Here is a 114,637-nt window from a genome sequence, read left to right as displayed (position 1 = left end):
AAAAAGTCGCTCATTTGTGATTCCTCACCATTAGGGCAGCCAAACATTTAAGCCGAAGCGAAAAATTACAAATACCAGCGGCACGAATATGCAGCTGATTCCTAAATTGATGGCCCACTTTCGTTTTGTATCGATTCCCAATAGCAGGGCAAAGGACGCGATCAAGAAACTCATGGTGGCGACGATATACCCCAGTACTGGTAGCAGGGCAGCATAAAGCCCAAAGAGGAAGAATAAGGCGACAATGGTTTTACGACGTAGAAACCATTCGGTGATCGCCCTTCCCCAAGAAGGTTGAGGCGTTACCTTAGTAAACAACGAACGTAATAGGATAATGATGGAAAGTAGCGCAATAGTGACAAGCAAAATACGTGGGAAGAGCGCTGATCCATAAGGCTGCCAGCTAGTAGGAGGACGGATAGTGCCAGACTCTACCCACATGACAGCCACTATTAAAAGCAGCGCCAGCGCCAGAGCGCGGTCTTTCGTAAGGGTTAGCATTCGCGATGCCTCCAGACGCTCCCAGGAGAAATAACGCTGGGAGCGTTTGCTTGGAAATGTGGGCGTTAGTTCTGAAAATCGATGTTTTCAGCAGCTGCTGAAAGTGCCGCTTCGTTTTCAGTTAAAAATGCCTGATAGTCATCTCCGGCCAGGAAGCGCACCACAGAGCCAAACTCATTTTCGATGCGGCTTTTCACCTGCTCGTTTTCCAGGGCTTGGCCGTAAGCCTGTGCCACAGTATCAAGAACCTCTTGGGGAGTGCCCTTGGGCGCAAAAACACCTCGGCTGGTCGAATGATCCATGTTAATACCCTGTTCACGCAGGGTGGCCACTTCCGGCAGACTGTCTAATCGTTCTGGGTGGGCAATACCTAATGGCTTGAAGGTGCCATCTTCATAGAACGCTCCCCCTGACGGTAGGTTAAACATTGCAAAGTCGACTTCTTCAGCCATTAGCGCTGACACCTGCTGGCCTGTGTCGGGATAGCCAACAAGGCGCACATCGGCCATATCTATACCCGCTTCTTCAAAGAATTGTGCCCAGAAGAAGTGGTCGGTAGAGCTGGGGATCATGCTAAAGCGCACTTGGCCGGGATTCTCGCTGACGTAATCGGCTATTTCATCAGCGCTGTTAACGGCGTGCCCTGCATAGGTAGAGGGAATATTAATCGTTTGGGTAAGCAGGGCGATGGGCTCAAAGGCATCGAAAGAGTAATCAACGGTGCCAGCGAGTTTTGACAGCGCAATCGTGTCGTGGCTGCCCAGTAGCGTATAGCCATCTGGAGAAGCGTCTTTTACATTGCGCGACCCTAGCGTTGCACCGGCGCCTGCCATATTGACAGGGACGATTGACTCACCGAGATATTGCTCTGCTTCTTGTGATATCAAGCGAAAAATAATATCCGTTGCGCCACCAGGGCCGTAAGGAATAATTAAACGGATATCTTGCTCAGGATAGTCAGCCTGAGCGGCGGATACGAAGGCCATGCTGGAGGTCAGTCCAATGGCGGCGAGAGTGGTACTTAGAGCAAGTTTTGAACGCGTCATTCTGCTACACCTTTTTTGATTGAGTTGGTGTGGTGATGCGCTGCTGTAAAGCAGCGGGGTGGTGAGCGCGTGATCCCATAGTGGGTTCTTATTGTCTGCAGTGAAAACAGGTTAGCCCAGGAAGAGCCCTCCATAAATCAATGCGCCGATAACAACAAATGCGGGATGAGTGTTAAAACGCACAAGAGCAATAGCCGCAATAACGCCCAGGACAACGGTATGTAGTGCACCGCTGGTAGTAATACTTTCCAGGAAAAAACCGAGAGTGAGCCAGGCCATCATTATCGCGATAACTGGCCGGACCCACTGGCTCATACGCTTTACACGGGGAGAGTCGCGGTGCCGATAAAGCAGCCCCAGCGCGCCCAACATCAGCAGTAGAGAAGGGATCACCGTTGCGCATACTGCCACCACCGCACCGCCAATGCCCGCTACGTCATAGCCCACATAGCCGGCCATTTTGGTGGCAATAGGGCTAGGTAGAGCGTTACCTAAGGCCAGCGTTTCGGCAAACCCTTGAGAGGTCATCCAGCCGTAGCGACCAACCACTTCCGCTTCAATAAGAGGGATAATTGCCGGGCCGCCGCCGTAGCCAATAATGTTAGGGATAAAAAACGCTAAGAAAAGCTCCCAATAAATCATACAGAGCCCTCCGCGCGCTTTTTACCTGTGGGGCGCAATAAGGCCGTTAGCAGGATGGCTCCAATCACCCAGCCAGGATGCACGCCTAACCAGTAAATGAGCCCACCGGCGACGATTGCCATGGCTGCACTGGCTAGCCAGCCAAGCGCGGCTTGGGATTTGTCGAAGAAGTCCCAGGCTAATTGCCCCATCATCACCATAACGACAGGTATAACGGCTTGCCCCATACCGCGTATCCAGGCAACGTCGCGATAACGGCTGAAGATGCCTAACATAACAATCATCGCCACGATCATCGGCAGAATGACGGCAATCACCGCCGCGATGCAGCCGCTAATACCGGCTACTCGGTAGCCAATATAGCCAGGCATTTTTGTCGCAATGGGCCCAGGCAGCGTATTGCCAATGGCAAGCACATCGGCAAACTCTTCATCGGTTAACCATTTGTGGCGAGTGACGACTTCAGCGCGTACCAGCGGTATCATGGCGGGGCCGCCGCCAAAACCAAAAATGCCAACGCGGAAGAAAGCCCAAAAAAGTGCTGATTGTTTCATGTGCCCATTGCCAGTAGAGAGGGCATTGCAATCAAAAGCATAAGGCCTGCCTATTTATCGTTTGTATGGTAAAAAATCGATTATTTTGTCTAAAATAGAATATAGGTGAGCTTGTTGTGAGGCGTCAACACCTAGCCATAGAATCTCCGTTAACAGACGCGTTCGCGAAGATACGCAAAAGGATCACGGAATGAACAAACACATCCCCCTTCCCGCTGGTACAGCCTCAAGCCCTATTTACGACGCACTGCGTAGGGATTTAGTCGGTGGTCGCTTTGCTGCCGGAGAAAAGCTGGCGATTAATGCCCTGAAAGAGCACTACCAAGTAGGGTTAAGTCCGCTGCGTGAAGCGTTAAATAAGCTGGCGGCCTATGGATTATTAATCCAAGAAAATCAACGCGGCTTTAGGGTGCCAAAGCTATCTCGGGAAGAGCTTGATGATATTGCCAGGCTGCGTACGGAGCTTGAGGGCATGGCGCTTGAACGCGCGATTGCCCACGGTGATGCGGTGTGGGAGGCTGACCTGTTAGCGGCAGCGCATCGCTTAAAACGAGCGGACATATCGCTCGATAAAGGAGAGGAGTGGGAACGACTGCATACCCAATTTCATCGCACGCTGGTCGCGCCGTGTGGATCGGTGTGGTTGCTGCGCTTTATTGAGCAGCTTCACGACCAGTTTGATCGTTATCGTCGTTTGGGACCCAAAATGCCTTCCATTCGCCAAGAGTTGGATGAACAACACCATGAGCTGGTTGAGTTGGCGCTACATCGAGATGGCAAAGCGGCCCGTGCGCTAATGGATGATCATATACATAAATCTTATGAGGTGGCGTTGGCGCGCTACCAGGCCCACGCCTGAAGCATTTGTGGGTGCTTGCAGGTACACTGTTTCTTACAGATACACGGGCAGTCCTAACCGTGGTGGCAGCCACTTTAATGTAAGGTAGCAGGCACGATGCAAGAGGCAGATAAGCAAGTAGCGGAACAGACAGAGGCATGGGTACGCAGCTTTATTGTCGAGCACAATATATGCCCGTTTGCTAAGCGGGAACTTGACGGTGGTAAGGTTCGGATTGAGGTGGTGCGCTCGAAAAAAATCGACGTGGCGTTGGAAGAACTAATAGCCGAAGTGGAGTGGTTGAACGAGCACCCAGAAACGGAAACCACGCTGCTGGTATTTCCTACGCTGTTTAAAAGCTTCGACCACTACCTGGATTATGTCGAACTGGCCGAAAGCCTGTTAGCAGACCTAGGGTATGAAGGTGTTTATCAGCTAGCAACTTTCCACCCTGATTACTGCTTTGCTGATGCTGAGCCTGGGGACGCGGCTAATTACACCAACCGCTCGCCCTACGCGATGGTTCATCTACTGCGCGAGGCTAGTGTTGAAAAGGCCATTGATTTCTATGGTGATACGGAACAAATCCCTGAGCGAAATATTGCCCACTTAACCGAATTAGGCAGCGCTGCAGCTGAAGAGCTTCTACAACGCTGCCTTAAATAACCAGACCCTTTAAACGGATGTCCTATTTATAAAGCGCTGCCCTTTTTATCAAGCGGCCACTAAAGCGCTTTATACATTACGTAGCTATCGACAAAACCAAGGGACGCATGCCGGTAGGCGTTAGGAATGGTGCCGACAATCGCAAACCCTAGCCGTTGCCAAAGGGCGACGGCCACCTCGTTAGTGGACACTACCGCGTTAAATTGCATCGCTTCAAAGCCATACTGGCGCGCGATATGCTGCGAATGTTCGCACATCTGGCGGGCAACACCTTTCCCCCTGGCGGCAGGCGAGACCATGTAGCCGCAGTTACAAACGTGCTGGCCAGGGCCAGCGGCGTTAGCTTTTAAATAGTAAGTGCCCAGTAACTCGCCCTGATCATCTTTTACTGCAAATGATGCCTTAGGCTGCTCGCACCACAATGTATACGCCGTTTTAAAGGTGATCTCAGGGTCAATCGCATAGGTTTCTTGTGCCGTGACAATCGACTGAAAATGTGTCCAGAAAGCCGCAAAGTCATCGTCGGTCATGGGCGTAAAGCGCAGTGGGGTCATCGGTTATAAGTCATCGTAGTGAGCGTTTTAGTTAAGTGGTGATCGAACAACGTCTGCGACAATTTCATAACTACGCAAGCGGTCGGCATGGTCATAAAAATCGCTGTTAATCATTAGTTCATCAGCGCCAGTACGCGCTTGAAAAGCCTCTAGTTCAGCTTTGACCGTAGCGGGTCCGCCAATAATAGCGGCACCTAGAAATTGGCTCACCTGAGAGCGCTCCATAGGTGTCCAGTCCATTTGCTCAACCGGTGGCTGTGATTGAGTCGGCTTACCGCGAATCAGGCTAAGAAACTTCTGTTGAGAGGTCGTTGCCAAGTAGTGGGCCATGGCATCACTTTCGGCAGCGATAACGGGCAATCCTACCATGGCATGGGGTTTGTCTAAGTGCTCCGACGGCCGAAAGTTATCACGATAAAGCCGCAGCGCTTCAAATAAGTAACCCGGTGCAAACTGGGCTGCAAAGGCAAAGGGGAGCCCAAGTTTAGCGGCTAGCTGCGCACTATAACCGCTAGAGCCAAGTAGCCAGATAGGCACGTGGGTGCCTTGCCCAGGTACAGCTTTGACGCGCTGCTGTGGATCAGCATCCGCTAAGTAGCTTCGCAATTCATTAAGTAGTTGTGGGAAGTCATCGACGCCCGCCTGAGCGTTACGGCGCATAGCCTGCATGGTGGCACCGTCTGAGCCAGGCGCACGGCCGAGTCCTAAATCAATCCGGCCAGGGTAGAGCGTTTCTAAGGTGCCAAACTGCTCGGCAATCACCAGCGGTGGATGATTGGGCAGCATGATGCCACCGCTGCCCACGCGAATAGTGGACGTTTGCCCTGCCACATGACCAATCAAGACCGCGGTTGCTGCGCTGGCAATGCCAGCAATGTTGTGGTGTTCCGCCAGCCAGTAACGGGTGTAGCCAAGCTGTTCTGCCTTCTGCGCTAGAGACACACTATTGCGAAATGTTTCGGCAGCGCTACCGCCTTGGCGAATCGGTGCTAAATCCAGTACGGAAATAGCAGTATTGGCGAGTTGGCTCATAAGACACCTGGGTAGAAGAACAAATGGTCAGCTAGATTTATTCGCACTTTTTATTAGCACGCTAGGTATCTCAATGTTATGTGGGCACGTAAGAAGAAATGCAAGGTGTCGCTAGTGCCAGTTAGCAACGTCAACTAGTCGGTGGAGGTGTCGGTCGTATTAAAATCTCGTTCACATCGACATGCGCGGGTTGAGAAAGTGCATAAATCACAGCGTTAGCAATATCACGATCTTCAAGTGCGTGTTCTGGCGGTTCATCAAAGAAGGGGGTATCGACCATGCCAGGCTCGATTAAGGTAACGCGCATACCTGTTCCGCGTAGTTCTTCACGCAGGTTGTAACCGATCCCCGTCACCGCCCACTTTGTGGCGCTATACATCGAGCCTGGAATCGTGGTTCGACCAGCGGCTGAACCGGTTAACAATACATGCCCTTTGCTTCGCTTTAGCGCGGGAAGGCAGGCCTGAAGCGTTAATCCTACGCCATAAATATTGGTCAGGATCATCTCACGCCAAGCATCGTGATCTGCACCGCTAAAGCCGCCGGGGGAGCCACCACGCCCAGCGTTTGCAAAGACTGCATCTATACGACCAAATGTTTCAATTGCTTGATCGACCATGGCTTGCTGTTGTGTCATGTCGGTGACATCCAACGCACATGTCAGCACATTTTCCGGGCCAAGCTCTTGGGCGAGTGCGGTAAGTTTGTTGGTAGAGCGAGCGGCCAGCACTAACTTATAACCTTCACGTGAGGCTGCTCGTGCGGTGGCCGCACCAATTCCGCTTGATGCGCCAGTAATCATCAGGACACGGTGCTGCATAGCGTGTGCTCCTAGCTCATTTATAAAAGGGGAGCTATTAGAATGGCTAATTGGTCACCGTGTTGCAAATGGGCTGTTTAAGCTAGTGTGTGTGCTTTTCTTCTTTGCGTTTCAGCATAGAAGATAGGTCGAGTATCGATTGCGCCATATCGGCCATGCTTTTGCTTTGATCCATCGATGTCTTACGCAAAAATCGGTAGGCTTCTTCTTCGGTCATTGCTTGGTACGCCATGATAAGCCCTTTAGCACGTTCAATCAGCTTACGTTCACGCAATGCTTTGCGGGTATTTTCCAGCTCATCACTAAGGCCTTGAAGGTGGCTTGATTGGGCGTGGGCAAGCTCAATCAATGAACGCCCTAATGGTGATGTTAAGGCGCTGGCGGTTAACTCACCTAATGGTTGACTGTCGCTTAAGGCTAGGAGTTGTTCACACGGAGCGAGTGGGGATTTCCCTTGAGGTGTTTCAGCTTGCTCTAAGGCTGATTGGACCTGTGTAATTTTTTGATGGCATAACGCCGTTAATTGACTATTTAGGGTGTCCTCAACGGTTTTAATACTATCGATACGTAACGTTGTCAGTTCGTACCATGTTTCGCCCAGCGCTTTGTCTGTGTGTGCTTTGTCTGTGTATGTGTCGTCTATGGAGGCTTTTTGTTGGGGGTGGCGGTGAGGATGGTGGCAAGTATGATAAGCAGTGTTACGCAGTTGTTGAATCCCTGCGAGTGTCCTCGGCGAGAGAGCCTGTTCCCAAGCGCGCAGAGCCTCAGCAGAGGCAAACTCTTCAAAAGTAGCAAAGCAGCGCTGTTGATCGCGGACTAATCGGCTCAGCAGTTCGCGGTGAGCGTCGTCAAAATGCCCTTGGGTAAAGCCAAAGGCACCGCAGGCACGTTCTTGTCCAGCCAGTTCTTTACCTTGCATCAAATGAAAAATAGCCACCAGTGCGCGAGTGATATCCGGGTCTGCCGAGGTATCTGCTGCTTCAAAGACAATGGCAAGAAGGCCACTAATGAGGTGATTAAGTGCTTGTGTTGCCGCATCAGGTGAAACAGCAAGCGAATGGATCGCTTGCCGCAGCGTGTCCAGGTCGTCCAGGGCAAGCCAAACCGCAGCGACTCTTCTGATTAAGCGTGCTGCTGCCTGTGGCCGCGCTTCTTTGGTTAATGCTTCTAATCGCTGGCGCATAACCGCTTCGGCTACTTGGCTACGCTCTACATACTCCTTGCGCCGAGTGGCAAACCGCTTACCTTTAGAGACAAGGTAAATCGTTGATGCCCCTCGCTCACGTTGGAGCGCATGAATAAAACCACTAATGTCGCCAACGATCTCTGAGGTGGTGGCTAAATGGTGCAGACTGTCGATATCGCATCGAAGGGCAGTTAAGAGTAGCTGTTGGGCTGAAGACATAATCGTTTCCTTTAACTCCCCGCCTGAGATGAAAGCCCCTCTATGGTGTGAAGCGCCTACAGAGGGGTAAGTAGACATTAGCGTAGTGAAAGTGCGCCTGCGTTCGTATCATCGCCGACTGCATCACGATAGGCTGTTGCTTCTTCGGTTTCTGTTGCATCGCTAAAACGGACTACCAGCACGCACGAAGCGAGTACTAAGACGGTAATGCCAAGATAAAAAAGCCCTTCTTGGTAACTAAGGCTTTCACTACGGAATAAAAAAGCGGCAGAGACAGCACCGACATTGCCACCTGCTCCCACGATACCGGCGACTGCCCCCAGTGCTTTTTTATTGATGAAGGGCACCACGCCAAAGGTTGCCCCTTCGGCCATCTGCACAAATAGACTAAATACCAGCATGATGCCGATTGCGAGGCTTAAAATATGCATTTGTGAGAAGGCAATAAGCGCGATGCCTTCACACAGCAGGGCGATAAATAGCCAGCGTACGCGCCCCTTTAAACCGCCTTGCTTGGCTAATAGGTCTGAAAAGACACCGCCAAGAGTACGGGCGAAAATATTCATCAGGCCAAATAAACCTGCGATTAACCCAGCGGTTGCCAGGGTCAGGTCAAACTTGTCGAAGAAGTAAATAGCGGCAATATTGTTGATGGTTAGCTCAACGCCAAAGCAGAGACCATAAACAATAAACAGCGCCCATACGCGAATATCTTTTGCTGCGGCTAGAAAGCTTTGTACTGCGCTATTTTCACCTGTGGCTTCGGGTAGTTCACCGCGGGCACGCAGCTCGCTAAAGTTGCCATCGGGGGCGTCTTGGGTAAACAGCCAATAGCCAATCCCAGTAAAAAACAGCACCACACCAGGTACCACCATGGCAAGACGCCACCCCAGCGTTTCACTGACGCCAAGCATTAGCAAACCCGAAAAAATTAACGGCATTAGGATTTGTGTTGTTCCACCGCCCAAGTTTCCCCAGCCAGCACTGGTGGCGTTGGCGGTGCCAACCACATTCGGCGCAAACATCATCGTGGTGTGATATTGGGTAATTACAAAAGACGCGCCGATGGCACCGATGGCTAAACGAGCGAGTAAGAAAGTTTCAAAGCTATTGGCAAAACCTATACCCATGACCGGCACGGCCCCCAGCATCAACAAACCGGTATAGGTTTTACGAGGTCCAATTTTGTCGCACAGCACGCCAATGAGCAGGCGGACAATAACGGTAATAGCAACGGAGGCAATAATGGTATTGCCGATCTGGGTTTGAGTGAGTGATAAATCTTCACGGACCACTGCCATCAAGGGAGCGATACCAAACCAGCCAAAAAAGCAGATATGGAACGCGAACCATGAGAAGTGGAAAGCACGCATTTGAGGAGTAGAAAAATTTAGTAGCCGGATGCGGTTAGCTTTATTGCGAATGTCCATGGATGGCCTCACAGAGCAAGCATAATACGAGTGGGTCAAAACAGGCGCTTTTAAAAAAGCACTATGTTGTTGACGAGAACATGCCTTCGCCATTGAAGGGCAGGTTCGACGCACTCGTACCCGTTGGGCCTGGTCCACGCCTACCATCATTTAGTAAGAGTGAAGCAATTAGTTCGCCATAAGACAGTTTTGCAAATAAAGTCAGGGAGTTATTTTACGTGTGATGGATAGGAAGTTTGCTATGTACGTTGCTGATGCACCACAGTGATACAGTTATGGCACAGATGTGCGACATGTGGGTGCCGGTTAGTCGTGTAAATAAACAGCATCAATATCCAGCGTTGAACGCTCACCAATCGCGTCAAAGTGCGTTTCTAACCAGCGCTCGGCAGCAGCGCGACCTTGTTCAAACAGATAACATAGAAATGCCCACTCTGAGTTCATTTTGCTCGATACTGAGAGATCCTCCAGCGCCTGTTCACCACTAATGCGGTGGAAGAGCGCTTGCTGATAGCAGTTTTCTATTCCTTGCTCATCTAGTGTGCGTTTGAGCAGTGCAATCATGCGTATTTCTTTAATCAGGGCTGAATTAAAGGTGATTTCGTTGAGGCGGTTCATGATGGCTGAGGCAGAGGTAGGTACTTCTTCCCTGCTAATAGGGTTAATTTGTACCAGCAGAATGTCTCGGGCACTACACTCCTCCATTAACGGAAATAGCGCAGGGTTGCCCATATAGCCGCCATCCCAATACGCCTCGCCTTCTATCTCAACAGCTTGAAATACAAAAGGCAGGCAAGCAGAGGCCATGACCGCATCTACACTCATTTCTTCGCGGCGAAAAACGCGCTGTTTTCCGGTGCGAACGTTAGTAGCTGTCACAAATAGCTTAAGCTGCTCACAGCGCCTGACACGTTCAAAATCAATATGTTCGGCGACAATATCGCGTAATGGATTAATATTAAGAGGGTTCAGTTGGTAGGGGGAGACCAGGCGGCTTAAAAGATCCATGGCCACATAACCTGGTGAATGATCGAGAGACCAGTTACCGGTCAGCACGTCTAGTGGTGAGCGACGAATTGGACTTGCCATACCCGCTCGGCTAACCGCTTTCCAAAACTGGTGCAGCGCTTGGCGAGCTGTCTCTTTGTTACCGCGGGTAAGGGCATCTGCCATGACCACACCGTTCATCGCACCAGCGCTTGTGCCACTGATGCCTTCAATGTCGATACGGTCGTCTTCAAGCAATCGATCGATAACCCCCCAAGTGTAAGCGCCGTGGGCACCTCCGCCCTGTAAGGCAAGGTCTATCTTTTTGATCTGCGACATCACTTTTCCCTGCTGAGTGGGTGATTAAATGCGGTAACCCACCCAGCATGGCATAAAAGCATGTGTTTAGTGTATGCCAGTTAAAAAGGTGTACATCACCAAAAGACCCTAGAGCGCGATGTTAAGGAGAATCTGCTAAGGGTGAGGAGTGGCCTATGGCAAGAGGGGTCTCATAAACGGCATGCTCCATCAATTTATCAAGCTGTAGTGCTAGCTGACTGCTGGCCTCTTCCATCATGGCTAGCGCTGCAAGCTGACCATTATGGTCACCTTGGCGGGCAAACGTGAGGGCATCCAAACCGCTTTCATGAAAACGCTTATGGGGAGCAGCTAATGCCTTATAAGCTTGCGTGTACTGGTAGCGACGACCATCCCCTGTAAGGCACCAGTGACTAAGTGAGCAGTGCTGGTGATCCTCTAGGCTCTCTTCAAAGTGGGCTGAAAGTAGCTGCTTATAAAGGCGGCTTTTCCATACTGCATGCTCAAGTTTGGCGGCGTGCAAGTAAGCAGTGGTTGTACTGTGGTGGATGACTTTATACATGTGGCGTGATTGGTCTATCAACTGCTCAATGACATGTTCTGCTGACTGGGCGGCACTGGTTAAAGCCTTTATTTCCTGCTGCTGATAGTCACGGATCTTGGCATCTTCGATAACGTGTGATGCGGTGCGCTCAACCCATTGCGCTAGCTGGTGTGCTAATTGTTGGGAGTGTTCAGATAGCTCTTGCAAATCCTTAACAATCGCTGGCATGCCTGCCGGTTGTTCATGGAAGTGGGCGACTTCCAAGGCCGCAGTGATAGCTAATGCTTTTGTATGGCCTGCGTTATGCGCTAATTCACTACTTAGCTGACGTATATCGTGAAAGGCTTGTTCCGTCACTAACGAAGATGATAAGTACGCGTCTGTTTGCTGGCAGCGTTGCCGGTGTTGTTGCAATGTTTGTGCGGTTTGCTCGGCTATGTGGAGACGGCTAAAGGTGTCGGTGAGAGTGGATTGTTCGGTGGCAAGATGCTGAGCGTGGACTTCTACGCCTTTGCTCAACGAGCAAAGCATATCTGCACCTCTGGCCTGAAGCATGCTGAGTGACTCAATCGGCGTCATCAAGCTGATTGCACGGCAACCTTGACGTTTTTTTTCAGCTTCTAGCTGGGCATTCAACGCTGCCACTTCTTGTTCAAGGCGATGGATGGTTTGATAAGGGTGCATAAAAGCAAACATGGCTAGTACCTGCGAACGAGTCAATAGCATTGTGATGTTTTGTCACAAAGTATTGCAGGTGGTTGCCATGAGCGCCGTACTTACAGTCTATTAATGATAAAAACCAGCCTCTTGCGATTTTTGGGTATAGGTTTCTTAATGTGTCTGGATCAGACTTAAAGGTCAGTCTTTCAGAGCAGTCGGCGTGACCTTTTTAGCGCTCCATGGGAATAATATCCACTATCAGCGTTGAGCCAAGTGATGAGCCCTATCGTTTGGACAACGTAGAAACTGTGATGTCGCTAACCACTCTTCATCAGGGTAGTAGGCAAACACATACTGGTTCTCTTTCAAGCTATCAATAAGCGGATACGTGATATCTTCACGCACGGCTGGGCAGCCGTGGCTACGTCCTAGCCTACCGGTTTGGGTAATAAAATCGTCGCTAACGTAGTCAGCGCCATGGATCACGATCGCTCGTTCGAATGCGAGGTCATTCACCGCAGGCTCTAAGCCATCCAAGCGCAGTGAATAGCCATTACGCCCATAGTAACTATTCATTGTGCGAAAGAGACCGATACTGGATTGATGGCTTTCAGGAATATTGGAAAACACCTCAGCCACCGCATCCCCAGAACCTTGTCCATGGGAAACAAGCTCTTCAAATAGCAGTGTATGCTGATGTAGATCGAAAACCCACATACGTGGCTCGGTGGAGGGTAGCGAGTAGTCAATGACGGCTAAACGCTCAGCGTCAGGATCGGCGCAACTAAGTGACTGAGCAGCGAGCCGAAGTGCTTCTGGCGTTGCCGTTGGTGCTAGTTGCAGTAATTGATGATGTAAAGGAGAAACGCCGGGAGGCGCTGCAGAAGCGACCTGAGCAAAAAAGCTAGCAGCCTGTAAAGGAAGGCTCAATAACACCAGTGGAAGCGATAAAACGATGGTAGAGGCGCGTAAGCAAAAAGACATAGAGAGCAACCCTGCAATAGATATCGACGAAGGAGACATGTAAACGGCTATGATAAACAAAGACAGCGAACAGCGATGAATAGTAACGCAAGGAGGAGCGATGAACGAGACAACGTTAATAAGACGATGGGCGATAGGGATGGCCCTATGTCTGACGCTGACCCAAGCGCCCCATTTGGTTAATAGCGCACAAGCAGAGACAGGTTCGCTTGAGCAGGTGTTAGCTCAACAAACAAAGGCGCAAACGAATGCGTTACTGCCGATTAAGGATTTTTACCAGCAGCTAAATCAGCAGCCCGCCTGGCAAGATGTTACACATGTTGAAGCGCTGGTGAAGGCGTTAAACAGTCTTGAAGACGATGGCTTAAACCCTGAGGATTACGACGCTGACAGCCTGTTAGATGCCTTTCAAGCTAGCCAACAAGCGGGGAAGTTAGCGCAAGCTGATTTTGATATTCAGGCCACGACAGCCTTGCTTTTAGCGCTTGAACATCTTTCGCGGGGCAAGGTGAATCCAAACGAGGTCGAGCCTAAATGGGATATCCCTAGGCCTGAACGTCGTTACTCGCTGTTACGCATCACCCATGCGCTGGAAAATAATGATATTCAGGGCGCACTTGACTATGTGAGGCCCTCATCATCGGAGTATGCTCAGCTACGCGAGGCACTACGTCATTACCGCACGCTGGCTGAAAAAGGTAGCGTCCCCTATTTGGCGGGCCGAGAGGAGGCGCTTCGACCAGGTGATACCCACGAAGATGTGCAGATACTGCGACAGCGCTTGGCTTATTGGGGCGATGCTAACCTACTGGCCGCGGATAGCAATGCTTACCCAATGATTGGCGTGCAATCAGCCATTAGTGACCAGCGCACCTACGATTCGGAGTTGGAAAGGGCAGTTAGACGTTTTCAGCGTCGTCATCAGCTGCAAGAAGATGGTGTTGTGGGTGAGCGCACGCGACTTGCATTGAACACGCCACTCTCTTCGCGTATCGATCAGCTTCGTGTCAACTTAGAACGGGCTCGGTGGATTAAACCTACGCAAACTGATGAGCCACGAGTTTGGGTTGATATTGCCGGTTATCGATTGCACTACACTCGGCCTAATGGTGAGCACTGGGATGCTCGCGTTGTGGTTGGCACACCACGGCGCGAAACGCCGATTATCCATTCGGCGATTAGCCACTTAACCGTAAACCCTTCATGGACGATCCCGCCGACTATTATGCGTGAGGACGTGCTGCCTCAGGTAAGGCGAGACCCTGGCTATTTAGCACGGCGCAATATTCAAGTGTTAAGTTCTTCCGGTGAGCGGCTTGACGCTGATGCTATTGACTGGCAACGGCCTGGTGCTGTGATGCTGCGTCAAGTATCCGGTGGCGGTAATCCGCTAGGCCGTGTAGTGGTGCGTTTTCCCAATAGTGAAATGATCTATCTACACGATACGCCAGCAAGAGGGTTGTTTCAGCGTGACCAGCGAGCACTAAGCTCTGGTTGTGTCCGCGTTGAAGGCGTCATGGAGTTTGCGCAGCTACTGCTTCAGGATAGTGGTAGTCGCTATCAGCTATCTTCGTTACTTAGCAGCAGTGGAAGTGATCGTAATGTTAATCTGCCTCAGCGCATTCCTGTGGCACTGCACTACTTAACTGCCTGGCCGAATGCCCAAGGGGAGGTTGAGTTTCGCGATGATATTTATCGCCGTGATGCCAGTTTGTTGGCTGCTCTATCACAAGCCGTCTAACGTGATAAGTGGTTGATACATTCAAACCAATAACGCCGCCCAAAAAAGGGCGGCGTTATTGTTTAATGCAAAGCGAGTAGCTTACTGCTCTTCTTGGCGCTCGTAGTTGGCAACGCTGATAGTGCCTGTTTCACCGCTATCTAATGCTGCCAGCATTGGCTCAGCTTGGCGCTGGAAAGCAATTAACGTGTCGCCGCTAAGGCTGGTATTTTCAGGCAGTTCTACGTTCATTGCGTTTACTGGGGTGTTATTAACGATGACTTCGTAATGCAAATGAGGTCCCGTACTACGCCCTGTATTGCCAGAGAGTGCAATGCGCTTGCCCATTTCAATGCGCTCGCCTTGAGTCACTAGGGGGCGTGAAAGGTGTAAATAGCGGGTGCGGTAACCGTTGTCATGGCGAACGACAATGTAGCGTCCAGCGGCATGATGATTGCCTACCCGTTCCACTCGGCCACTGGCCGGAGCCACAATGGGGGTACCAATGGGCATTGCAAAGTCGGTACCGTTATGGGGGCTGATACGGCCAGTCACAGGGTGTTTGCGGCGCGGATTGAAATGGGAACTCAGACGATAGCTGCCTTCAAAGGGATAGCGCGAAAAAGCAGGGTCTAAGCTGCTCCCTTCGGGTGTATAAAAGTTGCTATCGGTGGCATTGCGAAGGAGCGTTAAATCCATGCGTTCGCCGTCATACTTAACCGCTAGAACACGAGAGTCGAGCGCTTCTCCGTCAATCATGTCTGATTCAACTAACACCTGGAAGCGATCCCCTCGACGACTGTCGCGGCGAAAGTCGAGCTTCTTTTCAAGTAGTCGGGTTAGTTCGGTAACGGCACCGCTGCTTAAGCCCGTTGCCTGGGCAGAGCGTGCAAAGCTACCGCTTACGCTACCTGCATAAAGGCGCTGTACTGCTTCACCTTGGCGCTCAATAATGGTGGCGGCAAAGTGCTCTTCATCCCGCTCAAGTAAGATGCCGTCGCGGGTGTTTTTCATCATACGCAGAGACAGTAAGCGACCATTTTCATCTAACTGATAGTCGAAGCTATGACCGGCGCGCCAATGAGTGAACATGCGCGGATCTTCTAGGCCCTCTAGCAGTGTCAGCACTTCGCTGTAGCCAAGGCCCAACTTCTCCTGTCCTAGCAGTGCAAATGTTTCACCAGACTCGACAATATGCGTCTTCCACTTAGGAACGTAGGGTTCGTCTGTGGCAAGTTCCAGTTCAAGAAACGAGACATCATCAAATAGCTCAATGCCATAGTCTTCATACGAAGTAGCATCGGCAATTTCGACAGAGGATGTATTGTCGACATCAAGCATGCCACTTGAAAGCGTCCCTAATACCACGGCCATGTGAAGCGCACCTTCATCAAGCTGAGTACTAGCATGGGGGGCATTTGTTACGACGCTAGCCATGGAGGCTTCTGCGCTGGTAATCACATCCAGGTCGACAATTTCCGTTGGTGTGAGATCGTCCAGCGGGATATGGTCGCGCGTAGCATCAATGGCGCGTGAGGCTCTATCAATGGCTTCAGCAACGGGAGTGCGCTCTTGGCGTAACGAAGGAACCCCAGGAGCAGAATCGCTGGGAAGCGGTACAAGCACGCTCTCCAGCGGTGTGTGAGTTTGGTTTAGATCGTGATAGGTCGTGATTAACTTTTGTGTGCCCAGCACAGTGACCATAGTAGCCACAGGTAACAGTAACAATTTATGCGTGCGGGGCAGCGAATAAAGAATTCGCAACATGGGTAAATGGGCCGCCGAGTTCGTGATAAATAAGTAACATGAAAGAAAGTGAACCCAGGAACCATACCCCATGACAGCAAGAGTGAACAGACTGTATGCCTATACACTAAATGCTCTTTTACTGGAATGAGGAAACAATAAGATAAGGAGTGCTGTTTTTGAACACTGTTCGCTAAAAAAATTATTTTTTTGAAAAGCCGAGGAAATAAATTAATACGCTAATTAACCATAGGGAAGTGGTGATAGGCAATAATTTTCACTCACTATTAAAAGTAAAATTAAGGATATGGTGGAGTTGTAGTGGTCTTGTGATAGGTCTGTATAAGTTGTAGGTGCTTGAAAGCCCGCCGCACACCAGAAACTGATTGCTAAGCACAATCTTTAGATTGCAAGGCGCTTTCTGTGAAAGGCACGTGGTATAGAATTTCTTTTTTTGTAATAAATTGATTTTTTCTGTATCTGACAAAGTTAGCCTCAACAAGCAGCTGTTAACAAGCAGTTGTTGAAGGTGTTGTCGTGCTTAGTAAGCCGGCTAGGGCAGTCTGCTGAATAGGAATAATTGTTTATAAGCAAGTACTCAGCGCTTTTTCCTGGCATCCTAGAAGGGTTTTCGAAGATTAAGCGGATTATTTCGCTGTTTAGCGTCGAGGGAATCGAAATGTCTCGAGTAACTCTTGCACAGTGGCAGATGCTGGCAGCCGTTGTTGACCATGGTGGGTTTGCGCGGGCGGCGGAGGCTATTCATAAAAGCCCATCTACGCTTAACCATGCTGTGCACAAGCTAGAAGAGCAGTTGGGTGTTCAGGTATTGGAGCCGGTAGGCCGGCAGGTGCGTTTAACTGAAGCAGGCGAGCTATTGCTGCGCCGAGCACGCCAGTTAATTGAAAGTGCCGCCTCATTAGAAGACGTGGCGACACGTTTGGCAGCAGGACTGGAAGCGGAAGTGGTGGTGGCGATTGATCAAATTTTTCCAGCCGCCGCCCAAGCGAAAGCACTTGAGCGTTTCTCGGAAACGTATCCTCAAGTCAGAGTGCAGCTACATGAAAGTGTGCTTAATGGCGGTACGGAAATGCTTCACGATGGCCGTGCTGACCTGGTGGTCTCAGGTATTGAAGCGCAAGGCTTTTTAGGGGAGCCATTGGTTAATGTGCGATTTATTGCGGTGGCACATCCGGGGCATATTTTACATCAGCTTGGACGTTCGTTGGATTTGCGTGATCTTGCCCAACACCGGCAACTGGTGGTGCGTGACTCAGCGCTACGCCAGTCTACCAATGCGGGATGGCTTAAAGCAGAGCAGCGTTGGACAGTGAGTCACTTACATACCTCGTTGGATATGCTGACGCGTGGGTTAGGGTTTGCCTGGATGCCAGAAACCCGGATTGCTGATGAACTTGCCTCTGGGCAGCTAAAGCCTTTACCGCTAAGCGCTGGTGGGATTCGTGAGGTGCCAATGCAACTGATATTTAGAGACCGAGACCGAGCGGGTCCTGCAGCCCATGCCATGGCGCAAGCATTGAAGCAGGGAGTAACAGAACTCTGCCCTCAGGATTCGATTTCCTCGAATGAATCACCGTAAAACATCCGCTTGAGCATCTGGTAGGCGGGCGTATGCTGAATGTAATCAGTACGAATAATGCGTTTGTTGCATTTTCTTATTACAACAGGAGGCGCCCCGATGGGACTGCTTGTTAATGGCGAATGGGTTGATCAGTGGTACGACACTAAAAAGCATGGCGGTGAATTTGTCCGCGAGTCTGCTCAGCTGCGTGATTGGATTGGTGAAGCAGCTGAGACAGGGGCTGAAACAGATGGGCGAAGCTATCCCGCGCAATCAGATCGTTACCACCTTTACGTATCGCTTGCCTGTCCTTGGGCGCATCGAATCCTCATTATGCGCAAACTAAAAGGGCTGGAATCTCTCATTGGCGCCTCACACGTCAGTCCATTAATGCTGGATAAGGGCTGGACATACGATCAAAGCGAAGGTGCCAGCGGGGATCCTATCAATCACGTCGATTATCATCATCAACTCTATACCATGACTGACCCCGCTTATACGGGGCGGGTCACAGTGCCGGTACTTTGGGATAAACAACGCAGTGCAATAATTAATAATGAGTCAGCTGATTTGATGCGCATTTTTAATCGCGCGTTTGATGAGTTAACCGGTAATGATTTAGATTTTTATCCTGAAGACTTGCGTAGCATTATTGATGACGTCAATGATGATGTGTACGACCATATTAATAACGGTGTTTACAAGTCGGGCTTTGCAACAGAGCAGCAGGTGTACGAAAAACACGTACAGGCCCTATTCGATGCCTTGGATCGCATGGAAAAACGCTTGAGTGAGCAGCGTTATTTAGCGGGAGAATGGTTAACGGAGGCGGATATTCGTCTGTTCACTACGCTGATCCGTTTTGATGCTGTCTACTATGGTCATTTTAAATGTAATTTTAAGCGCATCGAAGATTACCCAAATCTCGCCCATTACGTTCGCGAGCTATATCAGTGGCCAGGTATAGCAGAGACGGTCAACATGGATCATATAAAGCGCCACTATTACTACAGTCACGACACGATTAATCCAACCCGCATCGTGCCTGCCGGGCCGCTATTAGGATTAGAACGTCCTCATGACCGTGAACGCTTACCAGGGCAGGGCATTCGCCGCCGAGCATCATAGGCTATAAACAACTACTGCTAAGAGTCATTGTTAATAGAAAGGGCCACCCAGAAATTGGGTGGCCCTTTTTGCTAATTAACCGCTAGATTGAATGATTTAAGCTAAACCGCTTACTCGTTATCATTAACGGCTTCGCGAGTAGACTGCCAAGCGCTTTGAGCGCCTTCTTTGGTGGTTTGCCATGCATCACGCGCATTGTTTTTGGTCTGCTCCCACCAATCACGATCATAGGTGGGGAACGACTCAACCTCTTCTTGAGAGGCATCAAGCATAATGCGGTGTTCGGTATCGCCGTCACTTTCTGTATGGGTTTCCAATGTAAATTGGTCAGAATTGACGACAATTTCGCGACCACCCAGGCCTAGCACCGCGCCGCTCTCGATCACCAACGCCGAAATTCGCATCTCTTCATCAAAGAGTATGTCTTCGACTTCACCAATTTCTTCGCCAGAACCGCCGTTAAAGAACACCTCTGCATCCAGGATATCGTCAGCAGAGTACATTCCTTGGGGTTCGGTAGACGCCTGAACACCAAACGCTAAACTGCTTAGAAAGGCAGCACTGATCGCGGTCGTGAATAGTGATTTACGCATAGCATCTCTCCATGGGGCTATCAATGTGCGATGTAAAGTACGCAGTTACTCGGCAAATCTTATAAGCCGTTCGCCCAATCATCAGCACGCCGCTCGGCTTCTTCCTGCTCCAAGCCATATTTTTGCTGTAACTTGCCGACAAGTTGATCTTTTTTGCCGCCAATTTGGGTAAGCTCATCGTCAGTTAGTTCGCCCCAGCTGGCGCGCGCTTTTCCCTTCATCTCTTTCCAGTTGCCTTCTATCTGATCCCAGTTCATAGCATCACTCCTTGAAGTTAGTGAACATTAGTTAATAAATATCAGTAGGCATCTCTCAGGTTAGACGAACAGCGAGTATGTGCAAGTCTGAATGTTGATAGCGGTAAATGTAAAAAAACTAGTCATAAGCTATTTGCGATGTTAGGATGCGCCCTCCTCGCATGTGTTGACCCCTCCATCACGACGATAAGCAGTTTCCAATGTAGCTTTGACTACAAAGCGAAATGCTTGCGGGAACATCTTGCCAACTGCAGATGTTCATTGCTGTGAAGATGGCGCGCCTCCAGCATTTCACCAAACGGGTGAAATCGGCGCAGAAGGTCGCCACAGCGGTTGGCCCGCTAACGCGAGTTTGCTAACCGAATGCTAGGTGCGACCGGCGTCTCCGACTCCACTGATGATGATATCCGCTTTGCGGATCCTTGCTTATTAATATGCACGGTTACGCGTATTAACAAGCAGAGTCAGAGACGCTTACGATGTTTTTTGCCGGAAAAACCGGCCTACCAAGGTGTGATTAATGACCTCGACTTCTGTCGCTTCGCCGAGCTTCGGCGATCTTGCTCTGTTGCCTGCCGTTCTCTCTGCTGTTGAAGCACAAGGCTACGAAATTCCTTCGCCGATCCAGGCGCAGACTATTCCTGCGTTGTTGGAAGGCCGCGATATGCTGGGCCAAGCACAAACCGGCACCGGCAAAACTGCTGCGTTTGCATTGCCATTGTTATCGCGTTTAGAACTTACCCGTCGCGAGCCTCAAGTACTGGTTATGGCTCCGACCCGTGAACTTGCTCAGCAGGTTGCGGCTTCGTTCAGTAAATATGGCCAAAACCTTAAGGGTCTTGAAGTAGCGATCCTTTGTGGTGGTCAAGAATACCGTGAACAGTTAGGCGCGCTAAAGCGCGGTGCCCAAGTCATTGTTGGCACCCCTGGCCGTATTATCGATCACCTAGATCGCGGTAGTCTGAAACTCGACGGTCTTTCAGCACTGGTGCTGGATGAAGCTGACGAAATGCTGCGCATGGGCTTTATCGACGACGTAAAACGCGTGGTTGCCGATACCCCTAAAGATGCTCAGCGTGTGTTTTTCTCGGCAACGCTGCCGACTGAAATCGAGCGCATTGTTAACCGCTACTTGGTTAATCCGGTGAAAGTCGCGATTGAGTCGCGCACCACAACCGGCGAAAACATTGAGCAGCGCATTGTGCGTGTTGATGGTGGTGCTAAGCTCGAAGCCCTGGCACGTATTCTGGAAGTTGAGCCAGTCGATGGGGCCATCGTCTTTGTGCGTACTCGTGCTGCTTGTACCACGCTGGTTGAACAGCTGACAGCGCGTGGTGTTAACGCGGCTGGTCTGTCTGGCGATCTGGACCAAAGCCTGCGTGAACGCACCATTACACGTTTGAAGCGCGGCAAAGTTGATGTGTTGATTGCGACAGACGTCGCTGCGCGCGGTCTTGACGTGTCGCGTATTACTCACGTTATTAACTACGATCTGCCCCAAGACGCAGAAGCGTATACCCACCGTATCGGTCGTACCGGTCGTGCGGGGCGTAGCGGTATCGCGATTACGTTCGCAGGTTTCCGTGAAGGCCGTAAAGTGGGCTGGATGGAGCAGGCGACCGGTCAGAAAATGACCGAAATGCCGCTGCCAGACGAAGCAGCTATTCGCGCTCACCGTGATGAAGTGTTCCATCATCGCGTTGTGGCGGCACTGACCAAAGGTGCTGAAGAACAGCGTGCGTTGGTTGAGCGCCTGGTAGAAGAAGGCCATGACGCCGTTGAGCTAGCCTGTGCCTTTGCCGCTATGGCGCGTGCTGACGAAGCACCGATTGGTCGCTTGCAGGCACCGCGTAAAGAGAAGCCGATGCGTGATGGCGCGCCTGGTGCCAAGCCAGGTGGCCGTCGCGAGCGTTCCAGCGCACCTAGCGAAGGTATGATTCGTTACCGTGTTTCCGTTGGCCATAAAGATGGCGTTAAGCCTGGCCAACTGGTTGGCGCACTGGCGAACGAAGGTGGTATCGAAGGCGCTCGTATCGGTCGTATCGATATTCGTAACGCTTTCTCGGTCGTTGAGCTGCCCAGTGGTTTGCCTTCCACAATTCTGGCGAAAATGGCACGTGCCCGTGTTGCTGGCCGCCCGCTAGAAATCAGTGAAGACAGCGCTCCTGAGCGTGCGCCACGTCGTCGCCGTGATGATGGTGATGCGCCAGTTCGTCGCCGCGAACGCGCTTAAGTTAATGTGTAGCGCCCTATAGTGGTGCTTCAAAACGACGTTTAACGATCGTTCTATCCCCTTACGCTTAACGGCGTAAGGGGATTTTTTTTGCCTGTTATTGTCGCCGGAAAGTTGAGCTACGCTAGTACGGTCATCAATCAACAAAAGGGACATGCATGGACGCGTCACTACATGAATGGAATCTAGCTCCAAAAGAGGCGATAGCACTGCAAAAAACGTTGGCAAAACGACTCGAAACTGCTGATCGTATCGACTCTGTACAGCACATCGCAGGGGTGGATATTGGGTTTGAAGCAGGCGGTGATATTACTCGGGCAGCGGTCGTTGTTTTAATGTGGCAGCCTGACAGCACACAGCATTTGGCTGTGGTAGAGCAGGTGGTTCATCGTGAACCAACGCGTATGCCCTATATTCCTGGCCTGCTCTCTTTTCGTGAAATTCCAGCCGCTCTGGAAGCGTTCGCTAAGCTTACGATCAGACCTGAGCTGGTAATGGTCGACGGTCAGGGAATTGCCCATCCTCGACGGCTTGGCGTAGCTGCTCACCTGGGGCTATGGCTAAATTTACCGACGGTCGGCATCGCTAAATCCCGATTAACGGGTCAGTATGAAGAGGTGGGAAATATGCGTGGTGATTGGGTGCCTCTAACATCAGGTAAAGACGTTATTGGTGCCGTGCTACGCTCGAGGGAAAATGTGAAGCCGGTATTCGTATCACCTGGACATCGATTATCCCTTGAAACATCGCTTGACTGGGTGGTGCGCTGTTTAGGGCGCACCAAGTTACCAGAACCCACGCGACTAGCGGATCGGCTTGCGTCAAGACGCGACCAAAAGCGGCTTATATAAAACGTAGGAAATGGCGCAACAGGCCAGAGGCTGCTTGAGTATCGGTGATGGCATGAATAAGTGCGTCAGGATTTTCACCTTGATCGCGCAATGCGGCCTTCTGGCGCTCGATATAAGCATGCATGACTGCGGGGGTAAACTCCGGGTGAAACTGAACACTCCACTGACGCGGGCCATAACGCAACGCTTGATGAGCATCGTGGCTGTTATGCGCTAACACGGTGGTGTTAGGGGGCAATTGCATGACGGCTTGCGCATGGGTCAGGTGGGCAGGAAAGTGTGAAGGTAGCATGCTAAAGAGAGGGTCTTGATTGCCCGCTTGGGTAAGCCGTACGTTGCGCGTTCCTGATTCTCTTCCGGCAGGGTGGTAATCGCTAATGCCACCGAAGGCCGATGCCATTAGCTGGTGGCCATAGCACACGCCAAGCATAGGGACGTTCTCGTCTAGCGCTTGCACAAGCCAAGGTTTTAGCGCCTCGCTCCACGGCTCCTGTTCGCTCACCATGCTATGGGACCCCGTGAGCATAATGCCTGCGAATGAGGTAGGAGAAGAGGGAACGCCTTGTTTGCGTGCATCCCAAACGCTTAGCGACACGTGTTCTGGCAGTGCAGTCGTCAGTTGATTAATAAAGAGCTGTTCGAAATCACCGTATTGATCGACCACTTCAGGAAAAGCGTCACCGGTTTTGATAATGACTAAAGAGGTCATGGCGTTCCCGTCGTTGTTTGAGATGGATCGTGAAATATGGATCGTGTGAGATGCGTTGTGTCAGAGGAAAGGTTAGCCCAATCAGGGTATTACCCTGTAAGCTGATACGTCTCACCATACACCTTTTTCGCTTTATATTAGGAGCCTTATATGCAAAAGATAACCCGTGCTGGCGAGCCTATGGATGTTGCGGGCACGCTGCCTGCTCCAGGTGATGCTGCTCCTCTGATGACGCTTACCAATACTGATCTGGAGGATGTCACGCTTGACACCTACTCGGGCAAGCGCAAAGTGTTGAATATTATCCCAAGTGTGGATACGCCCACGTGTGCGGTGTCTACACGGCGGTTTAATGAGCTGGCCTCGCAACTGGATAATACCGTTGTGCTGGTTGTGTCTGCTGATCTGCCGTTTGCAGCTAAGCGTTTTTGTGGCGCAGAGGGATTGGATAATGTGGAAACCTTGTCCACCTTCCGCCATCGAGAGTTCCAAGAGGCCTGGGGTGTCGCGCTTGCTAATAGTGCAATGGAAGGATTGTGCGCTCGTGCCGTGGTAGTGCTCGACGCAGATAACCGCGTGTTGCACAGTGAACTGGTGAGTGAGCTGAAAAATGAGCCAAATTACGATGCAGCGCTAGCGTCACTAAAGCGCTAATGTTGAAGCACTGATCAGCGCAATGCGTGCCGGTCTAGCGCGCATCTTATCAGCGTCTTTCTTAGCGTTCATGCTTTGCCGCCGCCACTAGTGCGCTGATTAAGCGCTGTTGGGGGCGGTTAAATATAAGCCACTCTGGATGCCACTGAACGCCGATTAAAAAGTCATGGTTTGTGGACTCAATTCCCTGCACTAGCCCATCCCGGTCGCGGGCAACAATATTAATGCCGTCACCAGCTTTATTAACCGCCTGATGGTGCAGGCTATTCACGCGACACCACGTGACGCCTAGTAGCTGATAAAGCTTGCTACCTCCGACAATATCTACGGTTTTGCGTGGTAAAACCGTACGCCGTCGCTTAAGCCCTTCATGGGTGGTGTAGATGTCAGGGTCGAGAGTGCCGCCCAAATGGACGTTGATTAGTTGAGCCCCGCGGCAAATTCCCAGCACAGGGGTGTTTTGCGGAATAAAACGGCCGAGTAGATTGAGTTCCAGTTCATCGCGGGCCGGATCCAGCCGTACGTCTAGCTGTACTTCGCCGCCGTAAAGATGTGCTTGAATATCATCGCCACCACCAATAATTAGACCGTCTAAGTACTCAGGCAAGGGGCGTGAAGGAGATAAGCGCAGCGGCTTTCCCCCATGGCGCCATACGGCGAACCAGTCAAACCACCAGGCTAGATGACTTTTTTGATCAGAGGTTGTAATCCCAATAAGCGGTCGAGACATGCTGGCAAGTTCTCACTAAGGCAGTGTATTTAGGATGACTTAAATAGGCCAAGCAGCTTCGTTTTACAGCGTCTCCACCAAGGCTGGCTGTGTTCGGCAATATATTCATCGCAGCGCGCACGCAGTACGTTACTGTTTGCGGCTAACTTTTCTACCTCGACCCAGCGATTCCATTCCACTACCGATCCCCAGCCAGGATGCGAGAGCTGCGCGTTCGGTAGTCGGTAGTGAAAGGTGGGACGTGGTTTGGTGAGCTGTCCATGCAGCAGTTCATGGGGGTGATCTGGGCGTAGATGGGCAAATAACGGTAACAAATCTAGCTCCCGATTCCGCGTAGGGTTGTAGTGTAGATAGTCATTAATAAACGTATCTAGGTCGGGCTGATAGCCAGAGTCGAGAATTTTTAGCGCGTACTCTTTATGAAATGGGTTCGCGTGTGGCAGTACTTCACGGGTAATGTCGACTTTTATTTCATCACGTAGCCAGCTGGCTAGTAGCAAATAGGCCTGCATCATCGATAAAAGGTAATCAACGTCAAAACGCTCTACTTCAGGATTTAAATGCAGTCCAAATCCATAGAGTAAGCTGGCATCTGTTCCTTTTGCGCCTTTATCACGAAGGGCATCAAATAGTTGGTCTAGTTCGTTTAGCTCATCCCAAGGAATCGGTGGGCAGACAATTTCTGTAGGCACTAAGCCAGTGACCATGTCGCCAATCAGTTCGCGGGTCTTTTGATGGAACTCGATTCGCCGCTGATGCTGCTGGCGTGCCCATTCACTATCGCTTTCATGGTGGTCTTCCAGTAGCGTCTTGTCAGGATGGGCATACTGGGTATCTAGCTCGATACCGAACTCCCCCCATCGTGTTGCTTCTACCAGTAGCCGATGGGGACTTACCACGTTAAGCTCACCTCCAAATAACTCGCGTACCAGTTCAGCGGTATCACGCGGCGGCAGTCCGGCGAATTCAATTTCTACACCGACGCGCCTTGTTTTTCCGTTACTGTTAGTACGGTTAGGAGGAGCTCGCAGCGTCATCTCGGTATCCTTGAGGTGAACGTTTAGGCCACCAGCCTATCATAGTCACGCGTTAAGGCTGAGGGTATTAAATTAAGTAAACGCTAACTAACCGACGGGTCAGGTCGGTCTATTTCCGGGAGTCAAATGTGCGACAGCACTGGATAATTAATATCGTGTTAAGCGTTTTTTTAACGCTGTTCATAAGTCTGGCAACCCAGGCTCAAGCACAAGGTGTTTCTCTGCCTAGCCTGGGCGGCAGCAATAATGCATCAGAAGAGCAGAGCGTTAGTGATGAAAGTTTCCAAAGCTCGCTTAATGATGTGATCTCAATGTTGGAGAACGAAGAGCAGCGTAAAGCGTTGCTGGACTCCCTGCGTGAATTACAGCTCACCACCGATGCAACCCAAGAGGACAAAATCGTCCATCAAGGTTTATTAGGTGCGTTAGCCGATACCCTGTCTGATATTGGTGAGCAGGCTCAGGCTGGTGATTCACCGATTGACGAATGGTCACGACAATTAGTCCAAGGGGCTGCCGATTTACGCGCATTAAATGATGGAGCCGACCAGGGTGAAGCGGTGCGTGCAGTGGCAGACGGTGCCGTTCTTGCGTTTGTTTGGGTGGTGCTGTTGGTCGTTATGATTGCGTTTGGTCGCTTAATCGCCACGCGGCGGGAATGGCCGCTGGACTTACCGCGAGACCCAAAAGCATGGCTACTGGCAATGCACTTTTTACGCCGTATGCTGCCTTGGGCGCTGTCATTCGCGATTACGTTGGGGATTGGGCAGATATTACCTTACAGCCCAGGGCGTACGGTTGTATTGGTTATCGCTTATGTGTGTGTCTGTGGTCGTGCGTTATCGGTAGTGATTGAAACGGTCATCGCGTTTTTCAGCCGAGGCCACCGTTTTACAGCGGTACAGGTGCTGCAACAAAAAGCCTTGCGCGGCCTGTTTGTGATTGGCGCATTAATTGCTTTGGGCGACGCAGTAAATTCCACTCGTTTGGTTGAGTTGTTGGGTAGTGAGCTTTCCAGTTTGGTTTCGGTCCTTGCGAATATGCTGGCGGCGCTGCTTTCGGCGCGCTTCATATTTAAGTTTAAACGACCTGTCCGCCATTTGATCTGTAACCGCCCTTACAAGCAGCGCCGGGATGCTAGCGCCGCCGTTGAAATGATTCGTGCACTGGGCGGCCTCTGGCATATTCCTGCGCTATTGCTGGTAGGCGGCTCATTATTGGCCATCTTTATTACCGTAGGAGATGTGGGTACAGCGCTTGCACGCTCGATTATTTCAGCAAGTTTATTGGTATTGACGTTAGTGGTGACGGGCTTGCTGAGACGTCAATCTGAGCGCTTAGGTAAACGCCGTCATCGTCGCCGTTACAGTCAGTATCGTAAGCGCTTAGAGCGCTTTGGCTTTGTACTTGCTCACCTTTGCGCCTGGATGGTGTTCGCTGAACTGTTTATGCAGGTTTGGGGCGGTTCGCTTTTTGGCCTTGGTCAACAAGCGGTAGCTAGTGCCCGCATTGGTCAAGCGTTGGTAAGCCTAGGGTCAACTATTTTACTGGCTTGGTTGGTATGGATATTTGCTGATACGGCGATTCAGCGGGCGCTAACGTCATCTGCGCGCTCTCGTGGTAGGCGAGTGAATCAAGCTAGGGCGCAAACCATTACGCCGATGATTCGTAATGTGATTTTTGTCACGATTTTGATTATCGCAGTCATTGCCGGGCTAGCAAATCTTGGGGTTAACGTTACGCCACTACTTGCGGGTGCGGGTGTTATCGGCTTGGCGATTGGTTTTGGTGCCCAAACGTTGGTGCAGGATTTAATCACCGGGATCTTTATTCTGATTGAAGATTCACTAGCCGTGGACGATTTCGTTCAGATTAATGGCCACATGGGGACTGTTGAGGGCTTAACGCTACGCACTGTGAAGCTGCGTGATTTGGATGGTGTTGTCCATATCATTACCTTTAGCCGTATTGAGTCGATTCATAACATGTCGCGCCAGTTCGGGATTGCGCTGATGCGGATTCGTATCCCATATGCGATGAAAATTGATGATGCGATTACGCTGATGCAAGAAACAGCGCAAGAGCTTCGCAAAGATCCTATGATGCGCCACTATATTTGGTCACCCTTAGAAATGCAGGGTATCCAAGGGTTTGAGGATGGATGCCCCATTCTGCGAATGCGTTTTCGCACAGCGCCCGAAATGCAGTGGGATGTATCGCGTGCCTTTAATCTTCTATTGAAGCAGCGCATGGAAGCGCAGGAGATCGATCTGGGCGTACCACGTCTCAGTGTCAGCATGGAAGCGCGCTCGGAAGATAGTAGGCAAGATCGTATGCCCGAAGAGAGCACGAAAACAGAGAGCATGAAAACTGAGAGCATGAAAACAGAGAGCACTGGCACCGATTTTACGCTTGACGAGCCGGGTGACCAGAGCGGGGGAGACAAGAGCTTGAGGGGAAAGACCAGCGATGAGGGCGGCGACAATAGCCCCCATAAGCGACCTACGCCACCAAAACCCGCTCCGCGTCCGACAGAAGCAGAAATGCGCCGAGATGACCGAGAGCGGGCCGGATTGTCATCCCATACCAAGCCCAAGGCCCAAGGTGAGCCCAAGGGCGAGTCCTATGCCAGCGCCAAGGGTGAACAGGGTGATGAGTAACCATGGGCCTTTAAAACGTCTCCAGCGGTTATAAAGCGATACCGCTAGGCTAACGCGGTCAATCAGCTCATCATGGCGTGATATGGCGTTATCGGGGGGTAGGGAAAAGTCATTGGCTACATTACCTTGCCAATGCGCTCCGTGGGTTAGCCCAAGCCTAGCCCGTAACTGGCCTATATCACTGACCGTTTTGTGGAGCTTGTTGTAAGCGTCGCGATGCTCTGCAACGCCCAGCACGGTTTCAGCATCTTGGCGCAGTGCGCTGTTTGGGCAGTGCGCCACCGCGTTTTCGATGTCTTGATCGCTCGCATCGGGTGTCAGAGCCAGTCGTTGATACAAGTCGCGCATAATGTTCGAGTTGATACTCGCCGTCGGTGTGGGCACTTAGCCCGTTAGTGTTAACACTAATCTGGTTAGGTGTTTTGCATTAAATAGTCATAGGCACTTTTGATCCGCTGAAAGCGCGTTGAGGCCATTGCTACTTGGTGTTCACTCGCCGAATAGAACCGGTCAGGATGGTGCAACTGTGCCATGCGTCGATAGGCGCGGCGTATATCGGCACGGTTCGCGCCAGGCGTCAGCCCTAATACCGCCAGCGCCCTAGTGGTTCTATCAGGGGGCGGTGAGGGGCGTTCTCCCTGTTGTTGTCGCTGTTGGCGACGTGTTTCTTCCTGCTGAGTCTGCTCTTGTTGCCAGCGCTGACGCTCTTGCTGTTGGCTGTGTTCTTGTTGCTTGCGGCGCTCTTTTTGCTTGTTTTTTTCTTGCTTGGCCTGCTCCTTTTGGGCCTTTTCTCGGCGGGCTTCGTTTTGTTGGTGCTGTTTATTTTGCCGCTTTTGTTGCTTTTGTTGCTGTTGTTCCGTTTTAGCACGTTGGCCCTGTTCTGCTTTTTCCTGAGCCTCTTTTGCCTTCTGCTCCGCAGCATGTGCATCGCGTGCTTTGCGCGCGTGATAGTCTGGATCATGCACTTGCCAATAAGCGTCTCGACTTGGATCCTCTGCCGGTGGTAGTGGCTTACCCATTAGCTCATGAAAAAGAGTGTTGAACGTGGCAGGCGTGACGTTTAGCAAGTCCGCAAGGAAACCTAGAATATAATGATTATTTAAGGATAAGTCGCCATCGTCGGTAGCAACAGTAATCGCTTGGTGAAGTATGCTTAGACTACGCTCGTTGGAACACTCTTTGCGCACCACCTCAGCCGCAAGCTGAATAGCTTGAAGGTCTTGGCTATGGGCAATACCCATCACTGGCCCAAGTTCGTGCCCGTGGCGAAATTGCGCGGTGACCTGGGCTAGACGGCGTCGCCGCTGGCCTTCGGTCACCTGTTGGCGATGCACAAGCACCCAAGCTAGCAATAGTAGTGTTGCCGTATCCACTTGGCTGCGGCTTTTTAGCAGCAACAGCTCAAAGGGTGAAAAACGGGCAATGGACATTCCCTGGCTCCAAGGCAAAGACGGTGACCGCAGCGGTGTTTAAACAGGCCAGCCTGATAATGATTGGCCATGGTATATCATCGCGTTACGCAATGAAGTAGGAGATTCGTTAGGTGATCAATGTTGAGCGTAAAAACAGCTTTCAGCTGAGGCTCACTCGACGGCTCAAGGAAGAAACGTCGCACACGCTCGATGTTTACCTATTTGTGCCCAAAGAGCTTGGGCTTAGCACCCATGTTATTTCCGAAGAAGCGTTTTATCACGGCGCGATCAACGTTTCACGTACTTACTATAGTGATGAGTACCATTTGCCGCTGGTTCACAGCCGGTTAGCGAGCCGCAATCAGCTAGGCAGCGATTCTTATCGGCTAAGCTTAAGTTTATACGCTTACCAATACGTTGGTGCGTTAGAACGAACGACACAGGCAATGCTGGTTCGGGCTCGAAAACTGCGTCATGCCCCCAGCGATCAGCGCCAAGAGAGTGGTGAGTTCCAAGAACTCGCCGATGCTCTCCGTGATCAACTCTATGAAATGAGCGATTTGAGCGAAGGCATTCTTAAACGGTTGCGTCGCAATTCGCCTACAGATGAGCGGCTCTATAAATACTTTGCCAATATCGATAATTACCTTTCTTGGTTTACTGAGCAGCAGCTGTTGGCATTAGTAGCGCATATGCCTCGTGGTGGAGAATTTAGTGAGATTAAGCGCCGCTTTATCATTGTCTGCCAACGGGAAAGTGATTACCGAAAAGAGCAGGAGTATAACGCTGAGCGGGTAATGGACGACCCTACCCGTATGTCGAATAAAATGCGCTTGTTACGACGACTTATTGAGCATCCAATTACGTTGAAACAGCGCGCCTTAGAGCTTGGCAGCGGCGAACAAAAAGCCGTAAAAGCATTGGCTACAGCAGTAGTAATGACCTTTGTATCACTGGGTGTGCTCCATTTACGCAGCGTGCTGGGTGATGTTACGGCGCTGTTTGTGCTAGCAATGGCACTGCTTTATGCGATGCGGGAAGTGTTTAAAGACGATCTACGTAATACGTTATGGCGCTGGCTTCGACGTGGAAGGCCGAAATGGCGTCGTCAATATATTGACCCCACCCGTAATCAATCGGTCGGACGGCAGTTAGAGTGGTTCGACTATAAACGCTATGCTGCACTGGATGAAGATATTCAACAAATGCGTCGCCGCACAGTCGCTCAACGTGAGGAAGAGGTGCTTCATTACCGTTCCAGCTCACGTATGTCACCCACCCGGTTTTTAAGCGGCTACGAACATACCCGTGAAACGTTGCATATTGACCTTTCCATGCTGACGCGCCTAATGAGCAAAGAGAAGCACTTCATTTACCGTTTGAAAGAAGGGCAGGCTGTTAGAGAGAGTGTTGAAAGGCGCCACCTGTTTAACTTGGTTATTCGTGAAACCGGGAGTGAAGACACAACCTACCTCGCTCGGTGGAAAGTGGTGGTGAGTCGCTCAGGTATTGTTGATGTCGAAAAAGTCGCTGAAGAAAATGTGGCTAAAGCCAACAAATAAACTGCGTTGGATCAATAGATTGCCACTGATGCTAGGCTCGCATAGCGAAATCTCCGGTTGCACACTAGTCTCAAAAGGTGAGCAATATAATTTGCGGCTGTAACCTTGCCGCCTGGAGGATGATACCGTGCAAGCTATCGACATTATGACACCCAACGTGGTGTGTGTAGGCCCTGACGCAAATGTGCGCGATATCGCACAGATGCTACTTGAACATCGCATTAGTGCCGTACCTGTGGTCGATGACGAGCGCAGGGTGTTAGGAATTGTAAGTGAAGGCGATTTGATGCGTCGCGTGAAGGATGAGACGGGTGATAACCGCTCTTGGTGGCTATCCCTTTTCAGTGCTGGCAAAGACGCAGGGGCATATATTAAATCTCATGGTCGCAAGGCGCATGAAATAATGACCCCTAATCCATTAACCGTCGAAGAGAATGCACCGCTGCATACCATTGCTCGCCTATTAGAAAAGCACCATATAAAACGTGTGCCAGTGGTAAGAGATGGAAAGTTAGTGGGTATCGTCAGTCGCGCAAACTTACTACAAGGAATTGCCAACGCGGTTGTTGCGCCGACCCAGTCGCCTGCGGACGATCGTTCTATTCGTGAAGCGATTCTCAAAGAGATCGACAGTAACACCGGCGTACGAACCGAAAGTTTCAGTGTGATTGTCGATGGTGGAGCCGTAGAAATTTGGGGGCTAGTCGAGTCTGCAGAACAGAAGCAAGCGGTGACTGTCGCGGCGGAAAATACACAGGGTGTAAAGAGTGTTGAAAATCACCTTGGTATGATGCCACGCGGGGCGGGCTATTTCTAATACGTTGTGTTTCTTATCTAAACAGCCCGTTGCCTTTGTGCAGCGGGCTTTTTTGTGGGCGCTAATGCGTAAAGCCAGTTAGTTAATGCTGACTGGCATTATCCTCTAGCCCATATAACAAAGCGGCCACCTCCCAAAGCGAGCACCGCACGTCATTCCCGAGTCACCGCGCCGTCATTCCCGAGTGGGGTTATCGGGAATCCACCTTGGCCTGCAGCAGCCCGAAACCCCAGGTCAACATGGATTCCCGCTAAGGGCATGCGGGAATGACGAAGTGGCAGGGCATGCGGGAATGACAAGGACGGCTCGGAGGGCTGGGGTGGAGTCATCGTCAGGCACTTATTAAATTAAACAAAAAAACCAGTCCATCGGCTAATGCGCACTCTTTTTGCTCGTAAAAAGCGACTAAAGTTGTACTTAAGTAAACGTTTACTCTTTGCAAGTAAACGTTTACTTTAAGCCTCGAAGGTCATTTTTGAAGATGTTTTATTTCGCAAGGAGAATCTATGAGCATTAACGTGACCGTATGGGGAGAAAACGTCCACGAGCAAACCAATGATGTCGTGGCGCGTATTTACCCTAAGGGCATGCACCAGTGCATCGCCGAAGGTTTAAACGAAGCGGAAGGCATAAATGCCTCTGCCGTGACGCTGCAGGATCCTGAGCAAGGCTTGAGCGAAGCAACGCTTGAAAGCACGGATGTACTGCTATGGTGGGGCCACGCCGCCCATGGCGATGTATTGGAGGAGACGGTTGATCGCGTTCAAAAGCGCGTGCTCCAGGGCATGGGCTTGATTGTGCTGCATTCTGGGCACTACTCGAAAATCTTTAAGCGCTTAATGGGAACTACGTGTTCACTAAAGTGGCGTGAAGCGGGTGAGCGGGAACGGCTTTGGGTGGTGAACCCAGGTCACCCGATTGTTCAAGGGCTGGGGGACTATATCGAGCTGCCCCATACCGAAATGTACGGCGAACCGTTTGCGGTGCCCAATCCTGATGAAGTGATCTTTATCAGTGCCTTTGAGGGGGGGGAAGTATTCCGCTCTGGTCTGACCTATAAACGTGGCAACGGTAAGATTTTCTACTTCCGTCCCGGCCACGAAACTTACCCGATTTATTACGATGCTCAAGTGAAAACTGTGTTGAAAAACGCCGTGACTTGGGCGCGCCCAGAAGGCTCACTGTGGGTCGACAGCTGCCCTAATGTTCCCGCTGACCAAGCGCCTAATCCGGTCGAAATTAAAGGTGAAAGCCTGCATAAACCCGGCGAGGAGGGTTTTAAATGATCCGTTTAGCGATAATTGGTGCAGGCAGCATGGCTGGCGAGCACGCCAAGCATTTTGGCCGTCTTGAAGGCATCGAGGTAGTTGCCGTGTGCGACCGAGACCTGGCTAAAGCCCAGGCGTTTGCCGAGTATCACGGCATTGCCGACGTGTATCAAGACCTTGAGGCCATGCTGGCTCGGGATGATATTCATGCGGTAAGTAACGTCACTCCAGATGGTGTTCACAAAGCCACGTCGCTGGCCGCTATTGCCGCTGGCAAGCATATCCTGTGTGAAAAACCGCTGGCGACAAATGCACAAGATGCTCATGAAATGGCGGTTGCTGCCCAGGCTGCTAACGTGATCAACATGGTTAACTTAAGCTACCGTGATGCTCCGGCTATTCAGCATGCGCGTGCGCTGATTGCGGGAGGCGCGATTGGCCAAGTTCGTCATGTAGACGCCAGTTATCGGCAAAGCTGGCTGGTGAGTAACGCCTGGGGGCGCTGGAATGAAGATAGCCAGTGGTTGTGGCGGCTTTCCGAGTCCCACGGCAGCAAAGGCGTATTAGGCGATGTCGGCGTGCACATTGTCGACTTTGCCAGCTTCCCTGTGGGCGACATTACCCGCGTTAACTGTGAGCTAACCTGCTTTGAAAAAGCGCCAGACAATCGCATTGGTGAGTATGTGCTGGATGCCAATGATACGGCGCTGATGAGAGTGTCATTTGCCAATGGCGCAAAGGGCACTATTCAGGCTACTCGTTGGGCAACCGGGCATCACAACTCGCTGGCGCTGAGTGTACACGGCGATAAAGGAGCGATTCGTATTGACCTGGACGCCTCAAAAGAGGATGTGCAGGTATGTCTCGATGATGACGTACATCCCGCTCGCTGGAGCACCGTGAAAGCACCGCCCACGCCGAGTATTTACCAGCGCTTTATCGAAAGCATTCGCAGCGGGGATAACGATCAGCCAGATTTTGCGCGCGGCGCGGCGATTCAAACCGTACTCGATGCCTGTTTTGTATCAAGTCAGGAAGATCGCAGCCTAGCAATTGCCAGCTAGGCGGTTGGCTCTTCAAATAACAAAATACTAACCCGATTAAGTTAACGAGCACCCTATCTACTAATAACAATCCTAACTACCAATAACAATCGAGGTGAATGCTATGCGTCATTACCTGCGCTCATCAGCGGTGCTGCTTGCCTTGCTGCCCGCAACGCTGCCTGCCATGGCGGCTGAAATTACCATTGCCTGTGGCGATGGTGGGGCAGCAGACTTCTGCCCTGTGTTAGCTCAGCGCTGGGCAGAAGCTAACGGCCACCACGTCAATATTGTCACCACGCCAGCATCGGCCACTGAGAAGTTGTCGCTTTATCAGCAGCTATTAGGCAGCCAATCCCAAGATGTGGATGTGCTGATGGTGGATATTGTGTGGCCAGGGCTACTTGCCGACCACTTGGTTGACCTGAATAAGCACTTGCCGGAAGGCGCGGCTGACGGCTTTATTCCCTCGCTGATGGACAATAATACCGTGCAGGGCAAGCTGGTGGCATTGCCGTGGTTTACGGATGCAGGGTTACTCTATTACCGCCATGACTTGTTGGACAAATACGACGCCGACGTGCCAGAAACTTGGCAAGCGTTGACTGACACTGCGCGGCATATCCAGCAGTCTGAACGCGACGCAGGTAATGCGCGCATGCATGGGTTTGTGTTTCAAGGGCGTGCCTATGAAGGGCTGACCACGAATGCGTTGGAGTGGATAGCCAGCTACGGTGGCGGCACCTTTGTGAATGCTGATGGGCAAGTCACCATCAATAACCCCCACGCCATCGAGGCGATCGCACTAGCAGCCTCTTGGATTGGGGATATTAGCCCGGAAGGCGTGCGCAACTATATGGAAGAAGAAGCACGTGGGGTGTTCCAGGCGGGTAATGCCGTGTTTATGCGCAACTGGCCTTATGTCTGGTCGTTAGGGCAGGCTGATGGCACACCCATTCAAGGTAAGTTTGGCGTCGCGCCGTTACCCAGTGGGCCCGAAGGGCAGTCTGTCGCGACGCTTGGCGGCTGGAACTGGGCGGTTTCGCGCTACTCAGAGCACCCTGATATCGCCGCTGACCTAGTGGCTTATCTCACGGCTGAGGAGCAGCAGAAAGCTCACGCCATTGAGTTTGGTCGCAACCCGACGCGGCCCGTGCTCTATGAAAATGCCGAGGTATTAGAAGCTCACCCGTTTATTGGCGAACTTTATGAAACCGTCATGAACGGTGTACCACGTCCAGCGAGCGTGACAGGCGAGTCGTATCCGCGGGTGTCGAATGCGGTATTCAACCGCGTGCATGATGCCCTATCCGGTGACATCTCCCCCGAACAAGCCATTCAGCAGCTCGACAGCGAGCTTTCCCGAATCGGGAGGCGCGGTTGGTAAGGCAATAAGTTGGTAACACTATTTGTCATCATGCCTGACGTTTTCCAGCGCAATTTTTGGCACAATCAACAGCCAAATCGCTGAGGCATGGCATGAAACAGACCAAACAGGGCGCCCAAACGGCAACCATACGTGAAATAGCCCGACGGGCCGATGTTTCTATTGCATCGGTCAGTCGGGCGCTTAATGGTAAGCCTGGGCTAAGCGACGCGTTGCGGGAAAAAATTCTCACCATTAGCCGCGAGGTGGCGTACCAGCCTAGCGCGGCGGCTAGGCAACTGATTAGTGGTAAAGCGGCGGTGGTCGGTATTTCCTTGGGGCGTCAGGATATCGAGCTGCGCCCCTACTATATTTTGTTGTATCAACACTTAACCGTGGCACTGCACCAGCAGGGCATGGTGCCGATCTTTTTCCACCATGCGCAAACTGCCGAGCTTCCCGAACGGGCGGGCGCGGCTATTCTGCTGGGTGAAACCTCTGAGGATGCGCGCCCCAGCTTGCTAGAAAATGCCGGCGTGCCTTTTGTACGTATTGGCAACCCAGGGCAAGGATTTTCGGTTGCACCGGATGATGCTCAAGGGTTTTATGAAATGACGCACCACCTCATCGCGCAAGGGCGTCGCCGGCTCGCCTTTGTCGGCGGTGAACTGGAAATGCCGCATCCTCATAGCCGTTTAGAGGGCTACCGACGGGCGCTTGATACAGCAGGACTTTCTGAGCAGTTGATTAGCCTGCCGCACCGCTTTAGCTCAGATTCACTAACCAGCTATCGCTATTTAAATCGGTTGTTGGCGGATATGCCAAGCGGCCAAGCACTGCCATTTGATGCGCTACTGTGCGCCACCGATGAGCTGGCGCTAGGCTGCGTTGCTGTATTGGAAGACAGGGGAGTCGACGTGCCTCGCCATGTCGCAGTGACCGGCTTTGATGACCTGCCAACCCTTGCCACTGGGCTAACGACCATTCGCCAAGATATTGCGGCGATTGCGGCAATGAGTGTCGAGCTGTTGGGTGAAGCGCTAGCAGGTAAAGCGCCCCGGCATGTATCGCTGCCGGTGACGCTAGTCATGCGGGAAACTGGGTGAACACTTAGCGCGGTGGTAGTTGCTCGGGCCCGAAGGCGTCAGGCAGTAGTGTTTCCATGGTGTAGGTTTTCAGCACATCGCCCTGATGGGAAAGCACCATGATTTGTGTTTCTGGGGTAGCGAATTCACGGATGCGCTGGCGGCAGTCGCCGCAGGGGGTGCACAGGTGCTCACCTGGCCCCATCACGTACACCTTGGCAAGCTCGCGCTGACCAGCGGTAATCATGGCGGAAATCGCCGAGGCTTCCGCACACAGCCCCTTATAGTGCGCCACTTCCACGTTGGCGCCCGCAAACTGCTGACCATCCGGGCACTCCATTACCGCGGCCACCGGGTGATTAGAGTAGGGCGCATAAGCATTGCCCAAGGTGGTCAGCAGCGTGTCAACCAGTGCCTTATCCGCTTGGCTCATGGCATTATCCTCATAAATGGCGATTAGGCCTTAGCGGCATCGTCGCGCAGTACTGTGTCTAGCGCAATCGTCATCATATCGTTGAAGGTGGTCTGGCGGTCGGCGCTGGAGAGCGAGTCACCTTTCAGAATATGGTCAGATACCGTGCAGATGGTTAGCGCGCGAGCGCCAAACTCTGCCGCCACGCCGTAAAGGCCTGCCGCTTCCATTTCCACACCCACGATGCCGTAGCGCTTGAGCAGTTCAGCCATTTCGGTTTGCGGGTTGTAGAACAGATCCGCTGAGAAGATATTGCCGACTTTTACCGGCACATTCTGCGCCTTGGCAGCTGCTACCGCGTGGCTGGTCAGCTCAAAGTCAGCGATGGCCGAGAAATCGTGGTCGTTAAAGCGCATACGGTTCACTTTGGAATCGGTGCAGGCACCCATGCCAATGACCACGTCACGCACGTTGACGTCGTCGCGCACCGCGCCGCAGGAACCCACACGAATAATCGACTTAACGCCGTAGTCGGTAATCAGTTCTTTGGCATAAATAGACACTGACGGTATGCCCATGCCGTGGCCCATGACCGAAATTTCACGGCCCTGGTAAGTGCCGGTATAACCGAGCATGCTGCGTACATCGTTGACCTGACGAACATTTTCCAGGTAAGTGTCGGCGATGTACTTGGCGCGTAGCGGGTCGCCGGGCATCAGAACGGTATCCGCGAAATCGCCCATCTCAGCATTGATATGTGGTGTTGCCATAAAACGCTCCTATCTAAAAAATGATTGGCCCGAACAACCCTAGGCGGGGGCGCTGTAAACCCTTCCCTGGGCGCTACTTTCGCCATCTGACCGCCATGGATGGCGGAAATGCCGGAATTGTTGGGAACATTTTCCGGCCTTGGCGAAAGACCCCCGCTACGGGTTGATACTGGCCTTGCACAATAGTGTGTAATGATTTGTCATCGGCCTTTAAGCCGCTTTAGGTAAAAAGCTCTTGCCGTCTTCCATCGCTTCAACGGCGAAGAAGGCGGCTAATGTCTGGCCGATATCGGCAAAGGTGCCGCGTTCGCCTAGCGGGCCGGGGGCAAACCCTGCGCCATGCACCATCACCGGCACATATTCGCGTGTGTGTTCAGTGCCTTCCCAGCTGGGGTCGCAGCCGTGGTCGGCGGTGAGCAGCAACAGGTCATCATCGTTCAGTGCGGCAAGCAGTTCCGGCAGGCGGGAATCGAAATGTTCAAGCGCGGCGGCGTAGCCCGGCACGTCACGGCGGTGGCCGTACACCGAATCAAAATCAACAAAGTTGGTCATGATCATGGTCGGGCGGTCGCTGGATTCTTGAGCGGTGCGTGCTACTTCACTAAGCGTGGCTTCCATCAGCGCATCGTGACCGCTGGCTTTGATCTTATGGGTAATGCCGCAATGGGCGTAGATATCCGCGATCTTGCCAATCGAGACGACCTCACCGCCCGCATCTGCCAGTTTCTGCAGCACGGTGGGGCTGGGTGGCTCGACGCTGTAGTCGCGGCGGTTGCCGGTGCGGGCAAAGCTTTTGCTGTCATCGCCAATAAACGGGCGGGCAATCACGCGGCCAATGTTGTAGGGCGCAAGCAGTTCGCGCACGGTTTCGCATAGGGCGTAGAGACGCTCTAAACCAAAGTGTTCCTCATGGGCGGCAATCTGAAACACGGAATCTGCTGAGGTATACACAATCGGCTTGCCGCTTTGGACGTGCTCTTCACCCAGGCGGGCGATGATCTCGGTGCCAGAGGCGTGGCAGTTGCCAATCACACCAGGCAGATCGGCTTGTTGCACGATTTTTTCCAACAGCTCGGCGGGGAAGCTGTTGGTTTTATCAAGAAAATAGCCCCAGTCAAAGCGTACTGGTACGCCAGCAATTTCCCAATGGCCGGAAGGGGTGTCTTTGCCGCTAGAAATCTCTTTGGCGTGGGCGTACGCGCCTTTTAATTGGGTCGGTAGGCTAACGCCTTCAGCCACGCTTCCTGTTGCATCGCGATGGGCGTGGAACAACCCAAGCGCCGCCATGTTTGGCAGTTTCAGAGGACCTGAGCGTTCAGCGGTATCGGCGTCACCGCGGGCGCAGGCGGCCGCGATGTGGCCCAGGGTGTCAGCTCCCTGGTCGCCAAATTTGTCAGCGTCGGGAGCGCTACCAATTCCAAACGAATCAAGGACGACTACAATCGCACGACGCATTAGGCTTCTCCTCGGAAGGTGTCTTGAAGCAGGGTGTCCGCTACGGCAACGTCTTCGCCAAGGATCATGGCGGCACGTAGCTGAGCAGCGGCGCGGTTGGCTGCCTCTTCACTGCGGGCGTGGACCATGGCGAGCGGGCGTTGGCTATCGACGCGGTCGCCAATCTCGACAATATCGCTAAAACCGACGCTGTGATCGACGCTAGCGTCGTTGCGCAAGCGGCCACCGCCTAGCTCGACTACGCTCATACCGACGGCGCGGGTGTCGATGCGCTGTACGATACCACTCTGCTCGGGATACACCGGCTGAATGACCGGTGCAGTAGCTAGGTAGCTATCCGAGCGTTCCATAAAGTCGGCGGGGCCACCCAGCTCGCGCACCATCTGGGCGAAGACTTCCGCGGCCGCACCCGATGTGAGTGCTTTTTCCAGCTTAGTCAGGGCTTCTTCACGGTTAGCGGCCAACTTACCCGCCATCAGCATTTCTACCGCAAGTTCACGAGTAACCTGCATCACACGGCTATCAGAACGTTCGCCGCGCAGCAGGGCTAGGGTCTCGACGATTTCGACCGCGTTGCCAGCGCAGGGGGCCAGCGGCTGGCTCATGTCGGTGAGCAGGGCCGTGGTCGGCGTGCCGGCCTGGGTCGCCACGTTGGCGATGCTCTTGGCAAGCTCGCGGGATTTTTCCGGCGTGGGCATAAAGGCGCCGCTGCCAACCTTAACGTCCATCACTAAGGCGTCTAAACCGGAGGCCAGCTTTTTACCTAGAATAGAGGCGGTAATTAGTGGAATGGATTCCACGGTGGCGGTCACATCACGTACGCCGTAAATGCGTTTATCGGCGGGGGCCAGGTTGCCGGTTTGGCCGATAATCGCTACACCGGTGGATTTCACCACGCTGCTAAAGCGTTCTGGCGCAGGGTAGGGGTCGTAACCGGGGATCGATTCCAGCTTGTCCAGGGTGCCGCCGGTGTGGCCAAGGCCACGACCTGAAATCATCGGCACAAACGCGCCGCAGGCGGCGACCCAGGGGCCGAGTACCAACGACACTAGATCACCAACGCCGCCAGTGGAGTGTTTATCGACAACTGGGCCTGGGAGGTTGAGGGAATCCCACTGCATGACATGGCCGGAGTCTCTGGTCGCTGTGGTCAGTGCAACGACTTCTTCACGGCTCATGCCATTTAAGAACACCGCCATGGTGAAGGCACCAATCTGGGCATCGCTGATGCGATCATCGGCAATACCCTGCACGAAGGCTTTGATCTCTTCCGCTGGAAGCGGCTGTTGATCGCGCTTCAGGCGAATCAGTTCCTGAGGCAGGAGAGCGTGATGGGAAGCGGTAGACGACATTAATAACCTCCTTCAGTCGTGGAGAGTGAGACGCCACTTAACGTATTCAATAAATTACCCAGCAGGCTGGAAGCACCAAACCGGAAGTGTTCAGGCGTTACCCACTGTGGGCCCATAATATTAGTAGCAAGTGCTAGATACTCGGCTGCTTCTTCAGCGGTGCGCACGCCGCCGGCGGCTTTAAAGCCAACATCTTTTCCGCTGGCTTTAATCACGTTGAGCATGATCTCAGCGGCTTCCAGGGTGGCGTTTGTTTCAACCTTACCCGTCGATGTTTTAATAAAGTCTGCGCCACCTTCAATAGCCAGTTCACTGGCACGCTTGATAAGCGCAGGATCTTTGAGTTCGCCCGATTCAATGATGACTTTTAGCTTTGCTTGGCCGGCGCAGGCGGCTTTGCACATTTCGACCAGCTCAAGGCCGGTGGCTTCATCGCCTGCCATTAGCGCGCGGTAGGGAAATACCACATCCACTTCATGGGCACCGGAAGCGACGGCGTCGCGGGTTTCACGGGCGGCGCCCATGATGTCGTCACCACCGTTAGGAAAATTAGTAACCGTGGCAATTTTAACCTGGTCATTGAGCTTATGAGCGGTTAACGCACGCTGCGCGGTAACCACAAATTGGGGATAAACGCATACCGCTGCTGGGTTGCCAAAGGGTGTTTTAACTTGCTGGCAGAGCGCTTCAATCGTGCTATCGGTGTCACTGTCGTTTAGGCTCGTTAGATCCATGAGGGTGAGTGCTTGGCGGGCAGCTTGGGTAAGTTGGGCTTGAGTGTGCTGAGGAGAGGCAGTCGCAGTCATGGAATTCTCACAGATAAATAAAAGACAAAACGGGCACTGCGTAAAAACAGCAGCGCCCGTTGCAAAGGGTCGTACACGCTGCGTTAAGCTGTGGCGCTACTCAACGCAATAAAGAAGCCAGCAATAGAGGCTGACATTAGATTAGAGAGTGTACCGGCTAATACGGCCTTCACGCCAAAACGGGCAATCTCTTTGCGGCGAGTAGGAGCAATACTGCCTAAACCGCCCAGCAAAATGGCAATGGATGACAGGTTGGCAAAACCACATAATGCAAAGGAAAGAATTGCCATGGTGTGCGGTGTCATCATTTGACCTGTGGCGGCTACCACCTGTTCCCCATCAATGTAGGGAGCCAAGTTGATAAAGGCTACAAACTCATTCACCACCAGTTTTTGACCTATGAACGAGCCCGCCAGCGTGGCCTCTTCCCAAGGGACGCCAAGTAGAAAGGCAAGCGGTGCAAACAGCCAGCCGAGAATCAGTTCAAGGCTGAGTGATTCAAAGCCAAACCAACCGCCAATGCCGCCTAAAATGCCGTTAATAAGGGCAATTAGCGCAATAAATGCGAGCAGCATGGCACCGACGTTGGCGGCAAGTTTCATGCCTGACGTGGCGCCCGCTGCCGCTGCATCCAATACGTTGGCGGGTTTATCTTCCTGCTCTTTAAGCTCTTCTTCTACCCTAGAAACGCTGTCGCTATCGGTCGCGTCTTGAGTTTCAGGCATGATCAGCTTGGCAAACAGTAGGCCACCCGGTGCCGCCATAAACGAAGCGGCGACCAAGTATTCCATGGGTATACCCAATGCTGCGTAGCCCGCCAGTACCGAGCCGGCCACCGATGCCAGGCCACCGCACATCACCGCAAACAGCTGAGAAGGTGTCATACGGGCAATAAACGGACGTACTACTAGAGGCGCTTCGGTTTGGCCAACAAAGATGTTTGCCGTGGCAGAAAGCGATTCGGTGCGTGAAGTGCCAAGGGCTTTTTGCAGTGCGCCGCCTAAAATCCGAATAACCCACTGCATGATGCCTACATAATAAAGTACCGCGATGAGTGACGAGAAAAAGATAATCACGGGGAGTACTTTAATAGCGAAAACAAAGCCGACGTTGTCGACATCGGCTAAGCCGCCAAACAGAAAGCCAATACCGTCATTGGCGTAGACCAATACTTGGCTAACGCCGGACGAAATAGCTTGTAAAACTGCTTGGCCAAAGGGCACATACAGCACAAATGCGCCAATACCCGCCTGAATGGCAAAGGCGCCGAGCACGGTGCGTAGCCGAATCGATTTACGGTCGTAAGAGAAGATAAGTGCAATGATTACCAGCGTAACCATACCTACCAGGCTCATGATGAGGGTCATGTGGGTACCTTCCGAGCGTGTGAAGTGGAGCGATTACAGCAAGTTTAGCTTGATGGAGTAAATCATCGCGTTTTGATAAGCGTTCGGGGTACCCAGTTTGTTCTCTGAGTAGCGATACTGCACGCCAGTGGTAATTAAGTCAGAAGGATGCCACCACAAGCTAAGCGCGCCGTTGGTGCCCACACTACCTGCGGTGCCGTTTACGTAGTTTTGTTCCAGGTACTCATTGTCACGACCAAAGGTCTGTTCATGCCAATTGGTAACGCTGAAGTTCTGGTTTAATGCGGTAAAGTCGTAACCTGCTACCCAGCCTGCCATGTAGCCGTTCATGCCGGTATAGCCATCGCTTTGTACCCGTGCGGCACCAATAAACGGTTTGAACCATAGGCCGTTGTCGAACGTCGTGCGGTAGCCGAGGCCGAGAATTTGATCCTGCTCGCGGGCGTTGAAACCATAATCGCGGAAATCGTACAGGTGGGCGTAGATCGATAGCGGGCTGTCGCCTAAATAGATATGCGAGGTGACTTTTCCTGCGGTACGAAAGTTGTCTTTACCACCGCTCGATTCGTCAAACTGGTCATTAGTCGGATTCTCGAAATCGAAGAAGCCGTAAAATTCACCCCAGCTAAAGCCAACGCCGCCTTCGATTTCAACGAAGGTAAAATCGCTTTTTGCTGCATTATTCGCGGTGCGTGCCTCAGTGCCATTCGACCAGTCTAGGTAATTGACTGACACGTTGGCAAACGACCACAGGCGGTCAAGGGGTTGCGGCTGACTATCGCCTGCGAATACCGGGGTTGCCAGTATAGAACTTGCTAGTAAAACGCCAGCGCCAAGCGTGACGAAAGGGGAACGTGAAGGGGTTTGAGCAGTCATGAAAGCCTCAACAAGGTTTGTTATGGGTCGTGTGGGCTGGCGGTGATGTTAAAATTATAACATTGAGTGTTATTTTTTTAACGTTGATTTGCAAGTATTACGACATCAACGCTATGTATATGTGATATGAATCTCACGTGGCCGCAAGGCAGTGTATGGCAGTGGAAATATCATGAGGGCTGGCCCAGCATAGGTTTTGAATAGCCGCTAAGCGCTGATAGCAAATAACATCTGAACTTGAGATTAAAGGAGAGGTTTGCCATGAATGACCGAAGCGCTCAGCGTTTGGCAAGGTTGCAAGAAGCGCTTGCCAGTGGGGGAACATTGCATCTACGCGATGCTGCTGAGCTGTGTGGTGTTTCTGAAATGACGATCCGTCGGGACGTTACTACGCAACCTTCGACGATTAGCTTATTGGGCGGTCGGTTAGTCATGGCAAGCTACCCTGGCGTAACGCCGGTGTACGATCTGACTGAACAGCAGGCGAGCCACTATCAAATTAAGCACCGCCTTTGTCAGCGAGTTGCTAGCTTGATTGAAGAGGGCGATACACTTTTTATCGACTGCGGTTCAACGCTAATTCCGTTGCTTAGCCAGCTTAGCCATTTCCGCGAGCTGACTGTGGTGACGTATGCCCTTAACGTGGCAAATGCAGTAGCCGCGTTGCCGAATGTGCGGTTAGTGCTGCTAGGGGGGCTGTTTTATGCTTCGTCGCAATCGTTTGGCAGTGATGGTATGCGTACTGCTATTGAGCGTTTAGGCATTAATAAAGCACTGATCTCTGCGGCGGGGGTAGATTGCGAAAGGGGGGTTAGCTGTTTCCATTTTCACGAAGTGGCGCCAAAACAGGCCGCCATTGCGACTGCTATGCAGCGCCTATTGATTGTCGATGCCAGTAAATTTGGTTTAGTGCGCCCCGCCTATTTTGCCGCGTTATCCGATTTCGACATTGTCGTAACCGACGATGAGCATGCACCTAAATTGCTTGATTGCCTTCCTCGGGCATCACTAAGCGTGACGGTTGCCTAACCTCTTACGATAGCAGCGTTAAATCGTAAGTCGCCGGACTTCTGCTATCTTTAGTGCTAACCGTGATGGCGTTTAGTGAACGGTCAAACAGATGCCCGCCAGTTGGCGGCCATTATTGCTGTATCGCTGCGCTTCAGATGTTGGCTCAGCTGATAACGCATACGCACAAAAACAACAAAGCGGACGAAGGTTGAGACTTGGCATCCTTCGTCTTAATTCTGGCGATACTCGTCCTGGTGGTAGGGGGCTCGTTATGGATCATGCAGCATCCGCATCTCAACATGATGATCGATTAGTTGTGGCGCCCAGCCGTTGGCGCGACCTGCTGGCGCTAACCAAGCCAGGGATCATTGGTGGCAATTTGATCGCAACGCTCGGCGGCTATTTTTTAGCCGCTCATGGAACATTCGATTGGATAACGTTTGCTGCTGTTATGGTGGGCATTGCCCTGGTCATCGCGTCTGGCTGTGCCTGCAATAATGTTATAGACCGCGATATTGATGCGCTAATGGCGCGCACTCGCCATCGCCCTCTGGCTAAAGGACGTGTCTCTATTACCCAAGCGCTAGGTGTGTCGGCGCTGCTTGGGGTAGCGGGTGTGGTGTGTTTGGCTTTGGGTACCAATGGCTTGACGGTGGCATTAGCGGTGATCGGCTGGGGGGTTTACGTAGGGCTGTATAGCCTCTATATGAAACGGCACTCTGAATACGGCACGCTGGTGGGTAGTCTTTCTGGGGCAATGCCGCCGGTCGTGGGTTACTGTGCGGTGACAGGGCAGTTTGATAGCGGTGCTTTCATGCTACTGGTCATCTTTTGTCTGTGGCAGATGCCGCACTCTTATGCGATTGCGATTTTTCGTTATGCGGACTACCGGCGTGCCTCGATCCCTGTTCTACCGGTAGTGCATGGTATTAAACGAGCCAAGCATCATATTCTTGGCTATATCATTGCGTTTATTCCTGCCTCACTGGCACTGGTACTGGCAAGCCAAGCGGGCGCCGGCTACCTGTTCGTGGCCTTGGCAATGGGGGGCTACTGGCTTTACTTAGCATTATGTGGCTTTCGACTGGGTGATGACGTGCGCTGGGCTAAAAAGGTGTTTGGCGTGTCGATCCTGACTATTACCGCCATGAGCCTAGTCATGGTGTTGGAAGCCATGGTGCCGATGTGGGCGTGATACTTCGCCGCTCATTGAACGATAAATTCTGACGCTGAACCTAAAACGCCCCGAACAGCTCATTATCTGTTCGGGGCGTTTTAGTAGTGCGTACAAAGAGTGGCTAGTGGTCTAGCTTTCCCGCTGGCTCGCCTGAATCGCGGTGAGTGCAATGGTGTAAACGATATCGTCGACCATGGCGCCGCGGGAAAGATCGTTAACCGGCTTGTTCAAGCCTTGCAGCATCGGGCCTACACTGACCACACGAGCGCTACGCTGTACGGCTTTATAGGTGGTGTTACCTGTGTTCAGGTCGGGGAAAACAAACACCGTTGCTTTGCCCGCAACAGGGGAGTCTGGGGCTTTTTGCTTGCCAACACTCTCAATAGCGGCTGCATCGTATTGCAAAGGACCGTCGATCGCGAGATGTGGAGCGCGCTCTTTGGCAATGCGGGTAGCTTCGCGCACTTTATCAACATCGGCACCTGTGCCGGAATCACCGGTGGAGTAGCTGATCATGGCGACACGCGGTTCAATACCAAACGCTTCTGCCGAACGAGCGCTTTGAATAGCGATTTCTGCCAGTGTTTCTGCGTCTGGATCAGGATTAACCGCGCAATCTCCGTAGACCACAACTTGTTCCGGCAATAACATAAAGAAGATCGATGATACTTGATTATATTCCGGTGCAGTTTTGATCAACTGGAAGGCTGGGCGCACGGTATTGGCAGTGGTGTGTACCGCACCGGATACAAGGCCATCGACTTCATCTAACTGCAGCATCATGGTGCCAAGTACCACGTTGTCCTGCAGCTGACCTTCAGCAGTGAGTTCATTTAGCTTGCCGCGCCGGCGTTCGACCATAGGGCTAATATATTTTGCTCGGGTACTTTCAGGGTCGATAATAGTTAGCGTATCTGGCAGCGTCAGGCCGCGATGACGGGCAACGTTTTCGATATCGTCGCGCTTGCCGAGCAGCACGCAGTCGGCAATACCACGGCGCTGACACACAATCGCGGCTTCAATGGTGCGTGGCTCATCGCCTTCAGGCAACACAATGCGCTTCTTGGCCTGCTGGGCAAGCTTAACGAGCTGGTGACGAAACGCTGACGGCGACAGGCGGTGAATGTAGCCACGGCTGAGCTTCGCTTTTAGCCACTCTAAATCCATGTGGGCAGCCACATAACGTGCCACCTGTTCGGCACGCTCGAAATCATCCATAGGGATTTCGCGGCTGAGTTGGCTGAGGTTCTGGGCAGTGGTTAGGCTGTCAGTCTCTACTACCAGAACCGGAAGTCCGGTTTTAAGCGCCGGGCGGCACATTTCAATCATGTTGTCGTTAGGCAGGAAGCCATTAGTTAACAGTACGCCTGCTAGCTGGGTGCCGTTCATGGTGGCCAGCGCGGATGCTAGTATCACATCATCACGGTCACCAGAGGCGACGACCAAGCTGCCCGGTTTGAAAATATGCAGTGCGTTGGCGGCACTGCGCGCGCACAGGCTGGTAGAAAGCACGCGGCGGCTAATGGCTTCCCCTTCATTGAGCATGGTGGCATTCAGCGCCCGCGCAACATCTAAAGTGCGCGGTGCGCTCAGGGTATTGCTGTAAGGCACTACGCCAATCAGATGAAAGCTGTCGGTTGCTAGCGCTGGTGAATAGCGGCGCAGTTCATTGAGTATTGGCTCTTCAAGGTGGGGCTTAATTGTGCCAGGTGCTGCAGAAAGGTCGTCTTCCTGCCCATAGGGCAGGTTTTTCATGCGCATTAAAATGCCGCCCAGCGTGCGACTGGAACTGACACCGCCAAAGCTTCTGGCATGCATATCCAGCTCTTCGGCAAGCTGTTGCGGTTCGTTTAAATCACCAGTACCGACCAGGATGATACGTGCATTCAGGGCGTCGGCGAGTTGGGCATTGGTTTGGGTCGCATAGGTGGTGTGTTGGGTAGGAACAACGCCCTCCACCACGACTAAGTCTAAGGCGCTGCCGTCTCGGTAGGCCTGTTGGGTGACCTGCTCAAAGAGCTCAACGACGTTTTCCATCAACTCATCGGTTTGATCATCGCGTAGTAAACGTTCAAGCCGTGCCTGGGAAATAGGTGAGGGCGGGCGTTGATTCAGCGTACGCGACACCAGCGCCGTTGAACGGTCCAGTCCTGGGCCGTTTAGCTCATTTTGCATAAATGGCTTTAAAAAGCCGGCTTTCAGGCCGATGGTATCCAGCGCTTGAATTAACCCTAGGCAAGCGGAGGTTAACCCAGCTCCCATGCTAGTAGGCACCAGTAAGATAGCCTGGGGCTGCTCGGTAGCGTTGTTCATTCAGAGGTCTCCACGCAGTGACGGGTTTCCATGGCGATACGTCCCTCTTCATCAGTGGGAATGACCCATACTTCGGGACCATGGTGATCGGCGTTATCCACCTTGCCTTCTTTGCCGCGAATGGTGGCTTCGTTAGCCACATCATCGACACTGAAACGAAAGTGAGGTAATAGTGCCAATACGTTACGACGAACGGTGGGTGAGTTTTCACCAATGCCGCCGGTAAAAATAATGCCATCGAGTTGTGGCAGGGCACAGGAGAGGGCCGCTAGCGATTTAGCAATCCGATAGCAAAATACCTCTAGCGCGAGTTTGGCACCTTTATGACCAGCCAGCGCTTGGTCTTCGACCTCACGCATATCATTGGTCAGGCCGGAAAGGCCTAATAAGCCGCTCTGCTTGTTAAGTACGTTGTCAATCTCATCCAGTGACCAATTTAGTTGGCGGTGAAGATGAGCATGCAAGCCAGGGTCGACATCGCCGCTGCGGGTTCCCATCACTAAGCCTTCCAGCGGCGTAAGCCCCATGCTGGTATCCAGGCTTTGGTTATTCCAGATGGCGCTAGTAGAACAGCCATTACCTAGGTGAGCGGTCAGCCAGCCGCCTGCACCGCGGTTGCTTAATGTGGCGGCACGCTGGCTGACATATGCATGGCTAGTGCCATGAAATCCGTAGCGACGGATTCCATATTCGGTATACAACGCTTCAGGTAGTGCGTAGCGGTAGGCGCGTGGGGGCAGTGTTTGGTGAAAAGCAGTATCAAACACGGCTACCTGAGGCAGGTCAGGAAACACATCTTGGGTAGCAGCAATGCCCGCTAAGTTAGCCGGGTTATGCAGTGGCGCAAGCGCTGCAGTGGCTTCAATTGCGTCAATAACATGATCGTCAATCATTGCCGCCTGGGTAAAGTGCTCGCCGCCGTGAACAATACGGTGCCCAACTGCACCGGGTACTCGACCTTCTAGTCGCTCAAGAATGGCCTTCAGCGCTTCAGCGTGATCAGCATTGGGTAGTGTCTGAGTGAAGCGTTTACCTGAGCTAGTATTGCCCTTTAAACAGGCTTCGCTACTGCCTAGTCGCTCTGCTAAACCCGCTAACCGTGATGCATTAGGGTCTGAATCAATCAACGCATATTTAATAGAAGATGAGCCGCAGTTAATGACCAGCACCGATGTGTTCATAACAACCTTTATAAAGTAGTTAGCATAAAATTGGGGTAGACCTTAGTTTAGCATGCTGCGTTGCATGATATTAGCGGGCTATTGGGTTAGCCTTAACCTTAAAATGTCGGCACTCTGACGACATACCCACTGAAAATGAGCCGTTTTTTTCTTATGTCTTCTTCGCCGTTACCCGTGCTGCTGCCGCGTCACTTAGCCATTCTTTTGATGATGTCAGTAGCGACGATGTTTGCTGCCAACCACGTTTCCGCGCGGTTAGCGTTTGATAACGGCACTGGCTTGCTGCTTGCGGTATTAATGCGCTCAGGCGTGGCGTGTTTGATTTTGCTGACGTTGGTACTAGTTCAGAAGAAGCGACTCTGGCTACCTCCCAGCACCTGGCCATGGCAATTAGCGGTAGGGCTGCTTATTGCTATTCAAAGCGTGAGTCTTTATTCAGCGGTTGCACGCTTGCCGGTGGTTATTGCGCTCCTGCTGGTCAATACCTTTCCTATTCAACTAGCGCTGTTAAGTTGGGCACTAGGCGGGTCTCGGCCTTCACTGCGTAGCTGTCTGATTATGGGCACGATCTTAATTGGGCTATTAGTGGTGCTCGATATACCGAGTTGGTTTGCGGATGCTAATGCCATGGGGCCTGAATGGTTAGCCGGTATTGGATTTGGGTTAACTGCCGCCTTTGCGTTTGCTTGTGCGCTCTGGGTTACTGAGCATCGACTGGCAGGGGTTGGCAGCACGTTCCGTAGCTTGTTGACCATGCAAACGGTATTTATTGTCATGATTGTTGGCGGGTTGCTGGGCGCAGTGCCTGGGGGAATGAGCTTGCCGGATAACAGTGCAGGCTGGACAGGACTAGCCTTATTGGCTTTGCTCTATGGTAGTGCTTTTTCCCTACTATTTATTTTTGTGCCTCGCCTGGATATGGCGCGCAATGCCCCGGTGATGAACTTCGAGCCAGTAGCATCTTTATTACTTGGTTATATCGTTCTAGGACAGATGCTTAGCCCAAGCCAACTGGTTGGCGGGGCAGTGGTGGTTGGTGGCATTGTTGTGCTCAGCCTTTCTAAAGGTCGTTAAGCTGGAGCGGAAAAAGGAAATTAAATGCAAGTTGAGCTGTTAAATTGCGTTCTCGATAGGGTTGAGCCACAATTAAAAAGTGTAAGGAAACACTGTTTTTTAACTGAGGTTTAACTTATGAAGATGACCGTATTATCACTTACCTCCGCCGCGCTTTTCGTTGGTGCGAGTACTTTCGCGGCATCGGCTCAAGCGCAACAGCCCTTCCAGTACCCACAAGGATATGTGGGCGGTGATGCCATGTTTTGGAGCCTGAACCCAGAAAGAGGCTCTTCCCGCGATGACGTTGGCTTACGTCTCCGCGGTGGGGCACAGTTCAATGACTATTTTGCCCTGGAAGCGCATTTAGGGTCTGGCGGTTCTGATGGCGGCGCCGAGCTAGATCATGTCGCCGGTGCCTATGCGAAAGGTATTGTACCCATTGCACCTGAAGTGCGTTTATACGGCTTAGCGGGCTTCACTGAGGTAGATATTAACAACGACCGTGAAACCGGTTTCTCCTACGGTGCAGGCGCGGAAATGGATATCGCCCCGAATGTCTCTGTAGGTGCGGACTATATGCGTTACTTGGATAAATCTGCCTATGATTTCGATGCTGCCAGCGTGGGTCTAAAGTACCGTTTTTAAGACTGTCACTTTAAAACAGTAACCATGCGCTGATCGAGGTGTATCGCTACAAAGATTACCTAGTACGGGCGTATCTATTCAGGCATCACCATGTAGCCCCTATCACGTAGTTAAGTGGTAGGGGCTTTTTGGTGGGTTCTCGATTTTGAGAGAGGAGCATTGATTAGTTTGGTAGATATTGGTTTTCTCCTTGACTAAGGCTGTGAGAAAGGCTGAGAGCAAAATTAGCCCGTATTTCTGAGGATGAGCATATTTTTGCAGAGTTTGGGCCAAATGCTGCGTTTGCGAAGCTGATAGTGTTGAAAATTAATAACTATTACAGGTAGCCAGCGAACAACCTCATAACGCTCTACAAAGGGAAACTACCATGTATAAAATTAGTAAAATCGCCTTGGCAGTAGGACTAAGTGTCGGCCTTGCAACTGCTGCAAGTGCCGCTGAAATCGAGTGGCGTATGGCAACACCGTGGAGCGGTGGCCCGTGGCTTGAGCGTGATGCACAGATGTTTGCAGATCGCGTTAATGAGTTGACTAACGGAAAAATCGCTATCGAGGTCTATCCTGGCGGCACGCTGGGCAGCGCACTGCGAGTTACCAACAGTGTTAAATCGGGGGTTGCCCAGGTAAGTCATAACTACATTAACTATGATTATGGCACTGACCCAACCACCGCTCTATTGGCAGGCCACTCAAGCGGCCTAACGCCTGAAGAGTTTATGCTATGGATGTACGAGGGTGGTGGTGCAGATCTTTACGAAGAGTATCGTCGTGAAGTGTTCGATGTTGTAGCGTTCCCGTGTGCCATCCTCGGCACCGAAATTTTCCTCCACTCTAATAAGCCTGTCAGGACGCTTGAAGATTTCCAGGGGCTGCGACTGCGGACTTCTGGCGCATGGGCAGAAATTGCTTCTCGCCTAGGGGCTTCTACGGTAGTTATGGCAGGTAGTGATATCTACAGCGCCCTGGAACGTGGCGTTATTGATGCTGCCGAGTGGGGAAGTCCTGAAATGAACCGTCCAACAGGCTTCCAAGAAGTTGCGCAATACGTTATTACGCCTGGTGTACACCAGTCGGGTGGCTTTCTTGAGTGCCAAGTCAATAGTGATACATGGGAAGAGCTGAGCGAAGAAGATCAGCGTATGCTGCGTCTTGCAGGTAAGTTATCGGTGTTTGATACGTGGCTAGCTAGCTCGTTTGCTGACTTAGAAGCTTATCAAGAACTCGTGGACGGTCCTAACGAGATAGTAGAATTGGATCAATCCTTCATCGACGCCATTTATGAAGAAACGACTAAGTGGGAAGATGAATACGCCGCTGAAAACGAGTGGTTTGCCCGTGTTCTTGAATCTCAGCGCTCCTTTAAAAATGATATGAATAGCTGGTCGGAATATCGTCTACCGATTGGTGTTATGGGTCGCTAACAGCGATTAGGTAAATGATCAGAGAGGCCTTAGTGGGCCTCTCTTTTGTTGGCGTCTGCTTCCTGTCCCCCTTATACGCTGAGATTCCGTCATGAAACTAATCCGATCCATAGAGGCGCTGACCCGCTTTGCTGGCTGGTTGGGCGCTCTTCTTGTACTTCCTTTAATTGGCGCATTAATCATTGAAGTGCTCAGCCGTTACGTTGCCGGCCGCCCTACGTTATGGGCTTTTGAAGTCAGCTATATGGTAATGGGAGCAATGTTTATGCTGGGGATGGCCAATGCGTTGCGTATCGGCCAACACGTCAGCGTGGACATTGTGTCTTTACAGCTGAGCGAAAGGGCCAATGCCGCTATACGGGCAATTGGCTATGTGTTGTTCCTTCCGGTGTTAGTGTGGCTGGTATGGGAGCTTTCCAAGTACGCTCTCTCTGCGTTTGAAACCAACGAACGCTCGGGACGCTCAGCCTGGAACCCAGTCGTATGGCCGATTTTTACGGTATGGTTTGTTGGCTTTGCGCTACTAGCCCTTCAGGTAATCGCCGAGTTGTTGAAATCAGTGTGTTTGATAACTGGTAAACATCACGTTAAGGAGCTAGCCGAATGAGTAGCTATCTTGCGTTGCTGATGTTTCCTGCTTTGATGACACTAATTATTGCTGGTTTTCCCATTGCCTTCTCAATGATTCTGGTAGCAACCGGATTTGGTATTATTCAGTTTGGCGATGTGGCGGCTTATCAGCTGTTGACCAAAATTGAAGACACGGCATCTAACTCCATTCTTGCGGCAGTACCGCTGTTTATTTTTATGGGCGCGATGCTTGAGCGTTCAGGCATTGCCGAGCGCTTGTTCGAAGCAATTCACATGTGGACGCGTCGTTTACCCGGTGGGCTAGGCATCGGTGCGATTATTTTAGGAACATTGTTTGCTGCTTCCAGCGGTGTTGTGGGAGCGACAGAAGCGGTGATTGGCATGCTGGCTATTCCGGTGATGCTTAAGCATCACTACAGTAAAAGTCTGATGTCAGGCACCATCTGTGCCAGTGGGTCATTAGGTACTGCGATACCGCCTTCTATTACCGTAGTGGTTCTTGGTCCTGTCGCTGGGGTCTCGGTTGGATCGCTGTTTAGCGGTTTGCTAATACCCGGTTTCTTAATGGCAGTCATGTTCCTGGTCTACATCATTGGGATTGCTTATCTTAAACCTGAGATGGCACCACGCATTGAAGAGCAGACGCCGGATATTGCGCTAGGTGAAAAGATACGTATTACGCTAGTCGCGTTGGTGCCTACCATGCTGCTGATTTTTACTGTGCTTGGCACCATTCTTATGGGCTTGGCTACACCAACAGAGGCTGCAGCATGTGGTGCTTTGGGTGCGATCATTTTGGCCGCTGCATACCGTAACTTAAAGGTAACGGTACTTTGGGCATCGGCCGTGAAGACCGTCAATATTTCAGCCATGATTCTGCTCATTGTGATGGGGGGGAGTATGTTCGCTGGGGTATTTTTTGCCTCAGGAGGAATGGCGACGGTGCAAGCCTTACTAATGGACACAGGCTTGAGCCCTTGGATGATTCTAGGCCTTATTCTGCTGATCGCTTTTATCGCAGGTTTTGTACTGGATTTGATCTCCGTGGTACTTATCATTATCCCTGTGGCAATGCCCATTGTAAGAATGCTGGGCTTTGATGAAATCTGGTTCTGTGTCGCCTTCTTAGTGGTACTGCAAACCAGTTATCTGACGCCTCCTTTGGCACCTGCTATTTTCTACCTCCGGGCAATTACTCCTCCTGAAGTAACGCTGAAGCATATGTACAAAGGGGTTGTACCCTTTATTTTAGCGCAGCTTGTAGTATTAGCCTTGGTATTAGCGTTTCCAGAAATTGCACTATGGTTACCGGATGTAATGGGTGGTCCTTCCTGGCGCTAGTTGAACGTAAGTACCCCCCCCTTTTGTTGGCCGCCCTTAAAAAGGCGGCTTTTTTTGGCACCATCTAGAAGAAGAAAAATTTTTTAGCATGCTGTGGAAAGTCGTTAGTCGCGGGAAAAATGTCAGAGCTAGAGTATGTTGCCTGTCATGCCTCTACCCCTTGAATATTTTGCGCCAGCACCTGTGGGTAGCAAAGGCAGGTTCGCTAACCTTAATTTAGCTAATTCACGAATGAAAATTTAACGAAAGTAATTGAGGTAACTTTACTAACAAGGGCTACGCTAATAGAGGAGCCGCGACGCGATACACAAATTCATTTAGCGTGCGGTGTCTTCTCCACTAACGGATTAGAGGTGTAAGTCATGGAAAATGGCAAAGAAGATAAAATGAAAGGCTCGGCTAATAAAGCTGCTGGCAATGTTAAGGAAGCAGTAGGAAAGGCGACGGGAAGCGAAAAAACCGAAGCCAAGGGCAAGGTTCAGCAAGCAGAAGGCGAGCTTCAAAAAGGCAAAGGTGATGCCAAGGAAAAGGCTAAGAAATAACGTCTAACCAAGTTACCCCACTACCAACAGAGGCCAATGGCCTCTGTTGGTTTTTAGGTAGCAACTGCTTTAAGAGGCTACTCAGTAGTGGCCAAGAAGTTTCCACCATAAGCCACCGACAACTACCCAAATGAGCAGATTGACCACGCTCATAATAAAACCAGCTTTCCACCACTCTCCCAGCGTCAGGTAGCCTGAGCCAAAGATCACAGGCGAAGTGCCGGTGGCGTAATGGGTTAACGTCATCATGATGGAAGACGTAGCGGCCATAATCAGCACAAAAGGCATGGGGGGAGCACCGAGGCTTAAGCCAACGGTGAGAAATGCCGCCATCATTGCGGTGATGTGTGCGGTAGTGCTGGCAAAAAAGTAGTGGGTATAAAGGAACGTTAGCACCAGCAGTGCAGAGGCACCTGCCCAGCCAATTCCCATCATGGTAATCCAGTCCTGCATATTTGCAGAAAACCAAGTAATGAGGCCTGTTTCGTTAAGCTGGCTGGCCATCATGATAAGTGCGCCAAACCACAACAGCGTATCCCAGGCATTTTTCTCTTTTAGCACATCTTCCCAGGTTAATACCCCGGTCAGCAGCAGCATGGAAAGGCCAATAAACGCAGACGTTGTAGTATTAAGCGTTACTGCATCCCCTAAGAAAATCGCTGGGATATCCGCCCAAAGTAACAGCAGCACGAAGAAAACGAACAGCATGATGCCCTCATTTCGACTCAGCTTACCCAGCTCGGCTAGCTTGTCCTTTGCTAATTGCGTGGCATTCGGCGTTTCTTTAATTTCAGGCGGATAAAGCAAGTACAGAATGTACGGCATCGCCAGGATGGCGACCAAGCCTGGGAGCAGCATGGCGATGGCCCAGGTTAGCCAGCTCAGCTGTATTTCGGCTCCGGTAGCGGATGAGATAAGTTGAACAGTCAATGGATTCGGAGCGGTGGCAGTGATGAACATAGCCGAGGTGATCGGATTGCTATGGTAATTCACCAGTGCTAAATATTTGCCGATTTTGCCCGAGGTATTGTCTTCAGGATGTGAATCAAAACTATGGGCAATCGAGCGCATAATAGGGTGAATAATACCGCCGCCCCGGGCTGTATTGCTTGGGGTAACGGGCGCAATTGACAGCTCTGAAAAGGCGAGGCCATAACCAATCCCCAGCGTACGTTTGCCGAAAATAGAGATGAAATAGTAGCCAATGCGCGCGCCTAAACCGGTTTTGATCAACCCTCGTGAAATCATAATCGCAATCGCAATTAACCAGATAAGCGGGTTGGCATAACTGCTTAAGGCGACATTAATGGCTTCGCCTGGTGTATCGCCGGTAACACCGCTTGCCGCGACAATAGAAATTGCAATCACAGATATCGCGCCAATCGGCATGGCCTTGCCAATAATCGCGGCAATGGTGCCGACAAAAATTGCCAACATGAGCCAAGCATTTGGCGTTAACCCTTCAGGCAAAGGAATCACCAGCCAAATAAAGAGGGTGATGGCCACAGCGATTGCTGTCGACCAGGGTTTGAAAGGAAGAGTTGGCATCATAGAAGTCCATATCAATGAAATAAGTATAAGTGACACGTCCACCAGCAGTAAGAGAAGAGGACGTCTAGTCTCTACTTTAGTCTATTCCAAGCAGGTGCAAGACGATTTGCCCTACGTCAAAGATGGGGCAATGGATGTTTTCCCTAAAAGAGATTATGTGCCTGACTAGTAGCATATTCTTTAAATATATTAATTTATATTAAAACGTTATTAATTGTCTTTTGGCACTACAAGGGGCCGCTTACACGGATGTCAGCGCCTATCCACTGGATGTGCTAGGAGCAGAAACGGAAGGCATGATCGGTTACATGATTGAGCAGGAGCTTGGCAATCTGCTGCCGGTTGAGGTTCCGCTCGCCACGTTATTAACACAGGTGGAAGTTGACCTTGATGACCCTGCGTTTCAGCACCCCAGCAAGCCGATAGGCCCGGTTTATACAGAGGATGAAGCCGAGCGCCTGGCTAAGGAAAAAGGCACTATCGTCATTTGTGCTGGCGGGGGAGGGCTCCCTACTGCGTACGACGAAAATAATAAGCTCCATGGCGTAGAGGCGGTGATCGATAAGGATCTCTGTTCAGCTCTTCTCGCTGAGCAGTTGCAGGCTGATTTGCTGATCATTGCGACGGATGTTGATGCCGCTTATATCGACTGGAACGGGCCAAACCACAAGGCGATCGCCAGTGCTCATCCGGATGTACTAGATGATATGCAGTTTGCGGCGGGTTCCATGGGACCAAAAATAGAAGCGGCATGCCGCTACAGCAGAAATACCGGTAAAGAAGCGGTTATTGGTGCATTGGCGGATATCGAAGAAATTCTTCAGGGAATAGCAGGCACCCGCGTTAGCACCAGCCTACAAGACATTAATTTTTATTAGGTGCTGTTGCTGAGAAGCTTTGTTAAGGAGCCTCGCATTAGCTTTTTTTAAAGGCGCTCTTGTCATGGCTTTTTATTACAAACAATAAGCTGCTCACCTAGCAGCCTAAAACTTGATATGACGCAAGTTTAGCCGCCGTCAGTGATCGATTAATGGCCTACGCTTAGTGGTGAAGTGTTATGACTCCCTTCACTGAGGAAGCGTCCCAATGGCTACCATGATGAAAGCGGCTATTTTTGTTGAGCCTGGCCGGATTGAAATTGACGATAAACCCATTCCCGAGATTGGCCCCAATGATGCGCTGATGCGTGTGACCACCACGACGATTTGCGGCACCGACGTGCACATTCTAAAAGGCGAATACCCCGTTGAGCGCGGCTTAACCATCGGCCATGAGCCGGTGGGGGTAATTGAAAAGCTGGGTGCCAACGTGAAGGGGTACCAAGAGGGCCAGCGGGTTATCGCCGGGGCGATTTGCCCCAGTTTTACCTCCTATGCTTGCCAGGATGATTGCTGCTCGCAGGATGGCGGCCACCACAGCCATGGGTATAAGCCGATGGGTGGCTGGCGCTTTGGTAACACCATCGACGGTGCCCAGGCGGAATACCTATTGGTGCCGGATGCCCAGGCCAACCTTTCTCCCGTGCCAGATGGCCTAACCGACGAACAAGTGCTGATGTGCCCTGACATCATGTCGACCGGCTTTGCGGGTGCCGAAAAAGCAGGTATCAAAATTGGCGATACCGTGGTGGTGTTCGCCCAAGGCCCAATTGGGCTATGTGCGACAGCAGGCGCGCGGTTACGCGGGGCGGGGATGATTATCGCGGTAGATGGTGTCGATGAGCGGTTGGCAATGGCCAAGCAAATGGGCGCTGACGTGGCACTGGATTTTCGTAAGGTGGATGTCGTTGAAGAAATTCTTAAACTCACCGGTGGACGCGGTGTGGATTCGGCGATTGAGGCACTCGGCCTGCAGCAAACCTTTGAATCTGCCTTGCGGGTGTTAAAGCCTGGCGGCACGCTATCGAGCTTAGGCGTTTACTCTGAAGACTTGACGATTCCGCTGGGTGCTTTCTGTGCTGGGCTTGGAGACCACAAGATCATTACGTCACTTTGCCCTGGCGGCAAAGAGCGCATGCGCAGGTTGATGAGCATTATTGCCGCCGGGCGGATAGATCTTGGCCCGATGGTTACCCACCGCTACGCTCTGGAGAATATTGTCGAGGCTTACGATCTATTTTCTCACCAGCGCGACGGCGTGTTGAAAGTGGCTCTTGAGGTCTCATAGTGCTCAAGTAAGCTCAAGAGCCACCCACCTAGCAGCGGGACTATCTAGGGATTGCTGTTTTAAACCTCCTGATACAGCTCGCTGCCTTCACGGCGGAACTTCTCCGCTTGCTCCTGCATGCCACGCTTGACCGCCTCGGCGTCGCTTTCAGCGGCATTTTCCGGTGCGCGGTCACGATAGGTATCGCGCACTTCCTGGCTGATCTTCATCGAGCAGAACTTCGGCCCACACATCGAGCAGAAGTGCGCCACCTTGGCGGAATCTTTCGGCAGGGTTTCGTCGTGGTATTCGCGAGCGGTGTCTGGGTCTAGCCCCAGGTTGAACTGGTCTTCCCAGCGGAATTCAAAGCGTGCCTTGGAAAGCGCGTTATCGCGACGCTGGGCTGCCGGGTGGCCCTTGGCCAAATCCGCTGCGTGGGCCGCAATCTTATAGGTGATGATGCCGGTTTTGACGTCATCTTTATTCGGCAGGCCCAAGTGCTCTTTCGGCGTCACATAGCAGAGCATTGCACAGCCAAACCAGCCAATCATGGCCGCACCGATGCCCGAGGTAATGTGGTCGTAGCCGGGAGCGATATCGGTAGTCAGTGGGCCAAGCGTATAGAAAGGCGCCTCATGGCACGCCTCTAGCTGCTTATCCATGTTCTCTTTAATCAAGTGCATGGGCACATGACCAGGGCCTTCGATCATCACCTGAACGTCGTGTTTCCAGGCGATCTTGGTTAGTTCGCCCAGGGTTTCCAGCTCAGCGAACTGCGCTTCGTCGTTGGCATCGGCGACTGAGCCGGGGCGCAGGCCATCGCCCAACGAAAACGCTACGTCGTACTGCTTGCAGATCTCACAGATCTCTTCGAAGTGGGTATACAGGAAGCTTTCCTGGTGATGGTACAAGCACCACTTGGCCATAATGGAACCGCCACGGCTGACAATGCCGGTCACCCGGTTAGCAGTTAGTGGCACATAGCGCAGCAGTACGCCCGCATGAATGGTGAAATAATCCACGCCCTGCTCGGCCTGTTCGATCAAGGTGTCGCGGAACACTTCCCAGGTCAGGTCTTCAGCCACGCCGTTGACCTTCTCCAGCGCCTGATAGATCGGCACGGTACCAATTGGCACCGGCGAGTTACGGATAATCCACTCGCGGGTTTCGTGGATATTCTGGCCGGTGGAAAGATCCATAATGGTGTCCGATCCCCAGCGGATACCCCAGGTCATTTTGTCGACTTCTTCTTCAATCGACGAGGTAACGGCCGAGTTACCCAGGTTGCCATTAATCTTCACCAGGAAGTTACGGCCAATAATCATCGGCTCGGATTCTGGGTGATTGATATTGTTGGGGATAATTGCGCGCCCGCGGGCGACTTCGTCGCGCACAAATTCCGGCGTGATCTCTTCCGGCAATTTTGCACCAAAGCTTTGGCCAGGGTGCTGGTGACCAAGAATACGCTCCACTTCAGCGGTGCCTAATGCTTGGCGGCGCTGGTTTTCGCGAATGGCAATAAATTCCATTTCAGGGGTAATAATGCCCTGGCGCGCATAGTGCAGTTGGGTGACATTCTTGCCTGGTTTTGCCCGGCGCGGGGTGCGAGTTAAATCAAAACGCAACTGAGCAAGCGTGGGGTCGTTAGCGCGGCGGTTGCCGTACTCACTAGTGGGGCCGTCAAGGAACTCGGTATCGTTGCGCTCTTCAATCCAGGCGCGACGCAGGGCAGGCAAGCCTTTGCGTAAATCATTGTTGGCGGCTGGGTCGGTGTAAGGGCCAGAGGTGTCGTACACCAGCAGCGGCGGGTTCTCTTCATCAATGCTGCTGGTTTTAGTCGGCGATAGGGTGATTTCCCGAAACGGCACGCGGATATCCGGCCGTGAGCCTTCAACGTACACCTTGCGCGAGGCGGGCAGCGGCTGAATGGCAGCGGCATCGACCTGGGCGGTTTCCGCTAAAAAGTGGCTGGTTTTACTTTTTGAGGTCTTAGTTTTTAATGTTTTAGTGTTTAAAGTCTTCGTCATGACGGTCGTCTTCCTTCAGTGTTGATTGTGGTTGTTGTATTGACTTAATGAGCGAGGCTCTGGCCTTCAAGATCGGCGTCTATCAGGTGCAGGCCCATCTGCCAGAAGTCGATTTCCAGACGCGTGGCATCGCGGAAGATCTTGCTCAGTTCGGCAAAGCGGGCAGGGGTAACATCAGCAAGGCGGGCGTTGAGCCACTCAAGCTCGGCCTGCATGGCGGCCTGGAACTCCTCGCTTTCGTACATCGCTATCCAGGCATCAAAGGGGTTTTTCGCGCCGCGAAGGGTAGAAGGCTGAGTGTTCAGCCAGTTGGCGATTTCGCCGTAGCCCACCAGGCAAGGGGCCAGCGCCACATGCAAATCGAGCAGGTCGCCGCGATTACCGGTATCTAACACGTAGCGGGTATACGCCAAGGTGGCTCTGGCTTCGGGAAGCTCCGCCAGCTCCTGTTCGGAAATCCCCCACTCCTGGCAAAAGCCCACGTGCAGGCCCAGCTCCACATCCACAATGGCTTTTAAACCTTCATGGGCTTGGCGCAGATCAGCCAGCGTAGGGCTTTTATAGGCAGCCAACGCGTAGGCGCGGGCGAAGTGAATCAAAAACAGGTAGTCCTGCTTCAGGTAGTGGCGAAACGCGGGTTCAGGAAGCGTGGCACTGCCTAGTTGGCGAACAAAATCGTGCTCAATATAGGCGCGCCAGTCGTTATGGCAGGCATTAGTCAGATCAGCAAAGCGGTAGCCCATGGTGCCTCCGGGAGTAATGATCCGGAGGGCGGGCGGTTGAGATCGAGGGAATGGCGCAGAAGGTGGCGTGAAACTAAGCCGAGGCCATCGCTTGATCCCTACGCCGGTACCCGCGCGCTCGTTCTAGGAGCAGCGCATTAGCCGGATCAGGTTCAGCGGGACCAGCGCTTTGGCAGTATCACGTGGATACGCCCTGCGCCATCTCAGCCGGATTCACCGGCACCCCGTCAAGCAGTTAGTGCCAAGCAGTCTAGGAGGACGAGAGACGAGATGCAAGGGGGTGAGGTATTGAGTGCATAGCAAGCTTCTTAGAAATGTTAATGCACTTGGCTAGCCTAGCGGGCTTCTAACACCCGCAAATCCATTCCCCAATACATGGGTGTATATTTGGGTGGTTTCGATGCTTTTATGGCCTAGCAACTCTTGAACCGTGCGAATGTCAGTGCCTTGGCTAAGCAGCTGAGTCGCGAAACTATGCCGTAAAGAGTGGCATGAGCCTGGGCGCGTTAAAGAAGAGGAGCGCATGGCATATTTAACGGCTTTTTGTACGGCAGAAGTATGGATGTGATGTAGCACGACACGCCCCCACTCATCGAAACAGGGCTTGGATGAAGGAAAAAGCCACTGCCATGCGAGGGAAATGCCTGCATTGGGATATTTTCTATCCAGCGCGTAGGGCAATGATACAGGAATTGCGTTTGTTTCAATGCGAGAGGTCAGCTGTTGTTCAGCGATTTGTATATGGGTATGTAATGGTTGAGCGCATGAGGGTGGCAACAGCGTCGTGCGGTCTTTATTGCCTTTGCCTGCACGGACAGTGATGACGTGGCGCGCAAAATCGATATCTTTTACGCGTAACCGACAAGCTTCGGAGACTCGTAACCCCGAGCCGTACATCAGCGATGCAATCAGGAGCATGGAGCCGGACAGATGCTCAAACACATCCATCACCTCTTGGTGGGAAAGCACGACAGGTAAGCGTTTAGGGCGCTTAGCCCGGCTAAAATTACCCACCTCACCCAGCGGTTGATCTAGCACGTGGCGATACAGAAACACGATAGCATTGAGTGCCTGGTTTTGTGTTGCCGCAGCGACGTGCCTTTCTAACGCGAGATATTCCAAAAATTGCCGCACTTCATTGCCCGCCATATTGGCAGGATGCTGCATTCTGTGGAAACGAATGAAAAAGCGAATCCAGTAGCAATAGGTTTTCTCAGTGCGGAGGCTATAGCGCTTGACCCGCAGGGTCGCCTTGACGCGTTCCATTAGTTTCATAAGAGCCACTCCTATTACTGTTCATGGATACAGTATTATTGAGCAGGGAAAAACACGCAAGCACGCGAATTTTGGATAGGCTGCCAAAATTGGCTTTGCTCTCTTGGGAATCAATGGGGTAGAGTCAAATTGGGTGGCTATAAAACCCCAATGAATGTGCCGTCGCGTTTATTGGGGTTTTGTAGCGAGGCGTATAATCACTGTTAGAAGGCTTGTGCTAACCACAGTTGACATATTCCCGATTGATAACTACAGTTGACATATGATAGAAGTCAGGACGACAGATAAATTCACGAAGTGGTTCAAATCCCTCAATGACCGACGGGCAAAAGCTCGAATTCAGGCTAGGATCGATCAAGTTGAAATGGGTCATTTCGGAGATGTAGCACCTGTTGGGGAAGGCGTGAGTGAGTTGCGAATCTTCTATGGCCCAGGATATAGAGTATATTTTGTGCAGAAAGGCGCTGTTGTAGTGATACTTCTATCCGGTGGCGACAAAAGTTCACAGAAAGCTGATATCGTCAAAGCCAAAGAAATTGCTAGGCAGTTGGAGGTATAGGGCTATGGGTATAAGAACTACGCGCTGGGATTCAGCAGAGCATCTTGAAACAGAAGAAGATATTCAGCTGTATCTTGAAGCCTGTATCGAGGAAGCTGATGATGATCCAGCATTCATCGTGCATGCGTTGAGTGTTATTGCGCGAGCCAGGAACATGAGCCAACTTGCGCGAGATACGGGACTTACCAGAGAAGGATTGTATAAAGCCTTGTCACCGGAAGGTAACCCTACATTCAGTACAGTCGCAAAAGTCGCAAAGGCGCTCGGATTGCAGGTCACTGTGCAAACCCATCGACAATCGCCTTCTAACAATCAATTGCACGCGACCAGCGATGCAGGCGCGTGAATAGGGGCGTTAGGCTTCACAAATCATGTCTCTCGGAAACGATATGCAACTACGCGCAGTTCTCTTTGACCACGACGGCACGCTCGTCAACTCCGAGCCCATCCACTACAGAATGTGGGCGCAAGTTCTTCAACGCTACGGTTTTACGTTAACGGAACAGGAGTACAAGGCTCGCTATGCAGGCGTACCAACACCTACCAATGCCATAGATTTGGTGCAGAGGTTAGGTATCGATGATTCGCCTAAACAGCTCGCGGAGGCGAAAAATGCCGCAACGCGAGAGTATCTTGATCGTCAGGCGTTTCCTTTGATGCCTGGAGTACAAGAGGCCATATCTTGCTTTCACAGCGCAGGGTTGAAGCTTGCTGTTGTGACGGGCGCCAGCGCGAACGGCGTTCAAACAACGCTACGGGTCAACGAGTTTAAGGACTATTTTTCTGCGGTCGTCTCAGGAGATGACGTCCGAGCAAGCAAGCCTGCGCCTGACTGCTATTTGCTAGCGCTCCAGCAGCTCGGTGTCTCCGCTGCTGAGTGTCTGGCAATTGAAGATACTCAGCATGGGCTTGAAGCTGCGTTCCGGGCTGGCATCGATTGTGTGGCACTGCCTACAGAAATGTCTAAGCACCAAGACTTTAATTTGGCAGTGGCGGTTCTAGGCGGCATGCCGGAGGCAATCGAGTACGTGAGTAAAGTCCTTAGCGGTAGTGAAGCCTAACCATGCCAGTCACGGCGACGGTTTTTACATTGCGGCTTCGCCTCCATTCCACAACCGCGCGTGCTGAGCGGCGTTATACCATCATTAAACCCTGCTTGCGTACTGGTGGCGCGTAAGCGGCGTTTATCTGTGCCAGGTCATCTTCGTCGAGCCGGATGCTATCTGCGTTGGCGTTCTGTTTGAGGTGGTCCAGGCTCACGGCTTTCGGGATGGCAATCACCCCAGGGTGGCGCAGTGCCCAGGCAAGGGCGATTTGCGCGGGGGTGGCGCTGTGTTTGTCGGCGATGCGTTGCAGGGTGGCGTTACGCAGCAGCGCGCCGCCTTGCCCAATGGGGCAGTAAGCCATCAGCGGCATGTTGTGTTGCGCCTGCCAGGGCAGCAGATCGTATTCAATGCCCCGTGCTTCGGGGTTATAGAGCACCTGATTAGTGGCGCACGCGGGCGCGTCTAGCTCGGCTAGGTCGTCAACGTCAAAGTTCGATACGCCCCAACGCAGAATCTTGCCTTGCTCGCGCAGCCGCTCAAACGCTTCCACGGTTTCGCTTAACGGGTACTGTCCGCGCCAGTGGAGCAGGTAGAGATCAATCGTGTCGGTGCCCAGTCGGCGCAGGCTGCGCTCGCAGGCAGCTTGAACACCCTTAGCGCTGGCGTTGTGCGGGTAGACTTTGCTGACCAGATACACCTCGTCGCGTCGCTCGCGGATCGCTTGGCCAACGATTTCTTCAGCGCCGCCCTCGGCATACATCTCGGCGGTATCAATCAGCGTCATGCCCAGGTCCAGGCCTTCACGCAGCGCCCTGATTTCAGCTTGGCGCTGCCCGGCATCTTCGCCCATATGCCAGGTGCCCTGGCCGATACGGGGTACGCTGTCTCCGCCTAGCTCAATCGTCTGCATGTCTATCTCCTGTGGTCATACTGTTTAGAATGCTCGCTGCAATTGCAATGATGGGTCAATCTTAGAAGATTCGTATCGAACGTCGCCTCCCTTTATGCCCGCTGGGATGTGCCTGCTAAACTCAATGCCATCGTTTTCCCTTACTGTTTAGGAATCCAGACAATGAACCACCGCCCACCACGCTGGATGCGTGCTGCGTTATCGACGTGCTTATTACTCGCCTCTGCGTCTGTGATGGCACACGAAGATAGCATTACCGCTGAACTTGGGCGTATTGAACACGCCTTGGACGCGCGTATTGGCTTTGCGGCCCACCATTTAGCCACGGGTCAGCGCTGGGAAGTGAATGCGGATGAGCGCTTTGCCATGTCCAGCACCTTTAAAACCCTGGCCTGCGGCGCACTGCTAGCGCAGGTGGATGAAGGGCAGCTAGCGCTGGAAACCGAGGTTAGTTTTGAAGAATCTGAGCTGGTGACTTACTCGCCAGTCACTGAGCAGTACGCAGGCCACCAGCCGATGACGCTGTTTGAACTGTGCGATGCCACCATGACCACCAGCGATAACACCGCCGCTAACCTAGTGCTGCAAGCCCTTGGTGGGCCGGAATCCATCACGGCGTTTGCGCGCAGCATGGATGATCCCGTTACCCGGTTAGACCGCTTTGAGACCGAGCTGAACGAAGCCACGCCAGGGGATGAGCGCGACACTACCACGCCCAACGCCATGCTCGCCACGCTGGAAAAGCTGGTGCTTGGGGAGGTGTTGTCGGGTGAATCCCGTCAGCAGTTGGAAGACTGGATGAAAGGCAATACGGTGGCTGATAGTTTGTTTCGCGCCGCCATGCCGTTTGATTGGGTGATAGCAGACAGAACCGGCGCGGGCGGTTACGGCTCTCGCTCGATTACCGCGATTATTTGGCCGCCCCAGCAAGTGCCTATGGTAGTGGTGTTTTATATCACCGAAACCGAGGCGTCGTTTGACGCGCGCAATGCGGCTATTGCGTCTCTAGGGGAAGTGATTCAAGAGGTGTTAGCGGAAAACTAATAAAAATGGGTGGCGAATAAGCCACCCATTTTTATATCGCGATACTTAAAGAGAGCAAATAATATTGCTGTTCGTTCATTGCCACTTTTTTCTAAGCAGCACTTACGCATGGCCGCGTTATGATAAAAAGATCGTATGCTCCACCACCACTATTACGCCAATCCCAATCAATACAACGCCACCTGCGAGTTCTGCCCAGTGGCCTACGTATTTGCCAAATTTATGGCCTAACAGCGTTCCCATGGAAGCCATCACCGTAGTAGCAAGGCCAATGGCGAGACTGGTGGTAATGATGTTCACATCAATAAACGCAAGGCTTGCGCCCACGGCCATGGCGTCTAGACTGGTGGCAGTGGCGGTTAGTACCAGCAGCCACAGGGTTTGTTTGCGATGCGCTACTTTTTCTTCTTTCTTCAGCCCTTCGACCATCATGTGCAGGCCGATGATGGTCAGTAGCGTAAACGCGACCCAGTGGTCCCAGGTTTCTACATACTGCTGAGAAGCCTTGCCAGCCACCCAGCCCAGTACCGGGGTGGTGGCCTCGATAATGCCAAATATTAAACCAATGCCTACCGCGTGTCGGAAGCGGGGCTTGCGCAGCTCTGCCCCCTTGCTGATGGACGCCGCAAACGCATCCGCTGACATGGAAACCGCTAAAAAAAGCAGGGCAACAGGTGTCATGATAGTAGTGCTCGTTTAATGAGGCTAGATGTGTGGAACAACATACTCGAGTGTTAAAGTAGGATTTTAATAGCGCTGAATCCTATCAGCTTTTACTTTGATAACAAGTTGGTCAACAAAAAATAAAGTTTGTTATAGCGAACAAATATAGCTTTGGCTAACAATGTGGCTACTGGCTTATTTTGTTGGATTTTTGAAATTAAATAAACTTAAATTTATTGTTGGTTTATTGATTTTTATGTTGATGATGTTTAGTTATAAAAATAGTTGTTTTCTAAGGAGAGACAGTGGGTTGATAGTTTGTTTCGTGCCGCCATGCCATTTGATTGGGTGATAGCAGACAGAACTGGTGCGGGCGGTTACGGCTCTCGCTTAATTACCGCGATTATTTGGCCGCCCCAGCAAGTGCCTATGGTAGTGGTGTTTTATATCACCGAAACCGAGGCGTCGTTTGACGCGCGCAATGCGGCTATTGCGTCTCTAGGGGAAGTGATTCAGCAGATGTTACAAGGCCAGTAATAAAAAGCGGCGGTTCAGGCGCTAATGCCGCAGTAGTTCTCGCTATATTGAGGACCCGGTGGCAGGCAATGCCGCTAACGACCCAATATCACTGTCTGCCTATCAGGCGGTAGCTGAGTATGTGATGGAGAATACCCAGCCCTAAAATGCGCCCTTAAAAAAAACAGCCCTAGGTGGGCTGTTCAGTTAACCGAGTAGCGCTTATACCAGCTCGCGCTTCTCGCGCTTGGCAACGCGTATGTCTTTGATGGTGGCGATACCGATAACCGCGAAAATAGCCAGTGAGATCAACGGCCAGATAAGGACATATAACGCTAATATAAAGGTTTGCATGTGCTTTCCTGTTAGTTGGCTGGTGCGCGATGGCACACCAGCTTTTGAAGTGACTCTAGCGTCACGCTGGGCTTAGCGTTGCGCGGCAGGCTTGGCTGGGTCGTAGTTGATCACTTTCTGATCGATTTGCGAGAAGTCGAACTTGCTCGAACTCATCAGGCTGACTGCGATGCAAACAAGAGTGCTAACGCCGTATGCCATTAATGAGGCTAGCAGTACCGTGTACTCCCGTAGGAAACCAATGCTGAAGTAGGCCAGCACAATGGCGCTGAGTACACCGACGATCACACCGATCCTACGCCCGCAGAAGCCAAATGCCATTAGGCCGAGCACCACGCCGCCGCCCACGGCAGCGAGTAACTCAAACAGCCCCGCGACCATACTGACCATAGGCACTAACTCGAAGCGTGCGATACAGAACATTACTAGGCCTGCAATTACAGCCGAGGTAAAGGCCGTGTTGGTGACTCGATCCCAGAAGCAGCTGGCGATGACCGGGAACACAATGGCCCCCCAAAGTGCGCCAACGAAGACCAGCATAATCAGAATATCCATCGAGAAACTAGCGAGAATCACCCCGATCAGCGTTGCGACAATCATCGTCAACCTACCAATAAATAGCATTTTGGTCGGGTCAGGTTTGTTTTTAGCGATGTTCTTACCATACACATCGGCCATCACAATCGCGGACATAGCGGAAAGGTCTGAGTCAGCGGTAGACGAGAGCGAGCCAATGACCAGGATAAAGAACAGCCCTATAAATACCGGTGAGAGGTACATCGACACCATTTGCGGTATCAGGTTGTTCATGTCACCACCGATGGGCTCCATACCGGTCATCAGCGCCATCAAGCCAATCATGCCTAGGCCAATAACAATCGCACCGTAACCAATGGTCGCGGTTATAAAGGTCGGTTTGATATGGTCTTCACGCACAGCGAATAGCCGCTGGGAGATGGTCTGGTTGCCAATCGCGTAGGCCAGCACCGCAACAAAGAAAGGTGCACCTTGATTGAGGATCGCATCCATCGAGAACAGATTTGCCTGCTCTGGGGTGAGTAGGCTCATGCCATCCGATAGTGTCTGTGGGCCGCCGAGGGCAAACATTACCGCTGGAATAATCAGAATGGCGACTGCCATCATTGCCATCAGTTGGGCAAAGTCGGTGAGTACCGACGCGCGGAAGCCCGACCACAGCGTATAAGAGAGCACCCCGACCCCAGCGATCACGACGCCAGCTTGGAAAGAGAGTGGCGAGAGTACTGAGACCAGCGCACCAGACGCTGTGAAGTTAACCATCAGGCTAATGATGCTGCCCAGAATGTTGGAGGAGGCAAGAATCATCTGGCTAGAAGAGCCATGGCGGGCATGGATAAGTTCACCCAGGGTGTGTGCGTTCGGGGCCAATTTTCGAAAGCGACGGCCAAAGGGGTAGATGAATAGAATCATCAGCGCGCCCCACAACCCGTAGTGTAAAGGGCCGGAAATGCCGTAGGTGTAACCCGAGGTGGCGGCACCGTAGAACGAGGCTGCCCAGATCCAGGTGGCGGTCATGCTGGCAGCGCCCAAACCAAAGCCAATCTGGTGATTGGACACCATAAAGGCGTCAGTATTTTCCTTTTTCTTTTTGATCAGCAGTGTCAGCAGGTACGTGCCGCCGTAAAAGGCTAACAGCAAGGCAATAACCGTCAGCGTCGAGAATTGATAGAAATTTTCTTCGTTCATTAAATACCCATAGGCTTTGCAGCCCTAGCATCCTAAATGGCAACCACAGTTCCCTTAACGGGGTGGCCGCGACAGGACGTAAGCAAAAAACAGAACATCTTTCTAGGTATGTCTGTAGCGAGAAGTGGCAGCGATTGGCAGCCTGGTCGTGCACGTGTCAGGCGTTGGTTGGAAACGCCTTAAATAGAGGGGCCGAATTAACGCAAACAGTGAGCTGAAATAAAGCGCACGTGGGGTCGATCCGGATAGCTACCCTACTCCCTTAAGCGCGAACAGTACAGGTTGAAGCCCGGCATGAGGCCAATGAATGGCGGGAAATGGTCTTGATAGGGCAATTAATGGTGCTGTTTAAATAGCCACCACACATCAAAGCCAAATGAGTAGATGAGTGTGGTTAATGCGCTCAGTGCAAGCAGGCTGGCAGCAAGAGGAGAGGTAAGTGGCGTTAACGCCAGCAGCAGGGCAACGACCTGCCATACGCACACTGCTTTACGGCGGAAACTTTCAAATAACGGTGCTTTTAACCACGGAAAAAACCAGCTAGCGGCGATGAATAAATAACGCATGCCGCCAATGAGTAGTACCCAAGCGCCTAGATTTTCGCTCTGCAATAAGCCTATACAAAGTATCAGGATTAATACCGCATCCAGCTCCATATCAAAGCGCGCCCCAAACGGGGTGTGGGTTTTAGTGCGTCTAGCAATCCAGCCATCCACACCGTCCAGTAACAGCGCGATAACAGCGACCGCTAGCCATAGCCAAATCGCGTTGGTAAAAGCATTCGCTGCCAGCGCCCCTGCCACGATGGCGACTAATACGCCACGTCCAAGTGTTACCCGGTTTGCCCAACCGAGCGGGCCATGGGGCCAAAAACAAACCACCAGTGCGCCCATCACAATGTAGAAGCCAGCCGCTAACCACCAATTTGCAGCGCTGGCGACTAATGCCGGTAACATCGCGCCCAAGCCTACGAGCAATAAGCTGGCCAATGCTATCTCAGCCAAGGTGTAAACACGCTTGGGCAAAGAGACGCTGGAGGTGTTAGAGAAAGAAGACATGCTGACTCACAGAGCGGTGCACTGGCCCGCGGTTGAATTAAAGTGTGCAAATATTTTCCTATGTACCATTCTTGTATAAGAAGGTAAGGTTGTCCATGATGTGAGTACATTTGTTTTAAATCATCCTCGCGTTCACATGGGTTAAGCAACCGTTTCCCTTTCTACGCTACGCTGTAGGGAAGTCGTGAAATGTGAACAAGTCTTAATAAGGCTATGCTGTAAGGATGGATGAAGCGCTTAAACCATAAGGAAATGTCATGTTGCCGCCTGATACTGCTACGGCTTTTTGGGTGACTCGCCCCATGCATGGTGAGCTTAAACAGGAGCCACTAGCGCCTCCCGACGAAAATGAGGTGCGGATCCGTACCCTTTATAGCGGCGTGAGCCGCGGCACCGAATCGCTCGTATTTAACGCGCGGGTGCCTGAGAGTGAATACTCACGGATGCGCGCGCCCTTTCAGACAGGCGCATTTCCCACCCCTGTGAAATATGGCTACTGCAGTATTGGCCATGTGGAGCAAGGGCCACGTCATCTCGTCGATAAGACCGTCTTTTGCCTTTTTCCGCATCAGGATCATTACGTGGTACCTGTTGATGCTGTTTTGCCGCTTCCCGACGATGTGCCCGCTTATCGTGCTGTGCTAACCGCCAATATGGAAACCGCCATTAACGGTGTGTGGGATGCTAACCCTATGCTTGGCGAGCGCGTTTGTGTGGTGGGTGCTGGCGTCGTTGGTGCACTTGTGGCGTATCTGTGTGCGCAAATTCCGGGGGTAGAAGTACGCTTGATCGACATTAATCCCGAGCGAGAAGCACTGGCAGCGCATTTGGGTATTTCCTTCTGTACACCAGAACAGGCACCCACCGACCAAGACTGCGTGATCCATGCTAGTGGACAGCCGGATGGCCTGAGACTGGCTATGGGCTTGCTGGGCAATGAAGGCCGCGTGATTGAAATGAGCTGGTTTGGCGAAGGCGACGTATCGCTGCCACTTGGTGGCGCTTTTCACTCCCAGCGCTTAACGCTTAGCGCCAGCCAGGTTGGGCAATTGCCTGCCAAGTTGCAGCCGCGCTGGAATTATCGCCGCCGTTTAGCCCTCGCTTTACGCTTACTCGCCGATCAGCGGTTAGATGCGCTGATCAGCGGTGAGAGCGATTTTGCCGATTTCCCAACGCTGGCACCTGCTCTGTTTGGGCCAAGGAGCACAGCGCTATGCCATCGAATTCGTTATCCATTGCCCGCTTAATTAATGCGGCTTAATTAAGTGCGAATTAGTTAGAACGACCTGGCTAAAAAAGGTCCAGTTAATACGACAGGAGTGTCTATGTACCGTTTATGCGTTCGTGACCATTTTATGATTGCCCATAGTTTTAATGGCGAAATATTCGGCCCTGCCCAACGCACCCACGGTGCCACCTATGTGGTGGACGTGGTGTTTCAGCGCCCTGAACTTGACCAAGATGGTCTAGTGATTGATATCGGTTTAGCCAGTGAAACGGTTAAAGAGGTGCTGGCGGATTACAACTATCGCAACCTTGATGAGGTGAGCGAGTTTAGCGGTAAAAACACCACCACAGAATTTATGGCCAAGGTGATTTTTGACCAGCTAGCGGCTGCCATCAAAGCAGGAAAAATGGGTACCACCGCTCAGGGGCTGACGCATATGGAGATCAAACTGCACGAATCTCATGTGGCGTGGGCAAGCTATGAAGGGGCGCTATGAGTCAGCCATTTACCTTGATAGTGGCTGGCGATCCAGACCAGCGTACCGGTGGGTATATTTATGATGCCCATATTGTTGCTGCGCTGCGCGAGCGTGGGCTATCTATCAATGTGGTGGGGTTAGCCGGGCGTTTTCCTGATGCCGATGATGAAGCAGCTCAAGCGCTAGCCAATACGCTTTCCGCCTTGCAGGACCATGCGCAGGTCATTATCGACGGACTAGCCATGGGGGCATTGCCCGATGTGGTGGCTAACCACGCTGAGCGCCTGGATATCACTGCGTTACTGCATCATCCGTTGGGCGATGAGCAGGGCTTAAATGAGATAGATCAGCAGCGTTTTCACCGAAGCGAGCTGTGTGGCCTGGCCCATGTAAATAGGGTAATTGTGACCAGTCGCTTTACTGAGCGTCGTGTAAAAGCATTGGCGGAGCAGTATGAGCTGCCATTTAGTGCCCCTATCACTGTGGTGGAACCTGGGGTTGAACGTGCTCCAATCAGCCCTGCGGCACAACCTAGCGAACCTATTCGTCTGCTATGTGTGGCAACACTGACTCCACGTAGCGAACCTATTCGTCTGCTATGTGTGGCAACACTGACTCCACGTAAAGGGCAGGACATTTTAGTTCAAGCCTTGGCGAATGTTGAGCGTGGGCACTGGCGATGTGACTGCTTTGGCGGTGCTCGTGATGTTGCATTTACGAATCGCGTTCAAACACTGATCGACAGCCACCAGCTTGGTGATCGGGTAACGCTTCACGGCGAATGTGATGCCGCAACCCTGGAAGCCGCTTATCAGAACGCTCATGCACTGGTGTTGCCTTCTTGGTATGAAGGCTACGGCATGGTGGTCACTGAAGCGCTAGCCCATGGCTTACCCGTTATCACCACCACCGGCGGTGCGCTGCGGGATACCTTGCCCAAAGGGGCGGGCATTAGTGTTGCGCCTGGGGATGTGAAGGCGCTGACGAGCGCGCTGGTGGCTTTCTGCCACGATGAGACACTACGCACTGAACTACGTGCAGGTCGCCGTGCCACGATGAGACACTACGCACTGAACTACGTGCAGGTGCCGCCGCTGCGCGCGACCGTTTGGGCGACTGGCAGGCTGCAGGAAAGGCGTTTGCCGAGGCGCTGCAGCAATCTTCGACATTGTCGGCGGGAAGCCAATTTGCAGCGGATTGGCTGTCGCTGCGTGAAGGCGTCGATGCCAGTTCGCGTAGCCAAGCGTTGGTGGATGCGTTAGCAAGCTGGTTATCAGAAAAACAGCAAAGAGCAGAATCTGCACTGCTGACAGAAGCTTCATCGCCAATAACACTGGCGGATTTAGGCTGTGGACGCGGAAGTAATAGCCAGTTTCTTGCGCCTCGCTTGTACGATGCCCAGCGCTGGATGCTGATTGACCATGATCCCGCCTTACTTAATGAAGCCTACTCACGAACCAGTCAATTGAACACGGGTAAAGGTGAACCGCTACAGGTGGAAACCCACTGTGTTTCCCTTAAACAGCTTGACCACCCAGCACTTACGCACTGCGACGTAGTGACGGCATCTGCGCTGATCGATTTAGTATCTCAAGAGTGGATTGATGCCTTGGCGGCACAGTGTGCTAAACATCGGCAAGCGCTTCTTATCACTCTAAGCATTACCGGCGAATGGTACTTTACCAATGCCCAGCAGCAACCTCTGAACGACCTTGACGATCGCTGGATCAGTGAGCTGTTCAACGCGCACCAGCGTCGGGATAAGGGCTTAGGCGGTGCATTAGGCGGCGATGCTCACAGCGCGCTAGCTAAAGCGATGGCTGACCACGGTTATCGTGTTAACGAGGCTGAAACACCATGGCACTTGGCGGCGGGCAAGCCAGCGCAGTACCCCTTAATGTGCTCATTAGTTGAAGGATGGGCGAACGCTGCTACCGAACAGGCTCCAGAGGCGGCGTCACGGATTGCCCAGTGGCGCGATGAACGCTTACGTCATGTGGTCGAAGGTGAGATCGGTATTTGGGTGGGCCACCGCGACTTACTGGCGCTGCCAGCGGACGAGGGCTAACCCCATGAGACGCTGGCGCTGGCTGAGAACCCCGTGGGTGCAAAAAGGGCTAGTGAGCTTAGGGCTGCTGGCCGCTGTAGCCCTGTGGGTAGAGCCAGACGCGGTGATGGCCGAAGTGCAGCGCTTTGCGCCGGGTTGGATGGCTCTGGCGCTGTTGATCAGCGTTCTGCAAGTGATGCTGAGCGCGTGGCGTTGGCAGTTGACGGCAGGCTTAATCGACGTGCCGTTGCGCTACCGTTATGCACTGCGGGAGTACTACTTAGCATTATTGGTTAACCAACTTTTACCAGGTGGCGTGTTGGGTGATGCAGGTCGTGCCCATCGCCATGCTCGTCAGTCTTCTTCAAAGGGTAGTGCTTGGCGTGCGGTGGTGATTGAGCGTGCTTCTGGGCAATTGGCGATTGCACTTTACACACTAATCGCCTTGTTCACGTCACCACTCTGGCTAACGGCGCTGGGTTTCAGTGGCTTGATGGTAGTGGCGGGCGTAGCGGTTATCGTGATAGTGGCCGGTGTGACGCTGATGGTCTGGTTGCGGCGCTCGGCGGTAACGCTACCCGCTTGGTGTGCTGCATTAGGACAGGATATGCGCCGCGGGCTATTGCAGCGTGACGTATGGCCACGGCAACTGATCTCTTCTCTTTCTATCGTGCTTAGCTATGGCCTAGTGATGGTCTGTGCGGCTCGGGCAATCGGCATTGAACTGGCGACATTAGATATTTTGGCGTTGGCTCCAGTGTTACTGCTTGCCATGCTGGTACCCCTTTCGATTGCCGGGTGGGGGTTACGGGAAGGCGCCGCCGCAGGCATTTGGATGTTTGTTGGTTTGCCTTCGGCGCAAGGTGTGGCGATATCACTGGCTTATGGTGTGTTAGTGCTGATGGGTAGTCTGCCAGGCATTTGGGCAGCGCTGGCTTCACGAACACGCGCTACGCCTTCCAGTTCTTCGCCATCCAGTTCTCCGTCAGGCAGTGCGCCCACTCAGCACTACGTCGAAGAGCGTGTCGTCCCCGCAGCGGAAAGAGCGCATCGTCGGGCGCAGGGCGCTCTCAAGGGTGTCGATGGGTGTCATCTGCAGCCCAGGTCGGCCGGAACCGATGAGCAGTGGCGCGACCAGCAAATGCAGACGGTCAACCGCGTCTGCCTCAATGAATTGCGAAACAGTAACGCCGCCGCCTTCTACCAATACCCGCGTAAGGCCACGATCTGCCAGCCAGGTAATAACGTCGGCGGGGCGGAACTGACCATTGGTATCCAACGGCAGCACGCAGTGTTCGGCGGACGTTGGCGCCACCGTTGCCTCTGGCCCGGTGAGATGCAGCGTGGATGCGGTAGACGTGGTGAACAGCGCCAAATCAGCCGGCACGCGGCCACGTGGGTCAATCACCACTCGGGTAGGGTGCTTGCCCGTTACGTGGCGTACTGTGAGCTGGGGATTATCAGCGCTCGCCGTACCCGCGCCAATCACTACGGCATCTGCCAGCGCCCGCAGACGGTGCAGATGCACCAAACTTTCAACGCCATTGATGTAGTGGGAGTGACCGCTTTCCGTAGCGATGCGCCCATCCAGGCTCTGCCCCAGTTGCGCAACCACCCAGCTCGAATGACGCACCAGTGGCAGCAAACACGTCAACAGCTCCTGCGCGGCGCTTGTAACAGGGATAGAAGAGTGCCAGCCGCCATGGGTATCAAGCGTCATTGTGGCGTCACTTCTGATGCCCTGTTGAACGTCCAGCAACCATGCCCACGCTTGGTCGATATCGATCATCTTTTCATTGGTACTAGGCATGGTATCTCCATTCAGAAAACAGCAACTCATCATGCGGGGCCATGTTGCCCGACGCAAGCAAACGTTGTCCGCCCCAACAGGCAACTTGGAGGCCTACATGTATCACATTGAACGCGCTATTTTCGATATTCGCCGTGGATTGCCCGTGGTGATTAATACCGGAGAGCAACGCCTGTTGGTACAGGCACTTGAAGGCAGTGTGTCGGTCGATTCACTGGCGAAACTCTCCGGCTCTCGGCCAGCGTTGGTATTAACGCGTCATCGTTTGGAGGCAATGGGCATGTCGCTGAAAGCGGATGCGGCTTGCTTACCGCTCACCGAACAAATCAGTGAGCGTGATTTGCATCACCTTGCTGTATCCAATGAAGCGTCGGAGGCCCATTCACTGTTAAGCGGCCTGAAGCCTGCAGGCGTAGGGGAGCGAGGTGCTGTGGCGCTTATGCGCCGTGCGCTGTTGATACCGGCGGCGCTGTGCGCTGAGGTCAGTGCGGCATCCGCCGAGCATATTGCTCAGCAGCTATCAAAAGGTGAGCTGTTAGAAGTTAATGCCCGGGATGCAGAGAAGTGTTTAGCTGGCGCACCGGGGATGCTAAAGCGTGTAAGCGAGGCGCGTATTCCCCTGGAAGAAGCGCCTGAAAGCCGCTTTGTGCTGTTCCGTGAGCCTGACGGGTTACGTGAGCATGTGGCTGTAGTGATTGGTGATTTGGCTACTATCCCTGGGGCCGTTCCTTTGCGTATGCACTCGGCTTGCCTCACTGGTGATCTGTTCGGCAGCCTGCGCTGTGACTGTGGCGAACAGTTGCGTAATGCAGTGGCTGATATTCAAGCCATGGGTGGCGGCGTGCTGCTTTATTTGGCACAAGAAGGGCGGGGGATTGGTCTAGCGAATAAACTGCGCGCCTACACCTTGCAAGATGGCGGTTTAGACACCGTCGATGCCGACCAAGTACTAGGGTTTGGCGACGACGAGCGTCAATACGCCGTCGCGGTGGATATGCTCAATGCGCTAGAGATCGATAAAGTTCAGTTGTTGACCAACAATCCGCTAAAAATGGCAGCGCTGCGTGAAGGCGGTGTTGAAGTCGTCTCACGTCAAGCGCTCTACGGCAGTGTAACGGATCACAATCACCGCTACCTAAGCGCCAAAGCCAATCGAGCAGGGCATTTCTTAGACGAGGTACTTGAAGGACGTGGGCGTTAATCTGACGTTTTCCGCGTGATAAGCGGTGGCAGGTGGGCGGTTTCGGCCACCACCTGTGCCAACTGAGTGGCGTAGTGCTTCACTAGCCGTTCACCTAATGCTTGATGAGCATCCGTTGCATCACCGGCAACGCCAAACGTACTCAGGTCCTCGGCAAGCCAGGCAAACGCGGCGCTACCCTCTGGGCTGACCAGTGCGTCACCTTTAGGCATTGCCGGTGGGGTAGGTTGGTAGTTATCGAGCTGAACAAGCTCAGGCGCTAAATGTAGCATGATGGCGGTTTCCAGCAGGCCGCCATGCAATCCGTAGCGCAGCTCATCGGCATTAATAGCGCCTTCCAACGGCGGTAGCCGCGTATAAGTGGCTTTCACTACGCGCATTTCAAATTGCTTGCGTAGGGTTAATGCGGCAAGGTCCATCACGGCTTTATTGCCGCCGTGGCTATTAATCAACACCAGCTTTTTTATCCCTGTACTCGCAATGCTTTTGCCATAAGCTTCTAATGTCGCGATGGCGAGTGGAGCGGGTAGGCTAAGTGTTCCAGCAAAACTGGCGTGTTCGTCGCTCGCACCGACGGCAATTGATGGCAGGCATAACACATCAAGCGCTGGGTCAATCATGGCTAACATGGCAGCTTGTAAGCCTTCTCCAATGATCAGGTCGGTACCTAATGGCAGGTGCGTACCGTGCTGCTCAATGGCCCCCAGGGTGATCACTGCAACTGGATCACCTTCGGCAATTGAGGCGAGTTTGGGAGCGGTGAGGGTTTGCCAGTGATAAATCATGTAGGTTCTCTTGTTTTAAAGCCCGTGTTTTAAATACTATGTTTCAAGGACTATGTTTTAAGGACTATGTTTCAAGGACTATGTTTTAAAAGCTATATTTTAAAGCCCAATGCCAGTCAGTTAAGCCTGACTGGCATTAGCTGATGGGCTGGTTTTTTTGTTTAATAAGTGCCTGACGGTGACTCCATCCCAGCCCTCCGAGCCAGCCTCGTCATTCCCGCAGGCCCTTAGCGGGAATCCATGTTGATCTGGGGTTTCGGGCTGCTGCAGGCCAAGGTCAAGGTGGATTCCCGATAACCCCACTCGGGAATGACGGTGCGTTGACTCGGGAATGACATGCAGTGCTCGCTTTGTAAGGTGGCCGCTTTGTTATATGGGGCTAGGGGATAATGCCAGTCAGCCTTAACTGACTGGTATTAGTATTTTAAAGCCCATGTTTTAAAGCCCGTGTTTGGAAATCGTTTTTTGAAGAATTATGTGGACGCGCTTAACAGCGGGTGGTCGGCACGGCAGGCGTAGAGATCCCCAGAGGCCAAGCCGTCGACGCCATCGTTGAGCCACTGGGTAATGGTTTCAGGGGATTGCCAGGTTGCCCAGCGGAAGTGGCGCTGCTCACCGGCAATTGCATTGAAACGGTAGTCGCCAAGGCGGGACAGCTGTTCAACGCAGGCATGGCTGACCTCTAACACGCCCGCAACAAACTCTACCGAAAGCGCTGCTACCGCGTGGCTAAGTCCCATCAGTACCTCTGCTTCAAACCCTTCAACATCAATTTTTATAAAGCTAGGCTCGCCGTAAGTGGCAATGAGCTGATCCAGAGTAGTGACTTCCACTCTTAGCTGCTGTTCCCATTGTACGTGTTGAAAGCCGGGGTTTCGTTCGCCCACCTGGTGTCGCCATTCGGTCGCTAGGGTAGAGAGGGTCGGGTTGCTAACACTGATAGCGATATCCGCATAGCCGGGTTGCGGTCCAGCGGCCAGTGGTAAGAGCGTAATGTTCGGTCGATTGAGTATCCGTTTAAACCATTTGGCCAGTGCTGGCTGTGGCTCTAATGCCACTACTTTAGCACCTAGCGCGTGGAAGGCGGCACTACGGTCGCCTAAGTGAGCGCCAATATCAAAAGCGATATCGCCTGGTTGAATAAACGGACGATATAACTGCTTTAGGCTCCTTTGCCTTCCTGGCCGCCAGTAAATAAACAGTGAACGCGCCATACCGCTGGTACTGCGGAGCCGATGGAAAAAAGCAGAAGGCATTAGTAAGGCTCCTTAACGGGTGGGGCATGTTTGGTTGCTGTTTGAATGTGATAGCGAAATGACTGGCAGGGCATATCGCCTGGCTGTTCCTGGGGAAGCGCTAGAGAAAGTGTTAGCGACGGGCGAGATAAAGTAGCACTGGTTTGATGGCTGCGGCTTTCTAACGCGGCAAACTCCTCCAAAAGTGGTGGTTGTTGTGCTGAACTGGGTGTTTGCAGTAAGCCGAATTTTTGGCTAACGAGGCTTCCCCAAGTGGCACTGCTGGAATATTTCACCAGTGGAGCGGCTCCAATAAGCCCCAGCCATGCGGGAGTTAGCCAACCAAACGCAGAGGGTGAAAAAAGCATCATCGTGCCTGCCCAAGCTATACCACACAGCGTCATCCACCCAGTGTGGTGCCATGTTTCTCGCCAGCTTAGCGAACGCTCTCCCCGGTGTTGGGTTTGCCAGTCAATGGCCCGGCCAATCAATACGTTGACAATAAATAAGCTATGCCACGCCATCATCAGCGGTGCAATTAGAGCAGCAAACAGAATTTCTAATAACGTGCTGGTGACAAGCTTGAGTCGCCCGCCATACGCATGGGGGCATTGCCAGAACGTTAATAATAGACCCAGCAGTTTGGGGGCGAGCAGCATACCCAGCGTTACGCTTAACAGCCCCAGCGAGAGGGCTTCAGGCAACGGCGGGTTTGACGTGGACTCAATGGCTTGATAACCCACCATGAGGCTGGTGCAGAGTAGAAGCCCAAGCCAAACAAGCGAAGAAAGGTAGGCAAACGCGCCGAATAAAAAGTGGAGTCGACTAATCGGGTGAAACCCTGCGCCGGTGAGTAAGCGTAAGTGCTGCAGATTGCCCTGTAGCCAGCGGCGGTCACGCTTGGCAAAGTCGAGCATGTTGCTCGGCATGGCTTCAAAGCTGTTGTGTGACGCGCTGGCGTAAGGGTTATGTCGGGATACGGCGGTGGTCGCAGAGGTATCCAGTAACACCTGCCAGCCGCCCCGTTTAAGAAGTGCCGCTTCGACGAAGTCGTGGCTTAATAGCTCCCCGCCCAACGGTGGCTTACCTGAGAGGATAGGTAGCCCCGCATGGGCCATAAAGGCGCGTGTGCGAATGATCGCATTGTGGCCCCAGTAATTTGCCGCATCACCTTGCCAGAAGCTTTGGCCCGCTGCCAGCATCGGGCTGTAAAGTGCTGAGGCTAGCTGGGTAAAACGGCCAAATAGAGTACGTTGGCCAACGGGAATAGGGACCGTTTGAATAAGGCCTACGCTGGGTTGGCGCTGCATCCGGTGTACTAAGTGCAGCAGCGTAGCGCCACTCATTAGGCTGTCGGCATCTAGCACCACCAAGTAGTCATAGCGGCGGCCCCAGCGGCGACAAAACTCTGCAATATTGCCTGCTTTTCGGCCGTCATTATTAGGGCGTCGCCGATAATGAACGGCTATTTGTCCGGCAAGGCGCTGTTGCAAAGCAGCCACATGGGCCGCTTCGATATCTGCCATGGCCGGCTCTTGGGTATCGCTTAGCACAAACACTTCAAAGTATTTGTTGATAGCACTGGGAGTCCCTGCACCATACGCTTCTGCTTGCTGGAGAAGTGAACGACACGTTGCTTCTATTCCTGCAATGGTAGGGATGGGAGGCTCTGCATAAATAGGCATTACGAGTGCGGTGCGGCTGACTAGCAGGCTGGCATTAGGGTTCACAATAGCTTGGCGACGTAAGCTGAGTGGATCGCGGCGTAGCGCACAAAGCACAAACCCACATAGTGCCCCCCAAAATGCCAATGCTATCCAACTAAACGTAAATGCAAACAGTATTAGCATAGTGAGCTGCCAACCAATGGCCAGATTAGCAACTACCTTTGCCATTACGAGGCAGCCACCGATGCTTGTAGCTAACACCGCAAAAGCAAGGAAGGCTCGGCGACTGTTAAGCCAGGGGATTGAAGGCCGCAATGCGTGGAGATCAGGCATCGGGGTACCACACGTAATTCCAGGTTTCAGTAATGGGTTCTCCTTCAACCATCAGCCGTAGCCGGATATCTCTGGGCTCGCTGCTAGGGGGCAATCGGAAAGTGGCCCGTTGTCCGTTGTTGGGTAGCGTTTTGACTTGAGGTAGCAATACCTCGCCATTTTGCACGTTAATGTCCAGCTCGATTGGCTCGCTTGATGTCAGGTCATCCAGTTTGCCGCCCTGGAAGTCGACAATGAATTGGCGCTGATCAGCAGAGGGCGAGTCGGTCTCGCCTGGAACCGCTGCGCTTCCATGGCGGGTACGTACAACCTTGCCCAGTGAGTTAGTTTCGGGCTGTTTATTGAGCGTAAACGTTCGATAGTGAAGGTGGCGAGACTCGCCAGCAGTGAGCGCTTCCTCAGCCACCCAGTAAGCCACTATATTGTCGTGAGTTTCATCTGGCGTGGGAATCTCGACTAGCTCTACATGCCCTGGTCCCCAGTCAGTAAGGGGTTCTACCCACTGGCTGGGGCGACGGTGATAGTGTGCTTCAAGATCCAGGTAGCGACCAAAGTCTCGCTCCCGTTGCATTAGACCAAACCCGGAGGGGCCATCGTCCATAAACGCTGATACGCGAACCGATGATGGATTTTGCAACGGCCGCCAAATCCACTCGTCGGCCCCTGTGTGTATTAGTAAGCCATCAGAATCATGTACCTGGGGGCGAAAGTCATCTGGTCGTTCGGTGCTGGCTTCCCCAAAGGTGAACATGCTGGTGAGCGGCGCTACTCCAAGCTTTTCTATGTCAGAGCGTGCAAAGAGCGTTGCTTCTACCTCAGCCTCAGTGTTCTCACCTGGCGTTAACATAATGCGGTAGGCACCGCTTAGCGATGGGCTATCCATAAGTGCGAGAAGCGTAATGCTGTCAGAACTTTCATCAGGCTTATAGAGCCAAAATTCGCGAAATTCAGGAAATTCCTCACCACTGGCTAGCGCAGTGTCAATAGCAAGTCCGCGGGTAGAAAGGCCATAGGCTTGATCACGCCCTACTAGACGGAAGTAACTTGCGCCAAGGAAAACAGCAAATTCATCGGCGTAATCCTCATTATTGATAGGATAGTGCAGCCTAAAGCCTGCATGTCCGCTGCCCGTTAAGTCATTCTCTAACAGGCGGTTGGCATCACCATCGTACTGAAAGTCATCGGCCGAGAAAGAGAGTGGTACAACGTCACCATTTTCGACCACATTAATTGTGACGGGTGTTTGAAATATAAATCCGCTATGAAATAGCTGCATACTGAAAGGGCTTTCATCGCGCCAGTAGGCGCGCTCGGGATTAAAGCGGATTTGTCGATACAGGTCGTAATCTAACGACTTCAAAGCGCTGGGAAGCGTCTCATCTGGAGCTTGATAAGGCGTATCTGCTAAGGTTTGAGCGCGCTCGATAACGTGGTCAAAAATAACGTCATTGTTGGCAACTGCAGAAAAGGCGATCAAGCAGTTGAATGACAACATCCATTTTGCTGCAGTACGAACACTCATGGGCGAGTTCCTTTCGATTGCATGCCAACGTGGTAACCATAAAATCAGTATATGAAATATTTCAACAAAAGTTATACCATTAATCCTATTGGTATATGATTTATATGGTTGTGTGCAAGCTTTAAACTCCATTAAGCGTATAAAATCTAGGTGATTGCTATGCTGTTGAAGCGCTGATGATTCGTCTTCTACTTACGTGTGTAACGCTCAACTTTCTATTGGTAGTGCCGCTTTGGTGGCGTTTCGGTGAGATTGGCTCTCCTCTAATTGCTTGGGAAGCTTGGTTAATAGCGCCAATGATGCTGCTAATTCGCCCGGGCAATTTACGCCGTTGGATGGCTATTTTGTTGGTAGGTTGGCTCGCTTTGATAACAGCGGCCAATTTAGGCGATGCAGCCACACACACCGCGTTTGGGCGATCACTTAACCTCTATCTGGACGTGCCCTTGGTGCGCTCTATCTACCATTTGCTAGTAGGTAATGTAGGCCAAGTGGCAGCAACTTTCCTGATGTTGTTTGGCAGTGCGGCCCTGCTAGGTAGTTTATGGGTGATGCAGCGCTTACTCTTACCTGTTAAACATTTAGCTCTATGGCGGGCTACAGGTGTATCAGCCATCCTGTTAATGATTACAGCAGCGGGTTTTGCGATTTTCGAGGCTAACGGCAAGCGATTAGTCGCTAAATCAGCGTTACCTGCTGTGAACACCACGCGTTTCCAGTGGCAGCAGGTGGTGGCGACCCATCGGGCAAGAGTAGCGTTTACCGAACAGTTGCAGGATGCACCGTTGGAGCCTAGACCCTTACCTGGTCTGTTAGGGCGCAACGTCTTATTAACGTTTATTGAATCTTATGGTGTATCGGCCATTAATGATTCTCGCTACAGCAATGTGGTACTTCCTACGCTAGATGACATACAGCAACGTTTGGGACAGCGCGATCTACACGCTGTTTCGGGGTTGCTAGAAGCGCCTATTCGAGGAGGTCAGTCTTGGCTTGCCCATGCCACGGCATTAAGCGGTCGCTGGATTGATAATCAGCTATGGTATCGGCTGATGCTGGAGAGCGATCATTCAACGCTTATTAGTGATTTTAGTAGCACTGGGCAGCGGACGCTCAGTGTCATGCCAGCCATTACATTGGCTTGGCCGGAAGGGCTGGCCTACGGGTTTGATGAGATTGCAGCAGCGAAAGATTTACCCTATGCAGGCCCACCGCTGAACTGGGTCACGATGCCCGATCAGTTCACTCTGGATTACACCCAACGACATTTGTTAGGTGAGACGCCGGTGTTCGCGCAACTTGCGCTTATTTCTAGCCATGCGCCATGGACGCCAATTTTGCCTGTTTTAGAAGACTGGTCGATGATAGGCGATGGGCGTGTTTTCGCCCCTTGGGAGGAGGCCGGCGATCCGCCAGAAGTACTTTGGCAGGATATTGAGCGCATCCGTGACCATTACGCGTGGTCAATAGACTACGCTGTGAAGGTCACAGGGCGCTGGGCTGAGCGAGTGGTTGACGACAACACTCTATTGATTGTACTTGGAGACCATCAGGCGGCACCGCTGATTACCGGCGACAATGCCAGTGCGGCGGTACCTGTGCATGTGATTAGCGGTGACCCACGACTCCTAGAGCCTTTTAAAGCACGTGGTTTTATTGATGGCATGCTGCCATCACTGGAAAGCCCTGAGGAGGCCGCGAAAATGAGCCAGCTGCGCCATTGGTTACAGCAAGACTTTGGCACGCCAGCATTAACCTCTTCTTTGTCAACGACAGGGACGACACCATGATCCAGCCTGTCATCCTTAGTGGTGGTAGTGGTACGCGGCTTTGGCCACTCTCTCGTGAGCAGATGCCAAAGCAGTTCTTACGCTTAACGTCTTCTCAAAGCCTACTGCAGCAAACGCTTACGCGGTTGTCCGGGTTAGATGCCCAGCCGCCGATGTTGATGGGACATCATGCTCATCGGTTCTTAATGGCGGAACAGTTGCGGGAGAGCGGGCTGTCGGGAACGTTGGTATTAGAGCCAGAAGGGCGTAACACGGCACCGGCAATTGCCTGCGCTGCCCTATTAGCGCGTCAAACGGGCGAGGATCCACTGCTACTTGTGCTTCCAGCAGACCACGTTATCGGCAATGTAGCAGCGTTCACTCACAGTGTCGCTTGCGCAGAACCGCTTGCTGCCCAAGGGTATCTCGTTACGTTTGGCGTAGTCCCTACCTATCCAGAAACAGGCTATGGCTATATTGCATGTGGCAGCCCTGTGGGCGGTGGTCACCAGGTCTCGTCATTTATCGAGAAACCTAGCGCAGAGCGTGCTCAACATCTTTTAGAGGCAGGTAATACCCTGTGGAATAGCGGTATGTTTTTACTGCAAGCATCCACTTACCTGTCTCAACTTGAACGGCTGCAGCCAGCCATGCTGGCAGCCTGCCAACAGGCTGTTAACGATGCTCATCGTGACTTGGATTTTTTACGTTTAGGTGAAGACGCATTTTGCTCATCACCGGCGGAGTCAATCGACTACGCTGTAATGGAGCATTGTGACCGAGCGGCCGTTGTCCCGTTGGATGCCCAATGGAGTGATATTGGCAGTTTTGATGCGCTGTGGGCAGCGCAAACTCCCGACAAAGCTGGCAATGTGGTTAACGGTGACGGGGTCCTGACCAACACGCAACGCTCGCTTGTTATTGCTAAGCACCGACTGGTGGCAACGCTCGGTGTTGCAGATCTGATCGTAGTGGAAACATCCGACAGCGTGCTCGTTGCACACCGCGATCAGGCTCAGCAGGTCAAACAGCTGGTGGCATCACTCACTCAAGCGGGTCGACGTGAACCCCACGCTGCGCCGTTAGTTCATCGCCCTTGGGGAAGCTTCCAGGCTATGGATAGTGGCGAGCGTTATCAAGTGAAGCACATCACGGTGAAACCTGGAGGGCGGCTTTCACTGCAGCGTCATCACCACCGTGCTGAACACTGGGTCGTCGTGAGTGGTACCGCCCAAGTCACTGTCGACGAGCGGACCTTTCTTGTCAGTGAGAACCAGTCCACCTATATCCCTATTGGTGCGCTGCACCGGTTGGAGAACCCAGGGAAAATTCCGTTGGAGTTGATCGAAGTCCAGTCGGGCAGCTATTTAGGAGAAGATGATATCGAGCGATTAGATGATGTATATGCTCGGCACAGTGATGAATAGGGAGAGTGGATACTTATTACCAGAGCCAGCTGCCAGAGCGGGCAGGTGGCTCTCCTTTTCGTACTGCAACCCAGCCAATAATACAGCGCACACCAAGCCACACGACTAATAACGGCCATAGCAAGGTGCCTACTAGCATTAAGCTAAGGGTGAAGGTGACGATAAAGTAGAGGCAGCCTATCCAAAACGTACGAATTAAATAGCGGTAGTGAGCTTGCAGCCACGGTGCCGCTTCCTTGCGATATACGTAAGCGACTATAACGCCAATCAACAGCGTAATATTGGCGGTTACTAAGCCCGCTAAGTAGAGCGCGTAAATGATTTGTGGTGGGCGCGTTTCCTCTTTGGGACTATAACGCTGGGACATATCTACCTCGTTACCCGTTAGTAAATCCGAAATTTTTTGGCGTTTGCCAGCCCTTGTTGCTGCTCTATGACTTTACGATAGCGCTTGTACTCCCACTGGTACTGCGCAGGATCAAGCGCAATTGACGCTTCGACGCTGGCATTAACACCGGTGGCTGAGACTACATCATCGGCGCTGTAAACCCGCTCATCGGCGTCAAGGAAATGAATTTCAAACCCCTTGCCAGGCACCCGTAAGGCAACGCCGGTGACTACCCTTGCCTGAGTACGGGCGACCAGTTTCGGTAGCAGCGTTGCCGTATAAGCATCGCGCCCATAAAAAGGAGCGAATACACCGCTGCCCCAGTTCGGTTCTTGGTCCGGTAATATACCAATGGCTTCACTGCGCTTGAGTGCTTTGAGAAGGGCAGCAACGCCTCTAGCGTTGGTGGGTACCAAGCTTGCTCCCATGCGCTCGCGGCCATGGCGAATAATAGGCTCAAGGTCAGCAATTTTGGGTGGCTCGTACATGGCGGTGAAAGGGAAGTGGCTTGAGAGCCAAAAATTAAGCACTTCCCAGTTACCAAAGTGTGGAGCAAGTACAATGACGCCGCGGCCATCGGCACGGGCGTTGTCGAGTTTATCTCGGCCATGAACCGATAAAATGCTGGCCTCTACTTTTTCGGGAGCAGCCATCCACGCATGGCCAAGTTCCAGCATAGTCGCTGCCGAGTGGCGCAGGCTTTGTACGGCAAGCGCTTTGCGCTGGCTGGCAGTGGCTTCTGGGTTGACCACTTCCAGATTGATTTCCGTCACCTGGCGCTCTCGTTTGCTAAAGCGATAGACCAGCGGGCCTAACAGCACGGCAATACGCCATAGCGCGGCTAGCGGCCAACGCGCTAGTAGCTTCCAAAGGGTCGTGATGGCACGTGCTTGGAAAAGTGATTTTTTAGAAGGTAGCTGTTCTGTCATAAATTACAGGAACCAGCTATCAACGTTGGTTGGCGCACGCTTCTCCTGCAAGCCCTTAAAGCCTTTCACACAGCGAACAATAAACCATACGGCCAACGCCAACAGCATAGGAATGCCAATCAGGATAAACGTTAACAGAGAGGCAATGCTGCCGTAGAGCAGCCCAATCCAAAACGTGCGAATCTGGTAGCGGTAGTGTTCATCAAGCCATTCAGGGCCTTTGCCTCGATAGACATAGGCGATGACGATGCCGATCAACGAAGTAAACCCTACCAAAAAGCTTGCCAAGTAAAGCGCGTAAATCACCATTGCCATGGTGGTATCTGGCTGTTCTGTGGACTTACTTTCGTTAATTACTTCACCTTCCAAAGGTGCTTTGTTGGCATCGTCGCGCATAACCGATCCTTTTTGCTATTCGCTATGAGACGCCCTAAAGGGCGCCGTTAAAGCTCACTATGATAGCGCGGCTGGCGCGGCTTATCATTAGCGAGCAGCAGGTCGGCAAATTTCCAGTAAATTACCGTCAGGGTCGCGTAAGTAAATCGACTCAATCGCGCCGTTAGCGCCTTGGCGTGCAACCGGGCCAAGCTCTACGTCAATAGCCAGAGCATCCAAGTGCTGTTTGAACTCATCCAGCGGCAATTGGCAGCGTAGGCACAAGTCCAGGCTGCCAGGGGTAGGGGTAGCAGAAACAGGCGCAATATCGGTATCGGTTTGATGCAGACGCAGGGCTGTATCGCCTAGCATAAGATCTACCCGCTGTGCGTCTCGGTAGCGCACGTCTAGTCCCAGCACACGGGAGTAAAAATCCACGGCGCGACCCATATCAGTCACCGTAACAACAAGATGGTCCAAACCTGAGAGCATGCCACTTTCCTTAAAAACAAACGTAAAACATGAGAATACGATGATGCGACGCTGCCCGCTATGCAATATGCCTAAACCTGCGTTTTATCACCAAGACCGTCGCCGCGATTACTACCAGTGTGCCACGTGCGCTTTGGTGTTTGTGCCTGCCGAGCAGCATTTAGATGCACGTCAAGAAAAAGCAGAGTACGACCAACATCAGAATTCGCCGCATGATACGGGATATCGGCGATTTCTGGGGCGTTTATTTGACCCGCTAGTGGCTAAGCTACCGCAAAGTGCCCAAGGGCTGGACTTTGGCTGTGGCCCAGGACCGACGCTGTCAGTGATGTTTGAAGAGGCGGGGTTTGTAATGGCAGTTTACGATATTTTTTACGCCGCTGATGCTGAGGTGCTCAATCGGCAATATGACTTTATTACTGCCACCGAAGTGGTAGAGCACCTCGCGAGGCCAGGGGAGGAGCTTAGCCAATTGGTCGAAAAATTAGTCCCTGGTGGCTATCTTGGGATAATGACAAAGCGTGTCAGTACCCCAGAGGCGTTTGCCCGCTGGCACTATATTAATGACCCAACCCATGTGTGTTTTTTCAGTGAAGCGACGTTTTGTTGGTGGGCTGAGCAGCACGGGTTATCAGTGGAATTTCCTGGTAATGACACAGCAATATTTAAAAAACACTAATTTACATCCCATCGCTATGAAAAAGCATTGACTTTGTGGCATTCAAAGCAATAATTGCGCGCCCGTTTTCTGCCTGCCTAATGTAATGGCGTGCTTGAGATAGGCGAGCTAACGGCTAACTGCTCTTTATTCAGGCAAGGTGAGGTATACATGTCGCGGCAACTGCTAGCTATGGCGCTAGCGCCCTTATTAGGGCTGTTTATTCTCGGGATTGGCAATGGCTTCCTCGCCACGCTGATTACCGTGCGGCTAGATGCAGCGGGCGAGTCGGCAACGATGATTGGTATTGTCTCCTCGGCTTACTTCATTGGCTTAGCTTTGGGGGCGCTATTCAACGACCGCTTGCTACTGCGCATAGGCCACATTCGTGCTTATGGTAGCTTTGCCTCGTTGGTCGCTGTCACGGTGCTGCTGCAGGGGCTGTTTTTCGACCCTTGGGCCTGGTTTGTGCTGCGCTTGATTGGCGGCTGGGCAACCGTGGGCGTTTACTTAGTCATTGAAAGTTGGTTGCTGACTTCAGGCGATCAAAAAGTACGTGGCCGTTTGCTAGCGATGTATATGATCTCGCTATATGCCGCAGGTGTGCTGGGGCAGCTGCTATTGGGTGTGACCAGTGCCATGGGGGTGACGGCTCCCTTTATGGTGATTGGCTTATTGGCGTCGTTATCGGTGTTGCCCATGGCCATGATTCCTCGGGTGTCGCCGATTATGGAACACGCTGAACCGCTACCCCCGCACCGCTTGATTACGATGACGCCAACAGGGGTAATGGGGAGTTTGGGGTCTGGTATGGTGGTGGCTGCCGCTTACACCTTGCTGCCATTGTATTTGCAGCGCATTGGTATGAGCGTTAATCAGGTGGGCCAAATGATGGCCGTCGTGATTCTTGGCGCCATGCTGCTTCAGTACCCCATTGGTCGCTGGTCTGATCGCCACGACCGCCAAATCGTATTGATCGCCATCAGCGCTTTCTGTGTGGTTATTTCTGTGGCCATGATATGGCTGCCGCTATCGACCCCTTTACTGGCGGCGCTACTGTTTTTACTGGGCGGCGGTGTGTTTGCGCTTTATCCAGTGGCAGTGAGCCATGCGGCTGATCGTGCCCCGGCAGGCGCGCTGGTACGCATGAGCCAGGGCTTGCTATTGATCAACTCTATAGGGGCTACCATCAGCCCGCTCATGATATCCCCGGTAATGACCGCCATGGGCGATGCTGGGCTGTTCTGGGCGTTTGGCTCACTGAGCCTGTTTTTTGTTTTGTTTTTCAGCTGGCGGCGCAGTGTGCGGCCTGCACCGGTTCCTGTGGCTCCCTTTACACCGACAACACCAATGACAGCAGCAGGTGCAGAGCTAGTGGTGACTGAGGAACTAATGCAAGGCGCACTTGAGCACGAGCACCTGGAAGACCTTTCTGATGTCGTACCTGATGTGGATGCCGTTGAACCTATGGTTGGACCGCCTTCTGAAGATCAAACCCATATTATTTATTACGATGATGTGGAAACTGAGGTGCGTCGATAACGAGCACTGCGAGTGGGTAAAAAGTGAGGCAAAAACGCAGCTAGCAGGCTGATATTAATTCAGCAGGTGAGACCTTGGGCTAATGGTGTGATGAAAGTAGTGAAACTACTATTCGTGATAGTGTTTTTACTAGTTGCTATTTATCACCGATTTCCGCTGAGGTTTTGCCATGAATTATTATGCCGCGCCGGTACGCGATCTGCGCTTTGTACTCGAAGAGTTACTCGCGCACCGCTCGCTTGCACTGCCAGGCTTTGAAGAAGCCACGCCCGACTTGGTTGAGGCGGTGCTGGAAGAGGCAGCAAAACTCGCAGGTGACGTGTGGGGGCCGCTAAATAGTGTCGGTGACCGTCAAGGTGCTAAGCGACATACCGATGGTAGTGTGACCACCTCTGAGGGTTTTGCTGCTGCCTATCAGGCGTATGTGGAAGGCGGCTGGAACGGCATTGGTGTTTCTGAAGCGTTAGGCGGACAAAACCTACCTGAGGTGGTCGCCAGCGCCGTTCAAGAAATGCTTCACGGTGCCAATATGGCCCTGGGTCTTTGCCCTATGTTGACAGCAGGTGCGATTGAAGCGCTGGCGCATCATGGCAGCGAAGCGCTAAAAACGACCTATCTCCCCAAGTTAGTCGAAGGTACCTGGACAGGTACTATGAATCTAACGGAGCCTCAGGCAGGCTCCGACCTTTCTAAAGTACGCACCAAAGCCGTCCCCGAAGGCGACTACTACCGCATTAGCGGCCAAAAAATCTATATCACCTGGGGCGAACACGACGCTGCCGAAAATATCATTCACCTTGTGCTGGCGCGTAAACCCGATGCGCCCGAAGGCAACAAGGGCATTTCACTGTTCCTAGTGCCGAAGTTCCTGGTTAATGCAGACGGCTCGTTGGGCGAGCGCAACGACGTCACCTGTGCCTCTATCGAACACAAGCTGGGCATTCATGGTTCGCCTACCTGTACCTTGAGCTTTGGCGAAAATGGCGGTGCTATCGGGTATCTAGTGGGTGAAGAAGGGCGTGGCCTTAACCACATGTTCACCATGATGAACGAAGCGCGTCACAAAGTAGGTATTCAAGGTATTGGTGTAGCAGAGCGTGCCTGTCAGCATGCGTTTGCCTACGCCTTGGATCGCACCCAGGGGCGTTCGCCTAAATCTCGCGGTGGTAACGAATGCACGATCAGCGACCACTTAGATGTACGCCGGATGCTGCTTTCGATGCGGGCCCGTACCGATGCCCTTCGTGCCCTGGCGCTTTACTGTGCTGGCCAGCTTGACCTTGCCCGACACAGTGAAAGTGACACCGAGCGGCAAACTGCCCAGGCGTGTGCCGATGTGCTGATCCCTATTGTTAAAAGCTTTTCGACCGACCAAGCCGTGGATATCGCCTCGATGGGTATTCAGGTACATGGCGGGATGGGCTATGTGGAAGAAACGGGGGCCGCCCAGCTACTTCGAGACGCACGAATTGCGCCTATCTATGAAGGCACGAATGGCATTCAGGCCCTCGATCTGGCAGGCCGTAAGTTACAGCGTGACGGTGGTGCCGCGTTATCTGCATTAATTGACGAAGTGCAAAAAACCGCTGAAACAATGCGTTCAGAGCCTAGCTTAGCGGGGATGGGCAGCGCGTTAGCGGTTGGTGCTGACGATCTGCGGGCCGCCATGCAGCTTGTGCTTGAGCAAGGCAGTGACCCGGAAACGGGCCCAGACGCAGTGCAGGCCTATGCAACGCCGTTGCTCAGTCTCGCAGGCCACGTGCTATGCGCTTGGCAAATGGGCAATGCCGCACTGCACGCGACCAGTGCGCTGCAAAAAGGTAGTGACGAGCCGTTTTATCGTGCCAAGCTGTGTAGTGCCAATTTTGTTATTACTCAGTGGTTGCCTGCTGGCCGGGCACAACGTGCGGTTATTGAAGCGGGTATGCAGTGCTTAAATGATTTTGAATTAACGCCATAAACGATGGTGGGAAGCAGGATGGCTTCATTCGTTAATTTCCGCCGGCCCTCTGGGTCGGCGGCTTACGTTTAGCTGTCTTTAAACGGTCGTTTTAATGTGCGTATTAACCAATAACATAAAGGTGATTTATGAATGCTTCTATTTTTGAGCAAGGCATGCCCCCCACAATTGCTAACCATGTACCGCTCTCTCCGCTGACCTTTATTGAGCGTTCGGCGGCGGTGTACCCCGATTACCCGGCGGTGGTGCATGGCACAACCCGCCGCACTTGGGGAGAAACGTGGACCCGCTGCCGCCAGTTGGCGTCGGCGCTTGAAAAGCGTGGTATTCAGCCAGGCCAAACGGTGGCGGCAATGCTGCCGAACATTCCGGCGATGTTTGAAGCTCATTTTGGGGTGCCTCTGGCAGGCTGCGTGCTCAATACCTTAAATATTCGCCTGGATGCCGAAGCAATTAGCTATATGCTGGCCCATGGTGAGGCGAAAGCTATTCTGGTTGACCCGGAATTTGCACAGGTTATTAACGAAGCTGTTGCCCTATTAGACGATAAACCGCTGATTATTGACGTTTTCGATCTAGAGTTTTTAGGCGAAACCCAAGGCATCGGTGACGTTGAGTACGAAGCATTGCTCGCAGAGGGTGATGCTGACTATGCCTACAAGCTGCCTGACAATGAGTGGCAAGCGATTTCACTGAACTACACCTCGGGCACCACGGGCAAGCCAAAAGGAGTCGTTTACCATCACCGTGGCGCTTACTTAAACGCGGTCAGTAATATCCTAGAGTGGGCGATGCCGCACCATCCGGTCTACCTTTGGACGCTGCCGATGTTTCACTGCAACGGCTGGTGTTTCCCCTGGACGATTGCCGCCAACGCCGGTGTTAGCGTGTGTCTGCGCAAAGTTGATCCAAAGCGGATTAATGACCTTATTGTCGATGAGAAGGTCACGCACTTCAGCGGTGCGCCGATTGTACTGAACGGCCTTGTGAACCTACCGGCTGACCAGAAGCGTGAATTTGATCATCCGGTTAAAGTGACCACCGCGGGTGCCGCACCGCCTGCGTCCGTGATTGCTGGGGTTGAGAAACTCGGCATTGAGGTGACCCATGTGTATGGGTTAACCGAGGTTTATGGCCCGGTGACGGTTTGCGCCTGGCGTGAAGCGTGGAATGAGCTGCCGCTGGAATCCCGTGCCAAAATCAAGGCGCGCCAAGGGGTGCGCTACCACATGCTCGAAGCGCTGTGTGTCGCTGACCCACTAACCCTTGAGCCTGTCGCGAAGGATGGCGAGACCATCGGTGAAATTTTGATGCGTGGCAACAACGTGATGAAAGGCTATCTGAAAAATGCCGAAGCCACTGAGAAAGCACTAGAAGGTGGCTGGTATCACACTGGTGATCTCGCGGTTTGGCACGCCGATGGCTACATCGAGATTAAAGACCGCTCTAAAGACATCATTATTTCCGGCGGTGAAAATATCTCCACCATCGAAGTGGAAGATGCCATTTATAGCCATCCAGCAGTAGAAGAAGCCGCCGTTGTTGCCAAGCCCGATGAAAAATGGGGCGAGACGCCTTGTGCGTTTGTTAAATTAAAAATCGGTTATGGTGAAATTACTGAAGCCGACATTATTGCTCACTGCCGAGAGCATTTAGCGAGTTTCAAAGTACCCAAGACAATCATTTTTAGTGAGCTGCCAAAAACGTCCACGGGCAAAATTCAAAAATTTGTGCTGCGCGAAGAAGCCAAACAGCACTGATTCAGGGGAAACAAACGATGAGTGAACAACCAGTCGGTGTAGTGGGAGCAGGCACCATGGGGCAGGGGATCGCCCAGGTGGTCGCCGCCAGTGGTTTTACGGTTCGCCTTTATGACGTTGCCGATGAGCAGCTTACCCGTGCCCAGGGCAACATCGATAAAGGCCTTGGCAAGCTAGTCGCGAAAGAAAAAATCAGCGAGTCAGCTAAGCAGGAGGCTTTAGCGCGGCTTTCCACGACTACTGATCTCGAAGCGTTGAGTGACTGCGGCATTATTATTGAGGCTGCACCAGAGCAGCCCGCGCTGAAAGAGAAACTGTTTCGTGACCTTAGTCATTTAAGCAGCGACGCGATTCTTGCTTCGAACACCTCATCACTCTCGCTAACGCGGCTGGCGGCGGTGTGCGAACGCCCCGAGCGGGTTGTGGGCATGCACTTTTTCAACCCAGTGCCGGTGCTCAAGTTAGTGGAAGTAATTCGTGCTGAGCAAACCTCTGATGCCACCGTTGAGCGTATAGAGGCGCTGGCCAAAGCACTGGGTAAAACGGCGGTGCCCATTGGTGATGCGCCGGGCTTTGCGGTGAATCGTTTGTTGGTGCCGATGATCAATGAAGCCGCCTTTATTGTGCAAGAAGGAACCGCAACGCCAGAGGCCATCGATGAAGCGATGAAGCTGGGCGCTGCGCACCCAATGGGGCCGTTGGCGCTGGCGGATTTAATTGGTCTCGATGTTTGTTTGGCCATTATGGAAGTGCTGCAGGACGGATTTGGCGATCCTAAATATCGCCCCTGCCCACTATTAAAGCGTATGGTGGATGCGGGCTACCTGGGACGTAAGAGCGGTCGAGGCTTTCATATCTACGAGTGAGCATGGGTAAGTACGGGTAAGCGGATCAGGACAGTCAAGCGCGACAAAAGAAGTGATTGCCTACCAACCAAGCGTTCGCTAGGGTTGGTAGGTGTTCACTTTTAATGCGTAATAACAATTAAGGAGCCTGTATGAGCGATGCAGTGATTGAAAAAGTTGATAACGATGGCATGGTGCGGTTGACGATTAACCGCCCTAAAGCATTGAATGCACTGAATAGCGAGGTGCTCAGTGCGTTAGAATCACACCTTGTGGAGCTTGAAACGCACCCTCATTTACGCGCCGTTATTATTACCGGTGCCGGTGAAAAGTCGTTTGTTGCCGGTGCTGATATCACCGAAATGCGTGATAAAACCCCGGAAGAAGCGCGCGCTTTTGCCATTCAAGCGCTGCGTACTATTAAACGCCTAGAAACATTGCCCGTGCCGGTGGTCGCGCTAGTGAACGGGTTTTGCCTTGGCGGCGGCTGCGAATTGGCGCTGGCCTGCGACTGGGCGGTAGCTAGCGACAACGCTGTTTTTGGTCAGCCTGAAGTGTTGCTAGGTGTGATTCCTGGCTTTGGCGGCACCCAGCGTTTGCCGCGCCGTGTTGGCCCCGCCATGGCGATTGACTTGGTCACTACCGGCCGCAAAATCGATGCCCAAGAAGCGCTGCGCATCGGGCTAGTTAACCGTGTGATGCCCCAGTCTGAGCTTGAAAGCTATGTAGAAGAGCTGACTAAACAGCTCAAAGGTAACGGCCCTCAGTCGGTGCGTGGTGCAAAGCAAGCCGTTCACGATGGGTTAGACCAAGATCTTGATAGCGCCCTAGCGCTGGAAACTAGCCTGTTTGCGTTCTGCTTTGCTGGCGAAGAGCAGAAAGAGGGCATGAGCGCGTTCGTTGAGAAGCGTAAACCTAATTTCTAACCTGCGTTAAACTACGTTTTGCTCATTTAAGGGGTGGCGGCTACGTCACCCCTCTTTTATGCTCGATAGTTATATAATCCATACTACATGATCAATACTTAGCTTGACTGCTGTCGGCATTCACAAGGAGCGTTTATGTTTGATTTGTACATCGCCAACAAGAATTACTCATCTTGGTCGCTGCGCCCTTGGGTGCTGATGAAAGTGCTGAGCATTCCCTTCAATGAACACGTTATGCCGTTTGAGGGTGGCATGGGAGAAAGCCATGCCACCTTTACACGTTTTTCTCCTACCGGCTTAGTGCCATGCTTGGTAGATTCTGATGCCGAGGTGGCAGTCTGGGACTCGTTGGCTATTGTTGAGTACCTGGCTGACACCTATCCTGAAGTGTGGCCCCACGAAAAAACGGCGCGTGCCTGGGCACGGTGTGCCAGTGCCGAAATGCACAGTGGGTTTGGTGCACTGCGCAATGAGTGTTCAATGAATTGCGGCGTGCGTGTTGTGCTCAACAATCGTTCAGCAGGGTTAAACAATGATGTGGCACGGCTAGATACACTATGGCAGGAAGGCCTTCAGCGCTTCGGTGGCTCCTTTTTGGCAGGTGAGCAGTTTACCGCAGTGGATGCGTTTTACGCGCCTGTCGCGTTTCGTATACAGACATTTAACCTGCAGCTGAGCGAGGCATCACTGGCTTATGTGCAACGGCTACTCACTCATCCTGCGATGGAGGAGTGGTACCAGGCAGCGCTGGCAGAAACTTGGCGTGAGCCAATGCATGAGCATGAGACGCTGAAAAACGCCACGTTATTAAACGATTACCGCGCGTTGTAGCGCGCCTGTTGCCCGGTGTTTCGATAATTCCGCTACACTGGCGCAAATTTATGATGGATATTTCTAATGGCGTTGAGTGCTACCCCTTACAAAGTTGATGTCAACCTGACGGACCTTGATCGCAATGTTTACGAGACGCTGCGTTTTACGGTGGCCCGTCACCCTTCTGAAACTGAAGACCGGATGTGCGCACGTCTAATCGCCTACCTACTATGGTACAGCGAAGCACTCGCTTTTGGTCGTGGCCTTTCCGATGTGGACGAGCCAGCCCTTTGGGAGAAAAGCCTAGATGGCCGCGTGCTACATTGGATAGAAGTCGGCCTACCAGATGCTGAGCGTCTTACCTGGTGTTCACGCCGTGCGGAGCGTGTTTCGCTGTTGGCTTATGGGCGAGTGGATCTGTGGGAAAATAAAGTGTTGCCAGCAGTAGCGGCACTCAAGAATGTGCACGTGGCGGGACTACCCCAAGAGGCGCTTGCGACTATCGCAGAGGGGCTGCCGCGGTCTATTAACTGGGCGGTTATGATCAGTGATGGCTCACTGTTTATTACCGATGAAAACGGCCAGCATGAAGTGACACCGCAGTGGCTGCTCCGAGACCGTTAGATGGTTAAGCACGTAGTGCTACCCACATTATGTTGACACTATCCAAGACAGGAAGTCGTGATAGCCAGTGAGTTAGCGAATAGATAGCAAGAAAGTACGCTTGCTATCTATTCATGCTATTACTTACAATCATTCATGATTGTTAATAGTTGATCACCCTCGCATACCACCAATACTCAAGGATTGAGCTATGAATACTACCTCTGCTCTGTGCAGGAAGGTAATGCCTTTTATTTTGCCGTTAAGCGTGTTGCCTTCGGTGGCTATGGCTAGCGACAGTGCCCTGTCTGTTAAGCTTGAAAATGATGGTCTTGCTAGTAGCGATGATGGCCACTTCACCAGTGGTTTCGAGCTTAACTGGACGTTTACGCCGCAAGAGCAAAGTTGGTTACAACGCCTTTCGACAGCGCTACCCGATAGTCTTATCGGTCAAGCGGATAGAGCGTCTTATCGTTTGATTCATCAGATTTATACGCCGAACGATATTGAACAGCGCGCTTTGATCGAAGACGATCGCCCCTATGCAGGTCTGGTCTACGGCGGTCTGTCGCTTTATGAAGACGTACCGAAGGGGCAATGGACGCAAGCCACCGATTTACATCTTGATGTTGGTGTTGTGGGGCCTTCCTCTCTTGCTGACAGTATTCAGCGTGAAGTACACCGCGTTACTGATAGTGACCGCCCTCGTGGCTGGAAAAACCAGCTGGGCGATGAGGCGTTGGTGAATTTAACCCTTCGGCGGCAGTGGTGGAATGACGTACCGCTGGCCGGTAAACAATTTTCACACGGCCCCAGTGTAGGTGCCGCGTTAGGTAACATGTACACCTATGCAAGTGCTGGTTATAGCGTTCGCTGGGGTGATGATGCTGAAGGCATTCCTACACTTACCCCTAACCCGGGTAGCCGCCATTTAATGAATGGTCATCGTGGGTGGCAGTGGTATCTGTTTGCGAATGTAGAAGGCTACTACATGGCGCAGAACCTAACACTTGATGGTAATACGTTCAGGGATAGTCATTCTGTTGACCGTGAGGAGTGGCTAGCAGAAGCCTCCGCAGGCCTTGCGATAGCCTGGGAAGATTGGCAAGTAACCTATGCTGCTGTTCAGCGTACCCGTGAGTTTGATGGACAAGATGAGCAGGACAAATTCGGGGCAATGACGCTAACAAAACGCTTTTAATAAGGCTACAAGCGAAGGGGAGCGGTATGGCCAATAAGTATCCACATACGCCGGATAGCCGCTATTTTGTGGCTAAAAACCGGCTATGGCGCTGTACCGATCCACGCTTGAGTGATGACGAAAAACGTACCCACATAAAAGCACTGATGAAAGCCCGCCGAGCGGTGCGCAGCGCTCAGCAACAAAACGACGAAATAGCGCTACGTCAAGCACGTGAGGCGGTGCAGTCTGCCAAGGAACTGTTGGGGGAGCGTGGGCCGGTTTGGTGGCAAGATGGCGCCCCCGATGAAAGCGGCCTTGCACCCCACAATAGCTCGTACGCGGAGTGGTGGGCATCGCACTCCTAAGTGGTGGTTGCTATCCTGAATGTAAGGAGGTGTCAGCTATTCCTCCATTAATAGCTATTTAGGAGGTGATTCATATGGATATGGTCTTTTATAGCGGTTGGGAAAGTTTGCTGCGCACGTTAATCGTCGGCGTATTGGCGTATGCCGTCCTAATCGTGTTTTTGCGTATTTCAGGAAATCGTACGCTGTCTAAAATGAATGCCTTTGACTTAATTGTAACCGTCGCGCTGGGGTCTACGTTGGCCACCGTGCTGCTTTCAAAAGACATTGCTTTAGCCGAAGGAGCGCTAGCACTAGCCTTGCTGATTTCGCTTCAGTTTGTGATTACATGGCTTAGCGTACGGGTTAGTTGGGTAAAGCGTTTGGTGACGGGCGAACCATTGATGCTGTTGTATCAGGGAGAGTTTTTAACGACCTCGTTGCGCAAGGCTCGGGTCACCAAAGATGAAGTGCGCTCTGCTGTTCGCAGCAGTGGCCTTGCAAGCCTAGAAGCAGCGCAAGCAGTCGTACTTGAAACAGACGGCTCGCTTAGTGTTGTTAAGCGGGAAGACGAAGGTACAGGTTCAAGCCTGAACGGCGTTCGCGGACTTCGCTAAACTATTAAAAATAATAAATTTATAGCCATAGCGGCAATTTTCCATTCACGCTTACACAAGCGAGTGGTAATCTGCGCCACTTTGTTTCTCAACGTTTAAGGGCGCACTATGAATATTAAAGCGAATCTCTCTATTCTCGATATTATTGGGCACTTACTGATTTGGCTGATACTCACCATTATTACCTTTGGAATTGCACTTTTTTTCTTTCCCTATTCGTTTGCCCGCTTTGTCATTAATCGTACCTCTGTGGTAGATAGTGCAACCGGCGTAGAACGTAAAATGGTCTGCGATATCAATATTTTTAGCAATATTGGACATATCATTTTGTGGATGATTATCTCAATTTTAACGTTTGGACTTGGGTATATTTTTTACTTTTATCGCGTGTGGAATTATGCGCTGAATAATGCTCGCGTCCAGTAATTAATCGCTAGTTAGAATAAAAGGCAACTGTTCTCGCGTTACACCTTTAGCTGCATTTTTGACGTTTGAGTTTGCAACTTAAGAGACGCAGCATTGGTATTTTCCTTCCGTACATAATGGCATATGTTAATTTTCTCCTGCAGGTAACCCTGCAGGAAAACTCCTCCCTCGTTCGTTTGCTGTCCTGCGACTGATTTTTACATCAGCACATTGACATCGTTTGAGCAGGTCTCTATATTTTTGCGAATAAAAATTACTATCATTAATATTAATATTCGCTCTGGGATCTTTCACGATGACATCTGCACCTATTTTTCGATTACGTCGGCTAAGCGTTGCTGTGGCGCTTGCGTCGACGGCGGCTATTTCAAGCGTTCAAGCGCAAGACAGCACACCGCATGACAGCGTGGACCTTGGAACCGTAGAAGTAACTGCTGACGCAGCAGGTCGCTTCGGTTATATCGATGCTGAGCGAGAGCCTAGTGTCGGCAAACTCGATGTGCCGCTGGCAGAGCAGCCATTTTCTATGTCGGTTATTGACCGAGAGTTTATACAAGATAGCGGTGCTAAAAATATCCAAGATACATTGCTCTATACTCCCGGTGTTTACGCCGGTAACTTTGGCTTTGATACCCGTGGCGATAGCGCCAAAGTGCGCGGGTTAGATGCTGGACGCTACTTGGATGGCCTGCGCCAGTTGTATGGTTCTTACAATACAACGCGAACCAATGTTTATGCGCTGGAAAGTGTTGAAGTGCTGCGCGGGCCGTCTTCTATGCTGTATGGCCAAGCTGACCTAGGCGGCATTATTAACGGTGTTTCTAAGCTGCCCCAAGAAGAGCGCAGCGGGGAAGTTTGGGCTCAGTACGGCTCTTTCGATCGCAAACAGCTGGCGTTTGATTTCACCGGTGCTGCAAATGAAGAGGGCACGTTCTTGTATCGGGTTGTTGGTTTGACTCGAGATAGTGATACCCAGGTGGATCATGTTGCCGATGACGGTTACTTAATTGCACCTTCGTTTACTTGGCGTCCCAGTGACGATACCAGTATCACGCTACTGTTCAATCGCCAGGAAGATAAAAGCCAGGTATCTGCTCAGTTTTTGCCCCAGGTAGGCACGTTAGAACCGGGTTCCAAGGGCTTTATTGGCTCTGAGCGCTTTGTTGGTGAGCCGGGCTGGGATCGTTACGATAGTGAAAAAACGGAGACAACGCTGTTTGTTGATCACCAGTTAAATGAGAACTGGGCTTTTTCAGCTACCGCTCGCTATACCGATTCCCGCACCGAGACCCGCGAGCACTGGGTGGATATCCCTAGTGTTCCTGATGCTAATGGTGATGTGAATCGCACGATCTTCACAGCAGATGCTGAAACGCGCATTTTGAATATGGATGCGCGCATGCAAGGAGAGTTTGAGCTAGGAGGCACACAGCATACGCTGATCGCCGGTATTGACCGTCAGGATGCCCGCTGGTCTCAGGATAACTACTATTACGGGTATGGCGAGGGCGGCCGTTTTAATGTGTATAACCCCCAATATGGCAACCTGCAGCTAGATACGCTCAATCCAACCGATCGTCCCGATAATGAAATTGAGCAGGTCGGGGTGTACCTGGCCGACCACATCGAAATTGGCCCGGTCGTTGTATCTGCAGGATTACGCAGGGATTGGGCTGAAAACCGCACCCTAGCGCTGTCAGGACCCGATACAGTTAGCGATGAAGGCGAAACAACCGGGCGGCTAGGTTTGATGTACCGTTTCGATAATGGCTTTTCGCCTTATGTGAGCTATGCAGAAGCATTTTCGATGAATTTGGGTAGCGATGGAACGGCGAACCCTAGCCCATTGAAACCCACCACTGGCGATCAAGAAGAGATTGGCTTTAAGTCTGTTTCGCCAGATCAGTCGCTGGCTATTAGCGCAGCTTACTTTGATATTACCCAAAATAATCGAGTTAGCGATGGTGCAACTCCAGGGGGTGTTGAGCAAGTGGGTGCGGTGGTAGACGGTTGGGAACTGCAAGTTAATAAACGCTGGCAGCAGTTCGAGACACAGCTGGCGTACACCAACTTAAACGCGACCAACGATAGTACCGGTGCCCGACTACCTTTTGTTGCTGAAGAGCAAGCTTCCTGGTGGAACCGCCTTTATGTCGGAAGCAACTGGCGTATTGGTGCTGGGGTGCGTTATGTGGGTGATAACGTTGGTTCTGGCGATGCCCCTATTGTGCCGTCCAGCACACTGTATGACGCCATGGTGGGTTATACGATGGGCGAGTGGGACTTTTCGGTTGATGTGAAAAATGCCACAGATGAAGAAACTATCTCTTGGTGTCGCTACGAAGGTGGTGATTGTGGGTATGGAGACCGCCGTAGCATTACAGGCAATGTTCGCTACCAGTTTTAAGTAGCGTTATAACGCGGCATCTACCTTGACACCGGGCCTGCAAAACAGGCCCGGTGTTATTGGTGCTGCTTAAGCTAAGTTCTTGGGCTAAGTTCTTAGGCTAAGTTCTTAGTCTGTTAGTTTGATATAAACGGTTAGTGTGGAGGCTTAATAAGTACTTTAACCAATCGTCGCACAACAGGAGAGACTAGGTTAATGACTGGGAGGGCAACTACAAAAGCAAATAGCCACGCCTTCAGCCAAATAAAGACAATGCCATCAATAAAGCCGACATTGTAGAGCGTAATCACCAGCGACATAATGCACGACATAAACAGTGCCATTAAGAAAGAAAATATTAGCTGGGCGTATTTTGGATCAAACATGGACTGCCTCTGACAACGGCTCTATTAATGATGAATTAAAGGTTGATAGTGAAACTCAGACACATCGCCCTCCTTGGCAATCGCTAACTGATGCAGAAGCATCGATTAACATACTGCTTGCGGACTTAACGCTTGTCTTCGGTCTTGTGATCAAAATCACTGGCATTGTGGCGTTCGTGGAGCTGTTCGCTAGGCTCTCCCCAGGTGCGATTAACCATCCGTCCACGTTGAGCGGCAGGGCGTGCGTCAATCTCCTCTGTCCAGCGTAAAACGTTCTGATAGGTATGGGCTTCTAAAAACTCAGCTGCTTCATACACGCGGTTTTTGACCAGTGCTCCATACCATGGATGAATCGCCATATCTGCGATGGTGTACTCATCACCTGCCATAAAGCGGTTATCCGCTAAGTGGCGATCCAGTACATCCAGCTGACGTTTCACTTCCATGGTATAGCGATCAATCGGGTACTGGTATTTTTCAGGTGCGTAAGCATAAAAGTGACCAAAGCCGCCGCCAAGCATAGGCGCGCTGCCCATTTGCCAAAATAACCAGGATAGGCACTCGGTGCGCTTAGCCGGGTCGTTGGGTAAGAACGCGCCAAATTTCTCGGCCAGGTAAAGCAGAATCGCACCTGACTCAAAAACCCGCTGGGGCGGGGTGGTGCTGTGATCCATTAGCGCTGGAATCTTAGAGTTGGGGTTAACCTCAACAAAGCCGCTGCCAAACTGATCACCTTCGCCTATTCGTATCAGGTGAGCGTCGTATTCCGCTTGTTTAATGCCCTGTTCCAGCAGCTCTTCGAGCATTACGGTGACTTTTACGCCGTTTGGGGTTGCAAGAGAGTACAGCTGCAGCGGATGCTTACCCACGGGCAGTACTTTCTCGTGGGTCGCACCAGCAATGGGGCGATTGATGTTAGCAAACTCTCCGCCGTTACCAGCTTCCCATTTCCAAACGCGCGGTGGGGTATAGGTTGTGTTGTCGCTCATGTTTTCCTCTATCTTAATCAAGTAAAAAGGGGCGGTGCAGCGACTCACCCGATGTTGTGTACCTGCCTAATCGTTATGGTCAGTCTTTATGCGGGCTGTATAACGCTGCTAAAAGGATAGCGGGTTATTAGCCTGATAATAAATAGTTAGTTACCATGGAGAAGTTTTATGCGGACTATTGGCATATTAGGCGGTATGAGCTGGGAGTCGACCCAAAGCTATTATCAGGCGCTAAACCAAGGGATTAATAAGGCTCTTGGCGGTTTTCACTCAGCGCAGATTGTGATGATAAGTGTTGATTTTGCTGAAATAGAAACGCTGCAACAACAGGGCGATTGGCAAACTGCTGGCCAGTTACTCGCAAGCGCTTCCAAACGCATTGAAAAAGCTGGGGCAGAATGTTTACTGTTGGCTACCAATACCATGCACAACGTCGCGCCTGCGGTTGAGTCCGCTATTCAGATTCCTTTTTTACATATTGCCGATGCTACCGGGGAAAAATGTCAGCGTGATGGCGTAACTCGGGTTGGGTTAATAGGCACCCGTTTTACGATGGAGCAAGCGTTTTACAAGGCACGCCTAAAAGAGCGCTTTGGGATTGATGTCGTTATCCCTAACGAACAAGAACGTGCCGAGGTGCACCAGATCATTTTCGATGAGCTTTGCCATGGCCTAATTCACGACGCATCGCGTGCGCGTTATCTAGATATTATCACGTCGCTACATCAGCAGGGCGCACAGGCGGTGATACTCGGTTGTACAGAGATAGCGCTGTTGGTTGAGCAACATCACACCCAAATACCCCTTTATGACACCACCGCTCTGCACGCAAGCAAAGCGGTGGAGTGGGCGCTAGGTAATTAAACCAGCGTCAGTGTGACATCGATATTTCCGCGGGTAGCGTTGGAGTAGGGGCAAACAATATGGGCTTTGTCGACGAGTGTTTGGGCAACGTCTTTTTCCAAACCAGGCAAGCTAATTTTTAGCTCAACTTCAATGCCGAAACCAGTAGGAATAGCGCCGATACCTACACTGCCATCAATCTGGGTATCGTCGGGAAGTTTGACTTTTTCCTGGCTGGCGACGTGCTTAAGTGCGCCTAGGAAGCAAGCAGAGTAGCCTGCAGCAAACAGCTGTTCGGGATTAGTGCCTTCGCCACCTGCGCCACCAAGCTCTTTAGGTGTGCTGAGCGTCACATCTAGTGCGCCGTCAGAGGATTTAACGTGACCTTCACGGCCACCAGTAGCGTGGGCGTGCGCGCGGTAAGCAACAGTTTCAATAGACATAAATCATTTCCTATAAGTGGTTGTTATGGGCCAAGCTTGTGCTTGGTGTTTTAATTTAGTGCAGCTTTATTTTGTGCGCAAGTAAATAGCCTTAAAACAGGCAGTGGTAAACAAGTAGTGGTTTGCTAGGTTCAGCGGGTTACTTGACCTTTTGTAAGCTTTCGCGCAGTTGAACTAAATCCTCTTTTAACTGGTTGAGGGTTTCTACTGATTTTTCGCTGGCGTTGACGACGCAGCTGGGAATGTGGCGCGCCTGTTCACGAAGCGAGCGGCCTTTATCTGTCAGAAATAATTCAACGACACGTTCATCGTGAAGACTACGTTGCCGGATAAGCAGCTGATCACTTTCAAGCCGTTTTAGTAGCGGCGTTAACGAGCCAGGATCTGTTAGTAAGCGCTTGCTTAGGGCGCCTACTGTAAGGCCATCTTCTTGCCAGAGTACCAGCATGGCGAGGTATTGCGGGTAAGTGAGTCCTAGCTCTTTGAGCAGAGGCTTATAAACTTTGGTCATCATCAGCGATGTTGAATAGAGCGCAAAGCAGAGCTGGTGATCTAGCTCTAATTCGCTACAAGGGGCTAACGCTGGCATGTCGACTCCAGAACAAGATGCATAACGTGTAATGTAGCGTGCGAGGCAATGTGAGGCCATCCCTAGACGTTGGTCGTAAGTTGGACGTTTTGTTTTGACACCACGTGCTGCGATAGCTAGCCTTCACCTATCGAATGTTACCGGTAACAATTTATTGGAACACAAATCACAAGCCTGATGGCCGATATCGATTCGATAGCCTTACAGTAAATAGCCAACCAACAACAACGACTCTTTTGGAGATAACGTCATGACAACAATCTGGCGCAGCACCCTTACTCTGGTCGGTGCGACCACCCTGACTTTCGGCATGGCACACGCTCAAAGCCCAGAACTTTCTGACCCGCCTGCCATTGAAGGCGACGTCGTGGCTGACCACGGAAGCCACACCCTGCGTATGGGCATTGGCCTGTCCGAAACATCGCCGCAGTTTCTCTCTAGCCAGTACTTCGGTGAAATTCTTGAGCAACGCACCGATGGCCGTATTACGGTCAATGTTTTCCCCAACAGCCAGTTGGGCGACGATGTCCAGATGATGGAAATGCTGCAAACCGGTACGCTGGATATGACCTACCCTTCAAGCTCGGCAACGACTGGATACGTTGAAGCGCTCTCTGCGTTTGACCTTCCTTTCTTGCTACCGAGCCGTGAAGCAGCGATCGCTGTTATGCAAAGTGATGTGGCGCAGGAAATGCTAGATGCGTTTGAAGGCACAGGCTTGAAGGCGCTAACGTTCTCTGAAAACGGCTACCGCCAGCTATCTAACAGCGCGCGGCCCGTTGAATCACCTGAAGATGTGGCTGGCTTGGATGTTCGCGGCTTAAGCGTACGTACCATGCAGAATCCGGTTCACTTGGCAATTTGGGAAGCGTTAGGTGCCAACCCAACACCAATGGCCTTCGGCGAGCTATTTTCGGCGCTTGAGCAAGGCGTGGTAGATGGCCAGGAAAACCCATGGAGCACCATCCTGACTTCTAACTTCAACGAAGTGCAGGATTACGGCACCGAAACCCGCCACGTTTATACGCCATTTATCATGATGCTTTCCGAACGCACCTGGGACCGCATGGCGCCTGAGTATCAAGCACTGGTGCAGGAAGCCGCTCGCCAATCGGCTGAGTACGAAATCCAGCTTTCTGCCGAGTATGACGACTGGTCGCGTGATCAGTTAGAAGCACGCGGTATGCAAATTACCCGCTTAGATGATGAGCAGTTAGCCGCTTTTCAAGACGCCGTGCAGCCTGTTTATGAAGAGTGGGCGCCGCGCATCGGTGAAGACTTGATTGCTGAAATCCAGCAAATCGTGGAAGACAGCAGCAACTAATCTGCAACGTATAGCGCTCCATCGGGCAGGCACACACGCCTGCCCGACTTGTCAGTGCCCCTCGGAGTTTTTATGACTACCTCCTCTACTCCCCCAAACGCGGTGACCTCGAAAGCGCCAGTGTTGGAAGACCCGTCGGTTTATTTGAATGATCCTAATCGCAAACTACTTGAGCTTGATACTGAGACTCGCCAGGGGCCTGCGCTGTTCCGATGGTTAACCCTTGCGATGGAGTATTTGATTGGCGCTATTTTAGCGGCGCTGATTGTCGCAGTTTCCAGTAATGTCGTCGGCCGCTCTGTGTTCAACCATTCACTGCCCTGGGTCGATGAGTTGGCGCGCATGCTGTTTATTTGGCTGGTCTTTATCGGTGCCGCGGCGGCGTTTGCTCGCTATGAGCATATTGCTGTCGATGCGCTGGTGAGGCGTTTACCGTTGCGTGTCGCGCACATGCTCTATTTCTTACAACACCTAATTATTGCTGGGCTCATGCTGGTGATGATTTGGGGCGGTTATCAGGTGCTCACGCGCTCAAGCGGTCGCTCCGCCATCATGGGGGTGCCGTTAAGTTTGGTAAGCCTGTCGTTGGTGTTGTGCGTCATTTTTATCGCGGCGGTATCGCTCTGGCGTATGTGGGTCAGCGTGGGGGTTATCCGTCAACCACATCGCCAATCGGCTGACTTACCAGGGGAGCGTTAATCATGCTGTGGATTTTTCTAGCCATCTTATTGGCATCTATTGTGATTGGTTTGCCGATTGCATTTGGCCTAGGGGTAGCAGCCTTAGTCATGGCGGTGCTCTCTGATATCCCGCTATCGATTATGATTGAGCAGTCAATTCGTGGTGTGAATAGCTTTCCGCTGCTGGCGATTCCGTTCTTTATTCTTGTCGGCGAAGTGATGAGCAACGGGGGCATTGCCCGACGCTTGATGGAGCTTGCAGGCGCATTGGTTGGCTTTATGCGCGGTGGGCTTGGCCAGGTAGCCATTACCGGTTCGATGTTTTTTGGCGGAATTAGCGGCTCGGCGGTTGCGGATACCGCAGCGACCGGCGCGATGATGATCCCCTCGATGAAACAGCAAGGTTACACCGCCGCAAATGCCACGGCGATTAACACCGTGTCATCGGTGATCGGCATTATTATTCCGCCATCTATACCGCTTATTTTATATGGCATTGTGACCGAGACGTCGATCAGTCGCCTATTTATCGCGGGGATTGTGCCTGGCCTGTTAATTGGCGCCGCGCTAATGGTGACCACCTTTATTCTGGCGAGCAAGCAGGGTGGCGGCGTGCGCCAATTCCGCTGGGATCGGTTATGGAAAGCCTTTAAAGATGCCTGGTTAGCGCTGGTGCTACCGGTGATCGTGATTGGCGGCATTATTGGTGGTGTGTTTACTGCCACCGAAGCTGCCGTTGCTGCGCTGCTCTACTCGCTGGCTATTTCTCTGCTGGTATACCGTGAATTTAAGCTCAGTGAGTTAGGTGGAATGTTAATTCGCACCGCAAGGCTCACTGGCATGGTGATGATGTTATTGGCATTTGCCACCGTAATTGCTTGGTTTCTAACCATTAATATGGTGCCGCAAACCTTAGTGCGCCAAGTACAGGCGATTACCCAGGAGCCGTTTTTGCTGCTGCTGATTGTAGCGGGGCTACTGCTGTTGGTGGGGTTTGTAATGGACCTAACACCAGCCATGGTGATTATGGCACCAATGCTTGCGCCAATCGTGACATCAGTAGGCGTCGATGCCGCTTATTTTGGTGTTCTAATGGCCTTTATTTTAGGCATTGGGCTGTTAACCCCGCCGGTGGGCACCTGTCTGTACGTTGGGTGTGGTGTCGGCAAGGTGTCTATGGAATCTCTGGTAAAAGCCATGCTGCCTTACTACGCCGCCTTGATCGTTGTTCTGGTAGTGCTAATTGCGTTCCCTGGCATCGTTACTTGGCTGCCTGATCTCACCGCCGTGCGCGGCAATTGATAGGAGTATCGAGTGAATAAGCCATCACATCGTATTCTTGTCATGGGCGTTTCTGGATCAGGGAAGTCTCATATCGGACAACAGTTAGCAGCAGAACTGGGCGCAACATTCATTGACGGTGACGACCATCATTCACCGGCGAATGTGGCTAAAATGGCCAGCGGCACGCCGCTTAATGACGATGATCGTCGTGACTGGTTGGCAACGCTTGCTGACTTGTTCGCCGCGTATAAAGCGCGTAATGAATCTGTGGTCATCGCCTGTTCAGGCCTTAAAAAACGCTATCGTGACCGGCTGCGCGAAGGTGACCCTGCGCTGAGTGTTTTGTATCTAGAGGGCAGCCATGCACTTCTTCGTCAACGCTTAGAAACCAGGCCGGGGCACTTCTTTAAAGGTGATAATATGCTGGCGAGTCAGCTTGCCGATTTAGAGCCGCCAAGCAGTGATGAAGCGGTATCCGTCTCCATTGCGCTATCGCCTCGCGAGATTGTCAAGCACTTTACGGTAACGCTAGCGCCCCAAACACGCGTTCATTAGGCTTAAGATTAGGATGGGGCCGCACTATTCGCTATGGTGTGGCCTCTGTGCCGTTAAGAAAGCCGTGTTGTTAAGAGAGAGTTAACAGGCTTACGTGTTTAACAGAACAAGTAGTGACGCCATTGAAGAAAAAACGCCCGACATTACAAGATATTGCTGATCGCGTTGACGCGACAAAAATGACCGTCAGCCGCTGTTTGCGGGCTCCTGATACGGTATCGGAAGGGCTTCGCGAACGTATTTTCAACGTTGCTGAACAGCTTGGCTATATTCCCAACCGGGCACCAGATCTGCTTTCTCGGGCTACTAGCCACTCTATTGGCGTGTTAGTGCCATCGCTAACCAACCAAGTATTTGCCGATGTCATTGTGGGTATCGAAGCGTACACCGAACCCGCAGGCTATCACTTGATGCTTTCTCACTATGGTTACAGCCCTGAGCTGGAAGAGCGCAGCTTGGCTTCGTTACTCTCTTACAATGTGGATGGCGTTATCTTATCTGATCGCGATCACACGCCGCGTAGCCTGCGGATGTTGGAGACAGCGGGTATTCCTATTGTGGAAATTATGGATACCCGTCGCCCGCCACTGCAGCAAGCGGTAGGTTACGATAACGTGCAGGCCGCTTACGAGATGGTGAGTGAGATGATTCGCCGTGGCAGGCGCCAGGTGATTTATCTGGCTGTGCGTCTAGATGAGCGGACACGCCAGCGTGAACAAGGCTACCGCCAAGCCATGGAGGAGCAGGGGTTAACGCCGATAACGCTACAGAGCAGTCAGCGCTCTTCCTATAGTGTCGGGGCAGCACTCATGCAGGAAATTCAGCGTGATCATCCCAGCGCTGACAGTATTTTCTGCACCAACGACGATGTTGCGGTGGGCGCTTACTTTGAGTGTTTACGCCATGGCGTTAAGGTTCCCGAACAGATGGCAATTGCCGGGTTTCATGGTCACGATGTTGGTCAAGCAATGACACCGCGTCTTGCCAGCGTTATTACCCCTCGGCAAGCTATTGGTGAAGCGGCTGCGAAAACGCTACTGTCACGTATTCGTGGCGAATCAGTTGAACACCAAGTGATGGACTTGGGGTATCGGATTGAGGTGGGTAAAACGCTTTAGTCGCTGAGTCGCTAGCGGCGAACTGGCAAACTGGATAGGCTAGTGGTTAAAGCTTGGCCATGAAAAATCCATCAAAAGAAAAGCCATATTGAGTGCGAAACTGCCATGAAAATTACCCAGCTCACCGTCTATCCGGTTAAATCTCTGAAGGGAATTAATGTTGCTCAAAGTAAACTCCATGGCCATGGGTTGGCCTGGGATCGCCGGTGGATGTTAGTGGATGCTCAGCAGCGTTTTGTCACCCAGCGCCAGCTACCAGAGCTTGCCACCATCGCGGTTGAATTAACCGATCAAGCACTGGTGCTCTCTCACCCTAAGGTAGAACCGATTGCGATTCCCCTTGAAGATCCCCAAGGTAATTTGCGGCTTGTGAAAGTGTGGAACGACCACTGTAAAGCACTGCCAGAAAGCGAAGACGTATCGCACTGGCTGATGGCGGCGTTAGGTGAGCAAGCGCAAGGCATCAGCTTGGTGCGCTTCGCTACTGAATTTACCCGTACTGTTGAAGAGGATTTTCTGGCGGGAGGCGAGGCCCATACTTACTTTTCTGATGGTTACCCTTTCCTGATAGCCACCACCGGCTCTCTGGACGCCTTGAATCAAGCGCTGGTTGCCAGTGGACAATCCCCTGTGCCGATGAATCGTTTTCGGCCGAATATTGTAATTGATTGTGATGATGCTTGGGCGGAAGACCAGTGGGCCACACTCGCAAGTCAAGGTAGCTATGAGCTGACGCTACGCAAACCCTGTCAGCGCTGCAAAGTTACCACGGTTGACCAGCAAACCGGTACCGTACCGGTGCAGGCAGAACCACTGAAAACACTGCTTTCTCTGAATACTCAGCCTCACCTTAAAGGCGCGCATTTTGGCCAAAACGCCACGTTAACCGCAGGGCAAGAGGGTACTATTCGTGTGGGGGACGAGGTGGTGTCAACACACCGCGAGACCTAAACCTTAATAGTCGGGTAGCAATGGCGGTGCCTGCTAGGGTAATGACCATGCCAGTCACCACTTGAAGGCTAAGCGTTTCATTAAGCAGCAAGTACCCCCACAACAGCGCGCTAACAGGAATCAAAAAGGTAACGGTTGACGTAGCGGTAGCGCCTGCGCTGGCTAATAGCCCAAAGTAAAGCAGGAACGCTAGTGTGGTGCTTAGCATCGCCAGCGCCAGTGCGTTGCCCCAGGCGAGCATGCTGACAGGCTCGCTAGGCCAGAGCAGCAGACCGGGTATTAATAACACCAATGCTGACATTGCGCTGCTGCCAGCCGCTAATACTCGGCTGGGGAGATGACTCAAGCGGGTTTTCGAGTAGTTACCGGCAATTCCATAACAGAACGTCGCACCCAGTACGGCAACAATAAACCAGCCGTCGCCCCCTAGAGTGAAATCTAGCCGATTAGCCGACAACACATAGACACCAAGCAGTGCCAGGGCTAGCCCTAGATATTGTTGGCGTTGGATGGGGGTGGCAAAAAAGGAAGCGCCTAATAACGCGGTAAAAATTGGTGTAGTGGCGTTAATAAGAGAGGTGAACCCTGCTTCTAGGCGAGTGGTGGCTAACGCTAGCAACGAGAAAGGCAGCACATGATTAACGATGCCAAGTATCAATAACGATCCTTTATGCTGCCAAATAAGCGTTAGATAGCGAAGGCTTAGCAGTAGCGGCACTAAGAGTAATGCGCCCACTCCCATTCTTATTAATACGAGTGGAATAGGCCCAAATTCCGGTGCAGCCACGCGCATAAATATGAACGATAGCCCCCATAGGGAAGAAAGTAGCAGCAAACGCAGTGCATCGGCCAACGACATGAAGTGTCCTTAAATGGGCAGTGACAGTTTTTGTAGTAATGGGCATGACAGAGAGAATGAAACTGAAGCGCTTAGCTTAGCGAGAATTTTTAAGAAAGCGAATGTAAACGGCTACTTGCATACCAGTTTTTGCTAAAAAAGCAGAGTGAGAAATTGTCAATCTTTGTAATGTTATAGATTTGACGTTGACGCTAATGCAATGAAACTCTACTGTCTCGGCAAATTGTACGTTAGCATTTATTTACATTCTTGAGGAAAGGCCGTGGATCTCGCGACGCTAATAGGTTTGGTAGGGGCTGCTGTTTTAGTGGGGGCCTCTGTAATCCTGGGCACCTCTCCAGAGGTGTTTATGAACCCCACTGGGCTGCTGCTGGTAGTTGGGGGAAGCCTGTTTGTGGTGCTGGCAAAGTTTAGTATTACCCAATTTAAATTTGCCTTCAAAGCAGCGGCGCGGGCATTTAAATTTCAGCTACCTAGCGTTAAAGATAGTATTGAAGAGCTCGTTGAACTGGCAAAAGTAGCCCGACGCGAGGGTATGATTGCCTTGGAGAACAAAGAGGTAAATTCCCCGTTTCTCAAGAAAGGCCTACAAATGCTAGCCGACGGCTATAGCGCCGAAATGATTAAGGACATGACCGAAAAGGAGCGCTTGCTCACCTTGGAACGTAATGAGGCTGGCGGCCAAGTGTTTTCAGCGTTAGGAGAAGTGTCACCTGCAATGGGGATGATTGGCACACTGGTTGGCTTGGTACAAATGCTTTCCAATATGGGCGATCCCTCGTTGATCGGACCTGCCATGGCCGTTGCCTTATTAACCACACTATACGGTGCCATGATTGCAACGATGATTGCCAATCCTATCGCCGAGAAACTATGGGTGCGGATGAAGCAGGAAGCAAAAATGCAGCAGCTATGGATTGACGCTCTGATTGCTATCAAAAACGATAAGAATCCGCGTGTACTTGAACAAATGCTGACTATTTATCTACCACCTGAGCATCGCAGTGTGAAAAGCTCGAACGATACCAACGCTGCTGCTGAGCGAACGTAGTCCATGGCTCAAAAGAAGACAAACATTCCTGCATGGATGGTGACATACGCGGATTTAATGTCGCTGTTGTTATGCTTCTTTGTGTTGCTATTGTCGTTTGCAGAAATCGATGCTGAAAAATTTCGTCGTGTTGCCGAAGAGTTATCAAAAGCCTTTGGCGTACAGCGCGAAGTGGAGGCAACGCAGATACCCATGGGTACTAGCGCGGTGTTTCAACAGTTCTCTCCCGCTGTACCGGACCGTACCTTACTAGATGAAGTACGTCAGCGGACTACCCAACAGCAGCCGCAGCTGGAGTCTATGCGCAGTATGCTTGAGGCGCAGCGACAGCAACGTACTCTACAGTTAGCCGCTAGCTTGGAAGAGCTATTGAAAACATCGTCGTTAGAAGGTGTCACCGATATAGAAGTTGATAGATTTCGTGTGGTGGTCAGAATTGCTGAGCAGGGCA

General features: G+C 52.1%; 111 protein-coding genes, 2 pseudogenes and 1 riboswitch (2 of these 114 running past the window's edge). Of the genes and pseudogenes, 60 read left to right on the top strand and 53 right to left on the bottom strand.

Features of this window, described 5'->3' with window-relative positions; translation table 11 throughout:
• From M0220_RS03500 to M0220_RS03480, 5 genes are all read right to left on the bottom strand, one after another.
• On the bottom strand, positions 1-14 hold the 5' portion of the coding sequence (locus tag M0220_RS03500; RefSeq protein ID WP_030069894.1) for a tripartite tricarboxylate transporter permease. Its footprint begins 1,495 nt before the window's first position; only the first 14 of its 1,509 coding nucleotides appear in the window; its start codon is at positions 12-14; its stop codon lies off the left edge, out of view.
• 16 nt (positions 15-30) lie between these two features.
• Positions 31-501, bottom strand: coding sequence for a tripartite tricarboxylate transporter TctB family protein (locus M0220_RS03495; protein WP_030069895.1), 471 nt, complete (start codon positions 499-501; stop codon positions 31-33).
• A gap of 65 nt (positions 502-566) precedes the next feature.
• Positions 567-1,547 carry a Bug family tripartite tricarboxylate transporter substrate binding protein gene (locus tag M0220_RS03490; RefSeq protein ID WP_030069896.1) on the bottom strand — a complete coding sequence of 327 codons (981 nt, stop codon included), beginning with the start codon at positions 1,545-1,547 and terminating at the stop codon, positions 567-569.
• Between the two features lie 111 nt (positions 1,548-1,658).
• Complete coding sequence (locus M0220_RS03485) at positions 1,659-2,189, bottom strand: chromate transporter (RefSeq protein ID WP_264018683.1); 531 nt, start codon at positions 2,187-2,189, stop codon at positions 1,659-1,661.
• Positions 2,186-2,743, bottom strand: coding sequence for a chromate transporter (locus M0220_RS03480; RefSeq protein ID WP_030069898.1), 558 nt, complete (start codon positions 2,741-2,743; stop codon positions 2,186-2,188). The genes M0220_RS03485 and M0220_RS03480 overlap by 4 nt, the downstream gene beginning before the upstream one ends.
• 190 nt (positions 2,744-2,933) lie before the next feature.
• Between M0220_RS03480 and M0220_RS03475 the strand changes: the two genes are divergently transcribed.
• Entirely contained in the window at positions 2,934-3,602 is a 669-nt protein-coding gene (locus M0220_RS03475) for a GntR family transcriptional regulator (protein WP_030069899.1), read from the top strand.
• 96 nt (positions 3,603-3,698) lie between these two features.
• Complete coding sequence (locus tag M0220_RS03470; RefSeq protein WP_030069900.1) at positions 3,699-4,247, top strand: DUF1415 domain-containing protein; 549 nt, start codon at positions 3,699-3,701, stop codon at positions 4,245-4,247.
• Between the two features lie 59 nt (positions 4,248-4,306).
• On the opposite strand, the gene M0220_RS03465 is transcribed toward M0220_RS03470, so the two are convergent.
• The 8 genes from M0220_RS03465 to M0220_RS03430 all read right to left on the bottom strand — a co-directional run bounded on the left by M0220_RS03465 (position 4,307) and on the right by M0220_RS03430 (position 12,981).
• Positions 4,307-4,801: a GNAT family N-acetyltransferase gene (locus tag M0220_RS03465; RefSeq protein ID WP_030069901.1), complete on the bottom strand. Its 495-nt coding sequence runs from the start codon at positions 4,799-4,801 to the stop codon at positions 4,307-4,309.
• A gap of 27 nt (positions 4,802-4,828) precedes the next feature.
• Positions 4,829-5,833: an LLM class flavin-dependent oxidoreductase gene (locus tag M0220_RS03460; protein ID WP_264018682.1), complete on the bottom strand. Its 1,005-nt coding sequence runs from the start codon at positions 5,831-5,833 to the stop codon at positions 4,829-4,831.
• Between the two features lie 130 nt (positions 5,834-5,963).
• Positions 5,964-6,653, bottom strand: coding sequence for an SDR family oxidoreductase (locus M0220_RS03455; protein WP_030069903.1), 690 nt, complete (start codon positions 6,651-6,653; stop codon positions 5,964-5,966).
• 82 nt (positions 6,654-6,735) lie between these two features.
• Positions 6,736-8,058: a nitrate regulatory protein gene (locus M0220_RS03450; RefSeq protein ID WP_264018681.1), complete on the bottom strand. Its 1,323-nt coding sequence runs from the start codon at positions 8,056-8,058 to the stop codon at positions 6,736-6,738.
• 77 nt (positions 8,059-8,135) lie between these two features.
• Complete coding sequence (locus M0220_RS03445; protein WP_264018680.1) at positions 8,136-9,488, bottom strand: NarK family nitrate/nitrite MFS transporter; 1,353 nt, start codon at positions 9,486-9,488, stop codon at positions 8,136-8,138.
• Positions 9,489-9,794: 306 nt separating this feature from the next.
• A complete protein-coding gene (locus M0220_RS03440) occupies positions 9,795-10,814 on the bottom strand; it encodes a patatin-like phospholipase family protein (RefSeq protein WP_030069906.1) in 1,020 nt (339 codons plus the stop codon).
• 121 nt (positions 10,815-10,935) lie between these two features.
• Entirely contained in the window at positions 10,936-12,033 is a 1,098-nt protein-coding gene (locus M0220_RS03435) for a CZB domain-containing protein (protein ID WP_264018679.1), read from the bottom strand.
• Positions 12,034-12,255: 222 nt separating this feature from the next.
• Positions 12,256-12,981, bottom strand: a complete 726-nt coding sequence (locus M0220_RS03430) for a murein L,D-transpeptidase catalytic domain family protein (protein ID WP_030069908.1) — start codon at positions 12,979-12,981, stop codon at positions 12,256-12,258.
• A gap of 100 nt (positions 12,982-13,081) precedes the next feature.
• On the opposite strand from M0220_RS03430, the gene M0220_RS03425 reads away from it, so the two are divergent.
• Positions 13,082-14,722: a L,D-transpeptidase family protein gene (locus tag M0220_RS03425; RefSeq protein ID WP_264018678.1), complete on the top strand. Its 1,641-nt coding sequence runs from the start codon at positions 13,082-13,084 to the stop codon at positions 14,720-14,722.
• A gap of 81 nt (positions 14,723-14,803) precedes the next feature.
• On the opposite strand, the gene M0220_RS03420 is transcribed toward M0220_RS03425, so the two are convergent.
• On the bottom strand, positions 14,804-16,468 hold the full coding sequence (locus tag M0220_RS03420; RefSeq protein WP_264018677.1) for a peptidoglycan DD-metalloendopeptidase family protein: 1,665 nt from the start codon (positions 16,466-16,468) through the stop codon (positions 14,804-14,806).
• A 658-nt stretch (positions 16,469-17,126) separates the two neighbouring features.
• Here M0220_RS03420 and M0220_RS03415 point away from each other — a divergent pair.
• Together M0220_RS03415 and M0220_RS03410 are read left to right on the top strand one after the other, a co-directional pair.
• Complete coding sequence (locus M0220_RS03415) at positions 17,127-18,047, top strand: LysR family transcriptional regulator (protein WP_030069911.1); 921 nt, start codon at positions 17,127-17,129, stop codon at positions 18,045-18,047.
• Positions 18,048-18,146: 99 nt separating this feature from the next.
• Complete coding sequence (locus M0220_RS03410) at positions 18,147-19,157, top strand: glutathione S-transferase family protein (RefSeq protein WP_030069912.1); 1,011 nt, start codon at positions 18,147-18,149, stop codon at positions 19,155-19,157.
• A 110-nt stretch (positions 19,158-19,267) separates the two neighbouring features.
• Here M0220_RS03410 and M0220_RS03405 read toward each other — a convergent pair whose 3' ends face one another.
• Together M0220_RS03405 and M0220_RS03400 are read right to left on the bottom strand one after the other, a co-directional pair.
• Complete coding sequence (locus M0220_RS03405; protein ID WP_030069913.1) at positions 19,268-19,750, bottom strand: PRC-barrel domain-containing protein; 483 nt, start codon at positions 19,748-19,750, stop codon at positions 19,268-19,270.
• A 59-nt stretch (positions 19,751-19,809) separates the two neighbouring features.
• The gene (locus M0220_RS03400; protein WP_030069930.1) at positions 19,810-20,007 is read right to left on the bottom strand and encodes a CsbD family protein; all 198 of its coding nucleotides are present in this window, start codon (positions 20,005-20,007) and stop codon (positions 19,810-19,812) included.
• 520 nt (positions 20,008-20,527) lie between these two features.
• Between M0220_RS03400 and M0220_RS03395 the strand changes: the two genes are divergently transcribed.
• Together M0220_RS03395 and nfi are read left to right on the top strand one after the other, a co-directional pair.
• A complete protein-coding gene (locus M0220_RS03395) occupies positions 20,528-22,240 on the top strand; it encodes a DEAD/DEAH box helicase (RefSeq protein ID WP_030069932.1) in 1,713 nt (570 codons plus the stop codon).
• Positions 22,241-22,398: 158 nt separating this feature from the next.
• The gene (gene nfi / locus M0220_RS03390; RefSeq protein ID WP_030069934.1) at positions 22,399-23,091 is read left to right on the top strand and encodes a deoxyribonuclease V; all 693 of its coding nucleotides are present in this window, start codon (positions 22,399-22,401) and stop codon (positions 23,089-23,091) included.
• On the opposite strand, the gene M0220_RS03385 is transcribed toward nfi, so the two are convergent.
• Positions 23,084-23,800, bottom strand: coding sequence for a glutamine amidotransferase (locus tag M0220_RS03385; protein WP_030069936.1), 717 nt, complete (start codon positions 23,798-23,800; stop codon positions 23,084-23,086). The two genes, nfi and M0220_RS03385, sit on opposite strands and share 8 nt — an antisense overlap.
• Positions 23,801-23,950: 150 nt before the next feature.
• Between M0220_RS03385 and tpx the strand changes: the two genes are divergently transcribed.
• Positions 23,951-24,454: a thiol peroxidase gene (gene tpx / locus M0220_RS03380; RefSeq protein WP_264018676.1), complete on the top strand. Its 504-nt coding sequence runs from the start codon at positions 23,951-23,953 to the stop codon at positions 24,452-24,454.
• A 61-nt stretch (positions 24,455-24,515) separates the two neighbouring features.
• On the opposite strand, the gene M0220_RS03375 is transcribed toward tpx, so the two are convergent.
• Both M0220_RS03375 and M0220_RS03370 read right to left on the bottom strand, forming a co-directional pair.
• Positions 24,516-25,184, bottom strand: coding sequence for a gamma-glutamyl-gamma-aminobutyrate hydrolase family protein (locus tag M0220_RS03375; protein WP_030069941.1), 669 nt, complete (start codon positions 25,182-25,184; stop codon positions 24,516-24,518).
• Between the two features lie 29 nt (positions 25,185-25,213).
• Positions 25,214-26,221 (bottom strand): amidoligase family protein, encoded by a 1,008-nt coding sequence (locus M0220_RS03370; protein WP_264018675.1) that lies wholly within the window; start codon positions 26,219-26,221, stop codon positions 25,214-25,216.
• 128 nt (positions 26,222-26,349) lie between these two features.
• On the opposite strand from M0220_RS03370, the gene M0220_RS03365 reads away from it, so the two are divergent.
• A complete protein-coding gene (locus tag M0220_RS03365) occupies positions 26,350-28,881 on the top strand; it encodes a mechanosensitive ion channel domain-containing protein (protein ID WP_264018674.1) in 2,532 nt (843 codons plus the stop codon).
• On the opposite strand, the gene M0220_RS03360 is transcribed toward M0220_RS03365, so the two are convergent.
• On the bottom strand, positions 28,798-29,265 hold the full coding sequence (locus M0220_RS03360) for a hypothetical protein (RefSeq protein WP_264018673.1): 468 nt from the start codon (positions 29,263-29,265) through the stop codon (positions 28,798-28,800). The two genes, M0220_RS03365 and M0220_RS03360, sit on opposite strands and share 84 nt — an antisense overlap.
• Positions 29,266-29,294: 29 nt before the next feature.
• Complete coding sequence (locus M0220_RS03355; RefSeq protein ID WP_264018672.1) at positions 29,295-30,311, bottom strand: J domain-containing protein; 1,017 nt, start codon at positions 30,309-30,311, stop codon at positions 29,295-29,297.
• 113 nt (positions 30,312-30,424) lie between these two features.
• On the opposite strand from M0220_RS03355, the gene M0220_RS03350 reads away from it, so the two are divergent.
• The 6 genes from M0220_RS03350 to M0220_RS03325 all read left to right on the top strand — a co-directional run bounded on the left by M0220_RS03350 (position 30,425) and on the right by M0220_RS03325 (position 37,455).
• Positions 30,425-31,855 carry a hypothetical protein gene (locus tag M0220_RS03350; RefSeq protein WP_264018671.1) on the top strand — a complete coding sequence of 477 codons (1,431 nt, stop codon included), beginning with the start codon at positions 30,425-30,427 and terminating at the stop codon, positions 31,853-31,855.
• 127 nt (positions 31,856-31,982) lie between these two features.
• Positions 31,983-32,672: a CBS domain-containing protein gene (locus M0220_RS03345; RefSeq protein ID WP_030069953.1), complete on the top strand. Its 690-nt coding sequence runs from the start codon at positions 31,983-31,985 to the stop codon at positions 32,670-32,672.
• A 506-nt stretch (positions 32,673-33,178) separates the two neighbouring features.
• On the top strand, positions 33,179-33,958 hold the full coding sequence (locus M0220_RS03340) for a ThuA domain-containing protein (protein ID WP_030069956.1): 780 nt from the start codon (positions 33,179-33,181) through the stop codon (positions 33,956-33,958).
• Positions 33,955-35,004 (top strand): Gfo/Idh/MocA family protein, encoded by a 1,050-nt coding sequence (locus M0220_RS03335; RefSeq protein WP_030069958.1) that lies wholly within the window; start codon positions 33,955-33,957, stop codon positions 35,002-35,004. Before M0220_RS03340 ends, M0220_RS03335 begins: the two co-directional genes overlap by 4 nt.
• A gap of 103 nt (positions 35,005-35,107) precedes the next feature.
• Positions 35,108-36,370: an ABC transporter substrate-binding protein gene (locus tag M0220_RS03330; RefSeq protein WP_264018669.1), complete on the top strand. Its 1,263-nt coding sequence runs from the start codon at positions 35,108-35,110 to the stop codon at positions 36,368-36,370.
• A gap of 92 nt (positions 36,371-36,462) precedes the next feature.
• Complete coding sequence (locus M0220_RS03325; RefSeq protein ID WP_030069961.1) at positions 36,463-37,455, top strand: LacI family DNA-binding transcriptional regulator; 993 nt, start codon at positions 36,463-36,465, stop codon at positions 37,453-37,455.
• 4 nt (positions 37,456-37,459) lie between these two features.
• Here the strand turns inward: M0220_RS03325 and cdd are convergent, their stop codons facing one another.
• The 7 genes from cdd to M0220_RS03290 all read right to left on the bottom strand — a co-directional run bounded on the left by cdd (position 37,460) and on the right by M0220_RS03290 (position 44,472).
• Positions 37,460-37,867, bottom strand: coding sequence for a cytidine deaminase (cdd, locus tag M0220_RS03320; RefSeq protein ID WP_030069964.1), 408 nt, complete (start codon positions 37,865-37,867; stop codon positions 37,460-37,462).
• 23 nt (positions 37,868-37,890) lie between these two features.
• Positions 37,891-38,616 carry a purine-nucleoside phosphorylase gene (deoD, locus tag M0220_RS03315; protein WP_030069966.1) on the bottom strand — a complete coding sequence of 242 codons (726 nt, stop codon included), beginning with the start codon at positions 38,614-38,616 and terminating at the stop codon, positions 37,891-37,893.
• A gap of 210 nt (positions 38,617-38,826) precedes the next feature.
• On the bottom strand, positions 38,827-40,071 hold the full coding sequence (locus tag M0220_RS03310; RefSeq protein WP_264018668.1) for a phosphopentomutase: 1,245 nt from the start codon (positions 40,069-40,071) through the stop codon (positions 38,827-38,829).
• On the bottom strand, positions 40,071-41,423 hold the full coding sequence (gene deoA / locus M0220_RS03305; RefSeq protein ID WP_264018667.1) for a thymidine phosphorylase: 1,353 nt from the start codon (positions 41,421-41,423) through the stop codon (positions 40,071-40,073). The genes M0220_RS03310 and deoA overlap by 1 nt, the downstream gene beginning before the upstream one ends.
• Positions 41,423-42,229 (bottom strand): deoxyribose-phosphate aldolase, encoded by an 807-nt coding sequence (gene deoC / locus M0220_RS03300; RefSeq protein ID WP_030069972.1) that lies wholly within the window; start codon positions 42,227-42,229, stop codon positions 41,423-41,425. The genes deoA and deoC overlap by 1 nt, the downstream gene beginning before the upstream one ends.
• An 83-nt stretch (positions 42,230-42,312) precedes the next feature.
• Positions 42,313-43,596 (bottom strand): NupC/NupG family nucleoside CNT transporter, encoded by a 1,284-nt coding sequence (locus M0220_RS03295; RefSeq protein WP_030069974.1) that lies wholly within the window; start codon positions 43,594-43,596, stop codon positions 42,313-42,315.
• 33 nt (positions 43,597-43,629) lie between these two features.
• Positions 43,630-44,472, bottom strand: coding sequence for an outer membrane protein OmpK (locus M0220_RS03290; protein WP_264018666.1), 843 nt, complete (start codon positions 44,470-44,472; stop codon positions 43,630-43,632).
• Positions 44,473-44,733: 261 nt separating this feature from the next.
• On the opposite strand from M0220_RS03290, the gene M0220_RS03285 reads away from it, so the two are divergent.
• Together M0220_RS03285 and cyoE are read left to right on the top strand one after the other, a co-directional pair.
• A complete protein-coding gene (locus M0220_RS03285; protein WP_030069978.1) occupies positions 44,734-45,501 on the top strand; it encodes a DeoR/GlpR family DNA-binding transcription regulator in 768 nt (255 codons plus the stop codon).
• Between the two features lie 253 nt (positions 45,502-45,754).
• Positions 45,755-46,678, top strand: coding sequence for a heme o synthase (gene cyoE, locus M0220_RS03280; protein WP_030069980.1), 924 nt, complete (start codon positions 45,755-45,757; stop codon positions 46,676-46,678).
• A gap of 111 nt (positions 46,679-46,789) precedes the next feature.
• Here the strand turns inward: cyoE and pta are convergent, their stop codons facing one another.
• Both pta and M0220_RS03270 read right to left on the bottom strand, forming a co-directional pair.
• Positions 46,790-48,973: a phosphate acetyltransferase gene (gene pta / locus M0220_RS03275; RefSeq protein WP_030069982.1), complete on the bottom strand. Its 2,184-nt coding sequence runs from the start codon at positions 48,971-48,973 to the stop codon at positions 46,790-46,792.
• Entirely contained in the window at positions 48,970-50,154 is a 1,185-nt protein-coding gene (locus M0220_RS03270) for an acetate/propionate family kinase (protein ID WP_264018665.1), read from the bottom strand. The genes pta and M0220_RS03270 overlap by 4 nt, the downstream gene beginning before the upstream one ends.
• 153 nt (positions 50,155-50,307) lie before the next feature.
• Between M0220_RS03270 and M0220_RS03265 the strand changes: the two genes are divergently transcribed.
• From M0220_RS03265 to M0220_RS03240, 6 genes are all read left to right on the top strand, one after another.
• Entirely contained in the window at positions 50,308-51,228 is a 921-nt protein-coding gene (locus M0220_RS03265) for an EamA family transporter (protein WP_030069986.1), read from the top strand.
• A gap of 117 nt (positions 51,229-51,345) precedes the next feature.
• A complete protein-coding gene (locus M0220_RS03260) occupies positions 51,346-51,855 on the top strand; it encodes a porin family protein (protein WP_030069988.1) in 510 nt (169 codons plus the stop codon).
• 367 nt (positions 51,856-52,222) lie between these two features.
• Positions 52,223-53,275 (top strand): type 2 periplasmic-binding domain-containing protein, encoded by a 1,053-nt coding sequence (locus M0220_RS03255; protein WP_030069990.1) that lies wholly within the window; start codon positions 52,223-52,225, stop codon positions 53,273-53,275.
• Between the two features lie 91 nt (positions 53,276-53,366).
• Entirely contained in the window at positions 53,367-53,882 is a 516-nt protein-coding gene (locus tag M0220_RS03250; protein WP_264018664.1) for a TRAP transporter small permease subunit, read from the top strand.
• Entirely contained in the window at positions 53,879-55,207 is a 1,329-nt protein-coding gene (locus M0220_RS03245) for a TRAP transporter large permease (RefSeq protein ID WP_030069993.1), read from the top strand. Before M0220_RS03250 ends, M0220_RS03245 begins: the two co-directional genes overlap by 4 nt.
• A gap of 362 nt (positions 55,208-55,569) precedes the next feature.
• Positions 55,570-55,749, top strand: coding sequence for a CsbD family protein (locus tag M0220_RS03240; protein ID WP_030069995.1), 180 nt, complete (start codon positions 55,570-55,572; stop codon positions 55,747-55,749).
• Between the two features lie 81 nt (positions 55,750-55,830).
• On the opposite strand, the gene M0220_RS03235 is transcribed toward M0220_RS03240, so the two are convergent.
• Positions 55,831-57,297, bottom strand: coding sequence for a DASS family sodium-coupled anion symporter (locus tag M0220_RS03235; RefSeq protein ID WP_030069998.1), 1,467 nt, complete (start codon positions 57,295-57,297; stop codon positions 55,831-55,833).
• 224 nt (positions 57,298-57,521) lie between these two features.
• Between M0220_RS03235 and M0220_RS03230 the strand changes: the two genes are divergently transcribed.
• Complete coding sequence (locus M0220_RS03230; RefSeq protein WP_264018662.1) at positions 57,522-58,178, top strand: amino acid kinase family protein; 657 nt, start codon at positions 57,522-57,524, stop codon at positions 58,176-58,178.
• Between the two features lie 208 nt (positions 58,179-58,386).
• Positions 58,387-59,466: an NAD(P)-dependent alcohol dehydrogenase gene (locus M0220_RS03225; protein WP_264018660.1), complete on the top strand. Its 1,080-nt coding sequence runs from the start codon at positions 58,387-58,389 to the stop codon at positions 59,464-59,466.
• Between the two features lie 59 nt (positions 59,467-59,525).
• Here M0220_RS03225 and thiC read toward each other — a convergent pair whose 3' ends face one another.
• The 3 genes from thiC to M0220_RS03210 all read right to left on the bottom strand — a co-directional run bounded on the left by thiC (position 59,526) and on the right by M0220_RS03210 (position 63,490).
• On the bottom strand, positions 59,526-61,472 hold the full coding sequence (gene thiC / locus M0220_RS03220; protein WP_264018659.1) for a phosphomethylpyrimidine synthase ThiC: 1,947 nt from the start codon (positions 61,470-61,472) through the stop codon (positions 59,526-59,528).
• A gap of 44 nt (positions 61,473-61,516) precedes the next feature.
• On the bottom strand, positions 61,517-62,215 hold the full coding sequence (tenA, locus tag M0220_RS03215; RefSeq protein ID WP_264018658.1) for a thiaminase II: 699 nt from the start codon (positions 62,213-62,215) through the stop codon (positions 61,517-61,519).
• A 78-nt stretch (positions 62,216-62,293) separates the two neighbouring features.
• Positions 62,294-62,452, bottom strand: a riboswitch (TPP riboswitch).
• Positions 62,453-62,545: 93 nt separating this feature from the next.
• On the bottom strand, positions 62,546-63,490 hold the full coding sequence (locus tag M0220_RS03210; RefSeq protein WP_264018657.1) for an integron integrase: 945 nt from the start codon (positions 63,488-63,490) through the stop codon (positions 62,546-62,548).
• Between the two features lie 262 nt (positions 63,491-63,752).
• Between M0220_RS03210 and M0220_RS03205 the strand changes: the two genes are divergently transcribed.
• The 3 genes from M0220_RS03205 to M0220_RS03195 are packed head-to-tail and all read left to right on the top strand — an operon-like array spanning position 63,753 to position 65,110.
• Positions 63,753-64,049: a type II toxin-antitoxin system RelE/ParE family toxin gene (locus M0220_RS03205; RefSeq protein WP_264018656.1), complete on the top strand. Its 297-nt coding sequence runs from the start codon at positions 63,753-63,755 to the stop codon at positions 64,047-64,049.
• A 4-nt stretch (positions 64,050-64,053) separates the two neighbouring features.
• Complete coding sequence (locus M0220_RS03200; RefSeq protein ID WP_264018655.1) at positions 64,054-64,395, top strand: addiction module antidote protein; 342 nt, start codon at positions 64,054-64,056, stop codon at positions 64,393-64,395.
• Positions 64,396-64,438: 43 nt separating this feature from the next.
• Positions 64,439-65,110: an HAD family hydrolase gene (locus M0220_RS03195; protein WP_264018654.1), complete on the top strand. Its 672-nt coding sequence runs from the start codon at positions 64,439-64,441 to the stop codon at positions 65,108-65,110.
• A 73-nt stretch (positions 65,111-65,183) separates the two neighbouring features.
• Here the strand turns inward: M0220_RS03195 and M0220_RS03190 are convergent, their stop codons facing one another.
• Entirely contained in the window at positions 65,184-66,005 is an 822-nt protein-coding gene (locus M0220_RS03190) for an aldo/keto reductase (protein ID WP_264018653.1), read from the bottom strand.
• A 162-nt stretch (positions 66,006-66,167) separates the two neighbouring features.
• On the opposite strand from M0220_RS03190, the gene bla reads away from it, so the two are divergent.
• Positions 66,168-67,049 (top strand): class A beta-lactamase, encoded by an 882-nt coding sequence (bla, locus tag M0220_RS03185; protein WP_264018652.1) that lies wholly within the window; start codon positions 66,168-66,170, stop codon positions 67,047-67,049.
• Between the two features lie 117 nt (positions 67,050-67,166).
• Here the strand turns inward: bla and M0220_RS03180 are convergent, their stop codons facing one another.
• On the bottom strand, positions 67,167-67,730 hold the full coding sequence (locus M0220_RS03180; RefSeq protein WP_264018651.1) for a manganese efflux pump MntP: 564 nt from the start codon (positions 67,728-67,730) through the stop codon (positions 67,167-67,169).
• 294 nt (positions 67,731-68,024) lie between these two features.
• Between M0220_RS03180 and M0220_RS03175 the strand changes: the two are divergent.
• Positions 68,025-68,249: pseudogene (locus M0220_RS03175) on the top strand (class A beta-lactamase); the annotation flags it as partial.
• Positions 68,250-68,450: 201 nt separating this feature from the next.
• On the opposite strand, the gene M0220_RS03170 reads toward M0220_RS03175, so the two are convergent.
• The 3 genes from M0220_RS03170 to M0220_RS03160 form a co-directional block, all read right to left on the bottom strand.
• Positions 68,451-68,582: a putative transporter small subunit gene (locus M0220_RS03170; protein ID WP_009722425.1), complete on the bottom strand. Its 132-nt coding sequence runs from the start codon at positions 68,580-68,582 to the stop codon at positions 68,451-68,453.
• 72 nt (positions 68,583-68,654) lie between these two features.
• Positions 68,655-70,307 carry a sodium:solute symporter family protein gene (locus M0220_RS03165; RefSeq protein WP_264018650.1) on the bottom strand — a complete coding sequence of 551 codons (1,653 nt, stop codon included), beginning with the start codon at positions 70,305-70,307 and terminating at the stop codon, positions 68,655-68,657.
• Between the two features lie 335 nt (positions 70,308-70,642).
• Positions 70,643-71,365 carry a CDP-alcohol phosphatidyltransferase family protein gene (locus M0220_RS03160; protein WP_264018649.1) on the bottom strand — a complete coding sequence of 241 codons (723 nt, stop codon included), beginning with the start codon at positions 71,363-71,365 and terminating at the stop codon, positions 70,643-70,645.
• 257 nt (positions 71,366-71,622) lie between these two features.
• On the opposite strand from M0220_RS03160, the gene M0220_RS03155 reads away from it, so the two are divergent.
• From M0220_RS03155 to M0220_RS03135, 5 genes and pseudogenes are all read left to right on the top strand, one after another.
• Positions 71,623-72,612: a zinc-dependent alcohol dehydrogenase gene (locus M0220_RS03155; protein ID WP_264018648.1), complete on the top strand. Its 990-nt coding sequence runs from the start codon at positions 71,623-71,625 to the stop codon at positions 72,610-72,612.
• A 78-nt stretch (positions 72,613-72,690) separates the two neighbouring features.
• Positions 72,691-73,089, top strand: a complete 399-nt coding sequence (locus M0220_RS03150; RefSeq protein ID WP_009722429.1) for a 6-pyruvoyl trahydropterin synthase family protein — start codon at positions 72,691-72,693, stop codon at positions 73,087-73,089.
• Positions 73,086-74,333, top strand: a complete 1,248-nt coding sequence (locus tag M0220_RS03145; RefSeq protein WP_264018647.1) for a glycosyltransferase family 4 protein — start codon at positions 73,086-73,088, stop codon at positions 74,331-74,333. The genes M0220_RS03150 and M0220_RS03145 overlap by 4 nt, the downstream gene beginning before the upstream one ends.
• Entirely contained in the window at positions 74,240-75,139 is a 900-nt protein-coding gene (locus M0220_RS03140) for a class I SAM-dependent methyltransferase (protein WP_264018646.1), read from the top strand. Before M0220_RS03145 ends, M0220_RS03140 begins: the two co-directional genes overlap by 94 nt.
• Positions 75,051-75,977, top strand: a pseudogene (locus tag M0220_RS03135) (lysylphosphatidylglycerol synthase transmembrane domain-containing protein); the annotation flags it as partial. The gene M0220_RS03140 and the pseudogene M0220_RS03135, both read left to right, overlap by 89 nt.
• Positions 75,978-76,103: 126 nt before the next feature.
• Here the strand turns inward: M0220_RS03135 and M0220_RS03130 are convergent.
• Positions 76,104-76,838 (bottom strand): RibD family protein, encoded by a 735-nt coding sequence (locus tag M0220_RS03130; protein WP_264019193.1) that lies wholly within the window; start codon positions 76,836-76,838, stop codon positions 76,104-76,106.
• A gap of 187 nt (positions 76,839-77,025) precedes the next feature.
• Between M0220_RS03130 and ribA the strand changes: the two genes are divergently transcribed.
• Positions 77,026-78,129 carry a GTP cyclohydrolase II RibA gene (gene ribA / locus M0220_RS03125; protein ID WP_264018645.1) on the top strand — a complete coding sequence of 368 codons (1,104 nt, stop codon included), beginning with the start codon at positions 77,026-77,028 and terminating at the stop codon, positions 78,127-78,129.
• On the opposite strand, the gene M0220_RS03120 is transcribed toward ribA, so the two are convergent.
• The 4 genes from M0220_RS03120 to M0220_RS03105 all read right to left on the bottom strand — a co-directional run bounded on the left by M0220_RS03120 (position 78,126) and on the right by M0220_RS03105 (position 83,671).
• Positions 78,126-78,914, bottom strand: a complete 789-nt coding sequence (locus M0220_RS03120; RefSeq protein WP_264018644.1) for a creatininase family protein — start codon at positions 78,912-78,914, stop codon at positions 78,126-78,128. The genes ribA and M0220_RS03120 overlap by 4 nt on opposite strands.
• 473 nt (positions 78,915-79,387) lie before the next feature.
• Positions 79,388-80,170, bottom strand: a complete 783-nt coding sequence (locus tag M0220_RS03115) for an FkbM family methyltransferase (protein WP_264018643.1) — start codon at positions 80,168-80,170, stop codon at positions 79,388-79,390.
• Positions 80,170-82,149 (bottom strand): glucans biosynthesis glucosyltransferase MdoH, encoded by a 1,980-nt coding sequence (mdoH, locus tag M0220_RS03110; protein ID WP_030070039.1) that lies wholly within the window; start codon positions 82,147-82,149, stop codon positions 80,170-80,172. Before mdoH ends, M0220_RS03115 begins: the two co-directional genes overlap by 1 nt.
• On the bottom strand, positions 82,142-83,671 hold the full coding sequence (locus M0220_RS03105; RefSeq protein ID WP_264018642.1) for a glucan biosynthesis protein: 1,530 nt from the start codon (positions 83,669-83,671) through the stop codon (positions 82,142-82,144). Before M0220_RS03105 ends, mdoH begins: the two co-directional genes overlap by 8 nt.
• A 176-nt stretch (positions 83,672-83,847) precedes the next feature.
• Here M0220_RS03105 and M0220_RS03100 point away from each other — a divergent pair, with 176 nt between their 5' ends.
• The gene (locus tag M0220_RS03100) at positions 83,848-85,461 is read left to right on the top strand and encodes an alkaline phosphatase family protein (RefSeq protein WP_264018641.1); all 1,614 of its coding nucleotides are present in this window, start codon (positions 83,848-83,850) and stop codon (positions 85,459-85,461) included.
• A complete protein-coding gene (locus tag M0220_RS03095; RefSeq protein WP_264018640.1) occupies positions 85,458-86,867 on the top strand; it encodes a mannose-1-phosphate guanylyltransferase/mannose-6-phosphate isomerase in 1,410 nt (469 codons plus the stop codon). Before M0220_RS03100 ends, M0220_RS03095 begins: the two co-directional genes overlap by 4 nt.
• 16 nt (positions 86,868-86,883) lie before the next feature.
• On the opposite strand, the gene M0220_RS03090 is transcribed toward M0220_RS03095, so the two are convergent.
• From M0220_RS03090 to M0220_RS03075, 4 genes are all read right to left on the bottom strand, one after another.
• The gene (locus M0220_RS03090; RefSeq protein ID WP_264018639.1) at positions 86,884-87,234 is read right to left on the bottom strand and encodes a DUF4870 family protein; all 351 of its coding nucleotides are present in this window, start codon (positions 87,232-87,234) and stop codon (positions 86,884-86,886) included.
• Positions 87,235-87,251: 17 nt separating this feature from the next.
• Entirely contained in the window at positions 87,252-88,184 is a 933-nt protein-coding gene (locus M0220_RS03085; RefSeq protein WP_264018638.1) for a lysophospholipid acyltransferase family protein, read from the bottom strand.
• A 3-nt stretch (positions 88,185-88,187) separates the two neighbouring features.
• On the bottom strand, positions 88,188-88,580 hold the full coding sequence (locus M0220_RS03080) for a DUF4870 family protein (protein WP_030070052.1): 393 nt from the start codon (positions 88,578-88,580) through the stop codon (positions 88,188-88,190).
• Positions 88,581-88,667: 87 nt separating this feature from the next.
• On the bottom strand, positions 88,668-89,051 hold the full coding sequence (locus M0220_RS03075; RefSeq protein WP_264018637.1) for a VOC family protein: 384 nt from the start codon (positions 89,049-89,051) through the stop codon (positions 88,668-88,670).
• 40 nt (positions 89,052-89,091) lie between these two features.
• On the opposite strand from M0220_RS03075, the gene M0220_RS03070 reads away from it, so the two are divergent.
• The 13 genes from M0220_RS03070 (at position 89,092) to M0220_RS03010 (ending at position 103,135) form a co-directional block, all read left to right on the top strand.
• The gene (locus M0220_RS03070) at positions 89,092-89,730 is read left to right on the top strand and encodes a class I SAM-dependent methyltransferase (RefSeq protein ID WP_264018636.1); all 639 of its coding nucleotides are present in this window, start codon (positions 89,092-89,094) and stop codon (positions 89,728-89,730) included.
• 150 nt (positions 89,731-89,880) lie between these two features.
• Positions 89,881-91,251, top strand: a complete 1,371-nt coding sequence (locus M0220_RS03065; protein ID WP_264018635.1) for an MFS transporter — start codon at positions 89,881-89,883, stop codon at positions 91,249-91,251.
• A 169-nt stretch (positions 91,252-91,420) separates the two neighbouring features.
• Positions 91,421-93,211 carry an acyl-CoA dehydrogenase gene (locus M0220_RS03060; RefSeq protein ID WP_030070059.1) on the top strand — a complete coding sequence of 597 codons (1,791 nt, stop codon included), beginning with the start codon at positions 91,421-91,423 and terminating at the stop codon, positions 93,209-93,211.
• Between the two features lie 128 nt (positions 93,212-93,339).
• A complete protein-coding gene (locus M0220_RS03055) occupies positions 93,340-94,971 on the top strand; it encodes an acyl-CoA synthetase (RefSeq protein ID WP_264018634.1) in 1,632 nt (543 codons plus the stop codon).
• Between the two features lie 17 nt (positions 94,972-94,988).
• On the top strand, positions 94,989-95,837 hold the full coding sequence (locus M0220_RS03050; RefSeq protein WP_030070061.1) for a 3-hydroxybutyryl-CoA dehydrogenase: 849 nt from the start codon (positions 94,989-94,991) through the stop codon (positions 95,835-95,837).
• A gap of 131 nt (positions 95,838-95,968) precedes the next feature.
• Positions 95,969-96,742, top strand: coding sequence for an enoyl-CoA hydratase-related protein (locus M0220_RS03045; RefSeq protein ID WP_264018633.1), 774 nt, complete (start codon positions 95,969-95,971; stop codon positions 96,740-96,742).
• 135 nt (positions 96,743-96,877) lie between these two features.
• Positions 96,878-97,573 carry a glutathione S-transferase family protein gene (locus M0220_RS03040; protein ID WP_264018632.1) on the top strand — a complete coding sequence of 232 codons (696 nt, stop codon included), beginning with the start codon at positions 96,878-96,880 and terminating at the stop codon, positions 97,571-97,573.
• Between the two features lie 66 nt (positions 97,574-97,639).
• A complete protein-coding gene (locus M0220_RS03035) occupies positions 97,640-98,179 on the top strand; it encodes a YaeQ family protein (RefSeq protein ID WP_030070065.1) in 540 nt (179 codons plus the stop codon).
• A 190-nt stretch (positions 98,180-98,369) separates the two neighbouring features.
• Positions 98,370-99,359: a lipid A deacylase LpxR family protein gene (locus M0220_RS03030; RefSeq protein ID WP_264018631.1), complete on the top strand. Its 990-nt coding sequence runs from the start codon at positions 98,370-98,372 to the stop codon at positions 99,357-99,359.
• A 26-nt stretch (positions 99,360-99,385) separates the two neighbouring features.
• Positions 99,386-99,706: a hypothetical protein gene (locus M0220_RS03025; RefSeq protein WP_030070069.1), complete on the top strand. Its 321-nt coding sequence runs from the start codon at positions 99,386-99,388 to the stop codon at positions 99,704-99,706.
• Between the two features lie 74 nt (positions 99,707-99,780).
• Positions 99,781-100,302, top strand: coding sequence for a DUF421 domain-containing protein (locus M0220_RS03020; RefSeq protein WP_030070071.1), 522 nt, complete (start codon positions 99,781-99,783; stop codon positions 100,300-100,302).
• Positions 100,303-100,410: 108 nt separating this feature from the next.
• Entirely contained in the window at positions 100,411-100,728 is a 318-nt protein-coding gene (locus tag M0220_RS03015) for a DUF6693 family protein (RefSeq protein WP_030070073.1), read from the top strand.
• Positions 100,729-101,023: 295 nt separating this feature from the next.
• The gene (locus M0220_RS03010) at positions 101,024-103,135 is read left to right on the top strand and encodes a TonB-dependent siderophore receptor (protein WP_264018630.1); all 2,112 of its coding nucleotides are present in this window, start codon (positions 101,024-101,026) and stop codon (positions 103,133-103,135) included.
• 134 nt (positions 103,136-103,269) lie between these two features.
• Here M0220_RS03010 and M0220_RS03005 read toward each other — a convergent pair whose 3' ends face one another.
• Entirely contained in the window at positions 103,270-103,500 is a 231-nt protein-coding gene (locus M0220_RS03005) for a DUF2798 domain-containing protein (protein ID WP_030070077.1), read from the bottom strand.
• Between the two features lie 125 nt (positions 103,501-103,625).
• Positions 103,626-104,489 carry a glutathione-dependent disulfide-bond oxidoreductase gene (yghU, locus tag M0220_RS03000; protein ID WP_264018629.1) on the bottom strand — a complete coding sequence of 288 codons (864 nt, stop codon included), beginning with the start codon at positions 104,487-104,489 and terminating at the stop codon, positions 103,626-103,628.
• Between the two features lie 168 nt (positions 104,490-104,657).
• Between yghU and M0220_RS02995 the strand changes: the two genes are divergently transcribed.
• Positions 104,658-105,353 carry an aspartate/glutamate racemase family protein gene (locus M0220_RS02995; protein WP_264018628.1) on the top strand — a complete coding sequence of 232 codons (696 nt, stop codon included), beginning with the start codon at positions 104,658-104,660 and terminating at the stop codon, positions 105,351-105,353.
• On the opposite strand, the gene M0220_RS02990 is transcribed toward M0220_RS02995, so the two are convergent.
• Together M0220_RS02990 and M0220_RS02985 are read right to left on the bottom strand one after the other, a co-directional pair.
• Positions 105,350-105,775 carry an organic hydroperoxide resistance protein gene (locus tag M0220_RS02990; RefSeq protein ID WP_264018627.1) on the bottom strand — a complete coding sequence of 142 codons (426 nt, stop codon included), beginning with the start codon at positions 105,773-105,775 and terminating at the stop codon, positions 105,350-105,352. The two genes, M0220_RS02995 and M0220_RS02990, sit on opposite strands and share 4 nt — an antisense overlap.
• A gap of 139 nt (positions 105,776-105,914) precedes the next feature.
• Positions 105,915-106,364, bottom strand: a complete 450-nt coding sequence (locus M0220_RS02985; protein ID WP_030070085.1) for a MarR family winged helix-turn-helix transcriptional regulator — start codon at positions 106,362-106,364, stop codon at positions 105,915-105,917.
• A 250-nt stretch (positions 106,365-106,614) separates the two neighbouring features.
• Between M0220_RS02985 and M0220_RS02980 the strand changes: the two genes are divergently transcribed.
• The 6 genes from M0220_RS02980 to M0220_RS02955 all read left to right on the top strand — a co-directional run bounded on the left by M0220_RS02980 (position 106,615) and on the right by M0220_RS02955 (position 112,276).
• Positions 106,615-107,688: a TRAP transporter substrate-binding protein gene (locus M0220_RS02980; RefSeq protein ID WP_030070087.1), complete on the top strand. Its 1,074-nt coding sequence runs from the start codon at positions 106,615-106,617 to the stop codon at positions 107,686-107,688.
• 72 nt (positions 107,689-107,760) lie between these two features.
• Positions 107,761-108,387, top strand: a complete 627-nt coding sequence (locus M0220_RS02975; protein WP_264018625.1) for a TRAP transporter small permease — start codon at positions 107,761-107,763, stop codon at positions 108,385-108,387.
• A 2-nt stretch (positions 108,388-108,389) separates the two neighbouring features.
• Entirely contained in the window at positions 108,390-109,670 is a 1,281-nt protein-coding gene (locus M0220_RS02970) for a TRAP transporter large permease (protein ID WP_009722466.1), read from the top strand.
• Positions 109,671-109,682: 12 nt separating this feature from the next.
• On the top strand, positions 109,683-110,207 hold the full coding sequence (locus M0220_RS02965) for a gluconokinase (protein ID WP_264018624.1): 525 nt from the start codon (positions 109,683-109,685) through the stop codon (positions 110,205-110,207).
• 122 nt (positions 110,208-110,329) lie between these two features.
• Entirely contained in the window at positions 110,330-111,325 is a 996-nt protein-coding gene (gntR, locus tag M0220_RS02960; protein WP_030070095.1) for a gluconate operon transcriptional repressor GntR, read from the top strand.
• Between the two features lie 105 nt (positions 111,326-111,430).
• Complete coding sequence (locus M0220_RS02955; protein WP_264018623.1) at positions 111,431-112,276, top strand: MOSC domain-containing protein; 846 nt, start codon at positions 111,431-111,433, stop codon at positions 112,274-112,276.
• On the opposite strand, the gene M0220_RS02950 is transcribed toward M0220_RS02955, so the two are convergent.
• Positions 112,230-113,135, bottom strand: a complete 906-nt coding sequence (locus M0220_RS02950) for a DMT family transporter (protein WP_264018622.1) — start codon at positions 113,133-113,135, stop codon at positions 112,230-112,232. The genes M0220_RS02955 and M0220_RS02950 overlap by 47 nt on opposite strands.
• A 262-nt stretch (positions 113,136-113,397) precedes the next feature.
• Between M0220_RS02950 and M0220_RS02945 the strand changes: the two genes are divergently transcribed.
• Together M0220_RS02945 and M0220_RS02940 are read left to right on the top strand one after the other, a co-directional pair.
• Positions 113,398-114,186, top strand: a complete 789-nt coding sequence (locus tag M0220_RS02945) for a MotA/TolQ/ExbB proton channel family protein (RefSeq protein ID WP_030070099.1) — start codon at positions 113,398-113,400, stop codon at positions 114,184-114,186.
• A 3-nt stretch (positions 114,187-114,189) separates the two neighbouring features.
• Positions 114,190-114,637: the 5' portion of a flagellar motor protein MotB gene (locus M0220_RS02940; protein WP_264018621.1), read on the top strand. 413 nt of this gene lie beyond the right edge of the window; the window shows 448 of its 861 coding nt (coding positions 1-448); the start codon lies at positions 114,190-114,192; its stop codon lies off the right edge, out of view.

This window comes from Halomonas qinghailakensis (assembly GCF_025820815.1).
Classification (GTDB): domain Bacteria; phylum Pseudomonadota; class Gammaproteobacteria; order Pseudomonadales; family Halomonadaceae; genus Vreelandella; species Vreelandella qaidamensis.
This window is presented reverse-complemented; position numbering and strand designations above follow the sequence as displayed.

Bases quoted from the DNA above. Each gene is read 5' to 3' on its own strand.
- M0220_RS03355 (WP_264018672.1), bottom strand. From the start codon at position 30,311: ATGTCCATTGCCCGTTTTTCACCCTTTGAGCTGTTGCTGCTAAAAAGC.
- M0220_RS02950 (WP_264018622.1), bottom strand. From the start codon at position 113,135: ATGTCGTTGGCCGATGCACTGCGTTTGCTGCTACTTTCTTCCCTATGG.
- M0220_RS03090 (WP_264018639.1), bottom strand. From the start codon at position 87,234: ATGTCCCAGCGTTATAGTCCCAAAGAGGAAACGCGCCCACCACAAATC.
- M0220_RS03195 (WP_264018654.1), top strand. From the start codon at position 64,439: ATGCAACTACGCGCAGTTCTCTTTGACCACGACGGCACGCTCGTCAAC.
- M0220_RS03180 (WP_264018651.1), bottom strand. From the start codon at position 67,730: ATGACACCTGTTGCCCTGCTTTTTTTAGCGGTTTCCATGTCAGCGGAT.
- M0220_RS03065 (WP_264018635.1), top strand. From the start codon at position 89,881: ATGTCGCGGCAACTGCTAGCTATGGCGCTAGCGCCCTTATTAGGGCTG.
- M0220_RS02980 (WP_030070087.1), top strand. From the start codon at position 106,615: ATGACAACAATCTGGCGCAGCACCCTTACTCTGGTCGGTGCGACCACC.
- M0220_RS03115 (WP_264018643.1), bottom strand. From the start codon at position 80,170: ATGCCTTCTGCTTTTTTCCATCGGCTCCGCAGTACCAGCGGTATGGCG.
- M0220_RS03270 (WP_264018665.1), bottom strand. From the start codon at position 50,154: ATGAACACATCGGTGCTGGTCATTAACTGCGGCTCATCTTCTATTAAA.
- M0220_RS03045 (WP_264018633.1), top strand. From the start codon at position 95,969: ATGAGCGATGCAGTGATTGAAAAAGTTGATAACGATGGCATGGTGCGG.
- M0220_RS03225 (WP_264018660.1), top strand. From the start codon at position 58,387: ATGGCTACCATGATGAAAGCGGCTATTTTTGTTGAGCCTGGCCGGATT.
- M0220_RS03035 (WP_030070065.1), top strand. From the start codon at position 97,640: ATGGCGTTGAGTGCTACCCCTTACAAAGTTGATGTCAACCTGACGGAC.
- deoA (WP_264018667.1), bottom strand. From the start codon at position 41,423: ATGTCGTCTACCGCTTCCCATCACGCTCTCCTGCCTCAGGAACTGATT.
- mdoH (WP_030070039.1), bottom strand. From the start codon at position 82,149: ATGCCTGATCTCCACGCATTGCGGCCTTCAATCCCCTGGCTTAACAGT.
- M0220_RS03165 (WP_264018650.1), bottom strand. From the start codon at position 70,307: ATGAACGAAGAAAATTTCTATCAATTCTCGACGCTGACGGTTATTGCC.
- M0220_RS03155 (WP_264018648.1), top strand. From the start codon at position 71,623: ATGTTGCCGCCTGATACTGCTACGGCTTTTTGGGTGACTCGCCCCATG.
- M0220_RS03290 (WP_264018666.1), bottom strand. From the start codon at position 44,472: ATGACTGCTCAAACCCCTTCACGTTCCCCTTTCGTCACGCTTGGCGCT.
- M0220_RS02985 (WP_030070085.1), bottom strand. From the start codon at position 106,364: ATGCCAGCGTTAGCCCCTTGTAGCGAATTAGAGCTAGATCACCAGCTC.
- M0220_RS03410 (WP_030069912.1), top strand. From the start codon at position 18,147: ATGGGACTGCTTGTTAATGGCGAATGGGTTGATCAGTGGTACGACACT.
- M0220_RS03395 (WP_030069932.1), top strand. From the start codon at position 20,528: ATGACCTCGACTTCTGTCGCTTCGCCGAGCTTCGGCGATCTTGCTCTG.
- M0220_RS03250 (WP_264018664.1), top strand. From the start codon at position 53,367: ATGAAACTAATCCGATCCATAGAGGCGCTGACCCGCTTTGCTGGCTGG.
- M0220_RS03435 (WP_264018679.1), bottom strand. From the start codon at position 12,033: ATGTTTGCTTTTATGCACCCTTATCAAACCATCCATCGCCTTGAACAA.
- M0220_RS03085 (WP_264018638.1), bottom strand. From the start codon at position 88,184: ATGACAGAACAGCTACCTTCTAAAAAATCACTTTTCCAAGCACGTGCC.
- M0220_RS03145 (WP_264018647.1), top strand. From the start codon at position 73,086: ATGAGTCAGCCATTTACCTTGATAGTGGCTGGCGATCCAGACCAGCGT.
- M0220_RS03460 (WP_264018682.1), bottom strand. From the start codon at position 5,833: ATGAGCCAACTCGCCAATACTGCTATTTCCGTACTGGATTTAGCACCG.
- M0220_RS03235 (WP_030069998.1), bottom strand. From the start codon at position 57,297: ATGCCAACTCTTCCTTTCAAACCCTGGTCGACAGCAATCGCTGTGGCC.
- M0220_RS03400 (WP_030069930.1), bottom strand. From the start codon at position 20,007: ATGAACTGGGATCAGATAGAAGGCAACTGGAAAGAGATGAAGGGAAAA.
- ribA (WP_264018645.1), top strand. From the start codon at position 77,026: ATGTATCACATTGAACGCGCTATTTTCGATATTCGCCGTGGATTGCCC.
- M0220_RS03340 (WP_030069956.1), top strand. From the start codon at position 33,179: ATGAGCATTAACGTGACCGTATGGGGAGAAAACGTCCACGAGCAAACC.
- M0220_RS03210 (WP_264018657.1), bottom strand. From the start codon at position 63,490: ATGAAACTAATGGAACGCGTCAAGGCGACCCTGCGGGTCAAGCGCTAT.
- M0220_RS03260 (WP_030069988.1), top strand. From the start codon at position 51,346: ATGAAGATGACCGTATTATCACTTACCTCCGCCGCGCTTTTCGTTGGT.
- M0220_RS03005 (WP_030070077.1), bottom strand. From the start codon at position 103,500: ATGTTTGATCCAAAATACGCCCAGCTAATATTTTCTTTCTTAATGGCA.
- M0220_RS03420 (WP_264018677.1), bottom strand. From the start codon at position 16,468: ATGTTGCGAATTCTTTATTCGCTGCCCCGCACGCATAAATTGTTACTG.
- M0220_RS03160 (WP_264018649.1), bottom strand. From the start codon at position 71,365: ATGTCTTCTTTCTCTAACACCTCCAGCGTCTCTTTGCCCAAGCGTGTT.
- M0220_RS03375 (WP_030069941.1), bottom strand. From the start codon at position 25,184: ATGTCTCGACCGCTTATTGGGATTACAACCTCTGATCAAAAAAGTCAT.
- M0220_RS03490 (WP_030069896.1), bottom strand. From the start codon at position 1,547: ATGACGCGTTCAAAACTTGCTCTAAGTACCACTCTCGCCGCCATTGGA.
- M0220_RS03445 (WP_264018680.1), bottom strand. From the start codon at position 9,488: ATGGACATTCGCAATAAAGCTAACCGCATCCGGCTACTAAATTTTTCT.
- tpx (WP_264018676.1), top strand. From the start codon at position 23,951: ATGCAAAAGATAACCCGTGCTGGCGAGCCTATGGATGTTGCGGGCACG.
- M0220_RS03060 (WP_030070059.1), top strand. From the start codon at position 91,421: ATGAATTATTATGCCGCGCCGGTACGCGATCTGCGCTTTGTACTCGAA.
- M0220_RS03310 (WP_264018668.1), bottom strand. From the start codon at position 40,071: ATGCGTCGTGCGATTGTAGTCGTCCTTGATTCGTTTGGAATTGGTAGC.
- pta (WP_030069982.1), bottom strand. From the start codon at position 48,973: ATGAACAACGCTACCGAGCAGCCCCAGGCTATCTTACTGGTGCCTACT.
- M0220_RS03010 (WP_264018630.1), top strand. From the start codon at position 101,024: ATGACATCTGCACCTATTTTTCGATTACGTCGGCTAAGCGTTGCTGTG.
- M0220_RS03025 (WP_030070069.1), top strand. From the start codon at position 99,386: ATGGCCAATAAGTATCCACATACGCCGGATAGCCGCTATTTTGTGGCT.
- M0220_RS03150 (WP_009722429.1), top strand. From the start codon at position 72,691: ATGTACCGTTTATGCGTTCGTGACCATTTTATGATTGCCCATAGTTTT.
- M0220_RS03020 (WP_030070071.1), top strand. From the start codon at position 99,781: ATGGATATGGTCTTTTATAGCGGTTGGGAAAGTTTGCTGCGCACGTTA.
- M0220_RS03265 (WP_030069986.1), top strand. From the start codon at position 50,308: ATGTCTTCTTCGCCGTTACCCGTGCTGCTGCCGCGTCACTTAGCCATT.
- M0220_RS03465 (WP_030069901.1), bottom strand. From the start codon at position 4,801: ATGACCCCACTGCGCTTTACGCCCATGACCGACGATGACTTTGCGGCT.
- M0220_RS03080 (WP_030070052.1), bottom strand. From the start codon at position 88,580: ATGCGCGACGATGCCAACAAAGCACCTTTGGAAGGTGAAGTAATTAAC.
- M0220_RS02955 (WP_264018623.1), top strand. From the start codon at position 111,431: ATGAAAATTACCCAGCTCACCGTCTATCCGGTTAAATCTCTGAAGGGA.
- M0220_RS03095 (WP_264018640.1), top strand. From the start codon at position 85,458: ATGATCCAGCCTGTCATCCTTAGTGGTGGTAGTGGTACGCGGCTTTGG.
- M0220_RS02995 (WP_264018628.1), top strand. From the start codon at position 104,658: ATGCGGACTATTGGCATATTAGGCGGTATGAGCTGGGAGTCGACCCAA.
- M0220_RS03440 (WP_030069906.1), bottom strand. From the start codon at position 10,814: ATGTCGCAGATCAAAAAGATAGACCTTGCCTTACAGGGCGGAGGTGCC.
- M0220_RS03385 (WP_030069936.1), bottom strand. From the start codon at position 23,800: ATGACCTCTTTAGTCATTATCAAAACCGGTGACGCTTTTCCTGAAGTG.
- M0220_RS03055 (WP_264018634.1), top strand. From the start codon at position 93,340: ATGAATGCTTCTATTTTTGAGCAAGGCATGCCCCCCACAATTGCTAAC.
- tenA (WP_264018658.1), bottom strand. From the start codon at position 62,215: ATGGGCTACCGCTTTGCTGATCTGACTAATGCCTGCCATAACGACTGG.
- nfi (WP_030069934.1), top strand. From the start codon at position 22,399: ATGGACGCGTCACTACATGAATGGAATCTAGCTCCAAAAGAGGCGATA.
- deoD (WP_030069966.1), bottom strand. From the start codon at position 38,616: ATGGCAACACCACATATCAATGCTGAGATGGGCGATTTCGCGGATACC.
- M0220_RS03295 (WP_030069974.1), bottom strand. From the start codon at position 43,596: ATGACCCTCATCATGAGCCTGGTAGGTATGGTTACGCTGGTAATCATT.
- M0220_RS03335 (WP_030069958.1), top strand. From the start codon at position 33,955: ATGATCCGTTTAGCGATAATTGGTGCAGGCAGCATGGCTGGCGAGCAC.
- M0220_RS03070 (WP_264018636.1), top strand. From the start codon at position 89,092: ATGATGCGACGCTGCCCGCTATGCAATATGCCTAAACCTGCGTTTTAT.
- M0220_RS03455 (WP_030069903.1), bottom strand. From the start codon at position 6,653: ATGCAGCACCGTGTCCTGATGATTACTGGCGCATCAAGCGGAATTGGT.
- M0220_RS03325 (WP_030069961.1), top strand. From the start codon at position 36,463: ATGAAACAGACCAAACAGGGCGCCCAAACGGCAACCATACGTGAAATA.
- M0220_RS03255 (WP_030069990.1), top strand. From the start codon at position 52,223: ATGTATAAAATTAGTAAAATCGCCTTGGCAGTAGGACTAAGTGTCGGC.
- M0220_RS03405 (WP_030069913.1), bottom strand. From the start codon at position 19,750: ATGCGTAAATCACTATTCACGACCGCGATCAGTGCTGCCTTTCTAAGC.
- M0220_RS03430 (WP_030069908.1), bottom strand. From the start codon at position 12,981: ATGTCTTTTTGCTTACGCGCCTCTACCATCGTTTTATCGCTTCCACTG.
- M0220_RS03370 (WP_264018675.1), bottom strand. From the start codon at position 26,221: ATGACGCTGCGAGCTCCTCCTAACCGTACTAACAGTAACGGAAAAACA.
- M0220_RS03170 (WP_009722425.1), bottom strand. From the start codon at position 68,582: ATGCAAACCTTTATATTAGCGTTATATGTCCTTATCTGGCCGTTGATC.
- M0220_RS03245 (WP_030069993.1), top strand. From the start codon at position 53,879: ATGAGTAGCTATCTTGCGTTGCTGATGTTTCCTGCTTTGATGACACTA.
- cyoE (WP_030069980.1), top strand. From the start codon at position 45,755: ATGGATCATGCAGCATCCGCATCTCAACATGATGATCGATTAGTTGTG.
- M0220_RS03015 (WP_030070073.1), top strand. From the start codon at position 100,411: ATGAATATTAAAGCGAATCTCTCTATTCTCGATATTATTGGGCACTTA.
- M0220_RS03285 (WP_030069978.1), top strand. From the start codon at position 44,734: ATGAATGACCGAAGCGCTCAGCGTTTGGCAAGGTTGCAAGAAGCGCTT.
- M0220_RS03485 (WP_264018683.1), bottom strand. From the start codon at position 2,189: ATGATTTATTGGGAGCTTTTCTTAGCGTTTTTTATCCCTAACATTATT.
- cdd (WP_030069964.1), bottom strand. From the start codon at position 37,867: ATGAGCCAAGCGGATAAGGCACTGGTTGACACGCTGCTGACCACCTTG.
- thiC (WP_264018659.1), bottom strand. From the start codon at position 61,472: ATGACGAAGACTTTAAACACTAAAACATTAAAAACTAAGACCTCAAAA.
- yghU (WP_264018629.1), bottom strand. From the start codon at position 104,489: ATGAGCGACAACACAACCTATACCCCACCGCGCGTTTGGAAATGGGAA.
- M0220_RS03475 (WP_030069899.1), top strand. From the start codon at position 2,934: ATGAACAAACACATCCCCCTTCCCGCTGGTACAGCCTCAAGCCCTATT.
- M0220_RS03050 (WP_030070061.1), top strand. From the start codon at position 94,989: ATGAGTGAACAACCAGTCGGTGTAGTGGGAGCAGGCACCATGGGGCAG.
- M0220_RS03415 (WP_030069911.1), top strand. From the start codon at position 17,127: ATGTCTCGAGTAACTCTTGCACAGTGGCAGATGCTGGCAGCCGTTGTT.
- M0220_RS02990 (WP_264018627.1), bottom strand. From the start codon at position 105,775: ATGTCTATTGAAACTGTTGCTTACCGCGCGCACGCCCACGCTACTGGT.
- M0220_RS03480 (WP_030069898.1), bottom strand. From the start codon at position 2,743: ATGAAACAATCAGCACTTTTTTGGGCTTTCTTCCGCGTTGGCATTTTT.
- M0220_RS03130 (WP_264019193.1), bottom strand. From the start codon at position 76,838: ATGACGCTTGATACCCATGGCGGCTGGCACTCTTCTATCCCTGTTACA.
- M0220_RS03120 (WP_264018644.1), bottom strand. From the start codon at position 78,914: ATGATTTATCACTGGCAAACCCTCACCGCTCCCAAACTCGCCTCAATT.
- M0220_RS03100 (WP_264018641.1), top strand. From the start codon at position 83,848: ATGATTCGTCTTCTACTTACGTGTGTAACGCTCAACTTTCTATTGGTA.
- M0220_RS03075 (WP_264018637.1), bottom strand. From the start codon at position 89,051: ATGCTCTCAGGTTTGGACCATCTTGTTGTTACGGTGACTGATATGGGT.
- deoC (WP_030069972.1), bottom strand. From the start codon at position 42,229: ATGACTGCGACTGCCTCTCCTCAGCACACTCAAGCCCAACTTACCCAA.
- M0220_RS03330 (WP_264018669.1), top strand. From the start codon at position 35,108: ATGCGTCATTACCTGCGCTCATCAGCGGTGCTGCTTGCCTTGCTGCCC.
- M0220_RS03200 (WP_264018655.1), top strand. From the start codon at position 64,054: ATGGGTATAAGAACTACGCGCTGGGATTCAGCAGAGCATCTTGAAACA.
- M0220_RS03190 (WP_264018653.1), bottom strand. From the start codon at position 66,005: ATGCAGACGATTGAGCTAGGCGGAGACAGCGTACCCCGTATCGGCCAG.
- M0220_RS03205 (WP_264018656.1), top strand. From the start codon at position 63,753: ATGATAGAAGTCAGGACGACAGATAAATTCACGAAGTGGTTCAAATCC.
- M0220_RS03470 (WP_030069900.1), top strand. From the start codon at position 3,699: ATGCAAGAGGCAGATAAGCAAGTAGCGGAACAGACAGAGGCATGGGTA.
- M0220_RS03040 (WP_264018632.1), top strand. From the start codon at position 96,878: ATGTTTGATTTGTACATCGCCAACAAGAATTACTCATCTTGGTCGCTG.
- M0220_RS02975 (WP_264018625.1), top strand. From the start codon at position 107,761: ATGACTACCTCCTCTACTCCCCCAAACGCGGTGACCTCGAAAGCGCCA.
- M0220_RS03450 (WP_264018681.1), bottom strand. From the start codon at position 8,058: ATGTCTTCAGCCCAACAGCTACTCTTAACTGCCCTTCGATGCGATATC.
- M0220_RS03495 (WP_030069895.1), bottom strand. From the start codon at position 501: ATGCTAACCCTTACGAAAGACCGCGCTCTGGCGCTGGCGCTGCTTTTA.
- bla (WP_264018652.1), top strand. From the start codon at position 66,168: ATGAACCACCGCCCACCACGCTGGATGCGTGCTGCGTTATCGACGTGC.
- M0220_RS03240 (WP_030069995.1), top strand. From the start codon at position 55,570: ATGGAAAATGGCAAAGAAGATAAAATGAAAGGCTCGGCTAATAAAGCT.
- M0220_RS02970 (WP_009722466.1), top strand. From the start codon at position 108,390: ATGCTGTGGATTTTTCTAGCCATCTTATTGGCATCTATTGTGATTGGT.
- M0220_RS03425 (WP_264018678.1), top strand. From the start codon at position 13,082: ATGAACGAGACAACGTTAATAAGACGATGGGCGATAGGGATGGCCCTA.
- M0220_RS03030 (WP_264018631.1), top strand. From the start codon at position 98,370: ATGAATACTACCTCTGCTCTGTGCAGGAAGGTAATGCCTTTTATTTTG.
- M0220_RS03105 (WP_264018642.1), bottom strand. From the start codon at position 83,671: ATGAGTGTTCGTACTGCAGCAAAATGGATGTTGTCATTCAACTGCTTG.